Here is a 115,343-nt window from a genome sequence, read left to right as displayed (position 1 = left end):
ACGACAGCAACCGTGGGAAAGTTTACTTTATACAAATTGCCACTTAAAAGTCTGCCGGTAGGTACTCATCATTATGAGTATTTATTGGATAACGAATTTTTTAGGAATATCGATGGTCCGGAAGTACAAAAAGGAAAGGTGAGTGTAACTTTATCTGTAAAGCGTACGGCAGATGTATTTGAGTTGGATTTCGTGATAAACGGAGTTATTCAGGTTCCTTGTGACCGATGTCTGGACGATTTGGATCTGGAAGTGGATACCAAGGAGAAACTGTATGTCAAATTTGGAGCGGAATATAGTGATGAGAATGATAACGTCGTTATCGTTCCTGAAGCAGAGGGCGAGATTAATATTGCCTGGTTTCTGTATGAATTCATAGCATTGACTATTCCTTTAAAGCATGTACATCCGGCCGGAAAATGCAATAAAAGTATGAGTGCGAAATTGCGTAAACATACTGCGCAGAGTACTGATGACGGAGGCGAAAATGAAGAAACATCGGAGGAATTTGATGTAGAAGACGATATTGTATCTGAGCCAGATGATGAGACGACGGACCCGCGATGGGACGAATTGAAGAAATTAATAGATAATAATTAAAAGTAATAAGAAAATGGCACATCCTAAAAGAAAACAATCGAAAACGAGAACAGCCAAAAGAAGAACTCATGACAAGGCTGTAGCACCTACATTGGCATTATGTCCTAATTGCGGCGCATGGCACGTATATCATACTGTGTGTGGAGAATGTGGATACTACAGAGGTAAATTAGCTATTGAAAAAGAAGCTGCCGTATAATTGCAGAATACGCAAACAAATTTCTGGCCCTAAAGAAATTTAGGGCTTTTTTCCATGCATTTAAATTAAGCTGATATGCAACATGCTAAGATTGTAGGTATTGCTTCTTACGTACCTGATTATGTACTCACCAACGATGAACTGTCACGTATGGTTGATACTAATGACGAGTGGATCACTACTCGAGTGGGTATAAAGGAAAGAAGAATACTGAAAGGAGAGGAAACCGGTTCGTCCGATTTAGGTTACAGAGCCGTAGATAAATTGTTGGACAAAACTGCAACAAAGCCTGAAGAGATAGATTTGTTGATATGTGCGACGTCCAATCCCGATTATCGGTTTCCTTCTACCGCATCCATTATTGCAGAGAAGTCAGGTCTTCATAATGCTTTCGGCTACGATATCCAGGCAGCATGTGCCGGTTTTTTAGTGGCATTGCAGGCTGGTGCAGCATATATCCAATCCGGTTTGTATAAGAAAGTAATAGTTTTGGCTGCCGAAAAAATGTCTTCGATGACGAATTATAAAGATCGTTCTACCTGTCCTTTATTCGGTGATGCTGCTGCCGGCGTTTTGCTGGTTCCGACAGACGAGGAAGAAGGCGTTATGGATGCAGTCTTGAAGACTGACGGTGTAGGTTTACCTCATTTGTTGATGAAAGCAGGTGGTTCGGTGCATCCTGCCACACATGAAACGGTCAATAATGATGAACATTATGTATATCAGGAGGGACGTGCTGTTTATAAGCATGCCGTTACCGATATGCTGGAGTCTTCATTAAGTGTAATGAAACGTAATAACTTGACTGTAGATACTATAGATTGGTTTGTTCCTCATCAGGCGAATCTTCGTATTATCGAAGCGATAGCCGACCGTGCCAAAATAGCTCCTGAAAAGTTACTTGTAAATATTCAGAAATACGGTAATACGAGTGCGGCTTCTATTCCTTTGTGCCTTGATGAATTCGAGCATGAACTTAAAAAAGGAGACAAGATTATATTGACTGCTTTTGGAGCCGGATTTACGTGGGGAGCATTGTATCTCAAATGGGGATATAACTCAAAATAAGAAACATAAGCATTCTTTATATTGAAACGCATCATCATATGATGCGTTTTTTTGTTGCATTATAATAAAGGATGTGATTCATAATCAGGTGTAGACCGCTATATTTTCATAACTGAGAAAATTTATTTAATTTTGTAGCGATAAAGTAGTCTTAGCCTGTTGATAAATAATTTAATAGAAAAGATATGCATAAAGCGGGATTTGTAAATATTGTGGGTAATCCGAATGTAGGTAAATCTACTTTGATGAACTCTTTGGTAGGAGAGCGTATCTCTATTATTACTTCTAAGGCTCAGACGACACGGCATCGCATTATGGGTATTGTGAATACGGAGGATATGCAAATAATTTATTCAGATACTCCCGGTGTGTTATCCCCGAATTATAAGATGCAAGAAGCAATGCTGAATTTTTCTCAATCTGCATTGATGGATGCCGATGTGTTGCTTTATGTTACGGATGTAGTGGAGACACCTACGAAGAACAAAAATTTTCTGGAGAAGGTATCTAAGGAGACGGTACCGGTTCTGCTGGTCATTAATAAGATTGATTTGTTGAAAAATCAGCAAGACCTGGAGAAATTGGTGGCGGAATGGACTAACTTGTTGCCGAAGGCTGAAATCATTCCGGTATCGGCTCAGTATAAGTTCAATCTGGATTATCTGTTGAAGCGTATTCAGGATTTGTTGCCGCCTTCACCTCCTTTCTTCGATAAAGATGCACTTACCGATAAACCGGCTCGTTTTTTCGTAACGGAAATAATCCGCGAAAAGATATTGCTTACTTATGATAAGGAAATCCCATACTCCTGCGAAGTAGTGGTTGAGGAATTCAAGGAAAATGAAATTCAGATAAATATCATGGCTGTGATATATGTGGAGCGGGACTCTCAGAAAGGCATCGTAATAGGCAAAGGCGGATCGGCCTTAAAAAAGGTCGGAACTCTGGCCCGCAAGGATATAGAAGCATTTTTCCAGAAAAAAGTATATCTGGAATTGTTTGTCAAGGTAGAAAAAGACTGGAGGAATCGTGATAATAAACTTAAAAGTTTCGGGTATATTCCCGAATAACCGATTCCGGCTGTGATAGTCGGACAATAAAAAAAGAATTTATGGGAAATATAGTAGCAATTGTAGGCCGGCCCAATGTGGGAAAATCGACTCTCTTTAACCGGCTGACCCGGACTCGCCAGGCTATCGTAAATGAAATGTCGGGTACGACCCGTGACCGCCAATATGGAAAAGTTGAATGGGGTGGCCAGGAGTTCTCGATTATAGATACAGGCGGTTGGGTCGTAAACTCTGAAGATATATTTGAAGAAGAGATAAACAAGCAGGTAGCTATCGCTATTGAAGAAGCGGACGTGATTTTATTTGTGGTAGATGTGAGAAACGGGATAACGGATCTGGATGAACATGTAGCTTCCATTTTACGTAAGAATAAAAAACCGGTCGTTCTTATTGCCAATAAAGTAGATTCCAATGATTTGCAATATTACGCCGCCGAGTTTTATAAATTCGGATTGGGCGAGCCTTTCTGTATTTCTGCAGTAAATGGTTCAGGTACAGGCGATCTGCTTGATGAGGTGATAAGATCTTTCAGTAAAAAGGTTGAAGAGGAAGTTATCGAAGAGATTCCCCGTATTGCCGTGGTCGGGCGTCCTAATGCCGGAAAATCTTCTATAGTAAATGCATTTATTGGTGAAGATCGTCATATTGTGACCGATATAGCCGGAACGACACGGGATTCTATTTATACTCGTTATGACAAATTCGGATTTGATTTTTATCTGGTAGATACGGCGGGGATACGTAAAAAAGGCAAAGTCACCGAAGATCTGGAATATTATTCGGTAATCCGTTCTATTCGGGCCATAGAAAATTCCGATGTATGTATCTTGATGATCGATGCTACACGGGGAATCGAAGGACAAGACCTGAATATTTTTTCCCTTATCCAGAAAAACAAAAAGGGTTTGGTTGTCTGTGTGAATAAATGGGATCTGGTAGAAGATAAATCGACAAAAGCTATAAAAGTATTTGAAGAAGCTATTCGGGAACGGTTTGCTCCGTTTGTGGATTTTCCTATTATTTTTGCTTCGGCGTTGACCAAGCAGAGAATATTCAAAGTTCTGGAGACGGCAGCTCAGGTATATAAAAACCGCAGGAATCATGTTCCTACTTCTAAGCTGAACGAAGTAATGCTTGCCGCTATCGAAAGCTATCCGCCACCGGCACATAAAGGTAAATATGTAAAAATAAAATATGTGACTATGCTCAAGGGGGCATATGTCCCTACGTTTATATTCTTCTGTAATCTGCCGCAATGGGTGAAAGAACCGTATAAACGTTATTTGGAGAATAAGATACGTAGTAACTGGAATTTTTCCGGTACTCCCGTCAATATTTTCATGAGAGAGAAATAACAAAAGACAAGAGCCGTCATTCAAGACGGCTCTTGTCTTTTAAAGCGATAGGAAAATCCTATAAATAGTTTTCTTATCTTTGTATGGATAAAAAGAAAGATATGCAAAAACCGGATGCTTTAACGTCAGGAGATACTGTCATGATCGTATCGCCTGCGAGTGTGATAGATGTTTCGTTGATAGAAGGGGCCGAGCGCGTACTTGCCGGTTGGGGCCTGAAAGTCGTGCGAGGTAAGTATTGCGAAGGCCATTGCGGTAGTTTCAGCGGGACTATAGAAGAACGGCTGTATGATTTTCGGGAGGCATTATTGAATCCGGAAGTTAAAGCTATAATATGCAGCCGGGGAGGTTATGGAGCTGTACATCTATTATCTTTAATAGACCCGGAGTTGATAAACCGCAATCCGAAATGGATGATAGGCTTTAGTGATATATCTGCTTTGCATGCTGCTTTTTTGTCCGCCGGTGTTATGTCGCTGCATGCATCCATGTGTAAACATTTGACTGAAGAACCGGTAGACCATCCGGTTACTTGTCTGATTCGTGATATCTTGTTTGGAGCCATGCCTGGTTATGTGGTTCCAGGACATCAACTGAACCGACCGGGGGGGGCCGAAGGCGTTTTATGTGGTGGAAATCTGGCAGTTTTATGCGGGTTGTTAAGGACTCCTTACGATATATTTCAACGGGGAAGGATTTTGTTTGTCGAGGATATAGCGGAAAAGCCCTATAAACTGGAACGGATGTTTTATAATTTGAAATTAAGCGGGATTTTGAAAGAGCTATCAGGATTAATAGTAGGTCAGTTTACCGAATATGAAGAAGATCCCGGATTGGGATATACGGTATATGAAATGATATCGGATATGGTAAAGGAATATGATTATCCCGTATGTTTCGGTTTTCCGGCCGGACATGTCTGTAACAATTATCCGTTGATAGAAGGAGCCTTTGTTAATTATTCGGTTACGAATAAAAGTGTGATGCTGAATTTTGTAGGAAAATGATAATGACGATTTGTGATTTTGATGCAGAATAGTTATTTTTGACAGATATATCGCTGTAAAGATGTTGAAATGTAGAATTTGTTACTTAGCCGGGATATTTTTATTATTGTCCTGTTGTTCTGTCAAGTCGGAGAAGAAATTACAAACTTCAATGAAAGATACCCCTATAACAGAAATACCGGTTTTTGATGAAGATAGTGCGTATAGTTATGTTGAACGGCAAGTCGAGTTCGGTTATCGTGTACCCAATACTCCGGAACATGAGGCAACAGCAGCATTCCTTTCTTCGGAACTGAACCGGCATGGTGCACAGGTACAGGTTCAGGAAGGGCAAGTTACTGCATATGACGGTACTATTCTGAATATACGTAATATAATAGGAAGTTATAATCCGGATAAGGAAGACCGTATTCTGCTTTTTGCACATTGGGATACGCGGCCTTATGCCGATCATGATGTTATCGAAGCCAACTGGCGGAAACCTATAGCCGGGGCGAACGACGGAGCCAGCGGAGTGGGCGTGTTGCTGGAAATAGCCCGGCAGCTGGGAAAGAATCTCCCGAAAGTAGGTGTGGATATTATCTTTTTTGATGCGGAAGATTATGGAATACCAGAGTTTTGGACCGGAGACTATTCAGAGGACTCCTGGGCATTAGGTACGCAATACTGGGCAAACCATCCTCACCAGCCAGGATATAAAGCCCGTTACGGGATATTATTGGACATGGTGGGCGACAGTTATGCTACATTTTATAAAGAACAATTTTCCATGCACTATGCGGCCGGGATAGTGAACCGTATATGGCGTACAGCACAACGTATCGGTTATGGAAAATATTTTATTAATCGGGATGGCGGTTATATTACCGATGATCATGTATATGTCAATAAAGTAGGTATACCTGCTGTCGATATTATACATTTTGAACCTAACACTCCTACGGGATTTCCGGCGCAATGGCATACGGTCGACGATACGATGGAACATATAGATCCCGTTACTCTGAAGGCAGTAGGACAAACGGTCCTTACTGTACTGTATGAAGAGTAGCAGGGTTATAAAATTATACGATAGAAAAATGAAAACAATAAATGAAACACAGGATGAGATCGTAAATGAATTCTCAGAGTTTGAGGATTGGATGGATAAGTATGCTTTGCTTATCGACCTCGGTAATTCTCAGGAATCGCTGGACGAACAATATAAAACGCCGGAGAATCTTATAGAAGGCTGTCAGAGCCGGGTATGGCTACAAGCCGATTATCATGACGGGAAAGTCTATTTTCATGCCGAAAGCGATGCGATTATCGTAAAAGGGATTGTATCATTGCTTATACAGGTACTTTCAGGACATACTCCGGACGAGATATTAAATGCGGACTTGTATTTTATTGAAAAGATAGGGCTTAAAGAACATTTGTCTCCTACCCGTTCCAATGGACTGGTAGCTATGGTAAAACAGATGAATATGTATGCCCTGGCATATAAAGTAAAAAACGAACAGGAGATAAAGTAACAAATCTAATATAAACTATTAAAAAACATCTGAGCTTATGTTTAAAGGTCAACCCAGAGGATTAATTATTGCCTCTATTGCCAACATGGGAGAGCGTTTTGGTTTTTATACCATGATGGCGATCCTCGTTTTCTTTTTACAGGCCCGTTACGGAATGAGCGTTGCCGAGTCGGGCGATGTTTATAGCTGGTTCTATTTTGGAATATATGCTATGGCTTTGCTGGGCGGTATAATGGCGGATAAATATACCGGATTGGGACGTACCATTCTGGTAGGTATCGTAACCATGTTACTGGGGTATATCGTACTTACCGTGCCTGTGGATAACCGTATGATTACTTACGGAGGTCTTGTTATCATTGCATTGGGTAACGGTCTTTTTAAAGGAAATCTTCAGGCATTGGTCGGGAACTTGTATGAAAATGAAAAGTACGGAAAGCTTCGGGATTCCGCTTTCAGTATTTTTTATATGTGTATTAATATCGGTGCTTTTTTTGCTCCGTCTGCTGCCGAAGGAATGTTGAATTACGTATTAAAAGGTTCTCATTTTATTTATAACGGGCAGCTTCCTTCTTTATGCCATCAGTATCTGGACGGAGCTAAAGGACTGGATGTCGCTTATTTCCAGGAGTTGGCAGATAAGGCTTCCATGACGCCGATTGCCGATTACAGTACTTTTGCCCATTCATATATCAATGCAGTTTCCACAGGTTATAATTATGCTTTCGCAGTGGCTGCTTTTGCGATGCTGGTTTCGATGTTGGTATATGTTGGCTACCGTAAATATTTAGCACCAGGCGATTTTAATTCGAAGAGTGCGGCCGCCCAGGGAATGAAAGTCGAATCTATTTCTCCTGCTGAAACAAAAAAACGTCTTACCGCACTGGGTATGGTATTTTTCGTTGTTATTTTCTTCTGGATGGCTTTCCACCAGAATGGTTTGACGTTAAACCAGTTTGCTAAAGACTACACGGTAAACGAGGTAGGTCCTTTCACTAATATGTTTTTTAATTTAGGAGCCTTCCTTTCTGTCATAGCCTTTGTCGGCGGTTTAATACTTGCTATACGAAAAGGCAGCAATAAGAATAAAATTGTGGGGGCTGTTCTGGCTGTCGCAGGATTGGTCGGTTCTTATTTGTTCTATACCAGTTTCGGAGCGGAAAATCCTATTACTCCTGCAAAATTCCAGCAGTTTAATCCTGTTTTTATTGTTTTCCTTACCCCGGTTGTAGTAGGTGCATTTGCGTGGATGAACAAGAAAAACTGTGAGCCTTCCACTCCCCGTAAAATAGGTTATGGTATGGTAATAGCGGCTATAGGCTTTGCAATCATGGTATTTGCTTCTATGGGGCTGACAGCACCGAAAGAACTGGCGTCCGAAGGTTCTTCTTTGGTTTCGCCTTATTGGTTGATAAGTACATATTTTACATTGACATTGGCCGAATTATGTTTGAGCCCTATGGGTATTTCTTTTGTTTCCAAGGTTGCTCCTCCCCAGTATAAAGGTCTTATGCAGGGTTGCTGGTTAGGTGCTACGGCAATAGGAAACAAGCTTCTTTTTGTCGGAAGCTATTTCTGGGAAAGATTAGAGTTGTGGCAATTATGGAGTATCTTTATTGGATGTTGTTTAGCTTCGGCTTTAATTATCTTTGCTTTGATGAAACGTCTTGAAGCAGTTGCAAAATAAGATTTATAAGCAATAATAAAAAACGGAGGACTAAAAAACAAGTCCTCCGTTTTTTATGCTGCTTGAAATAATTTTTATTTCTTTACGATAGTAAGTTTTCCGTTTTTACTACTCAAGACATCACCTGTTATTATATTGTTTTTAATGACTTCGTTCCGGCATTTTATCAATGTTATTCCATCTTTTATTTGATTAAAAGGCTTAAATGTATGGTTCCTTTCGATGGTGTTATTCTTGAATTGAAGGCCGTCCACGCTAAGTGCATATATAATAGGATAATCGAAAGGATTGAATTTATTATTCAATATTCTGATATTCCTATGGAAAGGTTTGTTTATATCAGGTTCCGGAATGGTCGGCTTAATGGTTATGACAGCTTCACAAAACTCATAATATGAAGACATGCAAGGATACCGGAATTCGTTTCCTGCAATAAGAACGTCTTTTACGCCTCCTGATTCATAATAGTTATTGGCATCACCTGCAATTAATATGGCAGAGCCGCTCGATTCGAATATATTATTTTCTATAACGACTTTGCCCGGAGTGGAAACTAATATTCCTCTTGCCCTACAGGAGCCGAAAAAAGAATTGCGTATATCTACGTCTGGTGTCCATGTGAGATTTTCCAGAGCATCTCCTATTTTTAAACTTTCGGGGGCTGGCGCCGATAATTCTATTTCAAATTCGTTGATATCGATTATTTTTAAATTTTTTATTGTTGTTGTGGCATATGTTTCCATAGATTTGTTTTCAATGAATCCGATTTTATCTCCAGTCATACCCCATATCATGCCCCGGCTCATTTCGTGCATAAACCGGCATTTAATTTTATTCGTCGAAAGAATATCGACGATTTTTACGCAAGTACCGTGAATATTTATAGGGTCGTCCATCAGTCCGGCCCACCGGCAACTATCGACACTAATATTTCCTTTACATCCCATAAGATGAAAACCGTCATCGTGTCCGCTGAACAGTCTTCCTTTTTGAGCATTAGGAACAGCATTGACCTGTTTAAAACTCAGGTTTTCGGAATATTGCGCCAATATGCCTAATCCGGCAGCGTGGTGTAACTGAATGCCGGATAAGTTGACGTTGCTGCTGTTACAGATAAATATACCTGCATGGTCTCTCGTACTGTGTCTCAGGACCAGAACGTTCCTTATGGCAGGATATCTTTTAAATCCTCCGTCCCTTCTCATACGTACTATTCCATAAACGGACGATGAGGCTTTGTATTCCTTCCATCCTTTTCCTAAGGCATACTGACCTCCTGTTTGTGGTTCTATTAATCCGGTATTCGGGTTAAATTCCATAGCAAGGGTTATCGCACTTTTCCATCCTTCTCCTGTGAATACCAGTTTTTCATTTTCAATAATATACGGATATTGTAGTGTATTTATTTTGAGATCTATATATTCGTCCCCGATCGATATGATTTCTGCCTGCGAGGTTAAAGGAATATCCCAGTCTATGGAGAAATTTTTCAGTGTGATATGATTACATCTTTCAACTGTCAGGGGTTGTATGCGGTCGTGCATGATAAATTCGGAGCCGTTGCCGTCCAGCGTAAAATGATTTATTTCTTCCAGTAGTATAGCCAGTCGTTTAGGGAAAACGTCATAAGTATTTGTTTCATAATAATCTTTTTCTTTGGCATATTGCGGCCAGAAATCATACCTGCCTCGGGGAAAAGATAAAATGACGCTATCTTTATCTTTACATGCTTCCAGTGCCTTCTGGATATATAATACAGCATTTTCCCGCGTGTCGGGCTTTAATCCGAAGTCTGATACGGATATGGAGGTTTGAGCGGTTATATTTCCCGTATTTATAAAGCATAATATGAGGAGTATACAGAGAGTTTTATGTAGTATATGCATCGTGTTTATATAAATAAGTTTGTGTTTTATTAGAATAAAGACGGTTGTTCCTGGCATTCCAGTCATTATTTTTTAGCATTGACCTGTAATTTACTGAGGGTTGTTCCGTTGTCCGACAGCATGCTAACGTTTAATTCCTGTGAATCGGCTTCTAACCGTATAAGAGTTCGTTTGCCATCGGCAGGGCCCCCTCCTATCATGATGGGATAATTGTGTTCTGTGCATCCCGGACAATAATATGCACTGTGCGTATGTCCTGCAATAAGAACCGATATGTCGTATTTATTAAGCGTGTTTCCTATAAATTGCCTGCAATGTGTCGTACCGTGCCAGTCCCCGGCGTGATGGGTGGGTATGTGCATCAAAACCACGGTATATTTGGCTGCTTTTCGTTCCGGGGAGTTCAATTCTTTTTCCAGCCATATTTTTTGTTCTATCCGGTATTCGTCGAAGAAAGCCAGACCTCCATAAGCTTCGAAGTTAGAATCTTCTTTATCTTCGCCGCTGTCCAGAACAATGAAATATACAGGTCCCCAGGTAAATGAATAATATAGGTTCTCGGAGGGAGAATCGAAATAATCACTGAAATTGAAGGCGTGTGCCCCGCGTGTTTCATGGTTTCCCCGTCCGAAATAAAAAGGTATACGAGTAGCGAAATTATCGCAACATGGATCGATTACCGATTTTATAGCTCGCGTCTGGTCTTCAAATTCACTGATAAGGTCGCCGTTCAGGAATACGAAATCATATATTCCCGTATTGTAATTTAATAAAGCTTTTATGGATGCGGGTCTTTCATGCAGGTCATTAAAAACCAAAGCCCTTACTTTTTCAGGAGATTCTCCCGGAGTCGTAAATTCGAATTTAATACTGTTCAGGGTCATACCGAATTCTTTCTGATACGCTTCCAGTTTGATGATTTCTTTAGAACATACTCTGTAATAATATTTGGTAGCCGGTTTCAGTCCGGTTAACCGGATTTTATTCACCGTATTATTAGCTACAGCCATGCCGTGCTTTTTACCGATTGTCTTTTGTCCCAACTCGGTTGTTTCTCCATATTCTACCCAGCTAAAACTGTTTGTCGAAGCTATCCAGCAAATGGTCATAGCCGTAGGAGATGGATTTTGTAAGTAAGGCCGGGTTTTAAATGAAGCGGCAGACAGTGATGATGTTCCGGCAAACAGATTTACAGATGGAAATAATATGGCTCCGGTACCAAACAATGCCATTTTTCTCAGAGCTTCTCTACGGCTATTCTTTAATTCTTCTTTTTCCATAATTTTCAGAGTATTTCAATAGTACAGATGAAAATCAAAGTATAGTAATTGCATATTATATTATGATTTTCGTAATCGTAGTGTAGTTTATTTTGTATTTAAGCTGTAGAAACAGGACGGTTTATAATAGGATTTTTTTTGTTGATTTCCCTGCTTTTACTATATAGATAGTTTGTTTTTCCAGTCCCGAAATATAGGTTATGTTGCTATCCGGAGTTATGGTGCGCAATAGAATGCCATTAGCCGAGAATACCTGGATTGCATCGGTAGATGTGGTATTCACACAAATTTTGTCTCCGGAAACATAAATATCGTTTGTTCCCGATTTTATATTTTCCAAGGCATCGACATCTGCATCATAAGAACTTTTTAACTCTCCGTTTTCACCTATGATTTTCAATGAGATTTTATCTTTATTGGCAGTCATTTGAATGATTGTGCGATTTCCCTCATCGGCATTGCCTCCTATGGCTATTGAGTATTTATGGTTATCGTCGGGTGTATATATATGGGAATTTCCTGAGTACCCTGCAATGAGAACATTTACATGATAACGGTTCATAAGAGGCGTGAATAGCTGATTGCAGTGTTCCACGCCATGACACGTATCGGCATGGTGTGTAGGATAATTCATGATTACAATCCGAAAAGATGCGTCTTTGGCAGTATCTGACTGTAACTGTTCTTCCAGCCATCTGGACTGCTGTTCTCTGTATTCGTCAAAATAGGATAATTCGGCGTACGAACTGTCCGAGTCGTCTTTATCTTCTCCGGAATCGAGAAAAATGAAAAATACAGGGCCCCATCGAAGTGAAAAATATGCTTCATGAGTAGCGGTTTCAAAATAATCGTAAAAGTTACGGGCCCATGGGCCGCGCGTTTCGAGGTTTCCCCGGTTATAAAAAAGAGGGATATGTGTGGCAAAAGCCGTGCAGCAAGGAGATATGATATCGTTAATAAGTTGAGATTCGGATTCTGCATTGTTAATCATATTACCATTCAGGCATACGAAATCATAATTCTGCCCCGAATTTAAAGAAATTAATTTTTTAAGAGATTCGGAATTGCTTTTTAAATCATTTAAGAATAAAGCTGTAACGGTAGAATTGTCCATGTCGGGCATGACAAAGGAATAAGTTTCACTGTATTTTTCCGCACCGTAAATTTTGTCATATGCGGCCAGCTTAAGAATGGGTTTCGATACAATGCGGAAGAAATATTGTTTTCCTGGAAACAGGCTTTTCAATGTCACTTTATTGATTTTTCTGTTTGCAAGCGCTAACCCTCCGGATTTTGCAATGCCTTTTGCTCCCATTAAAGTTGCCGAACTGCCGTATTCTACCCAACTGTAACTATTCGTATTACATATCCATGTTATAGTAATGCTGTTTGCTGTTACATTTTGAAGGAATGGTTCTGTTGAAAATCCGTCTGTCACTGTCGTTTTTGAGTGTTTGTGTTCTTTTGCCGTTACCGGCAGTATCATAGCTCCTGCACAGAACAAAGACGTCTGTTTTAACCATTTGCGTCGACTGTGATTTATCGGGTGTTGTTTCATATTCTAGCTTATTATCGTATTTTATTAATTATCCGGGAGTGACAGCTCTCGTCACTCCCGGTATAATAATAAATGAAAGATTTGTTATCGTTTGATTATTCTTACCGAGCTTTGGGAATTATTCCCGTTGATCAGTAGTGTGTATAGACCGGCAGGGAGATTGTCGACCGAAATGCTTTTGTTTTCGGAAGAGATAATCTCTGTATTTGCGGTATATACTGTAATCCCTTTCATATCGATGATATCGATACGGTAAGTTCCGGATACGAGACCTTGGGCATCGATGAAGATTTTGTTATCAGTTACAGGATTGGGATATACTGATATCTTTCCGGTAGAAATACTTTTGACTGCAAAAGTGCCGGTAAGGTTAAGATATGCTTTAGCTGTTGCTATACAACCTGCTTCATCTTCTGCGACAACAGTAAATTCATATTCTTTGGCCGGCGAATTCGGTGTTCCGGAAATTACTCCTGTTTCGGAATCAAGCGTTGCAATGGAGAGTCCGTACGGTACTTGTGAGGGGTCTTCGAATGACCAGGTTACATTACCCGTGGCGGATAATACATATACATATCCGGTATATGGAACGCCATTTTCAGCATCGTCCAGGTAGATATTTTCTATACTTATATCGCAATCGGAACCTATGATAGAAATAGAGTATTCTTTTTCGAGAGTAGTTATACCATCTGTTCCTTTAACGGTAAATGTGCTTTTTCCTACTGCGGTGGGTTTACCGGTGATTTTTCCGGAGTCGTCCATTGTTAATCCTGCGGGGAGAGCACCGCCCGTAATACTGAATTTTAATAATAAAGGACTGGCAATACCTTGTATTTCGACATGACCTGTATAATCTTCATTCAGTTTACCTTCGGGCAATACGGCAAATATTCCGGCTGATTGAGAATAACGGGCTACGAAAAATGCACCGCCGTCGATGAATGATTGGGTTCCCGAATATCCCTGCGGATATAATTTACCGGAGAACGGGCCTGAAAGAATGAGATCGTCTGTTTGATTGTCGATGCTTAATGCGATACCGGTAAGCGATTGTCCTGAACTGATGTTGTTTCCTGCCGGCATGGCCCAGATGAGATCGCCTTCTTTGTTATATTTTGCTACGAACGAACTGATTGCTGCATTCGGAGGTAAGGGCAATTTGACACTTCCTTTCAAAATAATGTCGCTCTTGTAATATCCTACGACATACAGATTGTCATTTTTGTCGACATGTACGGAGGTCGCTCCGGAGCCTGAGGACGCTGGTAATTGAATATAAGAAATACATTCTCCGTTCGGATTGAATTTATAAACGACGGCATTCGTTCCGGCTAAAGTGAGTGTTCCTACATTAGGAATTTCTATGGTTCCGCTGCTGAATGTTGCGTAATATAAATTGCCCTGTGAATCTATTTCGAGACCGTGGCCTCTTCCGGGGAGCACACTTTTGGCACTACCTATCTGGCTTACCCATTGACAAACTCCGTTTTCATTGTATTTGGCAATAAAGGAAACGTCGGTTTTAGCATCGACAGATTTTCCGTTACCGAAATCTAATGTTCCGCCGTTCACTACACCTGAAATATAGACGTTGTTGGCTTCATCGACAACGAGCCCGTATGATTCCTGACTTCCGCCTGATGAACCGAAACCTTTGGACCATATTGCTTTACCTTCTCCGTTAAATTTTATAAGCATCAGACGATTGTCTCCGATAACTTCGGTTGTTCCGTCTCCTAATTCAATGTTTATTGGACCGGCAGCTTTGTATCCTAAAGCATAAATATTGCCTTTTTTGTCGAATATGGTGTTGATACCAGCTTCCCAGTCGGCTGTAGAGCCTATTGATTTATGCCAAAGGATGTTCCCCTGCGGATTGAATCGAACCAAGAACATATCCCGGCCGCCATTGGTAGGAATCGGTTCAGAACTGGTCAGATCGCCAACTAATGCATCGGGAGTTACTATACCGGTAAATACGATGTCTCCGGTCGTAGGGTCTGTGGCAACGGCCTGTCCTTGTTCATTGCGGCCCGAAACCTCTGCTCCGCCTATCCGGCGTCCCCACATGAAAGTTCCGTTACTTCCGTTGTATTTTGCTACTAAAGCGTCTGGATTGGAAGAGTAAGGGAACGAAGCGGATTCATTAAATGTTATGTCTCCGTAAGTAGTTGAAAAATAAATGTTTCCTTCTTTGTCTATTGCACTTGATTTGCTATGGTCGAATCCCGAACCATAGATCGGAGTTATCCAGGAAACATGAGGTCCGGCCTGGTAATTGAATTCCGATACGTTTATAGTATAATCCTGAATTTTTGAACATCCGCTTTCTTCGGTAGCTGTCAGGGAGAATGTAATAGAGCCGGTTTGTTGTAATGTGCCGCTCAGTACCCCGGTAGCCGGATCGATAGATAATCCTTTAGGCAAATTATCTCCGCTCCATGTTACGATACCGTCGCTGTTTTCCAACGTGAATTTTTGAGAGAAATATCCGGTGAACATTTCATCACTGATAGCATCCGGTGTAATTTCTAATATTTCACAAGGTTTAGCTTCTATCGTATAGCTATATTCTTTTTCCAGTGTTACATTGTCCGTTGTATTTCTGACTTGAACTGTAAAAGTTCCCGAACCTGTATTTGATGCCCGTCCCGAAATAATACCATTGCTCGAGTCAAGTGTCCATCCGTTAGGTAGAACTCCGTTGATTATCTCGAAAGTATAGTTGGCTGGAGCCGCCATAAATACGGGGTAAATCTGGTATGAGAAAGAAACCAGGCGTTTTGCGGTAAAAGATGAAGGCCCGGGTATAGAGGGTTGATCCTTATAAGCAGCACAGATGAAATCGTGATTTGCCCCATTTACGTTACGGGCAGAAAATCCTGAAATTTCATCGGCGAAAGGAAATATCATATCTCGATATCTGTCACCGCATATGCCTATATAAGAACCGTTAACGGCAATGTGATTAATGCCTTCATACCCCATGCCTTTTGAATAGTCTATTTCAGAACAATTACCTTCAGGCGTAAATTTGGCGATAAATCCGTTGGCTTCGTTCCCTTCTTCTAAAGGCAGTGTAATTCCTTCGATAGTTATAGGTGCTTTATAGAATCCGCAGATGAAGATATTGCCTGAATTATCGGAGGACATGCTTTTATATTCATAGCTACCGTTACATTGGGGCATTTTTTGCCATAATTGTTCACCTGTGCTGCTATAGGCCGAAACAAAGAATTGTCCTTGGTCTACACCCATTAATGCAATACCGTTGTTGCTCAGGAGAGCCAATTTTCTTCCTTCTTGAGAACCTGTTCCATCCAGTAATTTGGACCATAGTACAGAACCGTCATTGCCGGATAATTTTAACAGGAATGCATCGGTTGTCGCTTCAGGGGTCATATAATAGGTATTGTTGCCGAAAACTACCTCTCTTCTTTTTTCCGATTCATTTGTCAAATCTGCTCCGCCGCTGTTCAATACTCCTGTCAGATAAACATTACCTTCATTATCTGCAATGATGGAGTTTCCTTTATCTTTAAATATGGAACCGAAATTTTTTGCCCATACAGGTTTTCCTTCTGCGTTGAACTTAATAACCAGGGCGTCGGTTCCCCAGTTTCCATTGACTCCGAGGCTGAGGGAAGTACCATCTGCCAGCTCCAGGGTAAATTTATTGGCATTATCAAATGCTTCCTGGAAAACATATACATTCCCGTCTCTATCTGCCGAGACTCCATTGAACATATCCCAGTCTTTTGCTGTACCTAAAGTCGTGGCCCAAACCGCATTTCCCGTTTGAGGGTCGATCTTTGCCAGATAATAGTCCATAAAGCCTTTGCTTACCGCATCTTTTCCGAATAAGGTAACGGCGTGTTCTGAACCTACATTCGTTGTTACACCGCCAACTGCGTATACATATCCGTCCGGGCCGTAAGTAACACTTGTGATTTGTGTATTTTTTGTGCTGGTCGGTTCTCCCGAACTGCTGGCATAATTACCCCAGGCGAAACTACCGTCGGCATTGATCTTTATCAATATTCCGGCTCTTCCGTCGGTCTGTGTGTTTAATACTTCATCGTAGCTTCCATCTTCTTTTAGGAGATATTGGCCTTTGGCGTTGATCCCGTAAAATAATTCCCCGGAAGGAGATATGGTTAAAGCCTTTTGTTCGCTAACAGCCCCTTTATCGGTTTTCATGGTACGCCAGTTGAGCAGTTGCCCGTAGCTAAGAACGCTTGTCATGGCCATCACCGATGCCATAATAAGCGATGGTAAGCATTTAACTTTGTGAGTTGTCTTTTTCATACGTATTTTTTATTTAGTTGAAGAAATAAAGTGTTTTGCATAATTTACGTCCAGTTCATCCAGCCTTTTTATCTGTTTGGAAAGACGTTTTAGAAAGTCGTTGTAGTCTTTATGGTCTATCGGGGTCCAGTTTACTTCGGCCAGCGCAATGAGACGGGGATAAGTCATATATTCTGCATGTTCCGATGTGGAAATATATTCGGTCCATAAATTACCTTGTACGCCCATAACATATTTTTGATATTCGTTTTTGATGGCAGCAACAGGATTATAAAGATATACCGAGTCCAAAGGAACATATCCGCCTATCGCTAAAGGCTCATTCTCTTTATCCTGAGACTGATAATAATCCAAATAACAGATGTTTCTGGGGGTCATGATGACGGGATGTTCCATTTCTGCTGCTTTAACTCCTCCGGCTTCCCCTCTCCATGACATTACTGTTGCATTGGGTGCCAATCCGCCTTCCAGGATCTCGTCCCAGCCTATTATTTTTTTTCCATGAGAGTTTATGAATTTTTCCATGCGGGATATGAAATAACTCTGCAGCTCATGTTCGTCTTTAAGCCCTAACTTTTTTATATTGTTTTGACAGGTAGGGCATTCTTTCCAGCGATCTTTGGGACATTCATCTCCGCCGATATGGATATAGTTGCTGGGAAATATGGCAAATACTTCGGTCAGCACATCTTCCAGAAATCTGAAGGTAGCTTCTTTGGTACAAAGCACATTTTTGTGGACCCCCCATATGCATGATACCTCATATTTATCGGGTTTGCAGGCTAGTTGAGGGTAAGTAGCCAGTACCGCTTGGGCATGTCCCGGCATTTCAATTTCAGGTATGACTTCTATAAAGCGATCCGAGGCATATTTTACTATCTCCTTTAGTTCTTCTTGTGTATAGAACCCTCCGTGAGGTTTGCCGTCGTAATGGTGCGGTTTTATATTTTTATGGCCGATAAGAGTCTCTTTCCTCCAAGCTCCTATTTTTGTCAGTTCAGGATGCGATTTGATCTCGATGCGCCAGCCTTGGTCATCGGTCAAGTGCAGTTGAAGGCGATTCAGCTTGTTCAGAGCCATAATGTCTATTTGTTTTTTTACATAATCTGCGGGAAAGAAATATCTTCCGGCATCGATCATGAAACCTCTGTGGGTAAATCTCGGTTCGTCTTTGATTATTCCAGCCGGAACTTTCATGTGTATGTTTTTATTGTAGATTTTCTTTTCACATTCGACGGGCAGCAATTGTCTTAATGTCTGAACAGCATAAAAAGCTCCTGCTTCATCGGAAGATAAGATGGTTATCTGCTCCGGGGAAATATTCAAAGAATAACCTTCGGGTTTTATGTTCTGGTCTGTGTCGAAAACGATACTTTTTCCTTTAGCGTCTTCCGGAGCGTATACTAAAGTTACGGCTCCCGTACGATTAGTATAATCAATTAAAAAATCCGCCGCTTTTTTATAATCGGGTTTTATCGTTCTTACTTTTACAGCAATGTTTCCAGAGAAAATAAAATCCCCCTTTTGGTAAGTTACCTGAACCGGTTTAGGGATGATAGGATACCGTTCTGATAGTTTCTCTTCCGATAACTGTACCTGACAAGATGGAGCGAAAGTTATGAGAATAAAGAAAATGAGTATATTATACAATCTTGCTTTCATAATTTATGTAAATCGTTTATGGTTTTATTATTTGTTGGTTCATAAGTGTTTTTCCGTTTTCGTCAACTATTTTTACTTGCAGGGATTGTCCGTTGCTTACCAGATTAAGAACCGATTTGCTGGAGTTAATAATTATCGGATAATTGGTTGCTTTTCCTTTCTCCCAGAATGAAAATGAATGGTAATGGCCGCTCAGCATAAGGTCGATTCCTGCATTTTCCAATATGGGATTGAGCATTTTACGTAACCGTATTTCACCTGCCCAGCCGTTTTGTGTGAACGGAATATGTGAAATGACGATGTGGTACCGGCTATTCCTATATTTTTCGCTATTCACTTCTTCTCTTAACCATTCTGCCTGTTCTTTCATATAGTTGTCAAAATCGACCAAGCCTGAATATTCTATGTCTGAATCGGGTTTGTCTTCTCCGCCGTCCAGTACGATAAAGAAAATATCACCACGTATAAAAGAGTAATAAAATTTCCCTGTTTCGTTGGCCAGGTATTGGGGGAAGTTACGGGCGTATGCCCCTCTTATTTCATGGTTACCACGTGCATATATGAACGGTTGCTGGGAGGCGAACTCATTGATGGAACAATCCAGGAAACCATTGAAAATGTCTTTTTGACTCCCTACATAGTTGCACATGTCTCCGCAAAAAACAATAAGGTTCTGTTTTTTTATATTTCCAATGCTCAATAATTTCGACAGTAGGGCATTATTGCCGTGTATATCGTTTATCATAAGCATCCGTATTTCGTTTTCTGCCGGATCTAAAGTGGAAAATGTTAAAGGTTTTTTATAGATATCGGTAGATATTATTTCCCCTAATTTCGGACGATAGGGACGGAAATCTTCAATTTCCTGAGAGAGTACTCTGTATAAATATTTAGTACCGGGTTCCAGTCCGCGTATATGAATCGAATGTACCGTATCGACATCTATAAGGCCATTGTGTGATGAATAGGCTCTCTGAGGAACGGTCTTGTAGAAGCTACCCTGTTTTTGCGGAGCGTATTCTACCCAGGACTTACAAGGTTTGTTAGTCGTCCATTTTATAGTTATTTCATTTTCTGAAACGTGTTGTAAATACGGTCCGTGGGTAATTTTGAAATTTCCGGACTGGGCCAGAAAAGGAAAAACTATCAGGAGCGAGAGAATAATATATTTATTCATATTGTGATGAAGTTATGACATTTTATATTTACTCGGGAAAACTTTGCTGGTATGATAAGATTTTGTTTGTTTCAATGGGTAATATATGTACGGAGATATCTCCGTACATATATTTGTGGTGATATTATTACCAGCCAGGATTTTGTACCATGTTTGGATTCGTATCTACGTCTCTGGAGTCGATGGGATATAAATAGTGTTTAGGCACTTCAAAGGCTTTTGGTGGTTCGTTGCTATTCCTGACCGTGAGGTAGTCTGCGGCCGGTTGCACATTGCTGGATGAGAAACCGGAAGCGAAGCAGTTCCAGCGCTTCTGTACTTTAGAGAAAGTGAGGTGGGCTGTTTTCCAGCGGCGTGCATCGAAGAAACGGTGTCCTTCTCCTATCAGTTCGATAGTTCTTTCCTGGCGAATAATTTCTCTGTAGTCTTTTCCTTCGATCCCTTGCCATGCATCGTCTACATCGGGAATATTGGCCCGGCGTCTTATCTCATTGAAGTAGAATAAGGCTATTCCATCCAGTTTTTCATAATATTCGTAATAAGCTTCAGCATAGTTCAAGTAAAGTTCAGTTAATCTTAAAAGAGGCATACCATAGTTCTTTTGAGCTACCTTATTATCTTTGAAACTCGTAGAAGGGTGGTATAGCTTCTTTAATATATAACCATTCGGAGCTATGTTGTCTTTCAATGGATCGTTACCGTTAGATAGTCCGGTGACCGGATTTACTTCACCCATACGCATGTACAGTCTCAATGGTTTGGCAGATGACGTGCCGTCGATTCCATCGGATTCGAATTTGGAACGGTCGTATGCAATTTGTCCATAGAAACGAGGTTCCCTGTCCAGGTTCAATCGTGCGGTCGTTTCTCCTGTTTCAGGATCTACGGCGGAACCGTATCGACGTGAATAGTTATATTCCGGATCTTTGTCAATGGGTAATCCGTTCTTGGTATAATAGGTTTCTACCATTTGGAACGAAGGCGATATGCCACCGTAAGGGACGGTTGTAGATCCGGTAGAGATACCTTTCGCCGTATTGAATTGTTGTAGAGATGTTGCACTTCCGGTGTAAGTCCAGATAACATCTGTATTTCCCTCACTGGGTTGCATCACAATCATATACCGGGCTGTTAAATATGCTTTTTCTTTATCGGTAGCTCCCTGTGGTATTTTAGGACATTCAAATAAACTGTAACCATTATCGTGGGCTAAATTAATAGCTTCTTCTGTAGCAGTTAAAGCGGCCAGCCATTTCGATTTTTTATACTCCAAATCCATCAACGATTCTCCGTCCTTGTTGGTGAAATTGCTGTAATATTCGGCATTACCGTTAAATAAAGGGCTGGCTGCATATAATAGCATACGCGCTTTTATACCTTTTGCAGCAACACTGGTCGGTTTCCCGAATTCACTGGATGCTTGTCTGGGGGGCAATATAAATGCAACTTCGTCCAACAGATTAGCTATCCATTCTACACATTTGTCGTAAGGCTGGCGTTTGGGATACATTACTTCTTCCGGACCTTCAAATGGAGTTTCTTCTTCGATTATAACGATAGGTCCGTATAGGCGTAACAAACAATAATGGTAGTAGGCGATAAGGAACTTAGCCTCTGCACTCCACATGTTCACATTGTCATCCGATATCTGCGGAACACTTTTTATGCGGTTTAAAAAAGTATAACATTGGCGTATTGCACCATATAAATTATATGCAATACAACGATCGGGCTGGGTTTCACTTTTAAAGTGAGACCAGTAATTAAACAGCGGATCGGCAGCCGTTTGTCCTCCTATATTAGGTACTTTTCCAAAGTGCCAGGTGGTGGCCCATTGGGAAGTGAGACAGAGTTCGTCACTTGCGCCGATCAATTCGGGTGCATCGTTCAAATATGAATAATGCGGCATGTAAGAATAACAAGCGTAAAGAAAGTTGCGGGCGTTGGTGACGGTAGAAAATGCTTCTTCCAACGAACCTTTCTTTTCGGGTTCCACATCCAGATAATTGCATCCGGTTAATAAAAAACCGGAACAAAAAAGCATGGTTATGATTTTATATATCAATTTCATTGTTCTTAGAATTTAAATTGAATACCGAGATTAATAACTCTTTGCAATGGATACACAAGACCGTTCCCGTTGCTATCGCTTCCGTTATTGCTTCCTCCAATTTCCGGATCCCAATATTTGAAGCCTGTAAATGTTAATAAGTTGGAGCCTGAAAGATATATTCTCATAAATTTGTGGTTAAATCCTATTTCCGCGTTTTTCAAGCGTAAGAAAGCTCCGCTTCTTAACCAGAATGTTGATTTCTGGTTCGTATTTTCGGCTCCGACTGTATGTGCAAGCCTTGGATAAGAAGCATTGGGATTCGGGTTGGATTCCGACCAGTAATCGTCAGCTACGAATTGGAGGACGTTCGAATAATATGTACCGAACGGATGTATATTATCCAGATAAATAGATACTTTAGCTGCTCCCTGGAAGAATACGGAGAAATCCCATTTCTTGTATTGAAGAGAGCCGCCGAAACCGTAAATTATTTGCGGAATATATGGATCTCCTATATATTTACGGTCGTATTCATTGATTATTCCATCGTTGTTCAGGTCTTTATATTTTATGTCTCCGGGTTTAATATTGGGCATAACGGCCGATTGGTCCTTGCTGGTTTTGATATCATTCTCGTCTTTGAACAATCCGTCGGCAATATAAGCGGGACCGATTCTGTTTAGCGGGCCGCCTTTCTCATATTGATAATCCCATTTATAAAATGGCTCGTCTTTATCAACCAGCTCATTGACTGCATAAGTAAGATTTCCTTTTACAGATAGTATGACATCTTTACGGAATGCATGATTGTATTCTAAAGACATGTCTATCCCCTGATTTTTTACACGTCCGATATTAGCCAATGCTGTGGCACCACCGATACCGGTGGTAGCAGCTACGGATTTCCGTTGCATTAAGATACTGTTACGGTTTTCATAAAAATAGTCTGCGATGAGCAAAACTTTTTGATCGAATAACCCTAATTCAATACCTACATTTGTTTTCTTGGCAACTTCCCATGTCGCATTTTCATTTCCGTAAGCCGATACAATAGCTCCGTTAGGCGTTTTCTGGAAGTTTTCTCCGAATGCATATCCGGCTCCATTCATAGTAACATTGGTGATACCGGGGAATCTTATAGAACTTGCGGAGTTACCTACGGTTCCGTATGAACCTCTGATCTTTAGCAAACTTACAACGTCGGTTAACGGTGCGAAGAAATTTTCATTGGAAATAATATATCCAAGGGCGTAAGAGGGGAAGAATCCGAATTGTTTACCTTTTACAAAATTGTCGCTACCGCTATACCCGAAGTTGAATTCAAAGAAATAACGCTTGTCAAAATCATAGGTTAAACGTCCTGCCAACCCTTGATTCCGTTCTCCCAATGCGTCGTTATAACTGGCACTTCCCGGAGTGTTTTTGTAATAACCCCGTTGTAAATATACCAACTGGGCGGCTACATCATGTACTTTGAGAAACTTTCGTTCATAATTAATGGAAATATTCGTATTCAGTAACCTGTCTCCCGAGCTTGAATTTTTTGCCGTAATAGCATTGGTTCCATTATCGTTCACGGCTTTGAGTACATATGGATATTCTCCTTCCGGTTGTTCTATACCGAATGCGTTCGGGTCGATCTGGAAATAAGATGGGACAAAAGTACGGCTGCAAGTAGTGGAACTGAAGTTTTTCAAAGAAAAAAGAGCGCTTACTTTTAATCCTGGTGTGATGAATTTTAAATCCTGATCAAACGTAAATGCGGCCATGGCGGTTGTCCGGAACCGTTCTTCAATTCCAGCGGATAACTCGGCATAAGGATTTGCATAACGGTCGTTTTGCGGGCCTCCGGACTTATTGCCATAAGCTGAGTAGTTCGTTCCCGGTATATTCGGGAACTTGATGGGATATAAAGCGGGAGGAGCCCACATAACCCGGTTAAATATATAACTGATGCTATTGGACGGTCCTTTATAGTCCTGTATCTGCATATTCAGTTTAACGCCCACTTTTGTCGTTTTTGTGATATGAGCATTGACGTTAGACTGGAATGAATATCGTAAATTAGATATATTGTTCTTAAATGGGTTATCATTAGATGTTTTTACCATACCCATATCATTATTGAAGGTGGCGCTGATGAAATAATCCATCCGGTTTCCGCCTCCCGAAACATTCAGGTTAACAGCCTGATCGTAGGTGACATCTTTGAACATTTCTCCATACCAGTCTATATTGGGATACATATAAGGATCCAGATGATTCTTGACTCCGTTGATTTGATCGTCCGAGAATATGGGGGCTGCTCCCGGAGTGCGGGCTTCAACAGCTTCGTTAAACATATTCATGTATGTATAAGCATCGGCTATTTTGGGTATTTGAGTGGGCATGGACATACGGCCTTCGATACGGATATTGATGGTAGGTTTACCCCCCAATTGTCCGGACTTCGTTGTTACCAACATAACGCCGTTTGCGCCCCGTGAACCGTATAACGCCGTGGCCGTCGCATCTTTCAATACCGAAAAGCTTTCAATAACTTCAGGAGCAAGAGCATTTAAATCGTAAGAACTTGATTCTGTACCATCAATAAGTATCAAAGGGCTTTGTGCCGATGCGAATGTACCTACGCCGCGGATCCAGAAATTGGCCCCATCGGCTCCTGGTTCACCGGATTTCTGGACAGAGATTATACCGGCTATACGACCTGCAAAAGTGTTGGAGAGATTCGTAGTCGGCAGTTTAATGTCTTCTGATTTTACCGATTGAATAGCTCCAATAACGCTTTCTTTCTTTTGTTTTCCGAAACCGACAACTACAACTTCTTCCAATGTTTTCGTATCTTCGTTTAATGTGATGTTGAATACCGTTTTGTTTCCGATTTTTAATTCCTGAGGAACATATCCGATATATGAAACAGATAAGGTTCCGCCGGACGGAGCTGTTAACTTAAATTCCCCATTGATGTCGGTAGCTGTACCGTTACTGGTTCCTTTTACTATAACAGTCGCACCGATAATTGCTTCGCCTACTGCATCTACTACGGTTCCTGAAATTCTATGGCTGTTTTGAGACCGTGTCTTTTGTTCTTCTTTGCTTAAGACGATTTGTTTTCCGTCTATTGAATAAGACACTCCTGAACCGTCGAACAGACTTGCCAGGACGATTTTAATAGGTTTGTTTTTAACGGTTATACTTACTTTTCTGGTAACGTCTACCATCTGTTTGTTATAGAGAAATGTGTAGTCCGTTTCAGTTTCGATTTGGTTCAGCACTCGCTCTACGGTAACATTCTGCATGTTCAGACTTAAGGTTCCGTCTTGTGACGGATTATTATTACCGAATGCGGCTAATGTGCTTGAAATAATGAGTAAAAATAAGCAGATGAAGGCTTTTTGTCCTGGAATAGGATAGGGTATATTATATCGCCTCCTATTTTTGTGAATAGAAATATAATTCATACATTTGTAATATGTTAGTTTAGTAAAGACTAAATGGTTTTTATCTCATTGCTATCTAGCATGCACTTGGAAGTGGGGATTTGGGAGAATTTCCACTTCTGTTTTTTCATAGTGTTTTCTAATTTATATTTTCATAAGCGTTATTTTTTAAGGTTTTTTAATCTAATTGTCAGTTCAATCTTTCGACGATGATACATCGCTTGGTAAAAGTTCCGTCGTTACCTCGTATGTTTCCTTTCTCAATATAAGATAGAGGTACGGTTTTTTTTATCAGCCTTAATATATCGTCTAATGATTCATTTTTAAAAGTGGCTCTGTATAAATGTTTCGAAAGAGCGGTGTCTTGTACAATTATTTCTGCATTATAAACCTGTCCTATTTTTTTGAGGACATTGATGAGTGGTTCGTCCCTGAAAATAAGGTTACCGTCTTTCCAGGCGCACCATTTGTAAGGATCTACATCTTCTACAGTATAATTATGTTTTTTTACATTGTAACTGACGCGTTCTCCTTTTGTAATATCTATTGTTTCGTGTTTTTTATCTATCGATACTTGTACTTTGCCACTCATCATAGTAACCGCATAAAGAGTATCATTATCGTATCCTTCTACATTAAATATGGTTCCGGTAGCTTTAACGTCTATGGCATTTGTATGTACAACAAACGGATTTGATTTGTCAGATTCAACTTCAAAATAAGCTTCACCGTTTAAATAAACATTACGTTCTCCGGCTTTGAATATAGTAGGGAATTTAAGTTTTCCGCCTGAATTCAGGTAAACGATGGAACCGTCCGGTAAATTTATATGAAGCCGGGAACCATACGGAGCGGAAATTTCCTGATATACGATTTGCTTATATTCTTGGGTGGCGGATGTATAAAATAATATAATTAAAAACGTGGCAATAAGTGGTAATATGAGAATCGCTGCAATACGTTGCCAGTAAATGAAAAATTGTTCTTTTGGGGATTTTATGCCTGCAAGTTTGTGTACTTGTTTGAGGGCTTGTGATACAGAGATGGAATCCGGATCAAGTGCCGGATTTGTTATTTCCCACATATTTTTCATTTGTTGGAAATATGTGTGGTTCGTATCCTGTTCTTTTACCCAGGATTCTAAAACTTTGCGTTCTTCAGGGCAAATATCGTCCGATAAATACCGGATAATAAGGATGTCAATATTTTCTTTTGATAAATCCATTTTTTGACGTTCTGTATATAAGACACTTCTCGAAAAAAAAACCACAATATTTTTCAGAGAATTTTAAAAAAAAGAAATATAAGAGATGAAATGAGGAAATCCTGAAGTAAATGTTGCAAGGTTTTTAACGCTTTACTTATCCGCACTTCAACGGTCCTTTCAGATATATTGAGCCTTTGTGATATTTCTTTGTATTTCAAGCCATTAATTCTGCTTAAAATAAAAACCACCTGTTGGTTCTCGGGCAGTTTTTTCATTGCAGAATTAATATGGGCATGAAGTTCCGAATAAAGGAGATAATTTTCTGTATTATGTTCGGATAAAATATTATTTTCTTCGGTCATATATTTTTGATATTCCCGGCGTATATCGGAATGTCTCAATTGGTTGAGGCATAAATTGCGAACGGATTTTAACAGATAAGATTTGAGAGATGTGTTGATATATAAATCTTTGCGGTGATTCCATAAGTTAAGAAATACCGATTGTACTATATCTTCGCTTTCTGTACGTGCTTCGATATAATTTTGGGCGAACAGGACCATGTCTTTGTAATATTTATTGAAAATGATATCGAAAGCTTTGGATTTGTCATTCTGCAGATCGGTTAATAGCTGTGATTCTGCTAATATATTATCAACAAAATGTTTTTTGTTTGTTTCGATAGACAATTCATTATTCTTATTTTCAAGCTCTTTATTCATGTTCCTTGTTAAAAACAATATCTATTGTTCTATATTTTATTATTTTGTAGCAGATGAAGTCTAATGTTGGGAGGAGGGGACCAACATGTAATTTCTTAAAATCTATATATCGGCAAATATATTAATATATTTAATATTTATGATTGATCCTACTCCTTTTTTTATTTTTAACACGGGATTTTTATTTTAATGAGTTTCAGTTTAAATACTCATTACATTCGGATTTCGAAAGTGGATGTTTGCCGGGAATAAAAGTAACGGATATCAGGAAAGATAATAGCAAAATGAGTATTATGATTTGTTGAGCATAATGCCGGTTAATATACGGCCCGACGAAATACCGAGTTTACGTGCGGAAAAGAATTTATCGTTATGAGAATAAGTACAGAGACCGGAGACATTTATGTGGTCGGGAGAAAGCCCCGCCGTGAGTAATTCTTCCGTATTGGCTCCCCATAAATCTATATGGTATTTCTTATTACCTATCCGTTTTCCGGCAATATATTCCATTTTATAACCGGCATTCCGGAAGGCTTCAAATACTTCATCTCCTACTTCGAAATATTCAGGACCGATAGACGGGCCTATTGCTGCAAATAGATTTTCTGTTGTTGTATTGTACCGTATTTTCATTTCTTCGATAGTCTTCGATACAATGTGGGAGACGGTTCCTCTCCATCCGGCATGGATGGCTGCGATAACTTTGTTGACGGGATCAAATAAAAGAACAGGTACACAATCGGCCGTGGATACTGCAATGGCGGTTCGCGGGCAAGAAGTTATAAGAGAATCTATTCCCAGTAATTGTTTTTCTTTGTTTTCCGAATTGAGAAGGAAAAAGTTGCTATCCAAACAAAATATCCGGTTCCCGTGAGTCTGAAAAGGTGTTATTAATCTGTCCGGCGTTATATTCAGTACAGAAGCCAATTGTTCCCGGTTCTTTTTTACTCTGGCGGGATTGTCCCCACAATACGGACTTAAATTGAATGCAGAATAGTTGTCCCCCTCTGTTATCCCATTTCGGGTGGTAACAAAATTTTCTATTTCCTTGAACGTACTGAATAGGGGAAATGATAATAGTTCGATATTCTTTTCTTTGCGGACTATCATTCCCAGTCTTCTTCTGTGAAGTTGTCTTCTTCGTCCTCATTCTTATCCCCGGTCAGGTCGAAATCATCTTCTTCTTTTACCCTGTGGCTTTCGTCCAGGTCCCTGTGGGTAAGGGTTAGTACCCGGTTCTTTTCGTCGTTTAGTTCTTTCCACAAGAGGTCTTTTAATTCGGTAATTCCCATACCTGTGACCGATGATATGAAAACAGAAGGAATATCGGGCAGATCTTCTTTTATGGCGGTTAGCAATTCTTCGTCCAGCATATCGCATTTTGTAACGGCGAGTACGCGTTGTTTGTCAAGCAGTTCGGGATTGAATGTTGCTACTTCGTTGAGAAGAATTTCGTATTCTTTGCGGATATTGTCAGAATCGGCCGGGACCATAAATAATAATAATGCGTTCCGTTCTATATGCCGGAGAAAACGCAGCCCCAGTCCTTTGCCTTCACTCGCTCCTTCGATAATGCCCGGAATATCTGCCATGACAAAAGAGCGGTTGTCACGGTAAGATACAATCCCTAAGTTCGGTTCGAGGGTCGTGAAAGGGTAGTCGGCTATTTTAGGTTTTGCCGCCGATAGGGTAGATAACAAAGTAGATTTTCCTGCATTAGGAAAGCCTACCAATCCTACATCGGCCAGTAACTTGAGTTCCAGAATAACGGAACGTTCCACGGCAGGTTCTCCCGGCTGTGCATAACGGGGAGTTTGATTGGTAGCAGAGCGGAAATGCCAGTTCCCTAGTCCTCCCCGGCCTCCTTTCAACAGAATTATTTCTTCTCCGTCTTCGGTAGCTTCGCACAGGAACTCTCCGGTTTCGGAGTCGAATACGGCTGTTCCGCAAGGAACTTCGATGACGCGGTCTTCCCCGTCTTTACCGAAACTCCGGTTTTGTCCTCCCGAACCACCGTTGCCGGCGAAGACATGGCGGGCGAATTTCAGGTGGAGCAAAGTCCACAAATTGCGGTTAGCACGCAGGATGATATTTCCTCCCCGGCCCCCGTCTCCGCCGTCCGGTCCCCCTTTGGTGATATACTTGGCCCGATATAAATGCATCGCGCCAGCGCCTCCTTTTCCCGATCGGCAATAAATTTTTACGTAATCTACAAAGTTTGAGCCTGCCATGTTATTGCTGTTTTTATGATGATATAATAAATAACAAACGAATGTTCGTAACTTGTTCCCGCTTATGTGACAAAAAAGCCGGAAACGGGATGCCGGGGCATTCGCATTTCCGACCTTGTTATGATTTTCCGGTTATAGTTTGGAAATCGTTTCCTTAATTGAATTAAAGATATTCTCTACTGTTCCGGTTCCTTTGATCTGTTTATATTTTCCCTCTTTTACATAGTAATCTTTGAGAGGTTTCGTCTGGTTGTGATATACATGCAGACGTTTTTTTATCGTGTCCAGATTGTCGTCGGAGCGGCCCGATACCTGTCCGCGTTTCAGTAAGCGTTCGATCAGTTCCTCCTCTTCCACTTCAAGTCCTACAACTACGTCTACTTCGGCCTCGCGTAAGGCCAGCATTTTTTTTAAAGCTTTAGCCTGTTCGATGGTGCGGGGAAAACCGTCAAAAATTACACCTTTCCCGGCTTGGGGGTTGGCATCAAGTACCTGTGATAAGATGTCGATCATCAATTCGTCCGGAATAAGCTGCCCTTTCGATATATAAGAATCGGCGATCTTTCCCAATTCTGTTCCTTTGGCAATCTGCTCACGTAATACGTCACCCGTTGATATATGGAATAATCCATATTCCGAGATAATCCGTTCGCTCTGTGTTCCTTTCCCGGAGCCCGGAGCACCAAAAATCACTACATTAAACATCCTCTTTTTTCCTTAATTAATAACCATTTATACCGCAATACCTTATTCGGTAACTACATATATGTCTTTGAGATTACGTCCCAACTCGTCGTAATCCAGTCCGTATCCTACGATAAATGCTTTCGGAATTTCAAATGCCACGTAATCGAGTTTCACGTCGCATTGTAACGAATCGGGTTTGAACAGCAGAGTCGCTACCTTTATTTCTTTGGGGTTTTTCTCTTCCAGTTGCTTTTTCAGGTTCTGCATGGTGAATCCTGTGTCTACGATGTCTTCCACGATAACGACGGTGCGGTCTTTAATATCTTCCTGCAATCCGTAAATCTGTTTGATAATACCTGTGGACTGTGTGCCTTCATAAGATTTCATACGGATGAAAGTTATTTCGGCATCGACGTTTATTTCCCGGAAGAGATCGGCAGCGAACATGAAAGCTCCGTTCAGTACACAAAGAAAGAGAGGCCTTTTCCCCGCCAGGTCTTTGTTCATCTGAGCAGCCAAACGTTTAACGGCAGAATCAATACTACTACGGTCTATATAGGGTTTAAACAGACGGTCCTTGATCTGAATTGTGCTCATCGGCTAATGTATATGAATTGAATTAAGCTGCAAATTTACAATAAATAAGAATAAAGAAAAAATAGTGGGTTAGAATTTTGCGAATTCCTGTCGGGTTATATGTAATTTAGTTGTCAGTTGTTTATTGTGGTACAGTGATATATATCCCGGGATTGTCAGCATTCCGGTGAAAAATAATAAATATAATCCTTTTGTATATTTTTTTATGCGGTTCTCCATAAAACTATTATTTTTGTATCACGATGACTTGACAAAAAAGGAGTAAAACGCTTGTTTTATACAGGCAGTATATTATGTTTTTCTACGTATATTAGGTATAACTTAGCCGACAGAACGATATAAAATGAAAATTTTTTCTACGAATGATATAAGAACGCTGGATGAATATACGATCGAACATGAACCCATATCTCATATAGATCTTATGGAAAGAGTAGCTTCCGCTATGTCCCTTGAGATCTTGTCCCGCTGGCCCCGCAGTACGCGTCTGTACGTGTTCGCGGGTCCCGGAAATAACGGGGGTGATGCTCTTGCCGTAGCCCGTATATTATGCGACCATGGTTACGCCCCCATCGTATATTTGTTCAATACCTGTCCTGAAAAAGGATTATCGCCGTGTACGCAGACGAATAAAGAGCGGTTGATGGAATGCGAGTCCTTGCAGTTTACCGAGATTAAGGACGAATTTATTCCCCCTCAGTTAACGGACAGCGATTTGGTTATAGACGGATTGTTCGGAGCCGGACTCAATAAGCCTCTTTCGGGAGGATTCGTTTCTCTGGTACGGCTTATTAATGATTCGGGAGCCCAGGTCGTTTCTATCGATATACCTTCGGGACTTTTCGGAGAAAATAATTTGGAGAATAATCCCCGGGATATCATACGTGCGGTTCTTACTCTTTCGATCCAATTTCCAAAGCTGGCTTTCCTGATGTCCGAAAACGCCCGGTACGTAGGGGAATTTAAGATTATCGACGCCGGTTTGCATCCCGATATTCTGGAAGAACGGCCTTCCCCGTACAGTCTGGTGGAGCGTTGTGACGTGTCCCAGTTGCTCCCTGTCCGCACCCGTTTCTCCGATAAACGGGATTACGGGCATGTCTTGTTGATTGCCGGACAATATGGGATGATGGGAGCTGCTGTATTGTCGGCCAGGGCGGTGATGCATGCCGGAGCCGGTCTGGTCACCGTCCATGCGCCCCGTTGCGGATACGATATTCTGCAGACGGCCGTTCCCGAAGCTCTTTTTGAACCGGATAAAAATGAGACACAACTGACTGAAATATTGATAAAGCGGAGATACCAGGCTATTGCCGTAGGTCCGGGAATCGGTTGTAACGACGCATCCATAAAGGCCTTGGCCGATTTACTCCGGCAGTTACGTTATCCTGCTGTTTTCGATGCCGATGCCCTTAATTGCATAGCTAAGAAACCCGACTTGCTGGCGCAGCTTCCGGCTTATTCTGTTATAACTCCTCATGTGAAAGAGTTCGACCGTATGTTCGGGATTCATGCGACCGATTATCAGAGGCTGGAAGAAGCCGTAGAGGTAGCGCGCCGCTATAAACTGGTCGTTGTCCTCAAAGGAGCTTATACAGCTACCGTTTTACCGGAAGGAAATGTCTTTTTCAATAGTTCGGGCAATTCCGGTATGGCTACGGCGGGAAGCGGTGACGTCCTTACCGGGGTGATTACCGGATTGATGGCTCAGGGACTTTCTGCTCCTCAGGCGGCTGTTACGGGGGTGTTTTTGCATGGTATGGCCGGAGACCTGGCAGCCGAAAATGAGTCGGAAGAGTTTATTACGGCGAATGATATAATTAATTACTTGGGCAAAGCATACCGGCAGATAAAATAAACCGGAGGTCTGTTTTTGGTTAACTTTTTATATCTTTGTGTATAATGACGGTAAAAGAATTACATTTTTAAAAATATGATTTATGAAAAAGTGGATACTTTCGATATGCGCGTTGGTCGTTTTTTGTGCTTCGGCTCAGGAAACGCAGAAACTGACTGCAGGTAAGCACAATGAATACGGACTGATCTATTCTCTGCCGACAACGGCGCTGGATATTGAAGTCGTCGCTACGAAGACCATCCGGAAAGCCGGACCCTATTATAAATATGCCGAGAAGTATATGGGCGTGAAAGGAGCGATAACGGAAAATAGCGAGAGCTGGGAACTCACTGCCGTGAAAGTTTATCCTTTCGGTATACCTAATAAAGAGGAGCAATATCTTATCCAGTGCAAGGTGGGTACGACACCGTTTATTTTCCTGAGTAAAGAAGGATTGCCCCTCTCGATAAATGCCGATCCGGTACTGGACAGTGTAAATGTGACCAAACCTATGGCCCGTAAATCCTCTCCCTTGGATAATAACCAGTATGCTTCGGTGATGTCCGAAGAACTGCTGATGTCCGGTTCTACTTCCCGAATGGCCGAAGTCGCAGCCAAGCAGATTTATCGTATCCGGGAAAGCCGGGTCAATCTGGTGACAGGGGAAGTGGATAAACTGCCTGCTGACGGTGAATCGTTCAAATTGGTAATGACTCAACTGGACGAGCAGGAGGCAGCCCTTACGGCATTATTTATGGGTACTACCCAGACAGAAACCGTAGTCAAGCATTTCACATACGTTCCTACAGGCGATGTAAAGAACGACGTGATTTTCCGTTTATCCGATTTTTATGGCATTGTGAGTAAAGAAGATGTGAGTGGGGCTCCGGTATATCTTAATGTGGAGATAACGCAGAAAGGTGAATTGCCTGTGGATAATAAAGGCAAAGAGAAAAAGATGCCGAAAGACGGAGTAGCTTATTGTATTCCTGGTAAAGCCGAAGTTTCGGTAACTTATAATAATAAGGTATATTGCAGAACACAGGTACAGGTAGCTCAATTCGGGGTGATATTCGGATTAGACCCCTCTCTTTTCACCGATAAGAAATCTCCTTCTTATGTGATATTTTATCCGGAGACAGGAGCTATCCGTGAGATTGGGAAATAGATTAATAAGACGAAGTAAAATATAAGCGAAAGTAGGTTTCCCGTAACGGAAAACCTGCTTTCGCTTATATGGGAAGGATGAAAGACGTAGAAGATTGTTAGATGCTTAATCAATAAATAATTATTGATATTCAATAAAAATATATCGAAATATATTTGTGTTTTTAAATGATTTTAATATATTGCTATATCTTGTATATTCTTTTCTCGGATCGGGATTTTTTTCACGGCTGCTTTTTCATATTCTAAGGCGGGACTGAAAATCTTCGGTCGTGTTGTGTTATATCCCCGGAGTTCCCATTCCGGTATTTCCCTGTCGATATCCACCTCTTTTATCCGGGGACAGCAATGTTTTGATACGATGTTATATAAGTTACCATATCCCATCACATTTCAAGTTTCTGTAGTGATGCTTATTTCAATTAGTAATAAAACTTAGGGCAGATATTTTATTATCAGTGCGCTGAATTTTTCAGGGATTCCTCAGAATATGGCAAGCTGGCGTTCCAGTAACTGGAATGTCATCCGGTGGTAGGGAGAGGCTCCGGTCTCCTGTATGGCAGTACGGTGCGCTTTTGTAGGATATCCTTTATTCCTGTCCCATCTGTATTGCGGGAATTGCTTATGCAGTTCCTGCATATAGTCGTCGCGGTATGTTTTTGCCAGGACAGAGGCGGCGGCGATGGAGAGGTATTTGCCGTCGCCTTTGATCACACAGGTATGTTTTATACCGGGGTATGGTTTGAACCTGTTGCCGTCGATAAGCAGGTGCTCAGGTTCTGGTGCGAGCTGTTCCACCGCCCGGTGCATGGCGAGGAAAGAGGCGTTGAGGATATTTATTTTGTCGATCTCTTCCGGGGTGACGATACCGATGGCCCAGGCGACCGCCTCTTTTTCTATGACGGGTCTGAGCCGGTAACGTTGTTTTTCGGAAAGTTGTTTGGAATCGTTGAGTAATTCGTTTCGGAAATCCGGCGGCAGAATGACGGCAGACGCAAAAACGGCTCCTGCGAGACATCCTCTTCCGGCCTCGTCACAGCCGGCCTCTATACGGTTCTTTTCTAAATAAGGCAGTAACATAAGCGGTTATAATGAAATGGTCGTGTTCAGTTTGATAAGCCATTGTCCGTTCTCTTTCTCTATGAAACCGAATTTATGCTTTTCACAATCCGCTACTTGTAAACGGGCGTTACGGAAAAGATAATTGTCGAAGGGTTCCGGATCGTCCGCCGAGTAGAAGCGCAATCCGCCTTTCCGGGTAACAAGCAGATGGGAAAGAGGACGGCCGTATCCCCGGTATATCTTGGCCGGTTTCATACCTGCGGTCAGGGCATGCAGGAATTGTTTTACTTTGTATTCGTAAAAACCGTTCTTTATGATGAGTTCTTCCCGTATTTTGTACGGGTTGGTAACTTTTATCTCTTCGACGATTGTTTCCACGGTAGTTAGTTCCGTCGTGAAGAACAACCGTGTGATCTCCGCCAGTAATTTGGGGAAGTGCAGGTCGACGAGGGAAAGGTTGTCTTGGAATATCTTGCTCTCCGGAGCCGTATATTTTAATTTAGCTCCCAGTCTCATAATCTCTATGAGCCCCATTCGTACTTCCTGCGGACCGTCTATCCGGTTGATCCTGTTCGATTCGGGATTGGAGAATTTTACCTGCAGGATGTCGTATTTCAGATTGGCGGCCCGGTGGGCCGGGAGCAGGAAAACTCCCGCCGGAAGGGACTTTACTGTTACCGGAGAGCTTTGTTCGCAGCCGGTTCCGGTATTGAAATAGAAAACGGTGAAGTCACTTCTGTCTTCCGATACGGATTGAAATTCCGAGAACCGAAGTTTCTCCAGCATGTCTTCTGCTTCCGGTATTTCGTTTTCTTCCGGCAGTCCTTTCCGGATATGGCTGAATAATACATTGGCTGCTTGTTCCAATTCTTCCCGGCATATCTCTGTTTCGGCATCGCCGCATTTTACCGTTATTTTTTCAGGCTGTATCCGGTATGTTACGATACCCTGAACATCTTCCCGGTAAACACGGCTTACAGGCATTTCCGTATCTTGTGCCGAAAGGTTCGGCGCGCCGGGGATTAAAGAACCGGTATGTAAAATCTCGACAAGGGCGTAGACACCTGACCAATCATTACTGTTTCCCGATAGTGCCATGAATTGTTTTTTTAGCGTTTGCAGAACAAAAATACAAGTTATTTTGTTTTATAGCAAAAGAGTAACGGTATTTGTCTCCGGTTACTACCTATATGGTGAAAGTGGTTTGTAAAATATATAGGTTATAGTGTTGTTATTTAGTTTGATTTTAAGAAGTAGAAGGGGCGAGTGCCGGTAACGGCATCCGCCCTTTTTATGATTCAGCACAAACGGTTTCCCTTTGTATTTCTTTTCATGATAAAAATATTTGTCAGTGGCATATAAATTATCTTTTTGAGATATATTAAACTATTTTTAGAGTATAATGACTGTAATTATAGTTTTTCTCCGTATGTTTGTAAAAATCATCAAATCTTGTCTAATGAAAGTGCTAAGACTCCTTATTTTATGCTTCGCAATAACGTTTTGTTGCCAGGCTAAGACCGGAAAAGTAATTGTTGGAGCCGAACAGACCAACGTGTATTTGCCTATTTTAAAAAATAAACGTATCGCCGTCCTTTCCAATCATACCGGTATGATCGGGAATGAGCATCTGGTGGATATGTTGCACCGGGAAAAGTATAACGTTACGGCTATATTTTCCCCTGAACATGGATTTCGCGGAACGGCGGATGCCGGCGAACATGTGAAAAGTTCGGTGGATGAAAAGACCGGAATTCCTATTCGTTCCTTGTATGAAGGAGGACTCAACCGCCCGGGAAACGAGGCAATGGGTTCTTTCGATATTTTAATAGTGGACATACAGGATGTCGGCCTTCGTTTCTACACTTATTATGTAACGATGGTTAAGATGATGGATGCTTGCGCCGAGTTCAATAAAAAAGTGCTGATTCTCGACCGGCCCAATCCCAACGGACATTATGTGGACGGCCCGATACTGGATATGCGATATAAATCGGGGGTGGGGTGGCTGCCTGTTCCGGTTGTGCATGGTATGACTCTGGGAGAGATTGCCATGATGGTAAATGGGGAGCGTTGGCTTACGGCGTCGCGTACCTGCGATGTTACGGTTGTTAAATGTAAAAATTACACACATCGCACAATGTATGAGCTGCCTGTCGCTCCGTCGCCTAACTTACCCGACATGAAATCTATTTATTTGTATCCTTCCACCTGTTTGTTCGAAGCTACCCCGGTAAGCTTGGGAAGAGGAACAGATAAGCCGTTCAAGGTGTACGGTCATCCCAATATGACAGGTTACAGTTATTCGTTCACTCCCCGTAGTGTCCCTGGCGCCAAAAATCCGCCTTTGCTGAATAAGCTTTGTCACGGGGTAGACCTAAGCGGCAAAAGCGATGAGGAAATATGGGAGAAAGGTCTTGATCTTTCCTATGTGATAGACGCTTACAGGAACCTTAACCTGGGAGATCATTTCTTCCGTCCGTTCTTCGAGAAACTTATCGGCGTGGATTATGTACGCCGTATGATAAAGGAAGGGAAAAGCGCCGATGAAATAAAAGCCATGTGGAAAGACGACGTGGAGAAATTTAAAAAACAGCGGGCTCCTTATCTCCTTTATGCTGAATAATAATAACCTTTAAATTTAGAAATACCTATGAGTCCGTATTTGGTTCTGGTCACGATTGCCAGTTATTTCATATTGTTGTTCCTAATTTCATATATCGCGGGCCGTAAGGCCGATAATCAGGGCTTTTTCGTCGGAAACCGTGAATCTCCGTGGTATGTGGTGGCTTTTGCCATGATAGGTTCCACGATCTCGGGCGTGACTTTTATATCGGTTCCCGGAATGGTGGAAGGAAGTGCTTACTCTTATCTGCAAATGGTTTTGGGATTTGTCGTAGGGCAGATACTAGTCGCTTTTGTCCTTATTCCCTTGTTTTATAAAATGAACTTGGTCTCGATATACGGTTATCTGGAAGACCGTTTCGGGATGAAGTCCTATAAGACCGGAGCTTGGTTCTTTTTCGTTTCGAAGATGCTGGGAGCGGCCGTGCGTTTTTTCGTGGTATGTGTCGTTTTACAGCCACTGGTATTCGGTCCGTTGGGCTTACCGTTTTCGGTGAATGTTATTTTTACGGTGGGGCTGGTATGGCTTTATACGTTCCAGGGAGGCGTGAAGTCGCTGGTATGGACCGACACGCTTAAGACCTTTTGCCTTATCCTTTCGGTAGGGTTGTGTATTTATTATATCTCGGCTCATTTGCATCTTGATTTCGGAGGGATGGTTCGTTCCATATCCGACAGCGATACGTCGCGTATCTTTTTCTTTGACGATGTGAACGACAAGCGTTATTTCTTCAAGCAGTTCCTCGCCGGAATTTTCATGGTTATTGCTACGACCGGGCTCGACCAGGATATGATGCAGCGTAACTTGAGCTGTAAGAATTTCCGCGATTCCCAGAAGAATATGGTAACGAGCAGTATCCTGCAATTTTTCGTAATTGCTTTATTCCTGTTGCTGGGAACACTGATGTATAATTTTGTAAGAAATACTCCCGATTTGTCTTTACCTGAAAAAGGAGACGAGTTGTTTGCACTGGTCGCCACGCACCATTCTTTTCCTCCCATCGTAGGGATATTGTTCATACTGGGACTGGTTGCTGCTGCATATTCGGCTGCCGGTTCCGCATTGACTGCCCTTACTACATCCTTTACCGTAGATATTTTGGGTAGTACCCGTAAAAAAGAGGAAGCGGAGGTGTCGCGCATCCGTAAGAAAGTGCATGTAGGTATGGCCGTGATCATGGGTTTGGTGATCGTTGCTTTCTATATGTTGAGTAACGACAGCGCCATTAACGCGGTATATGCGCTGGCCAGTTATACTTACGGTCCTATTCTGGGACTCTTCGTATTCGGTATCTTTATGAAGAATAAGGTACGTGACCGCTATATTCCTATTGTTGCTATTTTGTCTCCGGTGTTGTGCTTTATTTTACAAAAAAAATCGGAAGACTGGCTTAACGGTTATCAGTTCGGTTTTGAACTGTTGATATTAAATGCATTCTTTACATTCGTAGGCTTGCTTTTGTTAACGAAAAAAGAAAAGTAATATATTATTTATATCTTTTTGAATCCCTGCAGATAAGTTTCTACAGGGATTTTTTATTGCGATGAAAAGATTGTTGATATTTGTCTATATTGGTCGTCTCCCGAATTTTGGAATAACACGCTTGCAAGTTCCTATATGGACGTTCTATGAAAATATTTTTTTATCAAAAGGATTGTAAATTGATATTTTTAGTGTTATTTTTTTTGTGTATATGAGATTTTATGTATATTAGGGGCCGAAGTGCTGAATGTTTTTACTTTTTGCTTTTATTGTATTGATGTTATGCTAAGTGAAGATCTAATGCTATGTATCTTTATTTTTACCCTTTAAATATAATATTTATGAAAAAAACATTGAAATGCTATTTCGTGTTTCTGTTTTTCTTCCTGACATTTTCTGTATTCGGACTTGAAAACAATGCGCGGAAAGTAACGCCTGAAATGGTGCGTGAATTTATGGAAAGCCCTTTTCAAAACAAAGTTTGGGGAAAACAATTGGGGCTAATATCTAAGGAGCGGACATCAGTTGCTAAAGTTAATCCTATTAGTAAAATCCCGATGCAAGATGGTAAACTCGCATACGGTTTTCTGGTGTATGACGATATTATAGAAGAATCTGGTTTAGCTTCTTTTGATGTTTCGAATCCTGCTAACGTATCGCTGCTTTTCCCAAATGATAAGTCGGCTTGTGCGGGAGCCTATGCAAACGGTAAATACTATGTTTACACGATGACTGTTACAATGTTCGGTTCTCGTCCTGATAAATTCGTTTCAGTCGATCTGAATACGGGAGCTGTCTCGGAGATAGCCGATTATACTTATATGAGTACCCAGTATCAGGATATGAGTTATGATTACAGTACAAATACGATGTTTGTTATTGCTTTGGATAATACTACTCCTGTTTTGGGAAAAGTAGACCTGGTGAGCGGTGCTTATACGAAAGTGGCTAAAATGAGTGAACCGTTGGCAACTTTGGCTGCTGATTATAGTGGTATGTTGTATGGAATCAATGCAGAAGGATATTTGTGTGCCCTTGACAAGAGTTCAGGTGTGGTTGCCAAAATCGGTGACACGGGATTTGTTCCCCGTTATTTACAGTCGATGGAATTTGATCATACCGATGGGACATTATATTGGGCTGCATGCGATATGCAAGGGAAATCGATGTTTATGAGGATAAATGTTTCTAACGGGGAAGCTGCTCAAATAGGAACTTTAGGAGGGAATAGCGAAGTAGTAGGATTGTATATTCCTTTCACATTACCGGATGATGGAAGTCCTGCCGCGCCTACAGAAATGTCAGTCTTGAGCGGAGAGAACGGTTCGACGACTGCGTCTGTCAGCTGGACAAATCCTTCTAAAACACTGAAGGGAGATGTTCTCTCGGATATTTCAAAAATTGAAATATACAGGAACGGATTGTTGGTACACACTGTGAATTCTCCCGTTGCGGGTGCCCGGGAAAATTGGACCGATGCCAATGCCGTAAACGGCTTTAATATCTATAAAGTCTTGGCAATAAACGGCAAAGGTGCAGGAATGCCTGTGTCCTCGATGAAATTTGTGGGACGTGATATCCCTGCTGCCGTGACAGATATTGTATTGACAAAAGATGGAGTCAATACGGGTAAGTTGAGCTGGAAAGCTCCGGCCGTAGGTTTAAACGGAGGATGGATAGATGTTAATTCTCTGAAATATAATATCACCCGTTATCCCGATGAGGTTGCGGTTGCAGTTAATGTTCCCGGAAATGAATATACCGATAATACGATCAGTACGTTAAAACAATATTATTATACGATAGAAGCGGTCAATGAGGACGGGAAAGGCGGTATCGGGATCTCTAACGTCGTAATGCTGGGGCCTTCCTTAAGTGTTCCTTATACATGCTCTTTTGCAAATAACGATGAGATAAGCCTTTGGACCGTGATTGACGCGAATAAAGATACCTATCCCTGGGAATTTAATACAGGAACAAGTTCTATGTTCTATGATATAGTAGTTACCGGTGCGGAATACTGGGCTGCAATATCCGATGCTGATGATTGGCTGATATCTTCTCCCATAGCATTGGAGAAAGGTATTCCTTATAAGTTAACGTTCGATATGATCGCGTATAAAGGTTTTCCTGAGATATTGAATATAACGATGGGAAAAGGGAATACGGTAGATGACCAAACTATAAAACTGGGAACTATTACTACGGCTTCAATTAGCGATCTCGAGCATTTTATATTAATCATTCCCGAAGTTGAATCAGGGGATTATAATATAGGATTTGAGATTGTTACGCCGACGGGAATCGGGCAGTTCTGTCAATTGACCAATGTTGCCGTAACTGTAAATACAGCGGGTGCAGTAAATGGAAAAATAACGGAAAGTGGCAATGCTGTGGAAAGTGCCAGAGTTGTTTTTCTGCAGGGAGATAATATCGTGGCAGAAGCTATGTCCGATGAGGATGGAAACTTCAGTGTTCCGTATATAGAAGCGGGAACATATAATTACCAGGTTGAGAAGTTAGGTTATCACCTGATAAATAAGGAGGTGACCATCGCAGAGAAAGAGGCATTGGATTTGAACATAGAAATGACAAAACTTGCCGTTTATAAAGTATCGGGACAAATAATAGATGTGAGAGGTGAAGCGGTAGACGGCGCAAAGATCGTTTTGAGCGGCTATCATAGTTATATAGGACATAGCTCATCGGATGGTACATTTGAAATTCCTGATGTATATGAGGCTGCAGGTTATACGATGACAGTATCGAAAGCTCGGCTTGAGTCTTTTTCTCATACAATTGATATAACAGGGGATTATTCGTGCGGTACTATTTCTATGAAAGATAAGATTACCGCACCGGTATGGGCTTTGGCCGAAGTTCAGGATCAAAAGGTAAATATTACTTGGGAAGTTCCGTATAGCGATTATGAATTCCGCTATGATGACGGAACTGTTACCGGTCAGGTTGGTTTGTCGAAAGGCGTTACGGTAAATACGATTATCGGGTCTATACACAAGACTCCCGCTGTTTTGTCTGAAGTAAGTTGGTTTACTACCAGCGAAAGGAGAAATAAGTTAGTCAATGTGTTTATTATGGATCTGGACAAAAACGGAAAACCGACTTCCAAGGTTTTATATTCGGCTATGGATGTTCCGAATACTCCTATGGAATGGTGCAATCATGTTTTACCTGATGCGGTCGATGCTCCTAATGGATTTATGATCGCTTTGAGTGTAGCCGGATACCTTTCGATAGGAATAGATACGGGGACCGATGCGGAATATCCTTTTGTAACAAATACTCATTGTTTTTCTATAGATTATACGACGGGTGAGTATGACTATATAGAAAATAGCAATGTTACGGGAAATCTTATGATACGTGCTAAAGGAACTCCCAAAGAAGAGAATGCGGTTCATATGAAATTTGCGAAAGAGATATTACCGGAATACGGGCTGATGCCTAAATCTCAAAATGGCATATCACTGGAAAAAGGTGTTCTGTCCGCACCGGTAATGACTCGCATGCCTTCTGCTAAATCGGATGTTTTATCTTCCGTTGTTTATAATGTCTGGAAACTGAAAGAAGGAGAAGAAGAGAATCCTGAGCTTTGGGAATTACTTACACCGTCACCGATAAAAGAAAGATATTTAGTAGATAATTCATGGGGGACTACCAACCAGGGAGTATATAAATATGCCGTGAGGGCAGTTTATACAGGGAATTTAAGTTCTGAAGCAACCTATTCCAATACAGTTGCGAAAGATATGTTGACCTCCGTTTGTATAAATACTTCGGTAAATACCGGTCTGAGTGCAGAAGGGGCTATAGTAACTCTTGTCCATAAAGATAATAAACATATTTATACAGCATCGGTGAATACTGATAATAAAGTTTTGTTTGATGGAGTATGGAAAGGTATTTATGATATAAAAATAGAATTAGAGGGATATGAGGTATTTATAAAGAATGACGTTGATTTCTCATCGGCCGCTTCATATAACAGCGATGTTTATGAATTGAAGGAGATTATAACACCTCCCTATGACTTGTCAATACAAGAAACAGGCGAACCTTCAGAGCGATTGTTCTCTTGGAATAAAAATGCGGGTCTATTTGAAGATTTTGAAGGACATACGGATTATGCTGTTAATTCTGCGGGCGATTTGGGATGGAGTTATATCGATGGAGATGAAGGAAGAACTTTTGGTTTCGGTGGAATAGAGTTTCCAGGAATGCTTGAACCTATGGCATACATAGTGTTTAATCCGTCCGCTACCCATGAAGAATTGGAACGTACTATGCCGGCGCATAGCGGTGTCAAATTCCTGGCAAGCTTTGTTTCGAGGACCGGAGCTAATGACGATTATTTGATTTCTCCAGAATTGAACTTTAAAAAGGATTTTATTATTTCATTCTATGCGCAGACGTATAGTGATGATGACGGACTGGAAACCTTCCGCGTAGGGTATTCGTTAACAGGGAAAGCGGCTGAAGATTTTATTTGGCTTACGAATGATGTAGAGGTTCCGGTTGGAGCCTGGACCCAGTTCCGTTACGACATACCTGCGGAAGCCAAATATGTAACGATTAACTGTACTTCTAAAAACCGTTTCATATTTATGGTGGATGATATTTATATAGGACTTGATATCCCGGGGCGGAATGCGCCAGCAAGAGTTCCCGCTATTCCTGTTGAATATGAAGTTTACCTGAATGGAAAGATGATAACTACGACTCAGGAGACAGAATATAAATTTACTGAGTTGGTAAACGGTACATATCAGGCTGGTGTCAGATCGGTATATTCGTCTGCTAAATCGGAAATGGAAACTATTGATTTTGTGGTTTCTACTTTGGGCATGGAATCACCCTTGGAAAATAATATCACTTTGTATCCTAATCCGGTAAAGAATAAACTTCATATTGAGGGGATATACGATCAAGCAGAAATTTTGAGCATTACGGGAACATCTCTTGGAGTATATGATATTTCTCAACCGGTTATTAATGTGGAAAATCTGGACGAGGGTGTATATCTGTTAAAAATAACTCATAAAGGAGGGATTGCCTTGCATAAGTTTGTGGTCAGGAAGTAATGGACGTCAGGTGAATATTTTCTAATAAAAGACGGGGATGTCAACTGCATCCCCGTCTTTATATTTGAAATGAGTGCGAAGTAATTGAATTGTATTATTTTTTATTTTTCTCCTCTCTTAATATGGCAGATGCTTTATGGTCAGATACCATTTCTTTTTTATCAGGTTCTTTCTTTTTTATCTCTTTTTCCTCTATTATTTCGGGGGTACTGATAATTCCGCTTTGTATCAGTTGAATGCTGTCCGACGCGGATAACATTTCCGTTTCCTGCTGCAGCAACGTATCCCGGGGAAGGGCTTTGGTAGGTATTGCCTGTTTTAAAGCTGCCGCGGTTCCTCTTCGGAATGCATTCAGGATGCTTTGTTTCAGGTTGATACGAGTCGTGTCGATAAGGGTTACATAGCTGGGTATGTTCTTTTCTTTGTACTTTGCTTTACCTAAACGGAATTTCATTTTGTCCATAGTCCCCGAAATGTTGATTCCCAGTTTGAACGGGATTGGAGATTTAAGTACCGATATGTGGTAGTTGAATGACATATCCAGTTTGTGTACACCTCCTACGGCTACTTTATAGCGGTCCATCTCCAGTATGAATGGGAACATGTCGAGTTCGTTGTCATGTACCATCATTTCTACCGATACTTTGTCGATGAGGTTGCGTTTCTTGTTCTTGAAATGCAGCATTTTGGATATCTCGGTAAAGGTTTCTCCATCGAGCAATACGAGGTTTTCGCCTTTAATGCGGCATACGGCTTGCAGAGTCGGCAGTTTAAGATTCATCAGAGAGTCCACTTCGGTCGTCGCTGCAATTTGGCAGTTTATTTCTCCTTCCATGGATCTTAGCATAGGCATCAGGGAGTCTACCGAAGGAACGAGTTGAATAAGGCGTTCTACCTGTATGTCGTGCATTTCCAAATCAAATCCTGCCGTAATATCGTTCCGACCGCGGTTGGCGTACAAAGCAGTCATGGACATGCGTCCGGCGTCGGTTTCTGCCGTCAGTTCCTTTAATTGCAAACATCGGTCACGTGCCAGAAGGTCTCCTTTTAACCCGAACAGTTTCAGGTTGGCATATTCTCCGTAGTCCACGTTCAGCCCGATATGCAGATTAATATTTTTCGGTATGACCAGCGCTCGGGAAACCGTATCGGTATTGTTTTCTTCGATGAGAGCCTGTAATTCGGTTTCGTCGGCCGCGTCTTTCATTTGCTGCTGTTTCTCTTCCGAGCTTCCGGCAAAGGACATGCCCGAATTTAAAGCCCGGATAAGTTCGTTGGCATCGAGGGTGTCCGATTTAAGGTCGATATCGATATTCAGTGCTCCCCTGTCCAGTAAAACCCTTCTTATGTTGGAGATGTGCCCGTTGAGGGTAAGGTTGGAACGACCGGATTTCAGCGTAGTATTATGGATTCCTACTTCATTCATATCTGCATGGAAATTTACATTTTCCAGTCGGTTCCGTAGTGGAAAATAAGGGGTGACGAATCTTCCCGAGCGGGCTTTTACAGTTGCCTGGATTTGCCATTTCCGGATGAATTCGGCTATCTGCGAGTCGGCTTTCAGGTCCAGATCCGAATCGGCCAGTTCATCCTGTACTATTTTACGTTTGCGGGGATGAGCATGCCGTAATAACGAATCCCGGGGTATCCCCGGGTAGATTTGTTGCAGCGAATCCAGATAATGTGCCAAACGGCTGTTTGTTCCTCTTTTCGGAGTGAGTGTCGCTTCTATGCGAATGCTTCCGTCTGTAAGGGAATAGCGGTCTATCGTACTTCTTGCCATAATTCGTTTAGCCTCTATATCCAGGTCCAGTACCGGAATACGGGCGTTCTCTTTTGACGGTAATATCCGGAGTCCGCAATGTGCTTTCCGGATGCGAATGCGTGTCGAGTCTATTCCTTTCATCTCGAAAGATCCGGCCGATATGGAGCCCGACAGCGGATGTATGCGTGTCGTGTCTTTTTGCAGTCCTTCTGCAGCCGATTGCAACCGTATGCGGGCATCGGAAGTATTTATCATAATTCTTCTTTTATAGAAGAAATAAGCCGTGTCGATACGGGCCGACATACGTAACATCTCAAGTCCTTTTTCGATAGTAGTATCCCGTCTATTTTCGGTTGAACCGAAACGCAGGACACCGTTGTTTACGAAAAGGGCCAGAGAGTCGTTCGGAATCCTGATAAATAGCTTGTTTAAACTTATTTTTCCACGGATGCGTGTATTTCCGATATGTTGTATATTTAGTTGACTTAGAAGAAATTTCCCCCGGGTGTCTAAAGATATCTTTCCTCTGGTTACGATGTTGTCGCGAGGGGGATATAAAGCCGACAGGGTATTCAGGTCTATGTTTCCGGATGCCTGATATTCTACGTCCGGATCTGCCGGAATGTTGTGTACGGAACCATTTGTCTGTAGTGCTATACCTGTTCCTTGTATATCCAGCTTGCGTAGAATAAAATAGGTGGAATCGGGAGATTGCGGAGTGAATTTTAATGAGGCGTCCAGGACGAAATTTTCCAGTTTAAGTTTGGTGTCGCCGTAATATAAGTGTCCTTTCGGGACCCGGCAATCGATAGTAAAGGCAGGGATCGTTCCTTTGTTAAATTCGTAGCTTCCGGTTATAGTCGTTTTCAGATCGACCGACAAGTCGGTATTTATTTTTTGTAGAGCCGGGAGCATTTCTTTGGGGACGAGACGGATGAGACGCGGAACCGATAATTGTCCGGCCCGGCAGACCAGTTGTGATTTTATCTCTTTGCCTCCCATGATAAGTGTACCGTCTAAAGTTACAGGCATGCTGTCTACCGAAAAGGCAAGGTTTCTGAATGTTATTTCTTCGGGCTTTTTCATGCTCCAGTCTATTCCTCCCTGAATTCCCAGGGAAAGGTTCCTGCAGTAAACCAGTTCTCCCATACGTGCAGACAGGGAAGTGAGTATGTCTATCGTATAGGAAGATTTGTTTCCCGTAAAGTCGAATCGTCCCAGGTCTATTTTTGCCCACAAGCTGTCGGGACGGCTTTCATAAATGACTTCTCCCGGTTTCTCTATTATAATTTTTTTAACCTGTATTTCCGGTATAAAAAGAGGAGTGGACGGCGGAACGGTGTCGTTTCCATCCGAAGGAAATATATCCCAGTTGACTTTGCCGCATGAAGAAACAAAGGCATGGATATAGGGCCGGGATATGTGTATGGAATTAATGACCAGTTTATTTTGCAATATTTGGTGCAGATTTACCGAAATATGCAATTTGTCGAACCGAAGTAAAGAATCGCTTCCGTTACTTTCCAGCCGGATGTGATTGCTGTCGTTGTGGAAAGCATGGGAAATGATTTCACCTCCTGCTACGTCCAGCGAGACGGCAGGCCAGTCTTTGAATAAAGATAGTTCTACATGTTCCAGTTTTACCTGTGCATCCAGATATTCATTTGCGCATTTGTTCACTATGGAGGTAAGTCTTGCGGGTGTCAGTATGATATACACGGCAAGTAATACTATGATCAGTAAAGTCAGGATGGCAAAGAGGATTCCAGCCAATATCCTGAGCAAGCGTTTTTTCTTTTTAGGTAATTTGTGTTCTGTCATAATGCGGAAAAATGTATTGGATTACAAAGATAAGTTCCTTTGTTAATATTATCCCGAACCGAAGAAGAAAATTATATATAAGCGAAAAGCGAAGTAATTTTGGTTCTGGCCTCGAATGGAGGGGGTGATAAACTAAAAAACACCTGCGGAAAATCACAAGTGCCATTCGAAAGTGGGCGTTGACGGATTCGAACCGCCGACCCTCTGCTTGTAAGGCAGATGCTCTGAACCAGCTGAGCTAAACGCCCGAAAAGAGGAGTACCGAAATACTCTGAAATATATATAGATTAAAATAAAGAAGTGGGCGTTGACGGATTCGAACCGCCGACCCTCTGCTTGTAAGGCAGATGCTCTGAACCAGCTGAGCTAAACGCCCTCTTTATCAGTTTTCTATGTCCTATATCAATTACCTCGCTCGGTAATTTTTGGAAGTGGGCGTTGACGGATTCGAACCGCCGACCCTCTGCTTGTAAGGCAGATGCTCTGAACCAGCTGAGCTAAACGCCCGAAAGAATCTTTTCGATAAAGCGTTGCAAAGGTAATACTATTTTTTTATCTTCAAAATAAAAAAGCGAAATTTTGTATAAGAATTCCCGTAGGAAACATTATTTTTGTACGAAAATTGAAACGTTTTACAATGGAATTAACCGCATTAACCGCCATTTCTCCTATTGACGGACGTTACCGGAGCAAAGTAGAAGATCTGGCCCCTTATTTTTCCGAATTTGCCTTGATACGCTACCGCGTACGGGTAGAGATCGAATATTTTATCGCATTGTGTGAACTGCCTTTACCCCAGCTGGCAGGAGTGGACGGATCGTTATTTCCTGTATTGCGGGATATCTACAAGAACTTTACCGATGCCGATGCCGAAAAAATCAAGTCGATAGAGTCGATAACCAATCATGATGTGAAGGCTGTCGAATATTTCCTGAAAGAAAAATTTGACGAGTTGCATTTGGAAGCTTATAAAGAGTTCATACACTTCGGGCTTACTTCACAGGATATTAATAATACGGCGGTTCCCCTTTCTATAAAGGAAGCGTTGGAAAATACGTATTATCCTGTATTGGATGAACTTATCGATTTAATAAACCGGTATGCCGAAGAGTGGAAAGATATTCCTATGCTGGCGAAGACACACGGGCAGCCGGCGTCTCCTACGCGCTTGGGGAAGGAGATGAGGGTTTTCGGTTATCGTCTCGAACAGCAGCTGGCACACCTGAAGAGAGTTCCTCTCAGTGGAAAATTCGGTGGGGCTACAGGCAATTTTAATGCGCATCGGTTGGCATATCCTGTTATCGACTGGAGGGAATTTGCCAACAGTTTTTTGAAAAAACGGTTAGGAATCGAGAGGGAAGAGTGGACTACCCAGATATCCAATTATGATAATCTGGCGGATCTTTTCGATGCCCTTCGTCGTATCAATACGATTGTGATGGATCTGGACCGGGATTTCTGGCAATATATTTCTATGGAATATTTTAAGCAGAAGATCAAAGCCGGAGAAATAGGGTCCTCTGCAATGCCTCATAAGGTGAATCCTATAGATTATGAAAATTCCGAAGGAAATCTGGGTATTGCCAATGCGGTTTTCGAGCACCTGTCGGGCAAGTTGCCTATTTCTCGTTTGCAGCGGGATCTTACGGATTCTACGGTACTGCGAAATGTAGGTGTCCCTTTGGCTCATACTCTTATTGCTTTTAAGAGCACGTTGAAAGGTTTGCATAAATTATTATTGAACGAGCCTGCTATTTACAGCGATCTGGATAATATGTGGAATGTGGTAGCCGAAGGTATACAGACTATTTTGCGCCGGGAAGGTTACCCTAAGCCATATGAGACTTTGAAAGAGCTCACTCGTACCAATTCGGTCGTGAATCGCGAATCTATACATGCGTTTATCGAAACATTGAATATATCCGAATCGGTAAAAGAGGAATTGAGAGCTCTGACTCCCCATACTTATACCGGATTTTGAAAGATGCAAATATTAAAGAACGGGTCTGGATGTAAATTCGGGCCCGTTTTTTCTTTATTCCTGAAAATGGAAAGACGGTTATCGACGGGTGCCGGATATTTTATGAGCGATCCGATATTGCTGGGAATTAAACTAATAGCTTTTGCTGAATGAAAAAGTCGGGAAAAAAGGCGGTATGCATTAAACAAATGGGTATTATCTCCGTTTATTTATTGTCAGGATGGCATATTTTTTATTCTTTTTTGCCGGAATTCAAAAAAATATTAGCATCTTTGCAACGAGATAATTATCGAATACTTAGAGTATTAATTTTTTTAAGGTGTAGCCGAGAGGCTATATAAAATAGTAAATTACAATTAAAATTTTTTCCCTATGGAAAGCGAAAAAAAAGTAAGACGACCCCGTATTGGAGAGAACAAGGGTGTCAGCCGTGAAGGTAATACCGGAAGATACGAAAAAATAGAGTATAACAGGAGAGACGACAATGCAGCAGATATGGATGGGAAACCAGATGTGAACTACAATAGCGAACGTCCTTCTTATAACAAGCCCCGCTATAACCAGAATAACTATAACAGTTATAACAACAATAATAACGAAGTTGGGGAACGCAATTATAATACCACCAACCGTCCTTATAACAATAACCGGAATAATAATAGTTATGGTAATAATAACCGTAACGATTATAGCAACAACCGGGGGAATTATAATAAACCACGTTATAATAACGACCGGCCGTACGGTAATACGGAAGGAGGAGAGCGTCCTTATGCCCCCCGTCCTTATAATACTGCCAACCGATCTTCTTATGGAAATAATAATGGCGGTTCCCGTCCTTACAATAACCGGCCGTCCGGAAATAACCGGGGCGGGTATAATAACAACCGCGGAGGATTTAATAACCGTAATGGTTATAATAATAACCGGGGCGGATTTAACAGGAACAATGAACAAACCCGTTTTACTCCGCGTCCCCGCCGCATAGAATATGAACAACCGGAAGTGGATATGAATGCTCCGATCCGTTTGAATAAATATATGGCCAATGCAGGCATATGTTCACGTCGTGAAGCGGACGAATATATACAGCAGGGATTAGTGAAGGTGAACGGCGAGGTCGTTACGGAATTAGGAACCAAGATTACCCGGAATGATATGGTAACTTATCAGGATAAAGTAGTGACGCTGGAAAGTAAAATATATGTTTTATTGAATAAGCCGAAAGACTGTGTGACTACCTCGGACGATCCTCAGGGGCGTCTTACGGTTATGGATATCGTACGGAATGCCTGTACAGAGCGTATATACCCTGTGGGACGCCTTGACAGGAATACGACCGGAGTATTGTTGCTTACTAATGACGGAGACTTGGCTTCCAAGCTTACCCATCCTAAGTTTGTGAAGAAAAAGATATATCATGTATGGACCGATAAGGATGTAAGCGAAGAAGATATGCAGCGTATTGCCGACGGTATAGAGTTGGAAGACGGACCTATACATGCTGATGCGGTAAGTTATGCTACCGACACCGACAAAAATCAGATAGGTATAGAGATCCATTCCGGGCGTAACCGTATCGTCCGCCGTATTTTTGAGGCGATGGGTTATCATGTCGTAAAACTGGATCGTGTGTATTTTGCCGGTCTTACCAAGAAAAATCTGCAACGGGGCCGCTGGCGCTACCTCACGCAACAAGAGGTGAACATGTTGCATATGGGGGCTTTCGAATAATTGAGAAATATTCATCACGCGGTCTCTGCCGGTTCTACGGCAGAGATTGCTGTTATAAAGTGATAAGTAAATTATATAACAATGGAAACAATAAGCAGAACTAAAGTCGTAGATGCGTTTGACGCCGCTCTTTATGGGAAAAAGATTAATGTGAAAGGTTGGGTGCGTACCCGCAGGGGAAATAAACACGTCAATTTCATAGCATTGAACGACGGTTCTACCATTAAGAACATACAGATAGTTGTGGATCTTGAGAAATTCGATGAGGATTTTCTGAGACCTGTTACCACAGGTGCATGCTTAAGCGTGACCGGAACATTGGTTGAATCTCAGGGAAAAGGTCAGCAAGCTGAAATACAGGCCGATGCTATCGAAATATATGGGGGAGCCGATCCTACCGTATATCCTTTGCAGAAAAAAGGTCATACGCTGGAGTTTCTCCGTGAGATCGCTCATTTGCGCCCGCGTACCAATACGTTCGGAGCCGTATTACGTATACGCCACAATATGGCGTATGCTATTCATAAATATTTCAATGACAGGGGATATTTTTATCTGAATACGCCACTGATTACAGCTTCGGATTGTGAAGGAGCCGGAGCAATGTTTCAGGTAACTACTCTGGATATGAACAAATTACCGCGTACCGAGGAAGGTGCTATAGATTATACACAAGATTTCTTCGGAAAACAGGCCAGTCTCACCGTATCGGGCCAGCTCGAAGGCGAACTGGGGGCTATGGCTCTGGGAGCTATTTACACGTTCGGGCCTACTTTCCGTGCGGAAAATTCCAACACTCCCCGTCATTTGGCTGAATTTTGGATGGTCGAACCTGAAGTGGCTTTTAATGAAATAAAAGAAAATATGGATTTGGCGGAGGATTTTCTCAAATACCTTATACAATACGCTTTGGATCATTGTAAGGATGATTTGGAATTCCTTTGCGAAATGTATGATAAAGACCTGATAGACCGTCTTAAATTCATTGTTGAAAACGACTTTGTGCGGTTGCCTTATACCGAGGGTGTGAAGATACTTGAGGAATCCGGCCATAAATTCGAATATCCGGTTTACTGGGGTGCTGATTTGCAGTCGGAACATGAACGTTATCTGGTAGAGGAACATTTCAAAAAACCGGTTATCCTTACCGATTACCCGAAAGAAATTAAAGCTTTCTATATGAAACTTAACGAAGACGGTAAGACTGTAAGGGCCATGGACGTACTTTTTCCGAAGATCGGAGAAATTATAGGCGGTTCCCAGCGTGAGGAAAATTATGATAAGCTGATGGAACGCATTGAAGAGCTTCATATACCTATGAAAGATATGTGGTGGTATTTGGATACACGTCGTTTTGGTTCAGCTCCTCATTCCGGTTTCGGATTGGGCTTCGAACGTCTGGTTCTTTTTGTAACTGGTATGACGAATATCCGCGATGTGATACCTTTCCCGCGTACACCCAAAAATGCCGAGTTCTGATAACCGGCTTATCAGATATAAAAAGACCGGGCTGCATTACTTTTGCAGCCCGGTCTTTTTATTCAGGAATTATAGATTATCATGGCTTGAAGCGGATAAATTTCTTGCCGTCCCAGCTGAATTGTACAGGCTGATCGTTCAGATAGGGTTCCACTTTCTTATACATATCATCCAGCATATATTCATTAGGATGGAAAGAAATACTGAGAGTATCGTTTTCCGGGTCGAATGAATATTGCATCAATATCATGTCGATAACTTCGGCATCGTATTTTTGTTCATCGGAAGATTTTTCCGGTAACGTAATAAAATCGTTAATGTCGGGCAATTCAATGAAATATCTTTGTTCTAAAGCTTTCCAGTTCTGGTCGTAAAAATCGATGCGGCTGTCGCAGGCCGGTCCGCAAACCGTGTTGATGACAGCGATGATATTGGTTGAATCTGCTGCCTGAAATAATTTTATCTGCATGCTGCTGTTATCGGACAGATCGACAGATAGAAAGTTTTCTGTCAGGGCGGTTAGTGTCGCTTTGCCTTTCAGCTTATTTTCTACTTGTGCCTTTTGTCCCGAATGGAACAGGTCTATCATGTCCTTACGGCGGTTTACTTCAACCGACATTAACAGTTCGTCCGGCATAATAGCAAATAGTGTTGCCGCTTTTTCCATCGCTGCCGGCATAACCGGGCAGGCTAACAGGACTGTTATAAATATCAATATATGTCGTTTCATCATTTTTATATACGTTGTATGTTTTTACAAATATACATATTATTGGACCGTACACAAGTGTTGTAGGATATTTTATACTATGTTCGGGTTCCTAAATACAGGAAGAACATTCCCAAAAGCACGAGCAGTAAATCTATCGCTTTATTACGAATATTCTTTTCCCTGAAAATGATAGCTCCACCGATAAAACTGATAATTACATTACTCCGCCGCACCATAGATACGATCGAGATCATGGAATCGGGGAAACTGAGGGCGTAAAAATATATGAAATCTGCAATGACCAGAAAAAAAGAAATAAAGAAAATACTGTATTTCCATCGAAAGGGAGTGCTGTTTTTCCGTTTCGGATACCAGATAAACAGCAGGATAGCACCCATGATAGGTATTTGGTACCAAGTGTACCATACTTGTACGGTCATGCGGTCGATATGCGTCATCAGGTATTTATCATATAGTCCGCTCGCCGCACCGAACAAAGTGGCCAGTACAATAAAGAATATCCATTTGTTGTGTTTGAAATGTATTCCTTCTTTTTTACCGGCAGAAGAAAGAAGAAAGAAAGATATAATGGCGAGAGTTACTCCTATCCATTGATATAGGTTAAGGCGTTCTCCGAATATGAGTAATGCACCCAATAAGGTGAGTATTGGTTGAGATGCCCGTATGGTTCCGGCAATCGTCAGAGGGAGATTTTTGGTGGCAAAATAGGCGAATATCCAGGAGGAAAGGACTATGGCCGATTTGAGGATAATATAGAAATGCGTACTTAAAGGTACATGCGGCACATAAAACATAGTATGTTTTATATATTCAGGGAATCCGTAAGATAATATGATGGCCGGAAGAAATAAAAGGCTGCAAAATACAGTGTTGAGAAACAATACCGGGATTACGGCGTTATTGTTCAGTGCGGTTTTTTTAAATATCTCGTAGATACCCAGCAATAATGCCGATAAAAAAGCAAGCGATAGCCACATGGTGAGGATGAATTGTATAGAGATAAATGAGCATTAAATAAAGTATCCTTTTTTTATTTAGGAGTGCAAAGATACTATTTATCTCTGGAAAAATCTCACGAAAACGGAGAAATGATGATGGCGACACTGCTGTTCAATGACTTATGAAGAAAACCGCAGACAAACTCACCTTGTCAAAAATGCAAGGAAACGCAAGGTTATGAAGCGGAACGGTTGCCAAATTATTACCCGATGATTGGGTGAATTTCTTGGTCGTTAGAGAATGTTTCTATTTTCTGCATTATTTTGCGTAGCGGTGTGTAACTCGTAGATAACTAATTTTGTAACCAAAAATAATTAGATTATGCGAAGTACATTTAAGGTGCTGTTCTACGTGAACGGAAGCAAGGAGAAAAATGGCGTTGTCCCCATTATGGGAAGAGTGACAATCAACGGTTCTGTAGCCCAATTCAGTTGCAAATGTTCTATCCTAAAAGAACTTTGGGATGCAAAGGGCAATCTAGCCAAAGGCAAGAGTAAAGAGGCTCGTGACATTAACCTCTCATTGGATGATATCAAGGCTCAAATCATCAAGCACTATCAGCGCCTGTCGGACAGGAGGCGTATGTTACGGCTGATATGGTCGCAACGCCTATCAGGGCATCGGAACGGAGTATGAAACCCTGCTCGGTGCATTTGATAAGGATAACGAAAGTTTCAAGAAGCGTATCGGTATTGACCGTGCTTTGAGTTCCTATCAGGTCAGAGTAAGGGCAAGAAATCATTTGGCATCCTTCTTCAAGAAGAATCACAAGCGAAATGATATATCTATGCTCGAACTTACTCCCGATTTTATCAAGGAGTATGAAATCTATCTATCAACGGATGCAGGGTTTCATAATGGCAGTATATGGGCTAACTGTATGTGGCTGAAAACGATTGTTTCAAAGGCTCATTACAATGTTCAAACGCCGAGAAACCCATTTGCACAATATAGGGTCAATCAGAATATAAAAGACCGTATATACCTTACGGAAGATGAAATCAAGACTGTAATGACACATGAGTTTGCGAATAGCAAGTTGGCTTATATCCGTGATTTGTTTGTTTTCGCAAGTTTTACTGCCTTGTCGTTTGTGGATATTAAGGAACTGACTACCGATGACATTGTGGATGTGAACGGCGAGAAATGGATATTGTCGAAACGACATAAGACGAAAGTGCCGTTTCAAGTGAAGCTGTTGGATATTCCTATGCAGATTATAAAGCGTTATGAGCCATTCCAGGAGGATAAGTTCATATTCCCCAATCTCAACTATTGGAATATCTGTAAGCCATTGAAAACTATGATAAAAGAGTGCGGAATTACGAAAGACATATCATTCCATTCAAGTCGTCATTCATTCGCTACCCTTGCACAAAGTAAGGGTATGCCGATTGAGAGTGTGAGCAAGATTTTAGGTCATACGAATATTGTTACCACGCAGAAGTATGCTAAAGTAACCACCGAAAAGATTGACAAGGATTTGACGGTATTCGGCAATCAGCTTAATCAATCGTTTAATGGTATTTCAATGGCAATGTAAGAAGAAAATGAGGTAGTAAAAAGATAAAAGTTCATATACTTGAGATAGTAATGAAAATCTTTTATACCTTTTTAGGTATAGAAATAGATTTTGGAGTATAAAGGATGTAACAGCATCAAGGCACTTCAACGAAGATTCAATTACTGTTACAACTGTTGCAATAATTGAATCTTCATAACTATAGTTAACATAAGTTATCCGACAACTACAATACCAGCTTTAAAACTGACAATCAATATCTTGGAGAGGGAATCATATGTTAGTATATATATAATTAATGTAGAGTATCAATGTTCTTCACTATAAGCATTAAATATGTCATCATGGAAGTTATCATTCTTTATAGGCTCTTCCAATATTTCATTTTTAATAATTATTCCCTTCTTTAGAAATATTACATGATTAATATCTCGTAAATTGCTAATTCTATGCGATACAATGATGACTGTTTTGCCATTCTTTGTTTGATTACTTAATAGCTCTTGATATAAATTTCGTTCAGACAATACATCTAAAGCAGAAGATGGTTCATCTAATAATAAAATTGAATGATCCCCATATAGTAATCTCGCAATGGCTATTTTTTGCCATTCACCTCCAGATAGTTGAATGCCATCCTTAAATAGCTTTCCTAGTTGTTGTTGATATTTATTTGGTAAAGAATCTATTAGATTATCGATTCTACTCATATTTGTACAGAATTCAATCTTTGAAAGATCATTAAAATGGTTTAGGTCTCCTAAGCTAATATTTTCTGCAACAGTCATTTCATATTTAATATAGTCTTGAAAAATAGCACCTATTTGTTGAAAATAGTAATTGTTCTCTATGTTCTCTATGTTTTCTCCATTTAAGTATATTTTTCCTTCTGTCGGAGTATACAATTTACAAATAAGCTTGATTATGGTAGTTTTTCCGGACCCATTTAGCCCCATAATAAGCACTCTTTCTCCCTTTTTTATATGAAAACACAAGTCATATACAGCCCAATTATTTTGATTTTCATATTTGTATCCGACATGTGAAAATACAAGTCCATCAGCATTGGTTATACAACAATCCACCTTCGTTGTAATTATTTCTTCCCTTGAATGTAATGAAAAAAAAGAAAAAAAATCATTTAAATATGAAGCACGGTCATTTAGCCATGCAACACTATTAAAGAAAGTATTTATTCTATTCCTTAATGTTAATAATATTCCACTTATATAAGTTAATGTTCCTATTGTAATCAATCCTATTAATACATTATTTATGAATATAAAATAGATATAATAGTAGACAGCGAGATTTATAGTATACAACAATATATTTACTATTAATCGTTTCTTTTGAATACGCAAATTTTCTTCTTGGAATTTCTTTTTCTTTTTGAAGAATAGTTTTGAGAAGAATGAAAGGGATCTCAATAATTTAATTTCTTTATAATATTCATCAGTTGTTAATAAGTCATAATAGTAGTCGGTTTTTCTTCTTTCCGGAATCCATTTTCTTTGAAGTTTATATATATATGAATAGAAATGTGTTTCACTAATAAAAATGATAAACGCTGTTATTATAAAAAATAAAATAGCAATATGATTATATGCGATAATTGCCATAGACAACGAAATTATGGAACACGCACATTCTGTCCCTCCCAATAGTTCATTGATTAATGAACTCCCATCATGAGATTCATTTTTAGCCAAGTAGAGTTTACTTTTTATTTCGGCATTCTCTATTTGCTGTAACGACAACATATTAAATTGCTTAATTATTTTTGTTGATGTATATAGTTCATAATTATAATTTAATTTTTGATTTAGATAAGAAGATATGCGAGATAGTATATTTGAGCATATTACAATTATTGCTTCTATGCCAAGGTATAATATAATTTTATTAAAATCTTTAGAATATACTAACTCGTCAATTATTAATTTACCAACATATAGAGAAATAATAGGAACAAAAATTGATGCTAATCTGATAGCAATATTACCAAGCAAATGATACTTATCAATTCCCCATATATAAGATATAAATCGACAAATATTTTTCCATGACTGGATTTTGAGAAAATGTTTCAATTGTTATAAAATATTTTTGGGATTTATTCTTTCTTCATACAATAGCTCCATTGTCATTGGAATCATTCTATGAAAATATTCACAAAGTGAAGATGGCTGATTCAACGAGCCATTGAAATAAAATGAGTTGCCAGCGCAATGGAATTCACATATATTTCTCCAAACACATTTAGAGCATTTTGATATATTCTCAATTCTATGAGCGTAACACTTTTGTACTACTTTACTATTTTTTAAACTATCTGCTAGATTCGTGATATTAGAAACATGATCAATTACAAATTCTTTATCGTTAGAGATAAATTCATCGCAAGGATACAAATTCCCATCTGCTCCTAAAGCCAACATTCTTCTACCTGCACCACATGGAGATTCTGAACACATATATAGGCTTCGCCAATATACAATCTTCTTCATCAGTTGAATAGACCTCCTTTCTGTTATTAAATTCTTACTATCAGTTTGTTTCGCATTATGATCATTAATGAATAATAATATATCTCTCCTAACCGCAATATTTTCTTCTAAGTTTAATGCAAGATGGTCTTTCCCCTCTTTCCCTCTACCCGCTGGAAAATAATCGAGTACGACAAAGTGGCGTATCCCTATTTCGAATAATCTCTGCATCGTAATTAGGATATCATCCTTATTTTTCTTTGTCATTACAATACTTGCACTTGGTTGATTATTATGTTTAAAAAGGCATTTAATCCCGTCTAATGTTTTATTACATGAAGTCAATCCTCCAGTAAAACATCTAAGGCTATTACTTATCTCATCAATACCATCTATACTGACACCTATACTAATTTTGTGTTTTTTCAAGAATACAGATATTTCATCATTCATTAAAGTTCCGTTTGTCTGTATACTAAATTGAATATCTGGGAATTTATCCAACAATGATATTACATCGTGTTTCATGTCCTTAAAACGTAAAAGTGGCTCTCCCCCATGAAATACAACAGTTATATTTTTCCCATAAGAGTCAGATATCAGTTTTACAGCAGTTTCTATATCTTTATAGTTAAGATTATCATTGAATGTTTCTTCCTTATATGCATAACAATAAGAACATCTTAAATTACAATGATTTGTATATTTTAAGACTAAAAGTCGCGGTGCAACCTCTAAAGATTTATATTTTTCTTCAGCTACAATTTGATCTGTACTACATTTATCATCTAGAAGAATAATTCCAGAATAATACAAAGTTTCTATAATATCTTGAATATTAGCATTAGGAAAAATATTTTTTATATCCATATATGGAATAGGAATTTTACATTTATCAAGAAGCGATAATACTATGTGCCCTCCTATAATCCATGCTCCACTATTAGGTATAACAATTATATTTTTATTATTATATGTTATTATTCTATACGGATTAGATTGAATCAAGGTGTCGTTTCTAAGCAAAGTTGAAAAATCTTCCATTCTTTAATATCTGATAATATAGTTATAAATCTAAAATCAATGTACTTAAAAGAGGCTGCCTCAAATTCAAGACAGCCTTTCTGATACCTTAATCATTGATGATTTTTGGACTTGCATCATGTTTCCGTGACCAATCATCATCAACGGTGTAAACATCATACTGTTCTTCGAGGGTTTCATAAATTCCCTTTCCAACCATTTTACACGAAAATAAATCTTCCATAATAAAATATTGAATAGATTAAGCCCTACTCTGTTTATAGGATTTTCGGGTATCTCCTATCTGTCTCTTTGTAAGAGACGGATTATTCTCAAAAGTTTGTTTATAATCAAGAATTTAGATGTTGCAAATAGGGGATTAAGTAAACATTCTCAAATTATTTTCAGACTATACAAAAGTTTTTTTTGCCAAATATTCTTTGTAATGAAATATTTTTCATAATTTTGCTTTTGTAAGTCCGTCTCTTACAAAGAGATAGCTATAGTCGCTAAACATTTTCTATAGCCCTTTTAATATCAACTCATTTGCTTTATCAATAGCAGAAGTATCCAAAGAAGATAAATAAATCTGAGTTGTTGTTTCTGAATCATGTCCCATTCCCTCACTGATAACCGAAATAGGAATGTTCATGCTTTTGGCTATACTTGCCCATGTATGTCGAGCCACATAGGTTGATAATGGTATCTGCAAGTGAATAATATCTGCTATAAATTTCAGCTTATTATTAACCAAACGAAGAGTATTTTCATACTGCTTTCTTTCATTCACATTGGGGGTTTTTATAATTGGAAGCAGATAGATATTACCCATTGTATCATACTTATCTACAATTTCCTGCATACATTTCTCCCACTTGATGAAAAGTTGCTGTCCTGTCTTTCGGCGACGGTATATGAGTATGCCGTTTGTAAGGTCTTTCTTTTTCAAGTATGCCATATCAATGAACGACATTCCACGAGTGTAGAAAGAAAAGAGAAACATATCTCTTGCAAAGTCGGCTGATTGATTAAGCGACAAATCAATTTCTTTAATCCTTTTGACAACCTTTAACGATACTGCTCTCTTTACAGTCTTGTCAATCCCTGTATATACATGTTTGAACGGAAACTTTTGTTTTGTCAGTTCCTTTTCAACGGCTCTATTATATACGGCTCTCAATATCCGCATATAGAATGAGCTACTATTCTTTGTGATTCCTTTGTTCCGTAAATAAGCCTCGTACATCAACATCATTTCTGAATTGATTTCATCCAACAAAAGGTCTTTATCCTCTCGGAACTGCATGAAACTTTTGAGCGTAGCCCGATAAGTTTCGGATGTGCGATGTTTGCCCATCTGCTTTAACTGGGCTATAATTCCACGCATGAAATTGAATAGGGATTGCTCGTGTGCTTGATTCTGAAAAGAGGAAACAATATCATCAGCCGAATACTTGATTCGCTTATTCTCCAATTGAGATATAATTGATTCCAAACGCTTTATATCCCATTCAATACGTTCTGTGATAGATTGTAGATAGTTATTTCTGTTGTTAGGCAAAACAATAACAATTCCATTTTTCACGTTCCATTCATCCTCAAAGATTCGGTAATCCGTCTTTAACTGACGGATTACATGATTCTGTATGATTTGATAATAGATTACACCTTCCTTGCCTGCGGTTGTAAAAGGTCTAAATTTTACTTTGATACTTGCCATAGGCTCACTTCTTTTGGTTTGTCCGTTTGAATGGGCTTGCCCTTTATGGACTTCGCCTTGTTGTCCAACTCCTTTGCAGCCTGTTCTTTCAGACGTGCCTGCTCTGCAAGGGCTGCTTGCTTCTGAACTGCATCTTCGTATGCTTCTACATTCTCACCCATCTGCTTAATCTTGACATTGTCACGATTCAGTTCAAAGAGGTTTCAAGCTCTCTAATCTATTTTGGCGATGCTTCGCCTTTCATTTTGATGTAGCGGTATTTCAAATCGTTGTCTATGCGGTCATAATCGGGCTGTTTGGCAATATATAATGCTACAGCCAGAACAACAATAAGGGCAAATATTCCACGAAAGCCTTCAAACATGTAAGGAGATTCAATGCTGAAACTATACTTATGATTAACAATATCGGGATTGCTCATTCTGTTCCTTACAGAAGTGGAAAGTGATTCCATCATCTCCGATATTTTCTGCATCGTATCTGTCTCTGCGTTGGCAAATTGCTCCAGCAACTCACTCTGTCTCTTATAATTTTCCTGCTGTTCACTTTTCAAGATGGACAGGGCTTCCATAAACTTGCCCGACATAGAGTTTCTTTCCAACAATTTTGCTGTATCAAACTTAACTGCCGCAAGACCCTCATAAACACGATTGAACGCTGTTTTAACGCTGTTCAAATCCTGTCTTACCTCCTGCAAAGCTGCTTCATTTGCACTGTTATCTACTTCGGTAGTTCCGTTTACCATTTGAGGGGTGGAGAGTCCGTTTACCTTGTCCTCGATTCTCTTCAAGCATCCGAAGATGCTTTCCATGAAATCGTCATTTTTCATATAATTGAATATTTTAAATTGTTATACATTTCAAAATCTGTTGTAGGCAGGGTTATAATCCTCTGCCTTTGCGTTTCTTTTTCTTCATCTGTCTGCGGAGAAGCTCATCATAAGGAATCTGCTCTTCCTGCGGATTGCTCTCAGACGGAGTGAACAAGCCCAAACCTTCTTCAATTAGGTCGTTGCCTGACGGTTTATAGGACTGAATTTGAGATTCCGCTTGCTTTTGTCTTGGCTTTTTAGGCTCAAATTTCGGCTCCATTTCTGGCTTATTCCAACTTAATTGAGCATTGCCCTTACCCATTACATAGCGTATGCAACCGCCGAAAGTCTGCCCCTTCTTAATCTTGCCTATCATCTTGCCCTCCTTTCTTTAGTTTTATAGTCATTCATTATGGACTTGAGTTTCTCAAGCAGTTCCATAATGACATTCTTCGTTCTATAGAATCCCATTTGATGCGACAGTTTGGTAAGCTGATTCAGGTTGTTCGCCATTCCCACAAGGTTACGCATGGTGGTGGCTTCCTCCGTTGAATGCTTGGCTACGACTTGGGCTTCAAATGCGGAATTCCTTATGTACTCGGCAAGTGTTCTGTTGGCTTGCCTGCTTCTGCGGAGAAGTTGCTCATAGTCGGGCTTGGAGAATTTCATCGTTACCGACTTCGTCAGTTTGCGGAGGCTGCTTGCTTTCGGTCTGCCTCTCGCCTTGATTTTTCTTTTATCATCCATGTTGTTTGCTCTTGATAATGATTTTTCTTTTTGCTTTCTGTCCCTCTACAATCTGCGACCATCGGGAGCAGATTGCCTCCACTCTTCGGGAGTGTAGCGAGGTTTTCGGGATGCCCGAAAGATAACCTCGCTACACTGTGAGATAGCTGTTTCTACCATCCCTCCGCATTTGGTGGTTGGGGAGTGATTTTTGCCTGATTGTTAGTAAACATTGTTTTCATACTTTGCTTACATGGTTTCAGAGTTTTCGCCACTGCTCGAAGTCATCGGCATAGATTTCAAGGTGCTGGCGATGTTCTCAATTAGCCCTGACACACTCATCTTCCGTCCTCCGAGCTTGCGGACAAATTCATCCAGCTTATCCCTTACATCGCAACTGACAAAGACGGGTTTTCGGTCATCAATTTTTGGAACTTGCAGGAAGGTATTGCGATACTCTTCCAAAGACATTCTGCGTTGCTTGCTGCTGATGCGGCGTGTAATGCCAGAGGTGTTGCAGCAGGGATATAGGGATGCAAGCCGAATGAAAGGTGGCGGATAAACCAAATCTTTTTTCTGTATGGAGCGCAGTTTACCGTCTGCCCATTTACATTATCCTTCTAAAAATATCCCTCCCATAATAGAAAAGAGAAACAGCATATAAACAGGTTATCCAATCTAAACCTGTCTATATGCTGTTTCTTTTTCGGTTTTTCTCTTTTCCGTCAGTCGCTGGTTTCCGTTGCCGTCTGCATTGTTGAGTACAGACCTGAAAGGGAAAAGGTTTTCGGGTTGAATACTCTTCGCAGAAGGAAGTTTCTGCCCGAAACGGCTTGCCGCTTGACCTTTCAACTTTCAATGAAGGTCTGTACTACCTTCGCAGACGAGCATAGGAAACGAGGGACTGATGCAATCTGGAACAATACCCATTCGGAGAATTGCAACCTAAATAATCCTAATGAGGTAATGAAAACATTGATGGATTTTTGCTCGTTCAGAAAAAAGTTATACCTTTGTGTTCAGATGAGTTATACATCACGCAATTTATGTAAGTATGTAGAAATCAGAATGGTTGACAACTCATTACCTCGTTTTTTTAACAATCCGCACAACTAATTTAATCTCAGTGGATTATTAGATTATTCCAAAGTTAGCATTTTAATCGGTATGAAGAGTTGTTTTAGGAAACGGGAATAGCATATCTATTCAAAGAATATTTCTCGCGGATATTCTATATCGTGCAGGAAAAGTGCATTTCCGGGAACTGAAGTTCCTGCAGAACAACGGTCTTTCTTTTCTATTATTTTACAGAAAGCTTCAATGGAAAGTTTTCCTTTACCAACTTCGATCAATGTTCCCACTATCGCGCGTACCATGTTCCGTAAAAAACGGTCGGCACGAATCGTAAATACATGTCCTTCTCCTTCGGCATCCCAATGTGCTTCCATAATGCGGCAATTGTTGGTTTTAACGTCCGTATGAAGTTTGCTGAAACTGGTAAAGTCTGTGTATAGGAACAGGCACCTGGCTGCTTCGTTCATTTTATCAAAGTCGAGAATACCTTTGTATCTCCAGGCATACGCTTCGGTAAACGGGGACTTGTGCCCAATGACATAATATTTATATGTGCGGGAGATAGCGTCGAAGCGGCTATGGGCATCAGGACGAACTGGTACGATCCGTGATATGGCTATATCCTTCGGCAATATACGGTTCAGCCGGTCTGCAATAATGATTGTGTCGCTTATAGGTTCGTCTATATCGAAATGGGCTACCATTAAACGTGCGTTTACACCAGTGTCGGTTCTTCCTGCTCCGGTTACAGGTACCGGTTTTCGCAGTAAAGTGAAAAGAGCTTTCTCCATACGTTCTTGTACCGATACGGCGTTAGGCTGTATCTGCCATCCGTGATATCCGGCTCCGTCGTATGATAGATATATGAAGTAGCGCATAAGCTTGTATATGATTTTGATGCTTCGTACCAGAATCGATATTCCGGTACGAAGCAACTTATAATATTCAATCAATCTTTTTCCAGATAGGTATACCCGTAAAGTCCTGAACGGTAATTTGACAGGAATTCCCTTCCTTCTTCGGGGGTAATGATCCCGGCTTTCATAGATGATGTTACCCAGGTTTCAACGCTCCTTACCAGCTTCTTGGGGGTGAACTGTACGTAGTCCAGCACTTCGGCAACCGTTTCTCCGTCAATAATCTGGTCTATTTCGTAATGGTCTTTATATACGCTTACGTGTACGGCATTAGTATCACCGAATAGATTGTGCATGTCTCCTAGAATTTCCTGATAAGCTCCTACGAGGAATACTCCTACATAATAAGGCTCCCGGTTGTTCAGTGAGTGCATGGGAAGATGGGAGTTGGCCCCGTGGGATGAAATGAAATTATTGATTTTTCCGTCGGAATCACAGGTAATGTCCTGTATGGTTGCTGTCCGGTCGGGACGGTCTTCCAGATGGCTGATAGGCATGATCGGAAATATCTGGTCTATAGCCCATGAGTCGGGTAAAGACTGGAAAAGTGAGAAATTACAGAAGTATTTGTCCGGGAGCAGTTTGGCAATCTTACGTAACTCTTCCGGTGCATGTTTCATTTCAGCGGCGATATCATTTACCTCCCGGGCTACCGACCAGAACAGACGTTCAATTTGAGCTCTTGTGCGGAGGTCAAGCAGCCCTAACCCGAACAAGTCGAGAGCTTCTTCCCGTATTTGCAGGGCATCGTGCCAGCTTTCCAGTAGCCGGGGCTGGTTTATATTATTCCAAATGTCATAAAGTTCGCGGGTAAGTTCGTGGTCGTCCTCGTGTACTTCGGAAGTCTCGTCCCAAATAGGCAAAGATGTCGTTTCCAGAACTTCGAATATAAGTACGGAATGGTGTGCCGTAAGGGAACGACCGGATTCCGTAATAATATTCGGCTGGGGAAGGTTGTTCTTTTCACAGGCGTCTACCAAGGATGAAACGGAGTCGTTGACATATTCTTGTATGGAATAATTCATACTACTTTCACTGGAAGAAGAACGGGTCCCGTCGTAATCTACACCTAATCCTCCCCCTATATCGACAAATTCTACATTAAATCCCATTTGTTGCAATTGCACGTAGAATTGGGATGCTTCTTTCAAGGCATTTTTAATTCTGCGTATTTTGGTAATCTGACTGCCGATATGGAAATGGATAAGTTTGAGGCAGTCGTTCATTTTATTTTTTTCCAGAAAATCCAGTGCTTCCAGCAGCTCGCTGGAATTCAATCCGAATTTGCTGGCGTCGCCTCCCGATTCTTCCCACTTTCCACTGCCGGAACTGGCGAGCTTGATGCGAATACCTATATTGGGGCGTATCTTAAGACGCTTGGCGATCGTGGCAATCAGACGCAGTTCATTCAGTTTTTCCACTACCAGATAGATGCGTCGTCCCATCTTTTGCGCAAGCAAAGCCAGTTCGATATAGTTCTCGTCTTTATATCCGTTGCAGATGATGAGAGAGTTGTTATCGATATTGATAGCCAGTACCGCATGTAATTCGGGTTTGGAACCTGCTTCCAGTCCGATGTTGTATTTTTTTCCGTGGCTTACGATCTCTTCGACCACGGGACGCATTTGGTTTACTTTTATAGGATATATAATAAAATTCTTCGATGTATATCCGTATTCATCGGCTGCTTGTTTGAAGCATTTGGATATTTTGTCGATGCGGTTATCCAGTATATCGGGAAAACGCACCAAAACCGGAGACGTAACGTCACGGACTTGCAATTCGTCCATCAGTTCTTTTAGATCGACCGATGCGTTGCCTTCTCGCGGCGTTACTTCTACATGTCCATTCTCGTTGATCGAGAAATATTTAAGACCCCAACCGTTGATATTGTACAACTCTGCAGAGTCTTCTATACGCCATCTTCTCATGATTCGTATAACAGATTTTAATTAGTTAGTAAATCCATATTTCCCGGAATAAGGCAATCTGGATATATCAGGTGCCAATACCGCATAATACACAAAACTGCAAAAGTAAATATAATTATTGAATAGTGGAAACCGGAGGCGATTAAAATAAAGCATCGGATGTGAAGAGCTGAAAAAGGTGTGCGGCCTGTTTGTAATCCCGGGATTACAAATGAATCCCGATAAATGTTTTTTAATTAAAAATGGCTGATAAATTCTCTAATTTTTCATCTTCCCGCCGTAAGATTGTATAATAATTTGTACCTTTGCACAGATAATAATTTATTAACGCTAATTTCTATTCAAAAATGGTAAGTTATAAAGAGTTAGGATTAGTAAACACCAGAGAAATGTTTGCTAAAGCTATTAAAGGAGGATATGCAATCCCCGCCTTTAATTTCAATAATATGGAACAATTGCAGGCTATTATACAGGCTGCTGTTGAAACAAAATCTCCGGTTATCCTCCAGGTTTCCAAGGGTGCTCGCCAGTATGCAAACCAAACTTTATTGCGTTATATGGCAGAAGGCGCTGTAGAATATGCAAAAGAATTAGGTTGTGAAAAACCTGAAATAGTTCTTCACCTTGACCACGGTGATTCATTCGAGACTTGCAAATCCTGTATCGACATGGGTTTCTCTTCTGTTATGATCGACGGTTCACATCTTCCTTACGATGAAAATGTCGCATTGACCAAGAAAGTAGTTGACTATGCTCATCAGTTCGATGTAACGGTGGAAGGAGAGCTGGGTGTATTGGCAGGTGTAGAAGATGACGTTGTTGCCGAACATCATACTTATACGAAACCCGAAGAAGTTGTGGACTTTGTAACCAAAACAGGTTGCGACAGTTTAGCTATCTCTATCGGTACTTCTCACGGAGCTAATAAATTCACTCCTGCACAATGTACCCGTGATGCGAACGGTCGTCTGGTTCCTCCTCCTTTGGCATTCGATGTATTGGAAGGCGTAGAAAAAGAACTTCCGGGATTCCCTATCGTTCTTCACGGTTCATCTTCGGTTCCTCAGGAAGAAGTCGAAACTATTAATAAATTCGGTGGTGCGTTGAAAGATGCTATCGGTATTCCTGAAGAAGAGCTTCGTAAAGCCGCTAAATCTGCCGTTTGTAAGATCAATATCGATTCTGACAGCCGTTTGGCCATGACAGCCGCTATTCGTCAGGTGTTCGCTGAAAAACCAGCAGAATTTGACCCGCGTAAATATTTAGGTCCGGCTCGTGACAATATGAAAAAATTGTATAAACACAAAATTGAAAAAGTACTGGGCTCTGCCGGTAAACTTTCTTGCTAATACATATTTTAGTATATAATGAAAAGGGAAACGAGCACACTCGTTTCCCTTTTCATTTTTAATAAATGCCGGATTATCTGGCAGAATATTTCTGAACGACTTCCCGTATAAAAGAACGCTGGGGATGTAACCGTATGTTTTTGGAAAGAGGTCGGTATTTCCGCCCAGTAAAAAGGTACCCGCTAATACCGGAAACCTCGTTCGACGTAGCCGCATAGATAGCTCCCACGGCCCCTTGCCCGGGCGTTTTTATAAGTGGCCGGAATAATATGTCGGCCAAAGGGTCGAACCACTGGTGCATGGTTATCATGTTGCTGTCCACTATACCGGGATCGGTAACGTTCACATTTATTTTTCCGGCCAGTCGCTCCGAAAGTTCTGATGCATAGATAGTAATAGCCAGTTTTGAACTTCCGTATGACTTGAATCGTCTGTACTTTTCGATTTGCGGATTCAACATGTTGTTATCTATCGTTCCTGTTTTGCGGGTGATGGAAGAAGTAAATAATATACGGCTTCCGGGGAGCATCATGGGGATAAGTATTTCTGTAAGAAGGGCGGTCCCTATGAAGTTGACCCCCATTGTCATTTCTATGCCTTCGGCTGTCCGGCAATAATCTTTACACATGATACCCGCGTTGTTAATGAGACAACCGATACTTTCTTTACGGCTGGTTATCAGTTTTCCGAAGTGACGGATTGACTTTTGAGAAGAAAGGTCGAGCGGTAACACTTCCGCGAGACCGCTTTTATTTTTTATCAAGATTTCCTGCTTTGTTTTTTCGGCTTTCTCGATGTTCCTGCATGCCATTATAACAGGGTATCCTTGTTGAACCAAAGCTATGGTAATCGCTTTTCCTATACTCCCGCTCGCCCCTGTAACAATAACCGTGTTTTTACGCATTTTTCAATAACTTGTGTTTTACAATAAGTCGCATACGGGCAGGCATGATGGCTACTAAAGGAATGTACATGCGGTTTATCCATCCCGGTATGATTTGTTGTTTGCCATTGAAAAGAGCTTTCAATGCTTTTTTAACCATCTTTTGCGGTGTCATGAGAATACCCAGCCTGACGCCCAGTTTCAAAAGATTTTCCGGTAAATTGTATAATCCTGTGGCAATACCGCCGGGACAAACGGTGGTTACTGTAATACCTTCTTCTTTCAGTTCGTAATGGAGTGAACGGGAGAATACACGTATATAAGCTTTGCTGGCAGTATAAAGAGCTATTCCCGGCATAGGCATCCAGCAGGACATAGAGGACATGTTCAGGATATATCCTTTTTTTCTTTTTTTCATATCTTCTGCGAATAACCGGCAAAGTTTCGTTACGGTAGAGATATGCAGGTCAATAAGCGTTTGTATGCGTTCGGCAGGAGTATCGGTAACTTCACGAAATATAAATATGCCGGCGTTATTTATGAGTATGTCTACCTGAATTTGCCGTGATATGGTCCACTCGAACAGCTCTTTTGCCGCATCGGGGCGGCCCAGGTCTATATAATAAGGAATTGTTTTGATCTTATATTCTTCGGCTATTTTTCCGGATGTTCTCATGATCTCTTCCGGTTCATTACTAACCATAACCAGATCGAAACCTTTTGCAGCGAGTTGCCGGCTGTATTCCAGCCCGATTCCTGAACTGGCTCCAGTGATGAGCGCCGTACGGTTTGGGGTATTTTTATCGCTTTGCCATTTCATGTTCTATCTCTTTCCTTATGCATTTGGGCAGTTCTCCGGCTATGTGCTTATGGCAGGCCATTTCCCGGGAATACATGCGTGCTATACAGTAATTCATATGGTCGCATCCGCATCTTTGTTCATTTTCGTTTTTCATGCGGTTTACGAAATCCGGTTCGTTGATGAGTGCCCGGGCCATCTGAACGAACTCGAATCCGCTGTCCAGCACCTGGTCGATAACCGGACGGGAGACGAGCCCGCCGACATAGACTAATGGTAATTTTAGTGTTTGCCTGAATTTTAGGGCATCTTCCAGGAAATAGGCTTCTTTGAAAGGTTTATTCGGAATCATGAATCTCCCGGCCATACGTACTCCATATTTCAACCAAAGTTGTTTCATATAATAGGTCATGGAAGTGATCGGCATCTTTCCTCTCATGACATACATGGGCGCTTTACTCACGAATCCGCCGCTTAATATGAGGGCATGTGCTCCGAGGTTCTCCAGCTCCCGGGCAATAGTCAGGGCTTCTTCTATCTCTATGCCGCCTTTAAATCCGTCTCTCATATTGGTTTTTACCAATATACCCATGTCGTTACCTGCGGCTTTCATTACCTCTTCCATTGCCATACGCATGAATCTCATGCGGTTGTCCAGTGATCCCCCGAATTCGTCTTTTCGGTGGTTTGTGTAAGGAGAAAGGAACTGGCTGATAAGATATCCATGTCCGGCATGGATTTCCACCGCATCGAATCCCGAGTCTCTGGCAAGGTTCACTGCGTTACCGAAAGCACGGGCTATATTTTTGATCTCGTCTTTTCTTAAACCTCTGACAAAGGTAGGTGAGTATAGGTTGAATCCTGTCGATGCGGAGACGGGAAGTTGTCCTGCCACACTTTTTTTAGACATGTTACCGCAATGTCCCAATTGTATGGAAGCTTTTGCTCCTTCGTTATGTATCGCATCTGTAATCTCTCTGAGTGGTTTTATTATCTCCTCTCTCATCCAAAGCTGATGTGGAAAGGAAAGCCCGTTTCGTGTTACCGAAGCATAGGCTAGGGTTGTCATTCCTATACCTCCGGCTGCCACGCTTTTATGATAATTATATAATAATTCGGTGGGTGCATTTCCGGCACACATCCCTTCGAAAGCTGCCGCACGTATGGTGCGGTTGCGGAGGGTAACGGGACCTATATTTCCAGGAGTGAAAAGTACTGAAGTTTTGTTTTCCGGTAATTCCATAAGTCGTCAATAAATAAAGGGTATGATTCGTTTTCGTTTTTCTTTTGTGAATTCATTGCCGAATTCATTTTTATAACGGCGGTAAAGAGCTGCCGACCGGGGAGTGAGATTAGCGAATGTCCACCATGCAAATACAGCGCCTGCCCACGACCAGGTGAGCACTGCGAATCCTGTCCATTCCAGTATCTCACCGAAATAGTTGGCAGATGAGACATAACGGAACATTCCGCCCCGGGGAATATAATGGCGTTTATCTCCTGGCTTACGTAAGTCCCTGATAATCTTGTCGGAATGTATATTGATGAACATCCCGCAAAAGAATAGTATAGTTCCTATAATAAATTGGGGGGAATGGAACCAGCTTACAGGGTATCGCTCCGGAGACGAAATATAAAATATCCATCCTCCTTGCATCAGGGCATTCAGTATATTGAAGAAAATTCCCATGGATATAATACCTAAAGGCATACGGCTATTTCCTTTTATCAGGAATGGAAATATGAACGCTCTTTGTAGATAATGCAACTGGAAAAGAAGAAAAAAACACAGACAGACGGGTTCTGTGCGGCGGTCTGAAAAATACCATAGGGCCGCCATGGCTATAAAAACAGGGGCTTCCATAAGCATCCACCCCCAACGATTTGGAATGGACAGTCCCCATTTTTTATTGAACAACATCCCGTATCCTGCTTCTACGAAATATAAAGCTATGAAAACGACGAGGGCTACGAGAGCCATAACCACCAGGAATGTGTTAAATATTTCTGCCATTATATGTGTTTTTTGTATTAACCGGTTATAAAAGTTATCCTTCTATTAAGGATTTTTACAAAGATATTAAAAATAAATGATTGGCTGGGCCAGCTTTAGATAGTTTATTTATTAGAATGAATTTATACAATTTTTATATTTTTCCGGATAAACGTATATTCCGCTTTATCCGGTTAATATATGGCAAATACCCCCATGGACTGAAGGATATAGATTCAGCTTAATACTAAAAAAGACTAATTATGTTTTAAAAAGAATCCTATACCATAACTTTACAACCCAATACAGGTTATCTTGATATTAGAAAAATAAGGATTATGATAATAAAAAAAATTAATTTGTGGTGTCTGTCATTATTTATGGCCGCATCGACGGTTCCTTTTATACAGGCTCAGTCACATACGGAACTTATTCCTTTCGGTGATTTTGAAAACTGGGTGACACGGGATATAAGCGAATCCGCATTATTAGGCGGTAAGAAGAAACAGGTTTATGCTATCGCTCCGAACAAACATATAGAGGGTAATAAGGCGTATAGTAATATGGGTGGTTCACCTTGGGCTTCATCGAATGTTATGGCTAATGTAATGGGAATCGTGAAAACCAGTAATACGGTTTTCCCGGAAGATCGTGAAACGGGAGGACGGTGTGCTTGCATGAAGACTATTATAGAGAATTGTAAGGTAATAGGTATGGTAAACCTGAAAGTGCTGGTGAGCGGTAGTATCTTCCTGGGGAAGGTGCATGAGCCTATACGTTCGACAAATGATCCATATAGTAAAATGGATATGGGAATTCCTTTTACGAAAAGACCGAAATCTCTTATATTTGATTATAAAGTAAAAGCTACCGGAGATAATTACAGAACACTATCTACAGGATTCAGTTCCATGAAAAAAGTTGCCGGAAAAGATAGTGCGGAAGTATATATATTGCTTCAGCATCGTTGGGAAGATGCCGATGGTAATGTATATGCGCATCGCGTGGGTACAGGACGGGAACGATTTGTAAATAGTACGTCAGGATGGGTAAACAATCATGTAATGCCTGTTTATTATGGCGATATTACCAAGCATTCTTTTTATAAACCGTATATGGGGCTGATTCCTGAAGATAAATGTTATTATTGTCAGAACAGCAAAGGAAAAATAGTTCCTGTACATGAAGTCGGCTGGGGAAAGGAAGATGAAGAAGTTACCCATATGCTGGTAATGGCTTCCTCGGCATGCGGTACGGCTTATCTGGGTAGTATCGGTAATATGTTCTGGATAGATAATATCAGGCTGGGTTATTAATATATTCAAATGAAATAAAACAGAGCCTGGGAAAAACGGACTCTGTTTTGTTTATAAAGGGGTATTTTAATTTTGTTTGAAATGATATACAATAACTCCCGATTGGTTTCCTGCACTGTTACCGGTCTCAAAGACTGCTTTCCGGGCTGCATTCTCAGCCGATTTTCTCAGGTTAGGGTTTGAAAATGCCGTTCCTTTACTTCCTTTGACGGTAGCGATAGCACTGATAACGCGTCCTTGCTGATTTACGGTAATGGAAACGGCGATGGTTCCTTCGTCGTTACTGCTATCGTATTGGGGCCGTGGTAGTCCTCCCACAAGTCCTCTTCCTCCGAGATTGTAACCTCCGTATCCTCCTACTCCTGTAAGCTCTCCTGAAGAGGAATTCCCGAAAGGATTACCTTGTACTCCCTCGCCCTGGGAAGATGTACCCCGGCTGCCGTCAGCAGAATTTCCTTTTCCGAAGGCATTCTTTATTTTATCGTCGATGCGGGTATCCTCTTTTGGCTTTTTCTCTTTTTGAGTAGTTTCTTTTTTCTGTTTTTCCTCTTTTTCTTTTGGTTTCGCTGTTACGTCGCTTTCTTCTGTCTCTTGTGATATGATATCCTCGTCTGGTTCCTGAGCCGTTTCATCCTGTGTTTCCTGAGTAATGACATCTTCCGGTTGGAACGGTTCGAACATTCCGCTGGCTTCATCCGTATTTCCTAACTGTACGAGTACTCCGCTACCTGTATCCACAGGAACTACAGGACGTTCGAATGTGATCATCCAAAGTAGCAGCAGCAACAGGGCATGAAATATTATTGTCCCTATGATACCGTATATTTTATTATTTTGTGAAGATTCTTTCACGGGAAACAGATTAGTGTTTTTTATTTATCGGAACGTAATGGGCGTGTCGCTAATACCATTTTTAATTTGTTCTCGTTGGCTATGTTCAGTATTTTAACTATTTCTCTGTACGGGATTATTTCATCGGCGTAAAGGGCTACGTACGTGTCCGGATCTTTTTTCTGCAGGTTTGTCAGAAAATCGCTCAGTTCCTGATAGGAAACTTCCTGCGAACGTTCACTGCCGTAAGCGACGAAATAATTCATATTTTCATCTATCGTAATGCGTGCTACGGGTTTCGCCGCTGTTTGTTGTTTGCTTTGCGGCAGGTTTACTTTTATAGAATTAGGAAAAACGATCGTTGAAGTTACCATGAAAAATATGAGTAACAGAAAAATAACATCGGTCATAGATGCCATACTGAAATTCGATTCTATCTTATGTCTTCGTTTCAGGGCCATGATTATCGGTTTTATTCGGCAGGTTCGTTCAGTAAATCCATAAACTCCATTGTTTTCGCTTCCAACTGGTTCACTACTCCGTTTACCATAGATACCAGATAGTTATAAGCGAACATTGCGATAATACCTACTATAAGACCGGCGACGGTGGTTACCAGTGCTTCATAGATACCGCCCGAAAGAGTGGTAATATCGGCATTGTTGCCGGCTGACGCCATATTATAAAATGCGCGTACCATACCGGTTACGGTTCCCAGGAATCCTATCATGGGTGCTCCTGCAGCAGTCGTTGCCAGTAAAGAAAATCCTTTTTCCAATTTGGCTATCTCGATGTTGCCTACATTCTCAATCGCAACCAATACGTCGTTCATGGGACGTCCCAGGCGGGATATACCTTTGGCGATAAGCCGTGAATAAGGGGTATTCGTCTTTTTGCACAGGTTCATCGCCGTGTCGATCTCTCCGTCATGAATATAATCTTTAATGCGCTCCATGAATGTATTGTCGTTTTTAGCCGCTTTACGTATGACCACCAATCTTTCTATGAAAATATAGATAGCCAGGATCGAAAGCAATAATAAAGGAATCATCATGACCCCGCCTTTCAATGCCAGGTCCCACATATTCAGGTCGGGTATGGCGGATGCGGCAGGGGTGAGATCGGGAGGCGTTAATGCCATGGCTGTATCGGTCTGTGCCGAGATAGAAAGTAAAGGAAACATATTCTTCAATTTTTGTTGTTTATGTGTTTTTAAGGCACTCTTTGTATTGCCGTATGGTTTCTTGCAAGCCCAGGTATAAAGCATCCGAGATGAGGCTGTGGCCTATAGATACTTCGCTTATATAAGGGACTTGCTCATGAAAATATTTCAAGTTGGTCAGGCTCAGATCGTGTCCGGCATTGATTCCTAATCCCAGCTTATGGGCCAAAGCCGCCGCCGAGATAAAAGGGGCCGCGGCAACTTCGGGATTTTCTGCATATCCGGCAGCATAAGGTCCCGTATATAATTCTATCCGGTCCGTACCTGTTCTCGCTGCGCTTTCGATGAATTCCAGTACAGGGTCCACAAAGATAGATGTACGTATCCCCGCATTTTTAAGAGTATCGATTGTCTTGGAAAGAAAATCAAAATGTTCTTTCGTATTCCATCCTTCACTGGAAGTGAGGGCATCGGGAGAATCGGGAACCAAGGTAACCTGTTCCGGTCTCACTTTGAGAACCAGATCCATAAATCTTTCTGACGGATATCCTTCGATGTTGAATTCCGTTTTTATCATAGGTCTGATTTCGTATACGTCGGCATAACGGATATGTCTTTCGTCTGGCCTGGGATGAACGGTAATTCCGTCGGCCCCGAACGCTTCGCAATCCATGGCAACTTTTAATACGTTGGGAAGATTTCCTCCCCTTGAATTCCGAAGAGTTGCTACCTTATTAACGTTTACGCTTAATTTTGTCATTGTCATAATAATATTTATGTGTTATATTAATGTGGTTATCTTTCACTAAAGGATATAACACATAATTTAAATAAAAGTACAACGGTACGCTATTAATATTTTATGTACATTTGTACTATAAACCTTGCAAAAATAATAATATTACAAACAACCCGAAAAGAAATGACGGCAAAAGATATTATTTCAGACCAAATACCTTGCATTTATCCCGAAATGAAAGTTTCGGAGGCAATCGCCCGTATAGAGGAGGCAAAATTAAAATGCCTGCCTGTCGTTTCGGACCGGTTGTATCGTGGTATTATTTGCGAAAAAGAGTTATTGACTTTATCTGCCCCTGATGATAAGATAGGGGATATGGACCTGTATGCTCCGTCGGTAAGAGCCGACAGCCATATTCTGGAGGTTCTGAACCGCATGGCTCAGCTTTCATTGGATATATTGCCTGTCGTTTCGGCCGATAATGAATATCTGGGTTCGGTGAGTATGTGCTCTTTGTTATTCCCGTTCTCTACTTTTTGCCATACCTCCCAGCCCGGCGCTATTATTGAAATAGCCGTTCGTCCTGAAGAATATTCTGCTACGGAGATATGCCGTCTGGTGGAAGATAATAACAGTAAGGTTGTGAGTCTTTTCTCTTTCCCCGACGGAGAATCGGGTATGCTAACGGTGGCTATTAAGATAGACCGGGAGGATGCGTCTTCCGTTCTTCGTTCCCTGGAACGGTTCAATTACCGTATCTTACGTTGTTATCAGCATCAGGATGTTATTGATGAAAGGACAGAGCACCGTTTCCGGGAACTGATGTATTATCTTGAAATGTAACGAGTGTATGAAAATAGCTGTTTTTGGAAGTTTGTATCAGACGGAGAAGGTTTTACAAGCCCGTAGATTATTCCAGACATTGGAGAAGTTCGATGCGGAAGTTTATATCTGTGATGATTTTTATCATTTTCTGGTGCATGAAATGGATCTCGATCCTATTTATACGGGATTAATAAGCGGTAATGATTTTCAGGCTGATATTGCGTTGAGCGTGGGTGGTGACGGAACATTCCTGAAAACAGCCCAGCGGGTTTCGGATAAGGGAGTCCCTATCTTGGGGATCAATACGGGGCGTTTAGGCTTTTTGGCGGATGTTTCGGACCGTGAGATAGAAGATGTGATGCTCGAGGTTTTTAAAAATTATTATAAAGTGGAAGACCGGACATTGCTCGAGGTTTCATCCGACCGGCTCACAGAAGATTTTTATCCGTATGCTTTAAACGAAGTTGCTATCCTTAAGCGGGATGCTTCTTCCATGATATCTATTCATACCACTTTGGGGGAGAATTATCTGAATACTTATTTGGCGGACGGGCTGATTATCTCTACGCCCACAGGTTCTACGGCATATTCTTTAAGTGCAGGAGGGCCGGTCATTATTCCACAGGCAAAAAATTTCGTTTTGTCTCCCGTAGCACCTCATAGCATGACAGTGAGACCGCTTGTCGTGAATGACGATGAAGTGATAACTCTGGAGATTCGCAGCCGCAGCAATAATTTTCTGTTGAGCCTCGACGGTCGTTCCGTCGTCCTGGAAGCAGGCAGCAAAGTTACGATACGTAAGGCTCCTTTTGTTATACGTGTCGTGAAGCGGTACAATCATAACTTTACTGATACTTTACGTAATAAACTGATGTGGGGTGCTGATAAAAGGGAATGATTATTGGTGATATATATGGTATTGGGAAGTATGCAGGTTTGTGGCTATTTCGGGCAATAATTGTGTACTGCATACGATAAGAAAACCTACGCCTAATATCCATAATACGAGCAAAGTAACAGATGTGGTTTTGGATAAGGGTCTCCAATGGAACAGCGCACCCAGGATAGCCCGTAATGCGAAATACAAGGGAATGCCGAATGTCAGTATCATTGAAATGGATAGAGGAATGGGATTGTGAACCGCCTGTAAAATCGCTGCCGTCTCGGGTGTAAGTAATGGCAGGAACGATATTGTATTTAGCCCTGCGACCAGGAATGTGAGAATAAATGCTCCCATGCCGAATGCCAGCATTAGAAGAATGATTCCTATGAAAGAGCCTATTATGACAAAGATCGTTTTAAATATGGCGCCTAATATATTGCTTGACTTGTTTATCAATTTCGAAACTTCGCTTTCCGGTGACTTCTTTTCTTCATAAATTGCTTTTTGTATGTTATCTATATTGGCTGCTTTTCCCTGCATCTGCAGTTTCTGGGCTACGGTTTTAGCTTCGGGTATGCATATCCATAACAAAAGATATATCCAAACAGACGTAAACCAGAACGGGACCAGAAGAACCATAAAGATACGAAGAACGATAGGGCTTATACCGAGATACCATCCCAGGCCCGATGCTACTCCCCCCAATACCTGATTGTCGGGATCCCGAAATAATTTTTTGGGTTCTACTGCCTTTTCCGGTTCTTTACGAGGTTCTTCTTTTTCTATTTCCAGTTCCGGGACTGCTTCGAAATCTTCGGGGTGTCCCATGACAGAAATGATTTCGTTTACATCTGCCAGGGTTATTACTTCGGTTCCGTAGCGGATTCTTTCTTTAAAGAGTTCGGCTATACGGGCTTCAATATCATCTATAATCTCTTTTCCGTCATCTTTCGCAGCAAAATGGGCTTTGATACTGTTCAAATATTTTTCGAGGATGTCACACGCGTCTTCATCAATATGGAAAACGATTTTGTTTAAATTTATCGTGATAGTCTTTTTCATCGGACAAAGAATTTATTGTTGTTCTTTAATATGGTTGATAACATGGTTCAGCTCTTTCCAGGAGCTGTCGAGTACTTGCAGAAATTCATTCCCTTCGGGAGTTATTTCGTAATATTTTCTGGGAGGCCCCTGGGTGGATTCTTCCCAGGAATATGTCAGTAGTCCTGTATTCTTTAACCGGGTCAGGAGCGGGTATAGTGTACCTTCGACGACGATTAATCGGGAATCTTTAAGTGCTTTGATAATATCGGATACATAGGCTCTCTTTTTATTTAGTATCAGGAGAGTACAGTATTCCAGAATACCTTTTCGCATTTGTGATTTTACATTATCGGAATTCATATCGGTTGTTTTTATTGCACAAAACTATGTAATAATTTGGTACTATGTATAACATGATACTGAATTATGCATTGTAATAATAATTTTTAACTAACTTGGTTTATTTCATGTTTAACTGAAATATATATTTTTCAATTCATTGTATATTTACAATCTGAAAAACAAGGGTTGGAAATGAGTGAAATCTTATATGAGGATGAAGAATTCGGCAATGTTATAATAAAGATCGACAACCGTGCCAGAAGAGTGATATTTAGGGTAAAAGACGGGATACTTAAAATGACATGCCCGCCCTGTTTTAACCGTAAAGATATTATTCGTTCAATAGAAGAAAACCGGGAAGGTCTGCGTCGCCTTGTTGAGCGTGTAAATAAAAAAAGTCCGTTGCCTTTCTATGAAGGACAGCGTATCTTATGCGGGAGATATACCTTGAATATAGGGAGGCAAAAACATTTTCCCGGTGAGCTGTTGCTGGGACGGAACGGATATGATTTGTCGGTCCTTTGTTATGAATCGGTTGATATGGGTAATCCAGATATTCAAGACCGTATACGGCGAGGAATCGAAATCCTGGTTCGTAAAGCGGCGGAAGACTTTTTACCGGAACGTGTGCGTGAGAACGCCGCACGTTTGGGATTAAGAGTCGGCCGTGTTACTATCGGTAGGGGACGGAGAAAATTAGGGCATTGTACGGGAAAAGGTGATATCTCATTATCGTTTTACTTAATGTTTCTTCCTTTTCATTTAGTCGATTATATTATTTTTCATGAACTCGCGCATTTGTCGTATATGGATCATAGTGAAGCTTTTCACAGATTATGTGATGTTTATTGTGGCGGAAAAGAGAAAAAATGGAGATCGGAATTGCGTAAATTTGTTTTTCCTATCGATTAATAAAATGTAATAAAATAAAAAATAACGTAAAATAATATATTAAAAGCCCTTGCTTTTACTAAATAAGACAGCGATACTTGTAAACTCCATAATATTATTGTATATTTGCACATGAATAGGAGAAGTAGGAGGGGGCAAGTTGTCCCCTCGTTTTTTTTCGGAATATTGAATCAATAAATGATAGAGCAAGGAACAGTAAAACAATTGGTAGAAGAAGGACTGGGAGGAACCGACTGCTTTTTAGTGGATGTAGTCGTGAAGCCTGGTAATACTATCGTTGTGGAGATTGACAACGAAGAAGGTGTGGACATTGACCGTTGCGTGGCATTACACCGTTATATCGAGTCGAAACTGGACAGGGATGTCGAAGATTATGAATTGGAAGTGGGATCGGCAGGGATTACATCTCCGTTTAAAGTAGTGGCACAATACCGGAAGAATATAGGTAACGAGGTTGAAGTGTTAACTAAGGCGGGTGTAAAGTTGAACGGTATTCTCAAAGAGGCCGGAGAGAACCATTTCGTAGTGACTGTTACTAAAAAAATTAAAACCGAAACGAGTAAGCGTAAGGTGGAAGTTCAGGAAGACCTTTCGTTTGAATATAGTGAAGTAAAATATACAAAATATCTAATCAGATTTAAATAATATGGCTAAGAAAGAGGAAACAATCAGCATGGTTGATACGTTCTCGGAATTCAAAGAACTCAAGAACATCGATATAAAGACAATGATCAGCGTGCTGGAAGAGTCGTTCCGTAACGTCTTATCGAAAATGTTTGGTACCGATGAGAATTTCGACGTAATCGTTAATCCTGAAAAGGGGGATTTCGAAATATGGCGAAATCGCGAGGTAGTGGAAGATGGCCAGGTGACCGACAGCAACCTGCAGATTTCTTTGTCCGAGGCTCAGAAAATCGATAGTGATTATCAGGTGGGCGAGGAAGTGACCGATGAGGTTTTCTTTGAAAAATTCGGACGTAGGGCTATTTTAAATCTCCGTCAGACTTTGGCTTCTAAAATACTTGATTTGCAAAAGGATGCGATCTATAACAAGTATAAAGAAAGAATCGGCGAGTTGGTAAGTGCCGAGGTATATCAGATATGGAAGAAAGAAATGCTTCTCATAGACGATGAGGGCAATGAGTTGTTGCTGCCGAAAACCGAGCAGATACCTTCGGATTTTTATCGCAAAGGAGAAACTGCCCGTGCGGTAGTGTTAAATGTGGATAACAAAAATAATAATCCCAAGATAATAGTTTCGCGTACATCCAATGATTTTCTCCGCCGTTTATTTGAACTTGAAGTTCCTGAGATCCATGACGGTTTAATTCTCATTCGAGCCATTGCACGTATTCCGGGAGAACGTGCCAAGGTTGCGGTGGAGTCTTATGACGACCGTATAGATCCGGTAGGAGCCTGTGTGGGAGTGAAAGGTTCCCGCATTCATGGCATAGTACGGGAGTTGCGTAACGAAAATATCGACGTAATTAATTATACCAGTAATGTCTCTCTTTTTATACAGCGTGCTTTGAGTCCTGCCAAAGTATCTTCCATTCGTTTGAATGAAGAAGAGAAGAAGGCAGAGGTGTTCCTGAAACCGGAGGAAGTTTCTCTGGCTATAGGTAAAGGAGGGCTGAATATAAAACTGGCTTGTATGCTTACCGGCTATAACATCGACGTATACCGTGATTTGGACGAATCGGAAGAAGAGGATATCTATCTGGATGAATTCAAAGATGAAATTGATGCTTGGGTGATCGAAGCTTTAAAAGGTATAGGCTGCGCGACAGCGAAGAGCGTACTGGCTATGCCTCGTGAAGAGCTTATCGAAAAAGCTGATTTGGAAGAGGATACGGTCGATGAACTGATTAATATTTTGAAAGCTGAATTTGAAGAATAAAGATTATATTCTATCTGATTTCTCCCGGAAATTATTCTTCATCAATGTAAAACGATAAAAACAAAGTATGTCAATAAGGTTAAATAAAGTAGCAAGAGATTTAAACGTAGGGATTCAGACGGCAGTCGAGTTTCTGCAAAAGAAAGGATTTTCCGTGGAACCTAATCCTAATACGAAAATCACAGATGAGCAGTATGCTTTGCTCGTGAAAGAATTTAGCAAAGATAAAAACCTGAAACAGGAGTCTGATAATATCAGCCTGGAACGTCACAGCAAAGAAAAGAACAGAGCTACACAACCTGCCGAAGGTCATGTGCCTGCTGACAATACTGTCATATCGGAACCTGATGAGATTAAAATGGAGTTGCCTTCGGAACGTAAACCTAAGATCGTAGGGCAGATTGACTTGGATAAATTAAATAAGCCGCAAGCGGCTCCTGCTCCTGTAAAAGAGGAAAAGACCGTACAAGAGCCTGCTCCCGAAACGCCTGAAGCGGAAGTTCCTAAGACAGTCGAGGCTGAACCTGTTTCTAAGGTGGAACCTGTCGGGAAAGAAAAAGAAGCGGCGGAAGAAACTCCGAAAGTTGTTGAAACCCCTGGGGCGGAAGTTTCAAAGACCGTATATCAAAAACCGGTAATAAAGAAAGTGGAAGAAGTAAAAGAAAAATCGGCTGCTGCTTCGGAGATAAAAGATAACAGCGAAGAGGTGTTTATGATAAATCGTCCTACATTGTCTACCAATATTAATGTGGTAGGTAAAATCGACCTGGACGCTCTTAATCAGCAAACACGTCCGAAGAAGAAAACCAAAGAAGAAAAACGTAAAGAACGGGAGGCGAAGGAGAAACAACGTTCCGATCTGAAAAAGCCTGTAGTTGCCGGAGATGCTTCTGGTCAATCGGAGGGTGAACGTCGTAAACGTAAACGTATAAACAAAGAAAAGGTCGATATAGAAAAAAGCGTTTCCGATCAAAAGAATCAGCCTCGTCCTAATAATGTCGGCAATAACAGGAATAATAATGGCGTAAATAACGGTAATAACAGGAATAACGGCGGCGGTAATAATAAATCCCGCCTTAAACGTCCGGTTATCAAAGCCGAGATAAGTGATGAAGATGTTCAGAAACAGATAAAGGAAACTTTGGCGAGACTGACGACGAAAGGTCAAAAGAAAAGCGCCAAATGGAGGAAAGAAAAACGTGAGGCATTCTCTAACCGTGAAAGAGAAATGGCTGAGCAGGAAATGGCTGAAAGCCATACGCTTAAACTGACCGAATTTGTTACGGCAAATGATTTGGCCGTAATGATGAATGTACCGGTCAATAACGTAATTTCCACCTGTATGAGTATCGGTATGATGGTTTCCATCAACCAGAGATTAGATGCAGAAACAATTAATATAGTTGCAGAAGAATTCGGCTTTAAGACCGAATATGTGAGTGCTGAAGTTGTAGAGGCCATAAGCGAGGAAGAGGATAGGGAAGAAGATCTTACACATCGTCCGCCTATCGTAACCGTGATGGGACATGTCGATCATGGAAAAACTTCGTTGCTCGATTATATACGTAATGCTAATGTAATTGCCGGTGAAGCGGGTGGAATTACCCAGCATATAGGTGCGTATAATGTAAAACTCGAAGACGGCCGTCGCATCACATTCCTCGATACTCCCGGTCACGAGGCGTTTACGGCAATGCGTGCCCGTGGTGCTAAAGTGACCGATATAGCTATTATAATCGTAGCGGCCGATGACAATGTAATGCCTCAGACCGTGGAGGCTATTAATCATGCGTCTGCAGCCGGTGTGCCTATTGTGTTTGCTATAAATAAGATTGATAAGCCGAATGCCAATCCTGAAAAAATAAAAGAGGAACTGGCAGCTATGAATTATCTGGTCGAAGATTGGGGCGGTAAGTACCAGTCTCAGGAGATATCGGCAAAGAAAGGTCAGGGTGTTCACGAACTAATGGAAAAAGTTTTGCTGGAAGCCGAGTTATTAGACCTGAAAGCAAATCCCGACCGTAAAGCGACGGGTTCCATTATTGAATCGACATTGGATAAAGGCCGTGGCTACGTGGCTACGGTACTAGTACATAACGGTACATTGAAAATGGGTGATATTGTACTGGCGGGAACCAATCACGGACGTGTTAAAGCTATGTTCAATGAACGGAATGTGCGTATTGATGAAGCAGGCCCGTCTGCTCCTGTACAGATTCTCGGTCTTAATGGCGCTCCTCAGGCCGGAGATATTTTCCATGTTCTGGATACGGAACAGGAAGCCCGTGAGATCGCCAATAAACGTGAACAGTTACAACGTGAGTTAGGCTTACGTACCCACAAGCTGCTTACACTGGATGATATAGGCCGTCGTATCGCTATAGGTAATTTCCAGGAACTTAATATTATCGTAAAAGGTGACGTGGATGGTTCTGTAGAAGCTTTAGGAGATTCTCTTATCAAATTATCGACAGATGAAATACAGATAAATGTATTGCATAAGGCCGTAGGGCAGATTTCCGAATCGGATATCACACTTGCAGCTGCATCCAATGCTATCATTGTGGGATTCCAGGTTCGTCCTTCTATGGCTGCGCGCCGTTTGGCAGAAAAAGAAGGTGTGGATATACGTCTCTATTCTATTATTTATGATGCAATAGAAGAAGTAAAAGCTGCTATGGAAGGTATGTTATCTCCGGATATTAAGGAAGAAATTACCGGTACGGCCGAAGTTCGCGAGACCTACCACATCAGCAAGGTCGGTACGGTTGCCGGTTGCGCCGTGAAAGAAGGAAAACTGAGACGTAGCAGCAAGATACGTCTTATCCGGGACGGTATAGTCATTTATAGTGGCGACCTGGGCTCTTTGAAGCGTTTTAAGGACGATGTGAAAGAGGTGGCTACCGGCTATGAATGCGGTCTTAATATAACCAATTATAATGATATTAAGGTTGGTGACCTGGTAGAAGCTTATGAAGAAATTGAAGTGAAAAAAACTTTATAAAAGCTTTATGGAGAAAATAGAAAAAGGTGTCTTGTACAAAGGCACCTTTTTTGTTGTGTAAACAACTGAGATTTATATATGAAATTGGAATAAAAAACGTATTTTTGTACGATATTGCGGTTATTGTCCGCTACCGATAATATCCTATAGTTATTGTGGAATGAATTACATAGATATTGCTATTCTAACGATTGTTGTCATTGCCTGTATACAAGGGTATATCAAAGGGATCCTCCGACAGGCAGGAGCTTTAGGCGGTTTCCTCTTAGGAATAGTATGTGCGCGTCTTTTCGGACAAAATGCAATGGATTTTCTCGGTCATATCGTTTCGCTACCTTCTTACGCCTGTAAAGTTCTGGCCTATTTCATTGTCTTCTTACTGGTGTATCTGGCTTGCAATTTTATTATCGGTCTGGTGCGTAAAGTTACTCATAAAATTCAGTTGGGATGGATGGACAGGATTGGAGGAGTGGTGTTCGGTGTAGTCCGTTATTTATTTGTGCTTAGTCTGGTTTTAAATCTGTTGGCTTTGGTCGATCCCCGTTCTCACTTACTGAGAAAAGAGATCTGTACGGAGTCGCAATATTATAAACCTGTTTTCAATATGGCTCCGGCTCTGTTTTCATTTGCCCGGGACAATATGAACGAGGAGTGTCAAACAGAGCAACCGAACAAACTAAATATTAATCGTTTTTGTTTATTTTCTGTGCTTATGGAAGTGCACGAAAACTTAAAAAATGATATGAAATGAAACAAGATAATTCGAATGAGATTTTAGATGATGTCACCTCTGGTGATTATAAATATGGTTTTGTTACCGACATTGAGACCGAAGTTATACCCCGTGGGTTATGTGAGGATGTGATTCGTCTTATTTCTGCCAAGAAAGAGGAACCGGAATGGTTGCTTGATTTTCGTTTAAAGGCATATGAGCACTGGAAAACTTTGTCAATGCCGCATTGGGCTCATCTCCACATTCCCGAGATAGATTACCAGGCTATCAGCTATTATGCGGCTCCGAAGAAAAAAGAGGGTCCTAAAAGCCTGGATGAAGTGGATCCCGAATTAAGAAAGACGTTCAATAAGCTGGGTATATCTCTGGAAGAGCAAATGGCTTTAAGCGGAATAGCCGTAGATGCTGTGATGGACAGTGTTTCCGTCAAGACTACTTTCCGGGAAAAGCTGGCAGAACTGGGTGTTATTTTTTGTTCTTTCAGCGAGGCTGTGAAAGATTATCCCGATTTGGTAAAACGTTATTTGGGATCGGTCGTTTCTTACCGGGACAATTTTTTTGCTGCTTTAAATTCAGCAGTATTCAGTGACGGTTCCTTTGTTTATATACCTAAGGGAGTGCGTTGCCCTATGGAACTTTCTACCTATTTCCGTATAAATGCTGCGAATACCGGTCAGTTTGAGAGAACTCTCATTGTCGCCGATGACGATAGCTATGTAAGCTATCTGGAAGGTTGTACGGCTCCCATGAGAGATGAGAACCAGTTACATGCCGCTATTGTCGAAATCATGGTTCATGACCGTGCGGAAGTGAAGTATTCTACCGTGCAAAACTGGTATCCGGGGGACAAGGATGGTAACGGAGGCATATATAATTTTGTTACAAAACGAGCTATGTGTAAAGGCGATGATTCCAAGGTTTCATGGACGCAAGTGGAAACCGGTTCGGCCATTACCTGGAAGTATCCCAGTTGCATACTGGCGGGAGATAATTCTACGGGAGAGTTCTATTCGGTTGCTGTGACCAATAATTATCAGCAGGCCGATACAGGAACAAAAATGATACATTTGGGAAAGAATACCCGTAGCACTATTGTTTCTAAGGGTATTTCGGCAGGACACAGCCAGAATAGTTACCGTGGACTGGTGAAAGTTACTTCACGTGCCGATAATGCCCGTAATTTCACACAGTGCGACAGTTTATTGCTGAGTTCGCATTGCGGAGCTCATACGTTCCCGTATATGGATATAAATAACGATTCAGCCGTTATCGAGCATGAAGCTACTACTTCGAAGATCAATGAAGACCAGATATTTTATTGCAATCAGCGGGGTATTTCTACCGAAGATGCCATAGGACTGATTGTAAACGGATATGCTAAGGAAGTAATGAATAAACTACCGATGGAATTTGCTGTGGAAGCACAGAAATTATTACAGATATCGTTGGAAGGTTCGGTCGGCTAAAACCATAATTATGAAAAAGAAAATATTCTCGCTTATTTTTTGTGTTTTTTGTGCTGTAATCGTATATGCGCAAAATGGTTTGTGGACCGATGAAGGGAATTACTCTGCCGAGTGGTTCGGTTCCCAATACCCATCAAAAGAATTTCATATTAAGAATGCAGAAGAATTGGCTGCGTTAGCCAGTGTTATAAATAACGGGTATACATTCGAAGATCAGAAGGTCGTTCTGGATGCAGATATCGATTTGTCGCAACATTACTGGATGCCTACGGGAATGTCGGCAGGAAATGTTTCTTTAGCACGATTTTCAGGTATATTTGAAGGAAACGGGCATATTATTAAAGGACTGAAAATTCATATTGCGTCTAAGAATATCGCAGATAGAATTATTTATGTCGGTTTATTCGGTCTTGTAGGACATGGAATTATACAAAACCTGACGATTGACGCTACGTCACGTATAACGATTATATCCGATAAGTATTTGTCGGAAAAGGGTATTAGAGTCGGGAGTTTTTCCGGTAGTTGCCTGGATGGTTCTTATATTAATTGTGTAAACGAAGCGGAGATAACAATAGAAAAAACAGCAGAGTATGCTACGGCCGAAAGCATCTCGTATATTGCCGGCGGGATAATCGGAGATGGTTCGGGAAAAATTGAGAATTGCATTAATAAAGGAAATATAAAAGTCGAAATTTACGATAATAATTATGCTGATAATTTACCGGTGGTTTGTGGAGGAATAGCTGGAACCATAGATGATACAGAGATTATTTCTTGTACCAATTTTGGTAATATTACAGCCATAAGTCCTTCCTCCGGAGCTTATGCCGGAGGTATTTTTGGTGATGACAGAGGTACGATAACGGATTGTATCAATTGGGGTGATATTACGGCTTCCGGAGATTTTGTAACGGTCGGAGGAATTTGTTCGTATGGTGAAGGCAATTTTAATAATTGCACCAATAGTGGTAGAATATCGGCTACATCTGTTTATGAAATGAACGTAGGCGGGATTGTGGGAACGTATTATTGGTCTACCGATGGATTATCGTATGTTTCGATGTGCCGGAATTGTGGGGAAATAATATGCAAGCCAACCTTTATGATGGGAGTGTCCATAGGAGGTATAGCCGGTTTTTCGGGGAACAGGATACTTAATTGTTGGAATCTTGGTAATATCGTAGTGAACGATTCGGAAGATGAAAACCGTTCGGACTGGGCTACTGCAGATATTGGGGGTATAGCCGGAGCGATGGAAAATACTGTAATGAATTGTTATAACAGAGGATCTGTTTCGGCCGAAACCGGACTTTTAGAATGTGACGTGACAATAAATGCCGGCGGAATTGCCGGTAACGTTTATTCAGGTTCGGTAGGTAATAGTTATAATACCGGAAATGTAACTGCGAAGTCTCCTTTCCAATCTTATTCCGGTGGTATTACGGGAGGAACATCTAATTGTTTTTTAAGCTATTATGCCGAAGATATACAAATTAGCGGAAAGAACCTGAACGAAAAGGGAACCCCTTTAACGTCTGAACAAATGAAAGGAAATAATTATAATCTGGCAGAGATACTGAATGATTATGCAAAGGTTCTGACAGATGCAAATCTGTGGGAATATAGGGCAGATGAAAATGACGGATATCCGGTTTTAACTGATAAACCGGCATCGGTTTTGAAAATGACAACAACTTATGAGCGCATATATGGATCGAACGGTAAATTGGTTATTGTCTCTTCAAAACCTGGCCGGTGTGCCGTTTATGATATACAGGGCAAGTTAGTATGTTTATTGTCTGTAGCCGGTGGGGAAAATCATTTTGATCTTCCGCCGGGTATATATATTATCGGGGCACAGCGTGTTAAGTTGTAATAATTTTGATCCCGATTGAAATATTGGCGGAAAGATTTGTTATATAATTTATATAGAACTGAAGATAAAAACGAAATATAATGCTTAAGATTAAAAACCTTCATGCCGGTATTAACGGTAAAGAAATATTGAAAGGAATAAACCTGGAAGTAAAACCGGGTGAGATTCATGCTATTATGGGCCCTAATGGATCGGGTAAAAGTACATTATCATCCGTGCTTACCGGTAACCCTGCATTTGAGGTGACCGATGGTTCGGTGGAGTTTTACGGAAAAGATTTACTGTCACTTTCGCCGGAAGACAGGGCGCATGAAGGAATATTTCTCAGTTTCCAGTACCCGGTGGAAATTCCCGGAGTGAGCATGGTAAACTTTATGCGTGCCGCTATTAACGAGAAGCGTAAATATTTGGGAGAAAGCCCTATCTCCGCTACCGATTTTCTCAAAATGATGCGTGAGAAACGTGCTATTGTAGAATTGGATAATAAACTGGCCAGCCGTTCGGTGAATGAAGGTTTCTCAGGAGGAGAGAAAAAACGGAACGAGATATTCCAGATGGCGATGCTTGAACCCCGTCTTTCAATACTGGACGAAACAGACAGCGGATTGGATATCGATGCACTGAGGATTGTAGCCGGAGGTGTAAATAAATTAAAAAGTAAAAAAAATGCTACTATTGTAATTACTCATTATCAACGATTGTTGGATTATATATCCCCGGATTTCGTACATGTACTTTATAAAGGACGAATTGTGAAATCGGGTGGTCCGGCACTTGCTTTGGAACTCGAAGAAAAAGGCTATGACTGGATTAAGAAAGAGTTGGGAGAATTATAATAAGGAACCTATGAGCGCAGTAAAACAATATATAGACTTATTCAAGGAGAACAGGAGTCTGATAGATTCCCATTCGGCTCCTGTACTCAATGCCCGGCGGGATGAGGCGATGGCCGCACTGGAATTGTCGGGTTTTCCTACGACTGATGAAGAAGATTATAAACGTACTGATATAGAAAAGGCTTACGAACCGGATTACGGTTTGAATATCGGCCGGGTTGACGTTCCGGTCAATCCTTATGAGGTTTTTCGTTGTGATGTCCCGAATCTGAGTACACAGTTGTATTTTTTAGTAAATGATGTTTTCTATGAAAAGCGGATACCTGACGGATTATTGCCTGATGGCGTGATTATAGGAAGTCTTAAGAAGATAGCCCTTACTCATCCTGAACTGGTGGAGCGATACTATGGAAAGTTAGCGGACGTAAATACAGATGGAACGGTTGCCCTGAATACCGCGTTGGCTCAAGATGGCTTTTTCTTTTATGTTCCGGAAGGTGTGGTTATAGATAAAGCCATACAGTTAGTAAATATATTACGTGCCGGTGTGGATTTTATGGTGAACAGACGTTTGCTCATCGTTATAGAGAAAGGGGCTCAGGCGAAGCTTCTGGTGTGCGACCATACCGAAAATCCCGAAATACGTTTTCTGGTTTCGCAGGTAACGGAAATATATGTGGGAGAGGATGCCGTGTTCGATTACTACGATATGGAAGAATCTTCTCTTAATACGACCCGTATCGCCTCTGCTTTTATGAAACAGGAGGCCGGTTCGAATACGTTAATGAACGGGATAACGTTGCATAATGGTATAACCCGTAATAATTACCGTATCACTTTTGCCGGAGAACATTCGGAAGCTAACTTGTACGGTATGGCAATTGCCGACCAAAGAGAATCGGTAGATAACTTTACTTTTATCGATCATGCTGTTCCCAACTGTCATAGTAACGAACTTTTCAAATATGTGCTGAATGACAAATCTCAAGGTTCATTCAGCGGTCGTATCCTGGTCCGTCCCGACGCACAGAAAACGGAGGCTTATCAGAGCAATAAGAACTTGTGTGCATCGTCGGACGCACATATGTACACCAAGCCCCAACTGGAAATTTATGCCGATGATGTAAAATGCAGTCACGGGGCAACGATAGGCCAGTTGGATCAGAATGCTTTGTTCTATATGCGTACGCGCGGTATAAGCGAAGCAGAGGCCCGGCTGCTTCTTATGTTTGCTTTTACCAACGACGTAATAGAGAATATTCGTTTGGAAGCATTAAAAGATCGTTTGCGTCAGCTGGTGGAAAAACGTTTTCGCGGAGAGCTGGCTAAATGCTCGGGCTGTAGTATCTGCCAGTAAAATTTTAAAGAAATGTATTTATGTTCGATATAGAAAAAATACGTGCCGATTTTCCTATCCTTTCCCGGGAAATATGTGGGAAACCGCTGGTTTATCTGGATAATGCCGCAACATCCCAGACTCCGTCTTGTGTCTTTGAAAGAATCTCGGATACGTATTGTCGTATTAATGCCAATGTTCACCGGGGAGTGCATACGTTAAGCCAGGAAGCTACCGATGCTCATGAGAGTGCCCGTGAAAGAGTACGTAAGTTTATCAACGCTCCTAAGAGCGAAGAGGTGATTTTTACTCGTGGAACGACTGAATCGATAAATCTGGTAGCGTCTTCTTTCGGGAAGAAATACTTGAGTGACGGAGATGAGATTATTCTTACCGTCATGGAGCATCATGCTAATATAGTACCCTGGCAATTGCTGCAAAGTGATAAAAAAATCGGTTTGCGTGTGGTTCCGATAGATGAGCATGGGGTACTCGATCAGGAAGTTTATCGGTCATTATTTAATGAGCGTACGCGGTTTGTCAGTTTGTCTCATGTTTCTAATGTACTGGGTACGGTGAATCCGGTAAAAGAAATGATCAGGTATGCCCATGAAAAAGGTGTTCCTGTTCTTATTGACGGAGCTCAGGCCGCACCTCATCTCCGGATAGACGTGCAAGATCTGGATGCCGACTTTTATGTGCTGTCTGCTCATAAAGTATATGGCCCTACCGGAATAGGAGTATTGTACGGTAAGGAGAAATGGCTGAATGAGATGCCTCCGTATCAGGGTGGAGGCGAAATGATCGCTCATGTGGATTTTGAAAAGACTACGTTCGGAAACCTCCCTTTTAAGTTTGAGGCCGGCACTCCGGATTATGTGGGTACTACGGCGTTCGCTTCAGCTCTGGATTATGTCGATCGTATAGGGCTTGAGAACATCGCTTCTCATGAAGCCGGTCTGATGAAATATACGACAGAACGATTAATGAAAATAGAAGGGATGCGTATTTTCGGCACGGCTCCTGAGAAAAGCTCCGTCATATCTTTTCTGGTAGACGGAATTCACCATTACGATATGGGGATGTTGCTGGATAAGCTGGGAATAGCTGTCCGTACCGGACATCATTGTGCGCAGCCTTTGATGACATCTTTAGGTATCGAAGGTACGGTACGGGCTTCGTTTGCTGTTTATAATACCCAGGCGGAAGCCGACGCTTTTATCACTGCGGTGGAAAAAGTGGTGAAGATGTTTAAGTAAAATAGAGTTTTTTGGAAATAAAGTATCCCGTCTTCAATGCAGATGGGATACTTTGTTTTTAACAATAATCAAATATAAAATCTTTGCTTGCTGTTAGATAGCATTCGGAAAAAAATCATGTATATTTGTGATAGATAAAAATAGCTGAAATGAAAAGCAGGTTAGGAAAGTGGATAGGATTTGTCGTATTGTTGTTGATTCTTGTGGGTGGTCCCGTATTTTATATTTTCCGTAATGATATTTTTGTAGGCAGCTATGAGGTTGCCGATGATCTGGACGGAAATTTTTTTCCTTCTCTTATCCTCTCGCTCGCGAATAACGATACATTGTTGATTCAGCCGAGCGATACACTTTATCTTGGAAATCCTAAATCGTATATCGGGATACGTATTACTCCTAAACATTCTAATAGCCGTGTGAAAGTTACGGTTGAAGCGACACCGTTCTTTTCCCGTACCGAAACAGAGTTTTTTCTTCCTCAGGCAAAGAAATCTTATCTTTTATACCCCAATATGGCCTGGAATTTTGAAGAACTGAAAAATAACGTACAGCCTATTCCCGTCAGTGTTACCGTGGGTGTATCGTTGGATGGGAAAGAGTTGCAACAAGAGGTGCATACCATGATGATGAGAAGCATTAACGACTGTATCATAGGGTATAATGACAGGAACGGGAAGTTCAAGGAAACAAGTATTATGTTTGCTGCGTACGTAAATGAAGAAAATCCGCAGATCGATAAAATATTACGCGAAGCTTTAAATACACGTATTGTGAACCGATTTTCGGGATATCAATCCCAGCGCCCGAATGCTGTGCAGAATCAAGTGTACGCTTTGTGGAACGTTCTGCAGAAAAGGGATTTTAAATACAGTTCCATATCGGCCAACAGTTTGGCTTCCAATAAAGTTTTTGCCCAAAGAGTACGTCCGGTCGGAGATGCTATAGAATCTGCCCAGATCAATTGTGTGGACGGTTGTTGTTTGTTCGCCTCGCTGTTGAAAGCGATAAATATAGACCCTATTCTGGTACGCACACCGTCCCATATGTTCATAGGATATTATCTGGACAAGGCTCATACAAAAAAAGAATTTCTCGAACTGACGCTTATAGGAGATGTTAATTTAGATGATTATTTTCCCGAAGAACAGCTTGATTCTACTCTGAATCAGAAATCGCAAAACGAGATATCCCGTATTACGTTCGATAAATCCCGGGAATATGCAGCCGGGCAATATGAAAAGGTGAAAGATAAACTGGAAGCCCGGGAACCTTCTTATGTCATGTTCGAGATTTCGAAAGCGGTTCGCCGGGATATACAGCCGATAGGCCGGTAACAGGTTAAAATGTTTTCTTGCCTTTCAGGAAATAATTCCATGTAAGATTTCTTTTTCCCTCGGGAAAAGAGTTCAGCAAATTCTTTTGTGGCTGATGAACATATCGCTTGCTCATTTTCCTGAAATCGTTATGTGCATCCCATATCGCTTTTGCGTCTCTTGTTTTTCCGGAGAGCAGGAATTTGAATAGTGCGGCCGTGTCATATAATCTGCGAAAGAATAAAATCTTTTTCCCTTCTTTACGGGGAAGGTTCTTATATAACATCAATAAATTATTTCGGAAATTGAGATAGGTTTTTCGCGGGTTTGACGCAGATAGTGTGGCTCCTCCCAGGTGATATACTATGCTTTGCGGAACGACCGCAATGCGTTTTCCCAATAAAAGGACTCTCCAGCAAAGATCTATCTCTTCCATATGGGCGAAAAACTCTTTATCCAGTCCTCCGGCTTTTTTATATATTTCGGTGCGGATAAAAAGACAAGCTCCCGTAGCCCAGAATATATCCGTATTATTATCATATTGGCCGTTATCTTTTTCAATCGTGTTGAATATGCGTCCCCGGCAAAAAGGGAAACCGTATTTATCCAGGTATCCTCCCGATGCACCTGCATATTCGAAATATTCCTTATTCCAGTAGGATCTTATTTTAGGTTGGCAAGCGGCTACATCCGTATGCGTTTCACAGTATTCATAAAGTGGAGGCAACCAGTTTTCAGAGACTTCCACATCGGAATTCAGTAAAACGACGTAGGGATAATCTAATGAGCCGATAGCTCTGTTATATCCTTCGGCAAATCCGTAGTTTTTTCCCAGTTCGAGCAACCTAACCCGGGGAAATTTCTCTTTGAGCAACGGAACGGATGCATCGGTAGAGCCATTATCCGCTACTATGATATCTGCTATGTTCTCCGGCGTGTAGCGGCAAACGGAAGGTAAAAATTCCCGGAGCAGTTTTTCTCCGTTCCAGTTAAGGATGATAACGGCTATAGGTTTCATAGTTATCAGGTATTGGGGAAATCTTGATGATGATATTTCCATCGTTTGTGCGTCCACAGCCAGTATTCCGGTTTTCTCAGGATACATTTTTCCATGAGATTCATGTACCTGTCGGTAATGGTATATTCGGGAACGGACTTTGGATCGGATTCTATGACACGTATGGTAGTTTTATAATATCCTCTTTTGATAACTTCCACATCGAAGAAAAGTACGGAAAATCCTGTTTTCCTGGCTATTTTTTCAAAACCTGTCAGGGCGGCAGTCTCCTGGTTCAGGAACTTTACCCAATGGTGTATATTGGCGGGAGACGGTGTCTGGTCAGCCATAAATCCGGTTATGGAGGGTTTTCCGGAGTTTCTCATTTTGAGTATTTCCCGTAATGTGTCGGCTTTAGGAATGCTTACCGAGCCGAACCGGGAACGAAGTTTAAGAAAAAAACGGTCGAACCATCGGTTCTTTAAAGGACGGTATATCTGAGCGAAAGTAGCTTGTCCCATATCGGTCCACAGCGTGACTGAAGGTACCCATTCCCAGTTGCCGTAATGTCCCAGCAAGATAATGATAGACTGGTTACGCCTGAAACACTCCTCAACGACTTCGGTATTTTCGAAAACCATTCTCCGGCGCATCTCTTTATCAGAGATATGCATTAGCTTTATGGTTTCTACGATATAATTACAAAAATGGCGGTAAAAAGCTTTCTCCATTTTGCGTAACTCATTTGTGTTTTTTTCGGGAAATGAGTTTTTCATATTTTGGAAAACCAGTTTTCGCCGGTATCTTACTATATAGAATAAGGGCAGATAAAGAATATCTGCGAGAATATACAATACAGGCAGAGGAAGCATGGCGTGTATCTTGAAATAAAGATACAGAGGAAAGTAAAAGATGTCCTGCAGAGTCTCTTTGTTCATAGGTTATTGTTTATGATTCTACCGAAGCAACGGTAAGAGCGTCGCCTGTTTCATTGAAACTTCCTAATCTTACGAAATGAGTGGTGTTTACAAAATCTTTTTTGAACGGCATTTCCACCCGGATATAGTTGTCTGTAAATCCATGCATGGGAGCTCCTTTGGCCGGCTGTTCGAACAAGACAGGGCGTGATTCTCCCTGATGGGATTCGTAGAACCTGCGAAGTTTCTCGTCCGATAATTCCAGCATACGCCGGCAACGTTCATGCCGTTCGGCAGGAGGCACGATATGGTCTATTTTCAGGGCCAGAGTATTAGGCCGTTCCGAATATGTAAATACATGTAGTTGCGATATGTCGAGACCTTTTACGAATTGGTATGCATTTTCGAAAAGTTTTTCAGTTTCTCCGCGCACCCCTACGATCAGATCTACTCCTATAAAAGCATCAGGTATGGTTGTTTTTATTTTCTCTATTTTATGAGCGAAAAGCGCGGTATCGTAACGACGGTGCATCAGTTTCAATACTTCATCGCTTCCTGATTGCAGGGGAATATGGAAGTGGGGGGCGAAGCGGCGGGACGATGCGACATATTCGATGATCTCGTCGGTCAGGAGATTCGGTTCTATGGAAGATATACGATACCTTTCAATGCCTTCTACCTGGTCGAGTGCCTGGATAAGCTCAAAAAAAGTCTCTCCTGTATTTTTGCCGAAGTCTCCTATATTGACACCTGTAATAACAATTTCTTTTCCTCCTGCCGAGGCTACTTCTTCGGCTTGTTTTACCATTTGTTCTATCGTACCGCTCCGGCTGCGCCCTCTGGCAAGAGGGATGGTACAATAGGTGCAGAAATAATCACAGCCGTCCTGCACTTTTAGAAAGTAGCGTGTCCGGTCCCCTTTGGAACAAGAAGGGCTGAATTGACGTATATCTTTACTTTGTGTCGTGATAATATGACCGTTTTCTTCTTTATCGAGCGATCCCAGATATTTAATGATATCCAGTTTCTGTTCAGCTCCCAGTACCAAGTCCACGTCGGGTATGTGGGCCACCTCATCGGGTTTTAATTGTGCATAACATCCGGTCACGACAATGAAGGCTCCGGGATGTTTTCTGGCAATCCTGCGAATGGTCTGCCGGCATTTTTTATCTGCCAGTTCTGTCACCGAACATGTATTAATGATGCAAATATCCGCCTTTTCTCCGTTACGGACTTTGCGTATTCCGTTTTCTTCCAGAATACGTCCTATCGTCGAAGTCTCTGCGAAGTTTAGTTTGCATCCCAGTGTAAAGTATGCGGCTGTTTTGTTTTCAAAAGTGCTGGAATCTATCATTATATTCCTGATATTTTAAACTTAAAAAGCGGTTCAAAGTTACTCATTTTATGCGAATTTAGCAGTGGGAGAAACAATCATTATGTGTAATTAGGTGCATTTTAGAAAGATTCATTATATATTTGCATAAGGTGTCTAAAAAAACAGACGTATGATAGAAGAAAATTTTATAAAAATATATGAGCGGAGTTTTAAAGAAAACTGGGAGCTCCCGGCCTTGACCGATTATAATGAACAAAAAACATATACTTATCAGGAAGTCGCAAAAGAGATAGCCCGGTTGCATCTTCTTTTTCGTCATTGTAAGATACGGAGGGGAGACAAAATCGCTCTGGTAGGAAAAAATACTCCCAGGTGGTGTATCGCTTTTTTTGCTGCCGTTACTTATGGAGCCATCATTGTACCTATTTTGCAGGAGTTTAATCCGGGAGACGTACAACATATCGTTAATCATTCCGACTCGGTGTTACTGTTTACAAGCGACCAGATATGGGAAAATATAGAAATGGACAAACTGAAACAACTGAGGGCGGCTATTTCATTGACCGATTTCGGCTGTCTGGCTCAGCGGGACGGTGAAGAGATTGAAAAATGTTTACGCGGTATGACCCGAAGATTCAAGGCTGCATACCCGAGTGGTTTTTCCCGTAAAGATGTAAAATATGCCGAGTTAGAAAACAGCAAGGTTTCTCTCATTAACTATACATCCGGGACTACAGGCTTTAGTAAAGGGGTGATGCTTACCGGTAATAATCTGGCCGGAAATGTTGTTTTCGGTATTCGTTCGAAACTGCATTATCGTGAAAGTAAATGCCTTTCTTTTCTTCCCTTGGCTCATGCGTATGGCTGTGCTTTCGATTTGCTGGTTCCTCTGGCCGTTGGTTCCCATATTACATTATTAGGAAAAATACCTTCACCGAAGATTTTGTTGAAGGCGATGAGCGAGGTTAAACCTAATCTTGTAATTTGTGTACCTCTTATTCTGGAAAAAATATATAAAAAAATGATTCAGCCTATGTTGAGCAAAGGTGCGATGAAACTGGCATTGAGCATTCCTATACTGGATCATCAAATATATAATCAGGTAAGGAAAAAACTGGTCGATGCTTTCGGAGGAAGGTTTGAAGAAGTTATAGTAGGGGGAGCTCCTTTGAACAGGGAGGTGGAAGATTTTTTGAGAAAAATCAAATTCCCGTTTACAGTGGGTTATGGAATGACCGAATGCGCTCCTTTAATCAGTTATACTCCGCATAGAGAATTTCAGGCGGGTTCTTCGGGGCATATCCTGACCGGATATATGGAGGCAAAAATAGATTCTGCCGATCCGGAAAACATACCTGGAGAAATATGTGTACGGGGAGAGCATGTTATGGCAGGATATTATAAGAATGAAGAGGCGACAAAAGCTGTACTTGATGCAGATGGCTGGTTACATACGGGAGATATGGGTACGATGGGTAAAGACGGTACTATATTTATCAAAGGACGCTATAAGACCATGATATTGAATGCATCGGGTCAGAATATATACCCCGAGGAAATAGAAGCGAAGCTGAATAATATGCCATTTGTAGCCGAAAGTCTTGTGGTAGAAAGGGATGGAAAACTGGTGGCTCTTGTTTATCCGGATTACGAGGCAATGGATAGTTACGGGCTGAGTAATGCCGATTTGCCTGTTACTATGGAGGAAGTCAGAAAAAATTTGAATAAATCTGTGGCACCATACGAGAATATATCACGTATCCAACTTTATCCTACTGAGTTTGAAAAGACTCCGAAAAGAAGTATAAAGCGGTATTTATATACTAATTAGTGAGGATTTTCCTTCTTTTTGGGAGAAAAAAACATTTTTTTGAAAAAAAAGAGGGATGAAGTGTACAATATATAAAAATAATGTCTACCTTTGAACTGTTTTTGAAGCAGAAAATTATTGTTTTATCTTTAATTTAAAGAAAATGAAAAAGTTAGTCTTGTTCTTTGCTGTTGCTTTCGCAATGTCTTTCGCTTCTTGCGGTTCTAAAACTGCTGAATCTACTGAAGCTGCTACTGATACTGCAGCTGTTGTTGTAGAAGAAGCAACTGAGGTTGTAGTTGATTCTACTGCTGCCGATACTGCAGTTGCTGTTGAAGCTGCTGCTACTGAAGTTGTAGCTGAATAATCCAAGCAACCAGAACAAAAAGAAAGTTGATAGAGCTGCCTCGGCATGAGGTGGCTCTATTTTTTTTGTGAATATGAGATGCTGCGTAATGGATGGATACTATATATATTGAAAAAGGAGACAAAACTTTGTCTCCTTTTTTTATGGCGAAAAGAAATTTTTCTTATTTCAAAATCCGAATTGTTAAATGCAGATTAATTGTCGAAATATAGTAATTTTCCTTTGCACTTGTCGTTTACAACGCCGTCTTGGTAGGCTGTTATGCCGTTTACAAAAGTCTGTTCGATGGTACAAGGGAATGTATGCCCTTCGAATGGAGACCAGCCGCATTTTGACAATATGTTTCCATGGCTTACAGTATATTTTTTATCCGGGTTGATAAGTACCAGATCTGCATAATATCCCGGGCGTATATATCCTCGTTTTCTTATTTTGAAAAGAGTAGCTGGGGCATGACACATTTTTTCTACTATTTTTTCCAGAGAAAATATATTTTGTTTGTGTTTTTCCAGCATGACCTGTAAAGAATGCTGAATTAAAGGTCCTCCCGATGCGGCTTTAAGGCATGAGCCTTGTTTTTCGGAGAGCAAATGGGGGGCGTGGTCTGTTGCAATGATATCGATTCGGTTATCTTGTACGCCATCGGTAAGGGCAATCCGGTCTCCAAATGTTTTTATAGCCGGGTTCCATTTTATGAGGTTGCCATAATCGGCATAATCATTATCGTCAAACCACAAATGATGTACGCATACTTCTGCGGTAATTTTCTTTTCAGATAAGGGTTTGCTTTCCAATAATGATAATTCTTTTCCAGTAGATAAATGAAGTAAATGAAGTCTGGCACCCGTTTTGACAGCCAGTTCTACAGCTTCGGATGAAGAAGCGTAACAAGCTTCGGTACTGCGGATAAGAGGGTGAAAGAAGATCGGAAGTTCTTCTCCGAAACGCTGTGTATAATAAATCCGGTTTCGTGTAATGATTTCTTCTTTTTCGCAATGTACGGCGATAAGCGCTTGATTTTCGGAGAAAATGCGTTTTAAGGTTTCTTTTTTATTTACCAGCATATTTCCGGTAGAAGAACCCAGGAAAATTTTTATTCCGCAAACTTTACTGAAATCTGCCTGTCTCAATACATTTGCATTATCGTTAGTGGCACCGATGTAAAATGAATAATTGGCTACGGAGGTTTCTGCAGCCCTGTCCCATTTCCATTTGAGTGCGTCTAAAGATGTCGTTTGTGGCAGGGTATTTGGCATATCCATAAATGAAGTTACACCACCGGCCACAGCAGCTCTGGATTCGGTTGCAAGATCGGCCTTGTGGGTGAGTCCCGGTTCTCTGAAATGTACCTGATCGTCAATAACTCCCGGTATGAGCCATTTTCCTCTTGCATCTATGATACGCATGGCTTCCTTCTCTATGTATTCAGGTAATTTTCCGTTTATGACGGAACTTATATATTCTCCGTCGATAAGCACATGACCGGTGAAACGACTTCCCTCGTTGATGATGGTCGCATTCTTGATAATCGTTTTATTCATGAGGAAAATAATTTGTAAAGACGGAATATTAATCTGCTTTTTTTCGGGGGTATTTTTTAAACCAGCTTCCTATTTTCAATTTTATAACGCCAAAAATGGCTTCTCCGAAAATACTGGAATTCATTTTGCTTTCTCCCAGTACCCGGTTAATGAATATGATAGGAACTTCTGTTATCTTGAATCCGCATTTATATGCGGTAAATTTCATTTCTATCTGAAATGCGTATCCTTTGAACCTGATCTTGTCGATTTCTATGGTTTCCAGGACAGGACGATGGTAACAAACAAATCCGGCGGTAGTGTCGGCTATTTTCAAACCGGTTATAAAACGTACGTATTTTGAGGCAAAATAAGACATGATAACTCTTCCCATAGGCCAGTTTACCACATTTACTCCGCTTATATATCTCGAACCCACGGCAACATCTGCTCCTTGCTCTGCACAGGCAATCCAGAGCTTTAATAAATCTTTGGGATTATGGGAGAAATCGGCATCCATTTCAAAGATATAGTCATATTTGTTTTCGACAGACCATTTGAATCCCGCTATGTATGCTGTCCCCAGTCCTTGTTTCCCTTTTCGTTCCACGAGGAACAAATTGCCAGGAAATTCATTTTGCAGTTTTTTTACGATATCGGCTGTTCCGTCGGGAGAATTGTCGTCGATGATGAGGATGTCAAACGTTTTCGGAAGCCCGAAAACCGCACGTATTATATTTTCCACATTTTCTTTTTCGTTGTATGTGGGAATGATTACAATGCTGTCTGAGCCTTTTTCTACCATGAAACTGTATATAATTATTTGTTTCCTGATACAAAGATATACTTTTTTCCTAAGTATAGTCGGGCCTCTTTAAAAATAGTGTGAATGAATAACATTCTTTTTCTTAATATAAAGCTAATTTATGCTTTTGGAATTGTTCGATGTCTTCTTTATTCAATCCTAATTTGCTTAACTTTACGGGAAGGTTGTGTTCACCCAGATATAGACGTTCGCGAGTAACGAATTTGCTGTTTACCAAGGAAAGCGAATCGTTTTTATAAGGAGTGTCTATTCCGGCCATATCCAGCAATGTATGAAATACGACTCTGGAATTGAATGGGGTGTGATGCCGGCTACAGGCAGCTTTTACTTTTTCGGGAAACGTCTCTTTATATTGTTTAGATGTCCACATGATAAAGGGTATATGGAGTTGGTAATAGGAGGGAATAGGAGACGCGTGCAGAAACTTTTGATGTTTGTCGTCCAGTAAGTCTTCTCCATGGTCCGACAGATAAATAAGAGCCGCCGGTTTTCCCGTTTTCTGCAGCCGCATAATCAACCGTGTCAGGAATTTATCGGTTGCGCGTATGGAGTTATCGTAAGAATTGACCATTTGGGTCTTATTTTTCATTTTAATTCCTGTTACATGGTCCGGCATATAGATACGGCTGGAATTTCCATATCTTTCACAGTAATTGAAATGAGAACCGTAAGTGTGTAATACTATTAACTGCTTGGAATGTGAACCGGCCAGTAAAGAGTCCACTACCGGCAATAGTTCTTTATCGCGAGTATTCTCATTGGGGCGTTCTCCTTTAAGATTCCGGTTCAGATGAGCTTCATCTGCGAAGAAATCGGTGAACGAACCGTTATATAGTTGGTTAGATAAGAAAGCCGTTTGATATCCGGCCTCGTTGAATGCTGTGATCAGGCTTTTTTGTGAATAGATGAGATCGAAATTTTCGGCCGAGGCCGCACACATCATTAACGGGACACTCTTATGTGTCGCATTCACTTGTGTTATGACATCATCGAAATGCAATACGCCGGGCGTTTTTTCCAGCAGTGGCGTAGTATTTCTGCTATATCCGTATAATCCCCAGTTTTCGGCTCTTGAGGTTTCCCCGATAACTAACACATATATTTCCGGCATATCGGCCGGATGACGGGAAGCAGCGTGAAAAGTAAAGTTTTGGGATGTTACGGGATATTTTTTACTTTTTTCCCAGCTGCGTACGGCGAATCTCATATTGTTTACTGCATTTACCGGATATATATGGCAAATCGTATTTTCTGCGGGAGATTGTTTATGAGCCCGGCCGTAAAATATAGTTCCTATGCTCATGACAATCAGAGAGATGATGAAGGCTCTTTGCCTGAATCGTTTGCCGAGTTTGTCTTTTTCCCGGATAGAATAAACAGCCAGCAGTAATGCCGGTACATATAATAATATAACACCGATAATTGCAGGAATCAGGTTATCGAGTAATTCGGACGCTTCGTTACTATTGGTTGTAAATACGTTAATGAACATGTCCGATGCGATGATAGAGTTCCCGAAAAGATATAATAATACCAGCTGGAATGCTCCGATGAAATGTACGGGAAATAATATCCAGAAAGGTATTCCCGGTTTTTTGCAGGTTAACAATAATATCATGTATACCGAAAGCGGAAGTAACAGATATGCGACTGTGAAAGCAGGAGACAGCGGTTCGGTAACACTCAGGAATATGTTGGGTGTCACCATAACCAGGACAAAAATGATGAAAATGACAGGTTGTGTAAAAACCGAATGAAATATATCTTTAAAATGCCTCATTTATATTGAAAATAAAGCTCGACTGACCTTTTCCGAAGCCGTAATCGAGACGTACGTTTACCCGTTTTTTAAATTCCCACCTGTAGCCTATTCCGTAGTTGGGCAGCGTATGGGACCAATCCCATTTGCTGAACCGGGGAAAGACATTCCCGGCTCCTACCCATACGACAAGACTGTTTCTTCTCCATACATGCTGCCGTAATTCCAGCTGGGTTTCCAGCATACACTTATCTCGGTATTGTCCGTCGTAATACCCGCGCATACGGTACGAACCTCCCATCATGGCCATCATTGTCCAGGGGACGTTTCCGTAATTGAGCTGGCCATGAAAATCGAATGCCAGTATTCCTCCCTTCCATACTTTTTTGTAGAAATCGGCAATAAGATCGGTACGGTTAAATTTGTATTTGTTTCCCATAAATCCCGGATAGAATCGTTGTTCCAGTTTTAGGTACATGCCTTTTTGGGGGTTAGGAATAAAATCGCGCGTATCGTAAGCCATTGTAATTCCGGCCCCGACATTAATAGTGTGTTTGTCTTCTCCACGGAGGAGTTCCGGTTTTTCAAAATCTTTTCCTTCAGCGTAGTCAAAACTAGCCGAGATTCCTCCGTAAAATCTGGGTGCTATTCGTGTCAGGAAATCTACTTTTAGCTGATTTTGTATTCTTTTAAAACTGCCCTTATTATCTTTGTTGGCTCCGTCATCGTAACCGATACCCCAGAATAGTCCCGGAAAAGAAAAAAAGTAAAAGTTATAGAGTAGTCTGAACCGGTCTTTAGGGAACAGGTTATTGCCTCTTATTCCTATCAGATAAAATCCCGTAGTCGTAATGTCTCCGTATAGAGACACGTCCGATATAGGAGTGACGGAGTCCGTCCGGTTGGTTCGGTACAATCCAGATGCGACCAATCCTAATCCTAATTTGGTATCGCTCGAGTAATGAGGCCCTCCGATTACACTAAAATCGAATTTTTTCTTCGGGTCCGGATCATTGGCTTTTGCGAAATAATTGATGACTTTCTGGAATACATTCATTTTTTTTACCGAATCTGCGCGGAGCGTGTCCTGAGTAATCACAGGAATTGTATCGGCCCGCTGTTTTTCCGGCATATTATTTCCAGAAACATTTATTATACTTATCGTAAGGAATATAATGAGTATAAATATCCTATATATCTTGTCGTTGAATTTGATCATATAATTAGTTTAACGTAATGCAAGCCTATTGTCTCAATGGTTATGTAACATTCGCGAGACAAATATATGACAATTTATGCGTGTTGTAGATACTCATGTCGGGTAAGACCTTAATATATGTAAAAATATGATGATTTTACACATGTTTTGTTTTGTAAAATATTTATAATTAATATGTTATGTGATTATAATAAATTTCATTTTAGCTATATTTAATGAAGTTGATATAAACTTTTTTGAATTGTTTTGTGTAGATAGTATATTATATTAACAAAATGAGTGCTTATTAGTTCGTTATGCCCGATTCCATATTTGTTTTACATATCGTTTTTTATATAAAGGCAAATTAATATCTGGTATCCGATTGGAAATATTCTGGGTCTTCCTCGTAAATAATTATATCTTTGCCAGTATAGCAAGAAAAAATATGGATAGAATAATTACCGTTCAAGATGCTGTATCACGTTTGCCGGAATTGGGGTTGAAAAGACCTTTGAATTGGCGGATAAACAGAGGTGAACAGTGGGCTGTGGTAGGAGCGACCGGGAGTGGAAAAACTTTACTGACCGATATATTGAGTGGGAAAACCGCTTTGAAACACGGATTTGTACAAGTCAGCGGGGATTTACGTTTGTGCGATACGGTAAAGTCCATATCTTTTAAGGATATATATACAATGACAGATAGCCGGAATACCTATTACCAACAACGTTGGCATTCCGGAGAAAATGAGGATGTTCCTATCGTAAAGGACATTTTAGGGGAAAAGATGCAAGGCGTTTTGTTTCGACGGTTGTACGGACTTTTTGGCATAGAAGAAATGCTGCAAAAAAAGATAGTTTACCTGTCTAGCGGGGAGCTGAGGAAATTTTTGCTATTAAGAATTCTGGCTGAAAATCCACGTATATTGATTATCGATAATCCTTTTATCGGGCTCGATGAAGTTTCCCGCAGGATGTTCAGCGATATGCTTGAGGAAATAGGGAAACAGGGGCTTTTGCAACTTGTTCTCATATTATCCGACCCTTCTGATATTCCTTCTGTGATAACTCATGTATTACCTGTGAGTAACGGTGATTATTTTCCTGTTGTTTCCCGGGAAAAATTTCAGGCAGATAAAGTTCTATTAGCTAAATTATTCATCCGTCCGGGAATGAGATTTCCTGTTTTACCTGTGCCGGTTCGTTCTGCATCTACACATAAAATTACTTTTCGTATGGAACATTGTACGGTTAAATATAAAAACCGTATTATTCTGAAAGAGCTGGATTGGTCTGTTGGAAATGGTGAGAAATGGGCCCTTCTTGGGCCTAACGGTTGTGGAAAATCCACATTACTAAGTCTTGTCTATGCTGATAATCCACAATCTTATGCTAACATATTATATCTTTTCGACCGCAGAAGAGGAACGGGAGAGAGTATTTGGGAGATAAAAAAACGTATAGGATATATTTCTCCGGAGATGCATTTATTTTATAGGGAAGATATTCCGGCTATACGTGTTGTCTCTTCCGGCTTTTTTGATTCTGTTGGAGTGTTTCGTGCTTGTACAAAAAGTCAGGAGGAGACAGCATGGAAATGGATGGCTGTTTTTGGTATAGACAACCTCGGGGAGCGTTCCTTTCTTTCCCTTTCGGGTGGGGAACAACGTTTGGTCTTACTGGCTCGTGTTTTCGTAAAAGATCCGGACCTGATCATTTTGGATGAACCTTTGCATGGACTGGATGTTGTTTTAAAAAAGCATGTTTCCTGTGTTATCGATGAATTTTGCCGACGTCCGGGAAAGACGTTGGTATATGTAACCCATTATCCGGAAGAACTTCCCGGCTGTGTTACCCGATATTATAAACTGGAGAAAAACATTTGATATACGGGATATATGTGTTATTTTTGTATAATAATAAACTTTCAAAATAAGTATCATGAGTATTCTGAAAACAAATATTTCGGTCGGGCTCGCCAGCGATCACGCCGGTTATGATATGAAGCAGTTTGTGATACAGTTGCTGGATAAGCAAGGTATTTCTTATAAAGATTTTGGTTGCTGGTCGGCCGAGAGTTGTGACTATGCCGATTATGCACATCCTCTGGCTGTAGCGGTCGAGGCAGGAGAGTGCTATCCGGGTATTGCTATATGCGGCAGTGGTAACGGTATCAATATGACGTTGAACAAACATCAGGGTATACGTGCGGCACTTTGCTGGACCGAGGAGCTGGGGCGTCTGGCGCGTCAGCATAACGATGCGAATGTACTGGTTATGCCTGGACGTTTTATCAGCGACGAAGAGGCTGAAAAGATAGTAAACGTATTTTTGAATACCGGTTTCGAAGGAGGGCGTCATCAAAGGCGGATAGATAAGATTCCGGCAAAATAAAAACGCCGTATCATAACAACCGCCCGCAATTATTTGCGGGCGGTTGTTATATCGGTATTGTTGTAAATTGCATATTGCGGTTTGGGAGAACCGGTAGTACCTGAATTTACCATTTGATAACGACCGAGGCTGATTCTACATCTCCGCTGATAGGTGGTTTTTCTTTTGTGACTGTAAGTTTCCCCCCTTTTATTTCGGGGAATCTGTTTTGTATGGACAAGATAATACGGCCGGCTACGTGTTCCAGTAATCTGGACGGTATTTCCATTTCTTTGCGAACTGTTTCGTACAGTTCGGCATAATTGAGTGTATCGGAAATATCATCGGTCAGCATCGCTTGTTTCAGGGACGCTTTTACAGTAAGCTGTACGGTGTAATTATTTCCTACGCGGTTTTCCTGTTCGTTTACTCCATGAAACGCATAAAAGCGCATATTGCCTAATTGTATGGCTGTTTTCATTTCTGTTAGGTTTAGATGTGCATACAAAAATAGATATCATTTTGGAATAGGAACAAAAAACTCCAAAAAACTTCGGATAATTCGATTGTATAAATTATGAACTTTTTTGTTTGTTGAAGCCGTTTATTGGAACGATTCTTTTATTTTTGTACTTAAATTATTAAAGAGGAGTACGGATATGGCAAAAGATAATCAGGCAACGGGGCTTACCCATAATGCACTTACGGCTGAAACTACTATCGTGGGAAAAATTGTTTCCCGTAAGGATATACGTATTGACGGAACTTTAGAAGGAGGACTGGAGTGCGAAGGAAAAGTGATTATCGGGGAACAGGGACGGGTAGTAGGAGATATCATTGCAGTTAATGCCGAGATCATGGGGCATGTAACCGGTAACGTATTGGTCTCCGAAATGCTGGTACTTAAGTCCACATCATATCTGGAAGGGGATATTCAGGCCCGCAAACTGTCTATTGAACCTAATGCTACCTTGAATGGAAAGTGTACTATGATACAATCTCTGGAAGGTGGACAGGTTCCCGAAGATTGATCTTATTGAGCAAAAAAGGATTGCGGGTGTTATAACATAAATGTTTTAGGTTATGATTAAGAAAGTGATACCCGTTTTGGACATGAGCTGTGTGATGTGCGCGGCCAATGTGGAAAATACGGTCAGGAATCTTACGGGAGTGTCGGAGGCTTCGGTGAATTTTGCTTCTAATACTCTTACCGTCGTTTATGATCCTCAAAAAATAAATCTCCGGCAAATACGGGAAGCCGTGCAATCATCGGGATATGATCTGGTGATCGAAGACGGAGATGCCGATGCAGTCGAGAATATCAGGAGAAAACATTACCTGTCGATGCGGAATAAGACTATCGGAGCATGGGCGTGTGCTTTACCCGTCATGATTATTTCTATGTTCTTTATGCACAACAGGCAGCTTGACTGGATTATGCTGTTATTTACGGTTCCCGTTTTGTTCGTATTCGGCCGTTCTTTTTTCATTTCGGGCTGGAAAGCCATGAGAAGCGGTGTCGCCAATATGGATACGCTGGTTGCCATGAGTACATCTATTGCATTTTTATTCAGTCTTTTTAATACGTTTTATCCTCAATTCTGGCTGGAAAGGGGAATCGTTCCTCACGTATATTATGAGGCGGCGGCTATGATTATCGCGTTTGTGTTGACGGGGAAACTTCTGGAAGAAAGAGCGAAGAACAACACGTCGTCTGCAATCAAAGGATTGATGGGGCTACAGCCTAAGACTGCAGCACTTGTGCAGGAAGACGGAACGGAAAAAGAGATATCGGTCTCGGAGCTTACCGTAGGGGATTCAGTTCGTGTTCATCCTGGTGAAAAGATTCCTGTGGACGGGATAGTAGCTTCGGGGGAATCGTATGTAGATGAAAGTATGATAAGCGGGGAGCCATTGCCTATATATAAGGCTGCAGGAGATAAAGTGCTGGCCGGTACTATAAACCAGAAAGGTACATTTGTACTGGTAGCTAAAGAGGTGGGTGCTTCTACCGTTCTTGCACAGATTGTTCGTATGGTACAGGAAGCCCAGGGCAGCAAGGCTCCCGTACAACGCATGGCGGACCGTATCAGTGCCTATTTTGTACCTACGGTAATGGCTATTGCCCTGCTTACTTTTGTCGTATGGTTATCGTTCGGAGGAACCGCTTATTTCTCATATGCCTTGTTGGCTTCGGTTTCGGTTCTGGTGATAGCCTGTCCTTGTGCCTTAGGACTGGCAACACCTACAGCTCTTATGGTGGGAATTGGCCGAGGGGCAGAGAATCAGGTGTTAATAAAAGATGCTTTCGCCTTGGAAAATATGTGTAAAGTAGATGCTGTGGTGCTGGATAAGACAGGAACGTTGACCGAAGGATCTCCCAGGGTGGTTCGTATATTATGGCCGGGAGAAGAACAGGAACTTTACCGTTCTTTGCTGTTCTCTGCGGAATCCCGCTCGGAACATCCGCTTGCTTCCGCTATAGCTTTATTCATGAAAGATAAAGGTGCGAAGAATTTGGAGCTGGATTCTTTTGAAAGTATCACAGGAAAAGGTGTCCGTTTTACATTTAATCAAAATATTTGGTGGATAGGCAGCCAGACTCTTGCCGTAGAAGAAGGGGTTACGATGAGTCCGGAAGAATCATCTCGTATTTCAGGGTGGCAGGAAGAAGGGTACAGCGTTGTTTTCTTTGGCCGGGAGGCTACCGTATATGCGGTGCTGGCAATAGCCGATCCTGTGAAGGAAAGCTCCGTTGATGCCGTGTCGATGTTGCGGAATGAAGGAATGGAAGTTTATATGCTGACCGGGGATGGTAAAAAAAATGCTTCGGTTGTTGCAGCACAATTAGGAATAACTCATTTCGAAGCCGAGGTTCTTCCCGGAGAAAAAGAAGCATTTGTAAATAGGCTTCAAAAATCAGGTAAGATTGTTGCTATGGTGGGTGACGGAATTAATGATTCACAAGCGCTCGCCCGTGCCGATGTAAGTATAGCTATGGGCAAAGGAACGGATATAGCTATGGATGTTGCTATGATAACGATAATGAATTCTGATCTGCGTCGTGTCGCTTTTGCCCGGAAATTGTCGAAAAGAACGGTGAGGCTGATCCGCCAGAATCTGTTTTGGGCTTTTATCTATAATGTGATAGGTATACCTGTAGCCGCCGGAGTATTATATCCGGTTTACGGCTTGCTCCTTAATCCTATGTGGGCAAGTGCGGCTATGGCATTCAGTTCTGTTTCGGTAGTTTTGAACAGTCTCAGGTTGAAATGGATGAAATTATAAATAGTTATATAATATGATAAAGATTAAAACAAATGCCAAATGTGGCGGATGCATAGCCAAAATAGGAGAACATTTAAATACTTTTTTATCTCCCGACCAATGGAATATAGATCTTATGGTTCCGGAAAAGATATTAACGGTACATGCGGATGTTCCGGCGGAGAAAGTATTGGATGCTGTGCGAGCCGCAGGTTTCAAGGCGGAATTACTGTAAAGATTTAAACCTGGATACAACAGGCGAGAACAAACGAAGGGTATATTTTATAGTATCCTTTATACGTGTATTGCTGGGACGTGCGGGTTTCATGTGCTGTAAAAATTCCCGATTCCTGTAATTCGAAAGGATGTATGTGCAGGTGTTTAATGAGATCTATCCCTTCTGCCTGTATGGCTTTGTATAATGCCTCTTTGATGCTCCAAGCCAGATGCAGTCCTACCGGATTTTGTAAAAATAGTTCTTCTCTGCCGATAAATCTGCCGGAGACACGGCTTATCTTTTCTCCTATTTTTTCAATGTCTATTCCTATATTTTTTTGGGGATGCAAGGCCACGGCTACTATATCGCCTGTGTGTGATATAGATATACCGGAAAGATCTCCCTGCAAACAGGGGCGTCCCGAAGCGGTGTAATTTACGGCATTGTCTTCTCCTGTGAGTTGCCGTAATAAAAGCCTGGAGGCAAGTACTTCTTTTTGTCTTTTTACCGTATGATGCTTTTTAAACAAGTCGTAATAAAGAGAATTATTTCCTAATGCCTGTAGTTCTTCCGGAGTTTCCGTCAGTTTCCACAGCCCTATTTTAATGTCTGTTTCTGTAACAAATATTTCGTATACGGACATTACGGACGGTATTGTATAGTTTCTATGAGGCGGGTAATATCCTTAGATATATATCCGAGAACAGGAGCAACGGAATCTGAACGGACTTTATGATTAAAATAAAGGGCTCCGCGAAACATATAATGTGTACTATCGGTGACAACGAATTGAAGGGGGGTTGCACTTTCTCCCGATAATTCGTAAAGGGTCGCATATATGTGGTTCTCATTATCTTCATATTGTCCGGCTTTTATGGCTTCAGCCCGGACACTATGCCGGTAAACCAGTTCTTTGCTCTCTTCCAACAAATGGGACAAAGATTGTTTGCCTAAAACCGGGTGAAAACTGCAATATATTGTTGCCTGATAACGGGGATAAGTTATATTAATCCATTTTACACCGGTCTGGTTTATAGAGTCGGTTCCCGAAATTATGGTTTGATTCTGGACCTCGAAAGATAAAGGAAAGCCTGCGGGAATTATCTGAAAACTATCCGGATAGGCATCGATACGAAAATAACTGTCCGGTTTTGGGCTGTAATCCTGTCTGCATCCGGGAGATATTAACAGTAATAGCAAAACGATAAGTAGCAGGAAGATTCCCGAGAACCAGTTATAATGTTTTCTTCTCTTTGTATTCATGATCTGAAAACTCTTATTGTTATTTATCCGAAATATTTTCGGAATTTATTTTTACTTTAACTTTTATAATACGGCGTTTGTCTATTTCAAGAACCAAAAAGTCACAGCAGTCGTAAACGATATGTTCTTTTACTTTCGGGAAATCTTCTTTTATACCTAATATAAGACCGGCGAGGGTTTCGACATCTTCTGTTTTATCCTTGAATATATCCTCATCCAGTCCTGTTATTTTATAAAAATCGTTCAATAATGTTTTCCCTTCGAAAATATAGGTATCGTCTGCAACTCTGATATATTGTTGCTCTTCATCGTCGTATTCGTCGCTTATATCGCCTACTATTTCTTCCAGAATATCCTCCATTGTAACAATCCCGGATGTGCCTCCGAATTCATCTACTACTATAGCCATGTGAATTTTTCTTGTACGGAATTCTTCCAGCAGGTCGTCTATCATTTTTGTTTCAGGTACGAAATATGCGGCACGCAGTAACTTTTGCCATTCGAAATCGGCTTTTTCTCCGATGTACGGTAAAAGGTCTTTACTATATATAATTCCTTTGATCGTATCCTGTGAGCCTTCATATACGGGCATTCGTGAATATCCCGATTCAACTACTTGTTGTATTAGCTCATCGAAAGTGGTCCGAATATCCACATCGGTCATGTCTACCCGGGAAGTCATTACTTCTTCTACCGTTTTTCCCCCGAATTTTATTATACCTTCCAGCATGGCTTTTTCTTCGTTAGCCTCTACCTGAGTCATTTCCAAAGCCTGGGACAGTTCGTTCATCGACAGGTTTATGTTCTTTTTCGAAACGTGTTTATGGACGACATGGGTGGACTTTACCAGAAAAGTAGCCATGGGATAAAATACTTTTTGCAGGATTGCCAGACCATGTGCAGCTTTGCGTGCCCATTTCAAAGAATTCTGATTGGCATAGAACTTGGGCATTACTTCTCCGAAAAGCAATAAAAGAAAAGTCAGGACGATGGTTTGAAGGATAAAACTTAATATTTCGGCGTTTCCGAAGTGTATGACGGAGCTGATAAAATAGTTACATAAGATAACTACTGCAACATTTACCAGATTATTGACAATCAGTATGGTTGCCAACAGATATTCCGACTTGTCAAGAAATCTTTTTATCCGGAAGTCTTTCACGTTATCTTCATCCAATTCCTGAATGTCTTGTGATGTAAGGGAGAAAAAGGCTATTTCGGAGGCTGAAACGAAACCGGATATCATAAGGAAGAAACCGGCGAAAAGAAGGGCGATAACTGCTCCTACGGTGGGAGAAACCACCTCTATGTTTGAAAATAATTCGGATAAATACGCGTCAGGGTCCAAGTGTACAATAATTAGTTAAACAATAGCGGGCTTTTATACATAAAGCCCTATAAATACTTCCTTTTGTTATAATGAAAAGGAAGTATTTATAAGTGAGTTATTTATCACGGAACAAAATTACAACAATAAATTAAAACGGCAAATCATCGTCGGAATTATTTGTACTGAACGGTGTGCCTGTTTCCGGCGGTAAAGCAGAGGTTGCAGCAGCCGGAGCTATATTTTCTCCTGCATTATCTTGCCGTTTTCCCAATAATTCCATATTGTCGGCGTAAATTTCGGTCGTATATCGTCGTATTTTGTTTTGATCTTCCCAGCTGCGGGTACGGAGTTTTCCCTCGATATATACCTGCATTCCTTTACGTACATATTTTTCGGCAACTTCGGCCAGTCCCCGCCAAAGGACGATATTATGCCATTCGGTTTTCGGAGGAATTTCTGTTCCGTTTTGTGTCTTATAACCTCGTTCGGTCGTAGCCAGAGTGAAACTAGCGACACATACATTATTTTCAAGATACCGGACATCCGGGTTTTTACCCACGTTTCCGATCAGAATAACTTTGTTGACTGACATCTTTCGTATATTGTAAATTTATTTATCAAAAATAGAGATTATTACTTAAATCTGCAACGGCTGTATCTTTTATCTTTATCTGTTTTTCTTTAAGGTTTAAGTAATCGTGCTATACGGATTAGCTGATAATTGTAAAAATCGCGTGTGGATATATCCGGAGCTGAAATAACGCGTTGCTTGTACATATTCTCGATCTTTTTAAGATAACCTGTCATCATAGGAGCCAGTACATCGGCAGAAAGTACCGGCAATCGCATATTCGATCTGTAGAATGAGAGGTCTTCTTCGGCAGGATGAATGCTGCACGGTAACGATGGCTCATGTACCCATTTTATCATTTCATCGTATTCGGTCAAGAACAGTGTCGTTTTCTTACTATTTATATCTTTTAAACCGCTATATGAGATTATAAGGTTGAGAGCTGTCGCCTGTAACTCTTTTTCTGTTGCGTTCAGCTTTTGTCCCCGGTAGGTTGCTTTGAATAATTCGGCGATCACATCGTCCATATAACCGTTTAAAGTATAATTCGAAAGACTTGTTTTTTCTCCCTCTGCTATACGATATAGAACAGAAGGTTGTAACATACCTGTAACGACCGAACGTCTCAATTTGTTGTTTATGTCCGAGTTATATCCTAACTTTTGTAAGAGCTCTAATGGAGATAGCCATGCATCGTATGTTCGCATTTGTTGGGACAGCCATTGTAAAGCTCGTTTCTGCACGGCTTTCGGTAAATAATCTCTGGCATTTCCGTTTTCCCCTTGTACTCTTTCTGTAAAGACGAGACCGCCCAGATAGGGCATTACATGGTAAATGTGACGGGAATATTGTTTTACGACTTCATTGTATGCTCCCGCAACGTCGCTGTAAGTTTCTCCCGGTGTATAATTCCACTTTTCGAGGTTCTGCATAATGATCTTCAGGTTTTTAATAGAGAGGTTCCCTGCCCGGATGTGATCGTTTCCCAAATCCTCGGTCTGGTCTGTCGGGTCGATAACACTATAAAATTGTTGTGCGCCGAATTTGTACATGGGATCCTGTTTCTTTTCTTCTATCCAGGCCGATAAGGTCTTTTTTTCATTCTTAGGATTGTTTGTGTCCGGAATGATGCGATAGCCCCAGTTGATAGCATATATGTCGTATACTCCCAGAACAGGAGGTGTTAGCTTTACTCCTTTCTCCATATCTCCGGGTTGTGCCACGAAATTATTCCTTGCATAGTCCATAATACTTGGTGTCGTACTGTATTTTTTGGTGAAAGAAGGGCTTCGCAGTGAATCCAGGGGAAATGAATAGCTGGCTCCCATGTTGTGCATCAGTCCGAGCGTATGTCCTATTTCATGTGCTGCGACGTACCTTATGGATTCTTGCATGATTTCGTCGTCAAAAACCTGTTTACGCACTCGCGGGTCTACAGCTGCCGTCTGCGTGAAACGCCAGTCATGTAAAA

The 115,343-nt window shown here is 41.1% G+C and carries 92 protein-coding genes, 3 tRNA genes and 2 pseudogenes (1 of these 97 only partly in view); 41 read left to right on the top strand and 56 right to left on the bottom strand.

What is annotated here, in order from left to right:
• Positions 1-12: 12 nt before the first annotated feature.
• The 9 genes from OCV73_RS06405 (at position 13) to OCV73_RS06365 (ending at position 8,503) form a co-directional block, all read left to right on the top strand.
• Entirely contained in the window at positions 13-600 is a 588-nt protein-coding gene (locus OCV73_RS06405; protein ID WP_147550481.1) for a YceD family protein, read from the top strand.
• A 13-nt stretch (positions 601-613) separates the two neighbouring features.
• On the top strand, positions 614-799 hold the full coding sequence (gene rpmF, locus OCV73_RS06400; RefSeq protein ID WP_147550480.1) for a 50S ribosomal protein L32: 186 nt from the start codon (positions 614-616) through the stop codon (positions 797-799).
• A gap of 75 nt (positions 800-874) precedes the next feature.
• On the top strand, positions 875-1,867 hold the full coding sequence (locus OCV73_RS06395; RefSeq protein WP_147550478.1) for a beta-ketoacyl-ACP synthase III: 993 nt from the start codon (positions 875-877) through the stop codon (positions 1,865-1,867).
• Positions 1,868-2,052: 185 nt separating this feature from the next.
• Entirely contained in the window at positions 2,053-2,937 is an 885-nt protein-coding gene (gene era, locus OCV73_RS06390; RefSeq protein ID WP_147550476.1) for a GTPase Era, read from the top strand.
• 41 nt (positions 2,938-2,978) lie between these two features.
• Positions 2,979-4,292, top strand: a complete 1,314-nt coding sequence (gene der, locus OCV73_RS06385) for a ribosome biogenesis GTPase Der (RefSeq protein WP_147550474.1) — start codon at positions 2,979-2,981, stop codon at positions 4,290-4,292.
• Between the two features lie 83 nt (positions 4,293-4,375).
• Positions 4,376-5,299 carry a S66 peptidase family protein gene (locus tag OCV73_RS06380; RefSeq protein ID WP_147550472.1) on the top strand — a complete coding sequence of 308 codons (924 nt, stop codon included), beginning with the start codon at positions 4,376-4,378 and terminating at the stop codon, positions 5,297-5,299.
• A gap of 61 nt (positions 5,300-5,360) precedes the next feature.
• The gene (locus OCV73_RS06375) at positions 5,361-6,350 is read left to right on the top strand and encodes a M28 family peptidase (protein WP_147550470.1); all 990 of its coding nucleotides are present in this window, start codon (positions 5,361-5,363) and stop codon (positions 6,348-6,350) included.
• A 28-nt stretch (positions 6,351-6,378) separates the two neighbouring features.
• The gene (locus OCV73_RS06370) at positions 6,379-6,816 is read left to right on the top strand and encodes a SufE family protein (RefSeq protein ID WP_147550468.1); all 438 of its coding nucleotides are present in this window, start codon (positions 6,379-6,381) and stop codon (positions 6,814-6,816) included.
• Positions 6,817-6,853: 37 nt separating this feature from the next.
• Entirely contained in the window at positions 6,854-8,503 is a 1,650-nt protein-coding gene (locus OCV73_RS06365; RefSeq protein WP_147550466.1) for a peptide MFS transporter, read from the top strand.
• A 74-nt stretch (positions 8,504-8,577) separates the two neighbouring features.
• Here the strand turns inward: OCV73_RS06365 and OCV73_RS06360 are convergent, their stop codons facing one another.
• The 14 genes from OCV73_RS06360 to hpt all read right to left on the bottom strand — a co-directional run bounded on the left by OCV73_RS06360 (position 8,578) and on the right by hpt (position 31,314).
• Complete coding sequence (locus tag OCV73_RS06360) at positions 8,578-10,389, bottom strand: alpha-1,3-galactosidase-related protein (protein WP_147550464.1); 1,812 nt, start codon at positions 10,387-10,389, stop codon at positions 8,578-8,580.
• Between the two features lie 65 nt (positions 10,390-10,454).
• Positions 10,455-11,669 carry a purple acid phosphatase family protein gene (locus tag OCV73_RS06355; RefSeq protein WP_147550462.1) on the bottom strand — a complete coding sequence of 405 codons (1,215 nt, stop codon included), beginning with the start codon at positions 11,667-11,669 and terminating at the stop codon, positions 10,455-10,457.
• Between the two features lie 121 nt (positions 11,670-11,790).
• On the bottom strand, positions 11,791-13,227 hold the full coding sequence (locus OCV73_RS06350; protein WP_147550461.1) for a metallophosphoesterase family protein: 1,437 nt from the start codon (positions 13,225-13,227) through the stop codon (positions 11,791-11,793).
• A gap of 84 nt (positions 13,228-13,311) precedes the next feature.
• Positions 13,312-17,538 carry a putative Ig domain-containing protein gene (locus tag OCV73_RS06345; RefSeq protein ID WP_147550460.1) on the bottom strand — a complete coding sequence of 1,409 codons (4,227 nt, stop codon included), beginning with the start codon at positions 17,536-17,538 and terminating at the stop codon, positions 13,312-13,314.
• Between the two features lie 9 nt (positions 17,539-17,547).
• Entirely contained in the window at positions 17,548-19,200 is a 1,653-nt protein-coding gene (locus OCV73_RS06340) for a beta-N-acetylhexosaminidase (RefSeq protein WP_147550458.1), read from the bottom strand.
• Positions 19,201-19,216: 16 nt separating this feature from the next.
• The gene (locus OCV73_RS06335) at positions 19,217-20,377 is read right to left on the bottom strand and encodes a purple acid phosphatase family protein (protein WP_147550456.1); all 1,161 of its coding nucleotides are present in this window, start codon (positions 20,375-20,377) and stop codon (positions 19,217-19,219) included.
• A gap of 127 nt (positions 20,378-20,504) precedes the next feature.
• Positions 20,505-22,448 (bottom strand): RagB/SusD family nutrient uptake outer membrane protein, encoded by a 1,944-nt coding sequence (locus OCV73_RS06330; protein WP_147550454.1) that lies wholly within the window; start codon positions 22,446-22,448, stop codon positions 20,505-20,507.
• Between the two features lie 5 nt (positions 22,449-22,453).
• On the bottom strand, positions 22,454-25,891 hold the full coding sequence (locus OCV73_RS06325; RefSeq protein WP_147550452.1) for a TonB-dependent receptor: 3,438 nt from the start codon (positions 25,889-25,891) through the stop codon (positions 22,454-22,456).
• A 169-nt stretch (positions 25,892-26,060) separates the two neighbouring features.
• Entirely contained in the window at positions 26,061-27,095 is a 1,035-nt protein-coding gene (locus OCV73_RS06320) for a FecR family protein (RefSeq protein WP_147550450.1), read from the bottom strand.
• Positions 27,096-27,148: 53 nt separating this feature from the next.
• Positions 27,149-27,799 (bottom strand): RNA polymerase sigma-70 factor, encoded by a 651-nt coding sequence (locus OCV73_RS06315; protein WP_147550448.1) that lies wholly within the window; start codon positions 27,797-27,799, stop codon positions 27,149-27,151.
• Positions 27,800-28,090: 291 nt separating this feature from the next.
• Positions 28,091-28,909, bottom strand: a complete 819-nt coding sequence (pgeF, locus tag OCV73_RS06310) for a peptidoglycan editing factor PgeF (protein ID WP_147550445.1) — start codon at positions 28,907-28,909, stop codon at positions 28,091-28,093.
• Positions 28,906-30,030, bottom strand: coding sequence for a GTPase ObgE (gene obgE, locus OCV73_RS06305; RefSeq protein WP_147550443.1), 1,125 nt, complete (start codon positions 30,028-30,030; stop codon positions 28,906-28,908). Before obgE ends, pgeF begins: the two co-directional genes overlap by 4 nt.
• A 132-nt stretch (positions 30,031-30,162) precedes the next feature.
• Positions 30,163-30,735: an adenylate kinase gene (locus OCV73_RS06300; protein WP_147550441.1), complete on the bottom strand. Its 573-nt coding sequence runs from the start codon at positions 30,733-30,735 to the stop codon at positions 30,163-30,165.
• A gap of 42 nt (positions 30,736-30,777) precedes the next feature.
• A complete protein-coding gene (gene hpt, locus OCV73_RS06295; RefSeq protein WP_147550439.1) occupies positions 30,778-31,314 on the bottom strand; it encodes a hypoxanthine phosphoribosyltransferase in 537 nt (178 codons plus the stop codon).
• A 343-nt stretch (positions 31,315-31,657) separates the two neighbouring features.
• On the opposite strand from hpt, the gene OCV73_RS06290 reads away from it, so the two are divergent.
• Both OCV73_RS06290 and OCV73_RS06285 read left to right on the top strand, forming a co-directional pair.
• Positions 31,658-33,172: an NAD(P)H-hydrate dehydratase gene (locus tag OCV73_RS06290; RefSeq protein WP_147550437.1), complete on the top strand. Its 1,515-nt coding sequence runs from the start codon at positions 31,658-31,660 to the stop codon at positions 33,170-33,172.
• A gap of 82 nt (positions 33,173-33,254) precedes the next feature.
• A complete protein-coding gene (locus tag OCV73_RS06285; RefSeq protein WP_147550435.1) occupies positions 33,255-34,319 on the top strand; it encodes a DUF4831 family protein in 1,065 nt (354 codons plus the stop codon).
• A gap of 482 nt (positions 34,320-34,801) precedes the next feature.
• Here the strand turns inward: OCV73_RS06285 and OCV73_RS06280 are convergent, their stop codons facing one another.
• Both OCV73_RS06280 and OCV73_RS06275 read right to left on the bottom strand, forming a co-directional pair.
• Positions 34,802-35,398, bottom strand: a complete 597-nt coding sequence (locus OCV73_RS06280) for a ribonuclease HII (RefSeq protein ID WP_147550434.1) — start codon at positions 35,396-35,398, stop codon at positions 34,802-34,804.
• Positions 35,399-35,404: 6 nt separating this feature from the next.
• A complete protein-coding gene (locus OCV73_RS06275; RefSeq protein WP_147550432.1) occupies positions 35,405-36,478 on the bottom strand; it encodes an HpaII family restriction endonuclease in 1,074 nt (357 codons plus the stop codon).
• Positions 36,479-36,839: 361 nt separating this feature from the next.
• On the opposite strand from OCV73_RS06275, the gene OCV73_RS06270 reads away from it, so the two are divergent.
• From OCV73_RS06270 to OCV73_RS06260, 3 genes are all read left to right on the top strand, one after another.
• Complete coding sequence (locus tag OCV73_RS06270) at positions 36,840-38,006, top strand: exo-beta-N-acetylmuramidase NamZ family protein (RefSeq protein WP_147550430.1); 1,167 nt, start codon at positions 36,840-36,842, stop codon at positions 38,004-38,006.
• 27 nt (positions 38,007-38,033) lie between these two features.
• Positions 38,034-39,488, top strand: coding sequence for a sodium:solute symporter (locus tag OCV73_RS06265; protein ID WP_147550428.1), 1,455 nt, complete (start codon positions 38,034-38,036; stop codon positions 39,486-39,488).
• 341 nt (positions 39,489-39,829) lie between these two features.
• On the top strand, positions 39,830-44,590 hold the full coding sequence (locus OCV73_RS06260; RefSeq protein WP_167551219.1) for a carboxypeptidase regulatory-like domain-containing protein: 4,761 nt from the start codon (positions 39,830-39,832) through the stop codon (positions 44,588-44,590).
• Positions 44,591-44,684: 94 nt separating this feature from the next.
• Here the strand turns inward: OCV73_RS06260 and OCV73_RS06255 are convergent, their stop codons facing one another.
• The 4 genes from OCV73_RS06255 to OCV73_RS06240 form a co-directional block, all read right to left on the bottom strand.
• Positions 44,685-48,176 carry an AsmA-like C-terminal region-containing protein gene (locus OCV73_RS06255; protein ID WP_147550424.1) on the bottom strand — a complete coding sequence of 1,164 codons (3,492 nt, stop codon included), beginning with the start codon at positions 48,174-48,176 and terminating at the stop codon, positions 44,685-44,687.
• 173 nt (positions 48,177-48,349) lie between these two features.
• Positions 48,350-48,424, bottom strand: a tRNA-Val gene (locus OCV73_RS06250).
• Positions 48,425-48,477: 53 nt separating this feature from the next.
• Positions 48,478-48,552 (bottom strand) — tRNA-Val (locus tag OCV73_RS06245).
• Positions 48,553-48,608: 56 nt separating this feature from the next.
• Positions 48,609-48,683, bottom strand: a tRNA-Val gene (locus OCV73_RS06240).
• A 130-nt stretch (positions 48,684-48,813) separates the two neighbouring features.
• On the opposite strand from OCV73_RS06240, the gene purB reads away from it, so the two are divergent.
• The 3 genes from purB to asnS all read left to right on the top strand — a co-directional run bounded on the left by purB (position 48,814) and on the right by asnS (position 53,370).
• On the top strand, positions 48,814-50,157 hold the full coding sequence (gene purB, locus OCV73_RS06235) for an adenylosuccinate lyase (protein WP_147550422.1): 1,344 nt from the start codon (positions 48,814-48,816) through the stop codon (positions 50,155-50,157).
• Positions 50,158-50,529: 372 nt separating this feature from the next.
• Positions 50,530-51,891, top strand: coding sequence for a pseudouridine synthase (locus tag OCV73_RS06230; RefSeq protein ID WP_147550420.1), 1,362 nt, complete (start codon positions 50,530-50,532; stop codon positions 51,889-51,891).
• 81 nt (positions 51,892-51,972) lie between these two features.
• Positions 51,973-53,370: an asparagine--tRNA ligase gene (gene asnS / locus OCV73_RS06225; RefSeq protein ID WP_147550418.1), complete on the top strand. Its 1,398-nt coding sequence runs from the start codon at positions 51,973-51,975 to the stop codon at positions 53,368-53,370.
• A 79-nt stretch (positions 53,371-53,449) separates the two neighbouring features.
• Here asnS and OCV73_RS06220 read toward each other — a convergent pair whose 3' ends face one another.
• Together OCV73_RS06220 and OCV73_RS06215 are read right to left on the bottom strand one after the other, a co-directional pair.
• Positions 53,450-54,103, bottom strand: coding sequence for a DUF3256 family protein (locus OCV73_RS06220; protein ID WP_147550416.1), 654 nt, complete (start codon positions 54,101-54,103; stop codon positions 53,450-53,452).
• Between the two features lie 74 nt (positions 54,104-54,177).
• On the bottom strand, positions 54,178-55,080 hold the full coding sequence (locus tag OCV73_RS06215) for a DMT family transporter (RefSeq protein WP_147550414.1): 903 nt from the start codon (positions 55,078-55,080) through the stop codon (positions 54,178-54,180).
• Between the two features lie 340 nt (positions 55,081-55,420).
• Here OCV73_RS06215 and OCV73_RS06210 point away from each other — a divergent pair.
• Positions 55,421-56,645 (top strand): annotated as a pseudogene (locus OCV73_RS06210) (tyrosine-type recombinase/integrase).
• A gap of 287 nt (positions 56,646-56,932) precedes the next feature.
• Here the strand turns inward: OCV73_RS06210 and OCV73_RS06205 are convergent.
• The 11 genes and pseudogenes from OCV73_RS06205 to speA all read right to left on the bottom strand — a co-directional run bounded on the left by OCV73_RS06205 (position 56,933) and on the right by speA (position 67,315).
• Positions 56,933-58,717 carry an ATP-binding cassette domain-containing protein gene (locus tag OCV73_RS06205; RefSeq protein ID WP_147550412.1) on the bottom strand — a complete coding sequence of 595 codons (1,785 nt, stop codon included), beginning with the start codon at positions 58,715-58,717 and terminating at the stop codon, positions 56,933-56,935.
• A gap of 3 nt (positions 58,718-58,720) precedes the next feature.
• Complete coding sequence (locus OCV73_RS06200; protein ID WP_147550410.1) at positions 58,721-60,157, bottom strand: radical SAM/SPASM domain-containing protein; 1,437 nt, start codon at positions 60,155-60,157, stop codon at positions 58,721-58,723.
• An 88-nt stretch (positions 60,158-60,245) separates the two neighbouring features.
• Positions 60,246-60,380 carry a hypothetical protein gene (locus OCV73_RS06195; protein WP_262512891.1) on the bottom strand — a complete coding sequence of 45 codons (135 nt, stop codon included), beginning with the start codon at positions 60,378-60,380 and terminating at the stop codon, positions 60,246-60,248.
• Positions 60,381-60,656: 276 nt separating this feature from the next.
• On the bottom strand, positions 60,657-61,856 hold the full coding sequence (locus tag OCV73_RS06190) for a tyrosine-type recombinase/integrase (RefSeq protein WP_147550408.1): 1,200 nt from the start codon (positions 61,854-61,856) through the stop codon (positions 60,657-60,659).
• The gene (locus tag OCV73_RS06185) at positions 61,838-62,017 is read right to left on the bottom strand and encodes a hypothetical protein (protein WP_262512890.1); all 180 of its coding nucleotides are present in this window, start codon (positions 62,015-62,017) and stop codon (positions 61,838-61,840) included. Before OCV73_RS06185 ends, OCV73_RS06190 begins: the two co-directional genes overlap by 19 nt.
• A gap of 56 nt (positions 62,018-62,073) precedes the next feature.
• Entirely contained in the window at positions 62,074-62,685 is a 612-nt protein-coding gene (locus OCV73_RS06180) for a hypothetical protein (RefSeq protein ID WP_262512889.1), read from the bottom strand.
• A gap of 52 nt (positions 62,686-62,737) precedes the next feature.
• On the bottom strand, positions 62,738-63,043 hold the full coding sequence (locus OCV73_RS06175; protein WP_147550407.1) for a hypothetical protein: 306 nt from the start codon (positions 63,041-63,043) through the stop codon (positions 62,738-62,740).
• Positions 63,040-63,414: a plasmid mobilization protein gene (locus OCV73_RS06170; protein ID WP_147550405.1), complete on the bottom strand. Its 375-nt coding sequence runs from the start codon at positions 63,412-63,414 to the stop codon at positions 63,040-63,042. Before OCV73_RS06170 ends, OCV73_RS06175 begins: the two co-directional genes overlap by 4 nt.
• Before the next feature lie 238 nt (positions 63,415-63,652).
• Positions 63,653-63,891 (bottom strand): annotated as a pseudogene (locus tag OCV73_RS06165) (DUF3408 domain-containing protein); the annotation flags it as partial.
• Positions 63,892-64,595: 704 nt separating this feature from the next.
• Complete coding sequence (gene truA / locus OCV73_RS06160) at positions 64,596-65,345, bottom strand: tRNA pseudouridine(38-40) synthase TruA (RefSeq protein WP_147550403.1); 750 nt, start codon at positions 65,343-65,345, stop codon at positions 64,596-64,598.
• A 71-nt stretch (positions 65,346-65,416) separates the two neighbouring features.
• Positions 65,417-67,315, bottom strand: coding sequence for a biosynthetic arginine decarboxylase (speA, locus tag OCV73_RS06155; protein ID WP_147550401.1), 1,899 nt, complete (start codon positions 67,313-67,315; stop codon positions 65,417-65,419).
• A 347-nt stretch (positions 67,316-67,662) separates the two neighbouring features.
• Between speA and OCV73_RS06150 the strand changes: the two genes are divergently transcribed.
• Complete coding sequence (locus OCV73_RS06150) at positions 67,663-68,664, top strand: class II fructose-bisphosphate aldolase (RefSeq protein WP_147550398.1); 1,002 nt, start codon at positions 67,663-67,665, stop codon at positions 68,662-68,664.
• Positions 68,665-68,737: 73 nt separating this feature from the next.
• On the opposite strand, the gene OCV73_RS06145 is transcribed toward OCV73_RS06150, so the two are convergent.
• The 4 genes from OCV73_RS06145 to OCV73_RS06130 are packed head-to-tail and all read right to left on the bottom strand — an operon-like array spanning position 68,738 to position 72,360.
• The gene (locus tag OCV73_RS06145; RefSeq protein ID WP_147550396.1) at positions 68,738-69,568 is read right to left on the bottom strand and encodes an SDR family NAD(P)-dependent oxidoreductase; all 831 of its coding nucleotides are present in this window, start codon (positions 69,566-69,568) and stop codon (positions 68,738-68,740) included.
• Positions 69,561-70,367, bottom strand: a complete 807-nt coding sequence (locus OCV73_RS06140; RefSeq protein ID WP_147550395.1) for an SDR family NAD(P)-dependent oxidoreductase — start codon at positions 70,365-70,367, stop codon at positions 69,561-69,563. The genes OCV73_RS06145 and OCV73_RS06140 overlap by 8 nt, the downstream gene beginning before the upstream one ends.
• Positions 70,348-71,589, bottom strand: coding sequence for an NADH:flavin oxidoreductase (locus tag OCV73_RS06135; protein ID WP_147550393.1), 1,242 nt, complete (start codon positions 71,587-71,589; stop codon positions 70,348-70,350). The genes OCV73_RS06140 and OCV73_RS06135 overlap by 20 nt, the downstream gene beginning before the upstream one ends.
• A 6-nt stretch (positions 71,590-71,595) precedes the next feature.
• Positions 71,596-72,360 (bottom strand): DUF1295 domain-containing protein, encoded by a 765-nt coding sequence (locus OCV73_RS06130; protein ID WP_147550391.1) that lies wholly within the window; start codon positions 72,358-72,360, stop codon positions 71,596-71,598.
• Between the two features lie 317 nt (positions 72,361-72,677).
• Between OCV73_RS06130 and OCV73_RS06125 the strand changes: the two genes are divergently transcribed.
• Positions 72,678-73,655 carry a PCMD domain-containing protein gene (locus tag OCV73_RS06125; protein WP_147550389.1) on the top strand — a complete coding sequence of 326 codons (978 nt, stop codon included), beginning with the start codon at positions 72,678-72,680 and terminating at the stop codon, positions 73,653-73,655.
• A gap of 66 nt (positions 73,656-73,721) precedes the next feature.
• Here OCV73_RS06125 and OCV73_RS06120 read toward each other — a convergent pair whose 3' ends face one another.
• Genes OCV73_RS06120 through OCV73_RS06105 form a run of 4 tightly spaced genes read right to left on the bottom strand, consistent with a single transcriptional unit; the run spans position 73,722 to position 76,408 of the window.
• Positions 73,722-74,507, bottom strand: coding sequence for an energy transducer TonB family protein (locus OCV73_RS06120; protein ID WP_147550387.1), 786 nt, complete (start codon positions 74,505-74,507; stop codon positions 73,722-73,724).
• Positions 74,508-74,527: 20 nt separating this feature from the next.
• Positions 74,528-74,947 (bottom strand): ExbD/TolR family protein, encoded by a 420-nt coding sequence (locus tag OCV73_RS06115; RefSeq protein WP_147550385.1) that lies wholly within the window; start codon positions 74,945-74,947, stop codon positions 74,528-74,530.
• Positions 74,948-74,958: 11 nt separating this feature from the next.
• Positions 74,959-75,669 (bottom strand): MotA/TolQ/ExbB proton channel family protein, encoded by a 711-nt coding sequence (locus OCV73_RS06110; RefSeq protein ID WP_147550383.1) that lies wholly within the window; start codon positions 75,667-75,669, stop codon positions 74,959-74,961.
• A gap of 19 nt (positions 75,670-75,688) precedes the next feature.
• Positions 75,689-76,408: a pyridoxine 5'-phosphate synthase gene (locus OCV73_RS06105; RefSeq protein WP_147550381.1), complete on the bottom strand. Its 720-nt coding sequence runs from the start codon at positions 76,406-76,408 to the stop codon at positions 75,689-75,691.
• Positions 76,409-76,570: 162 nt separating this feature from the next.
• Between OCV73_RS06105 and OCV73_RS06100 the strand changes: the two genes are divergently transcribed.
• Both OCV73_RS06100 and OCV73_RS06095 read left to right on the top strand, forming a co-directional pair.
• Positions 76,571-77,230, top strand: coding sequence for a CBS domain-containing protein (locus tag OCV73_RS06100; RefSeq protein ID WP_167551218.1), 660 nt, complete (start codon positions 76,571-76,573; stop codon positions 77,228-77,230).
• A gap of 7 nt (positions 77,231-77,237) precedes the next feature.
• Positions 77,238-78,110, top strand: coding sequence for an NAD kinase (locus OCV73_RS06095; protein WP_147550377.1), 873 nt, complete (start codon positions 77,238-77,240; stop codon positions 78,108-78,110).
• Here OCV73_RS06095 and OCV73_RS06090 read toward each other — a convergent pair whose 3' ends face one another.
• Together OCV73_RS06090 and OCV73_RS06085 are read right to left on the bottom strand one after the other, a co-directional pair.
• Positions 78,111-79,157 carry a PspC domain-containing protein gene (locus OCV73_RS06090; protein WP_147550375.1) on the bottom strand — a complete coding sequence of 349 codons (1,047 nt, stop codon included), beginning with the start codon at positions 79,155-79,157 and terminating at the stop codon, positions 78,111-78,113.
• Positions 79,158-79,169: 12 nt separating this feature from the next.
• On the bottom strand, positions 79,170-79,499 hold the full coding sequence (locus tag OCV73_RS06085; protein ID WP_147550374.1) for a PadR family transcriptional regulator: 330 nt from the start codon (positions 79,497-79,499) through the stop codon (positions 79,170-79,172).
• 174 nt (positions 79,500-79,673) lie between these two features.
• On the opposite strand from OCV73_RS06085, the gene OCV73_RS06080 reads away from it, so the two are divergent.
• The 11 genes from OCV73_RS06080 to OCV73_RS06030 all read left to right on the top strand — a co-directional run bounded on the left by OCV73_RS06080 (position 79,674) and on the right by OCV73_RS06030 (position 94,140).
• On the top strand, positions 79,674-80,393 hold the full coding sequence (locus OCV73_RS06080; protein ID WP_147550372.1) for a M48 family metallopeptidase: 720 nt from the start codon (positions 79,674-79,676) through the stop codon (positions 80,391-80,393).
• Between the two features lie 177 nt (positions 80,394-80,570).
• Entirely contained in the window at positions 80,571-81,038 is a 468-nt protein-coding gene (gene rimP, locus OCV73_RS06075; protein ID WP_147550370.1) for a ribosome assembly cofactor RimP, read from the top strand.
• Between the two features lies 1 nt (position 81,039).
• Complete coding sequence (gene nusA / locus OCV73_RS06070) at positions 81,040-82,293, top strand: transcription termination factor NusA (RefSeq protein ID WP_147550368.1); 1,254 nt, start codon at positions 81,040-81,042, stop codon at positions 82,291-82,293.
• 67 nt (positions 82,294-82,360) lie between these two features.
• A complete protein-coding gene (infB, locus tag OCV73_RS06065) occupies positions 82,361-85,297 on the top strand; it encodes a translation initiation factor IF-2 (protein WP_147550366.1) in 2,937 nt (978 codons plus the stop codon).
• Between the two features lie 160 nt (positions 85,298-85,457).
• Positions 85,458-86,048, top strand: coding sequence for a CvpA family protein (locus tag OCV73_RS06060; protein WP_147550364.1), 591 nt, complete (start codon positions 85,458-85,460; stop codon positions 86,046-86,048).
• Positions 86,045-87,496: a Fe-S cluster assembly protein SufB gene (sufB, locus tag OCV73_RS06055; RefSeq protein ID WP_147550362.1), complete on the top strand. Its 1,452-nt coding sequence runs from the start codon at positions 86,045-86,047 to the stop codon at positions 87,494-87,496. The genes OCV73_RS06060 and sufB overlap by 4 nt, the downstream gene beginning before the upstream one ends.
• 10 nt (positions 87,497-87,506) lie before the next feature.
• On the top strand, positions 87,507-89,375 hold the full coding sequence (locus OCV73_RS06050; protein ID WP_147550360.1) for a hypothetical protein: 1,869 nt from the start codon (positions 87,507-87,509) through the stop codon (positions 89,373-89,375).
• A gap of 80 nt (positions 89,376-89,455) precedes the next feature.
• Positions 89,456-90,211, top strand: a complete 756-nt coding sequence (gene sufC / locus OCV73_RS06045; RefSeq protein WP_147550358.1) for a Fe-S cluster assembly ATPase SufC — start codon at positions 89,456-89,458, stop codon at positions 90,209-90,211.
• Positions 90,212-90,221: 10 nt separating this feature from the next.
• The gene (sufD, locus tag OCV73_RS06040; RefSeq protein WP_147550523.1) at positions 90,222-91,568 is read left to right on the top strand and encodes a Fe-S cluster assembly protein SufD; all 1,347 of its coding nucleotides are present in this window, start codon (positions 90,222-90,224) and stop codon (positions 91,566-91,568) included.
• A 20-nt stretch (positions 91,569-91,588) separates the two neighbouring features.
• A complete protein-coding gene (locus OCV73_RS06035) occupies positions 91,589-92,806 on the top strand; it encodes an aminotransferase class V-fold PLP-dependent enzyme (RefSeq protein WP_147550356.1) in 1,218 nt (405 codons plus the stop codon).
• 149 nt (positions 92,807-92,955) lie between these two features.
• A complete protein-coding gene (locus OCV73_RS06030) occupies positions 92,956-94,140 on the top strand; it encodes a hypothetical protein (protein ID WP_147550354.1) in 1,185 nt (394 codons plus the stop codon).
• Between the two features lie 4 nt (positions 94,141-94,144).
• Here OCV73_RS06030 and OCV73_RS06025 read toward each other — a convergent pair whose 3' ends face one another.
• The 3 genes from OCV73_RS06025 to mtaB are packed head-to-tail and all read right to left on the bottom strand — an operon-like array spanning position 94,145 to position 97,387.
• Entirely contained in the window at positions 94,145-95,137 is a 993-nt protein-coding gene (locus OCV73_RS06025; RefSeq protein WP_147550521.1) for a glycosyltransferase family 2 protein, read from the bottom strand.
• Between the two features lie 5 nt (positions 95,138-95,142).
• Positions 95,143-96,054 (bottom strand): lysophospholipid acyltransferase family protein, encoded by a 912-nt coding sequence (locus OCV73_RS06020; RefSeq protein WP_262512888.1) that lies wholly within the window; start codon positions 96,052-96,054, stop codon positions 95,143-95,145.
• A gap of 10 nt (positions 96,055-96,064) precedes the next feature.
• Positions 96,065-97,387 carry a tRNA (N(6)-L-threonylcarbamoyladenosine(37)-C(2))-methylthiotransferase MtaB gene (gene mtaB / locus OCV73_RS06015; RefSeq protein WP_147550352.1) on the bottom strand — a complete coding sequence of 441 codons (1,323 nt, stop codon included), beginning with the start codon at positions 97,385-97,387 and terminating at the stop codon, positions 96,065-96,067.
• Between the two features lie 151 nt (positions 97,388-97,538).
• Here mtaB and OCV73_RS06010 point away from each other — a divergent pair, with 151 nt between their 5' ends.
• Both OCV73_RS06010 and OCV73_RS06005 read left to right on the top strand, forming a co-directional pair.
• Entirely contained in the window at positions 97,539-99,200 is a 1,662-nt protein-coding gene (locus OCV73_RS06010; RefSeq protein ID WP_147550350.1) for an AMP-binding protein, read from the top strand.
• Positions 99,201-99,342: 142 nt separating this feature from the next.
• Positions 99,343-99,546, top strand: coding sequence for a PG1828 family lipoprotein (locus OCV73_RS06005; protein WP_147550348.1), 204 nt, complete (start codon positions 99,343-99,345; stop codon positions 99,544-99,546).
• A 194-nt stretch (positions 99,547-99,740) separates the two neighbouring features.
• Here the strand turns inward: OCV73_RS06005 and OCV73_RS06000 are convergent, their stop codons facing one another.
• The 3 genes from OCV73_RS06000 to OCV73_RS05990 all read right to left on the bottom strand — a co-directional run bounded on the left by OCV73_RS06000 (position 99,741) and on the right by OCV73_RS05990 (position 103,501).
• Positions 99,741-101,087, bottom strand: coding sequence for a dihydroorotase (locus OCV73_RS06000; protein ID WP_147550346.1), 1,347 nt, complete (start codon positions 101,085-101,087; stop codon positions 99,741-99,743).
• A 28-nt stretch (positions 101,088-101,115) separates the two neighbouring features.
• Entirely contained in the window at positions 101,116-101,871 is a 756-nt protein-coding gene (locus OCV73_RS05995) for a polyprenol monophosphomannose synthase (protein WP_147550344.1), read from the bottom strand.
• A 103-nt stretch (positions 101,872-101,974) separates the two neighbouring features.
• Positions 101,975-103,501, bottom strand: coding sequence for a lipid A phosphoethanolamine transferase (locus OCV73_RS05990; protein ID WP_262512894.1), 1,527 nt, complete (start codon positions 103,499-103,501; stop codon positions 101,975-101,977).
• Here OCV73_RS05990 and OCV73_RS05985 point away from each other — a divergent pair.
• Entirely contained in the window at positions 103,383-103,649 is a 267-nt protein-coding gene (locus tag OCV73_RS05985; protein ID WP_262512895.1) for a hypothetical protein, read from the top strand. The genes OCV73_RS05990 and OCV73_RS05985 overlap by 119 nt on opposite strands.
• Before the next feature lie 9 nt (positions 103,650-103,658).
• Here the strand turns inward: OCV73_RS05985 and OCV73_RS05980 are convergent, their stop codons facing one another.
• Positions 103,659-104,783, bottom strand: a complete 1,125-nt coding sequence (locus tag OCV73_RS05980) for a BamA/TamA family outer membrane protein (RefSeq protein ID WP_147550338.1) — start codon at positions 104,781-104,783, stop codon at positions 103,659-103,661.
• A gap of 514 nt (positions 104,784-105,297) precedes the next feature.
• Between OCV73_RS05980 and OCV73_RS05975 the strand changes: the two genes are divergently transcribed.
• A complete protein-coding gene (locus OCV73_RS05975) occupies positions 105,298-106,737 on the top strand; it encodes an ATP-binding cassette domain-containing protein (protein WP_147550334.1) in 1,440 nt (479 codons plus the stop codon).
• 55 nt (positions 106,738-106,792) lie between these two features.
• Positions 106,793-107,245 carry a ribose 5-phosphate isomerase B gene (gene rpiB / locus OCV73_RS05970; protein WP_394802949.1) on the top strand — a complete coding sequence of 151 codons (453 nt, stop codon included), beginning with the start codon at positions 106,793-106,795 and terminating at the stop codon, positions 107,243-107,245.
• Between the two features lie 106 nt (positions 107,246-107,351).
• Here the strand turns inward: rpiB and folB are convergent, their stop codons facing one another.
• Positions 107,352-107,705 carry a dihydroneopterin aldolase gene (folB, locus tag OCV73_RS05965; protein WP_147550331.1) on the bottom strand — a complete coding sequence of 118 codons (354 nt, stop codon included), beginning with the start codon at positions 107,703-107,705 and terminating at the stop codon, positions 107,352-107,354.
• A 178-nt stretch (positions 107,706-107,883) separates the two neighbouring features.
• On the opposite strand from folB, the gene OCV73_RS05960 reads away from it, so the two are divergent.
• From OCV73_RS05960 to OCV73_RS05950, 3 genes are read left to right on the top strand one after another with little or no spacing between them, the layout of a single operon-like run.
• Positions 107,884-108,255 carry a bactofilin family protein gene (locus OCV73_RS05960; RefSeq protein WP_147550328.1) on the top strand — a complete coding sequence of 124 codons (372 nt, stop codon included), beginning with the start codon at positions 107,884-107,886 and terminating at the stop codon, positions 108,253-108,255.
• A gap of 52 nt (positions 108,256-108,307) precedes the next feature.
• Entirely contained in the window at positions 108,308-110,512 is a 2,205-nt protein-coding gene (locus OCV73_RS05955; protein WP_147550324.1) for a heavy metal translocating P-type ATPase, read from the top strand.
• A 13-nt stretch (positions 110,513-110,525) separates the two neighbouring features.
• Positions 110,526-110,726, top strand: a complete 201-nt coding sequence (locus OCV73_RS05950) for a heavy-metal-associated domain-containing protein (RefSeq protein WP_147550321.1) — start codon at positions 110,526-110,528, stop codon at positions 110,724-110,726.
• A 4-nt stretch (positions 110,727-110,730) separates the two neighbouring features.
• Here the strand turns inward: OCV73_RS05950 and OCV73_RS05945 are convergent, their stop codons facing one another.
• The 5 genes from OCV73_RS05945 to OCV73_RS05925 all read right to left on the bottom strand — a co-directional run.
• Positions 110,731-111,351 (bottom strand): 4'-phosphopantetheinyl transferase superfamily protein, encoded by a 621-nt coding sequence (locus tag OCV73_RS05945; protein WP_147550319.1) that lies wholly within the window; start codon positions 111,349-111,351, stop codon positions 110,731-110,733.
• Positions 111,351-111,971, bottom strand: coding sequence for a gliding motility lipoprotein GldD (gldD, locus tag OCV73_RS05940; RefSeq protein ID WP_147550316.1), 621 nt, complete (start codon positions 111,969-111,971; stop codon positions 111,351-111,353). The genes OCV73_RS05945 and gldD overlap by 1 nt, the downstream gene beginning before the upstream one ends.
• 19 nt (positions 111,972-111,990) lie before the next feature.
• Positions 111,991-113,319 carry a gliding motility-associated protein GldE gene (gene gldE, locus OCV73_RS05935; RefSeq protein WP_147550313.1) on the bottom strand — a complete coding sequence of 443 codons (1,329 nt, stop codon included), beginning with the start codon at positions 113,317-113,319 and terminating at the stop codon, positions 111,991-111,993.
• Positions 113,320-113,449: 130 nt separating this feature from the next.
• Positions 113,450-113,893, bottom strand: a complete 444-nt coding sequence (locus OCV73_RS05930; RefSeq protein ID WP_147550310.1) for a single-stranded DNA-binding protein — start codon at positions 113,891-113,893, stop codon at positions 113,450-113,452.
• Positions 113,894-113,982: 89 nt separating this feature from the next.
• Positions 113,983-115,343: the 3' portion of a zinc-dependent metalloprotease gene (locus tag OCV73_RS05925; protein ID WP_147550307.1), read on the bottom strand. 1,216 nt of this gene lie beyond the right edge of the window; 1,361 of the gene's 2,577 nt are visible here — the last part of the coding sequence; its start codon lies off the right edge, out of view; it ends in the stop codon at positions 113,983-113,985.

Origin of the sequence: Barnesiella propionica, assembly GCF_025567045.1 — a bacterium.
Taxonomy (GTDB): Bacteria; Bacteroidota; Bacteroidia; order Bacteroidales; family Barnesiellaceae; genus Barnesiella_B; species Barnesiella_B propionica.
Note: the sequence above shows the minus strand (reverse complement) of the source record. Positions and strands in the feature narration are given on the sequence as shown.

Coding starts and splice junctions, on each gene's coding strand:
- rpmF (WP_147550480.1), top strand. CDS start 614: ATGGCACATCCTAAAAGAAAACAATCGAAAACGAGAACAGCCAAAAGA.
- OCV73_RS06395 (WP_147550478.1), top strand. CDS start 875: ATGCAACATGCTAAGATTGTAGGTATTGCTTCTTACGTACCTGATTAT.
- era (WP_147550476.1), top strand. CDS start 2,053: ATGCATAAAGCGGGATTTGTAAATATTGTGGGTAATCCGAATGTAGGT.
- der (WP_147550474.1), top strand. CDS start 2,979: ATGGGAAATATAGTAGCAATTGTAGGCCGGCCCAATGTGGGAAAATCG.
- OCV73_RS06380 (WP_147550472.1), top strand. CDS start 4,376: ATGGATAAAAAGAAAGATATGCAAAAACCGGATGCTTTAACGTCAGGA.
- OCV73_RS06375 (WP_147550470.1), top strand. CDS start 5,361: ATGTTGAAATGTAGAATTTGTTACTTAGCCGGGATATTTTTATTATTG.
- OCV73_RS06370 (WP_147550468.1), top strand. CDS start 6,379: ATGAAAACAATAAATGAAACACAGGATGAGATCGTAAATGAATTCTCA.
- OCV73_RS06365 (WP_147550466.1), top strand. CDS start 6,854: ATGTTTAAAGGTCAACCCAGAGGATTAATTATTGCCTCTATTGCCAAC.
- OCV73_RS06360 (WP_147550464.1), bottom strand. CDS start 10,389: ATGCATATACTACATAAAACTCTCTGTATACTCCTCATATTATGCTTT.
- OCV73_RS06355 (WP_147550462.1), bottom strand. CDS start 11,669: ATGGAAAAAGAAGAATTAAAGAATAGCCGTAGAGAAGCTCTGAGAAAA.
- OCV73_RS06350 (WP_147550461.1), bottom strand. CDS start 13,227: ATGAAACAACACCCGATAAATCACAGTCGACGCAAATGGTTAAAACAG.
- OCV73_RS06345 (WP_147550460.1), bottom strand. CDS start 17,538: ATGAAAAAGACAACTCACAAAGTTAAATGCTTACCATCGCTTATTATG.
- OCV73_RS06340 (WP_147550458.1), bottom strand. CDS start 19,200: ATGAAAGCAAGATTGTATAATATACTCATTTTCTTTATTCTCATAACT.
- OCV73_RS06335 (WP_147550456.1), bottom strand. CDS start 20,377: ATGAATAAATATATTATTCTCTCGCTCCTGATAGTTTTTCCTTTTCTG.
- OCV73_RS06330 (WP_147550454.1), bottom strand. CDS start 22,448: ATGAAATTGATATATAAAATCATAACCATGCTTTTTTGTTCCGGTTTT.
- OCV73_RS06325 (WP_147550452.1), bottom strand. CDS start 25,891: ATGAATTATATTTCTATTCACAAAAATAGGAGGCGATATAATATACCC.
- OCV73_RS06320 (WP_147550450.1), bottom strand. CDS start 27,095: ATGGATTTATCAAAAGAAAATATTGACATCCTTATTATCCGGTATTTA.
- OCV73_RS06315 (WP_147550448.1), bottom strand. CDS start 27,799: ATGAATAAAGAGCTTGAAAATAAGAATAATGAATTGTCTATCGAAACA.
- pgeF (WP_147550445.1), bottom strand. CDS start 28,909: ATGATAGTCCGCAAAGAAAAGAATATCGAACTATTATCATTTCCCCTA.
- obgE (WP_147550443.1), bottom strand. CDS start 30,030: ATGGCAGGCTCAAACTTTGTAGATTACGTAAAAATTTATTGCCGATCG.
- OCV73_RS06300 (WP_147550441.1), bottom strand. CDS start 30,735: ATGTTTAATGTAGTGATTTTTGGTGCTCCGGGCTCCGGGAAAGGAACA.
- hpt (WP_147550439.1), bottom strand. CDS start 31,314: ATGAGCACAATTCAGATCAAGGACCGTCTGTTTAAACCCTATATAGAC.
- OCV73_RS06290 (WP_147550437.1), top strand. CDS start 31,658: ATGAAAATTTTTTCTACGAATGATATAAGAACGCTGGATGAATATACG.
- OCV73_RS06285 (WP_147550435.1), top strand. CDS start 33,255: ATGAAAAAGTGGATACTTTCGATATGCGCGTTGGTCGTTTTTTGTGCT.
- OCV73_RS06280 (WP_147550434.1), bottom strand. CDS start 35,398: ATGTTACTGCCTTATTTAGAAAAGAACCGTATAGAGGCCGGCTGTGAC.
- OCV73_RS06275 (WP_147550432.1), bottom strand. CDS start 36,478: ATGGCACTATCGGGAAACAGTAATGATTGGTCAGGTGTCTACGCCCTT.
- OCV73_RS06270 (WP_147550430.1), top strand. CDS start 36,840: ATGAAAGTGCTAAGACTCCTTATTTTATGCTTCGCAATAACGTTTTGT.
- OCV73_RS06265 (WP_147550428.1), top strand. CDS start 38,034: ATGAGTCCGTATTTGGTTCTGGTCACGATTGCCAGTTATTTCATATTG.
- OCV73_RS06260 (WP_167551219.1), top strand. CDS start 39,830: ATGAAAAAAACATTGAAATGCTATTTCGTGTTTCTGTTTTTCTTCCTG.
- OCV73_RS06255 (WP_147550424.1), bottom strand. CDS start 48,176: ATGACAGAACACAAATTACCTAAAAAGAAAAAACGCTTGCTCAGGATA.
- purB (WP_147550422.1), top strand. CDS start 48,814: ATGGAATTAACCGCATTAACCGCCATTTCTCCTATTGACGGACGTTAC.
- OCV73_RS06230 (WP_147550420.1), top strand. CDS start 50,530: ATGGAAAGCGAAAAAAAAGTAAGACGACCCCGTATTGGAGAGAACAAG.
- asnS (WP_147550418.1), top strand. CDS start 51,973: ATGGAAACAATAAGCAGAACTAAAGTCGTAGATGCGTTTGACGCCGCT.
- OCV73_RS06220 (WP_147550416.1), bottom strand. CDS start 54,103: ATGATGAAACGACATATATTGATATTTATAACAGTCCTGTTAGCCTGC.
- OCV73_RS06215 (WP_147550414.1), bottom strand. CDS start 55,080: ATGTGGCTATCGCTTGCTTTTTTATCGGCATTATTGCTGGGTATCTAC.
- OCV73_RS06200 (WP_147550410.1), bottom strand. CDS start 60,157: ATGGAAGATTTTTCAACTTTGCTTAGAAACGACACCTTGATTCAATCT.
- OCV73_RS06195 (WP_262512891.1), bottom strand. CDS start 60,380: ATGGAAGATTTATTTTCGTGTAAAATGGTTGGAAAGGGAATTTATGAA.
- OCV73_RS06190 (WP_147550408.1), bottom strand. CDS start 61,856: ATGGCAAGTATCAAAGTAAAATTTAGACCTTTTACAACCGCAGGCAAG.
- OCV73_RS06185 (WP_262512890.1), bottom strand. CDS start 62,017: ATGGGTGAGAATGTAGAAGCATACGAAGATGCAGTTCAGAAGCAAGCA.
- OCV73_RS06180 (WP_262512889.1), bottom strand. CDS start 62,685: ATGAAAAATGACGATTTCATGGAAAGCATCTTCGGATGCTTGAAGAGA.
- OCV73_RS06175 (WP_147550407.1), bottom strand. CDS start 63,043: ATGATAGGCAAGATTAAGAAGGGGCAGACTTTCGGCGGTTGCATACGC.
- OCV73_RS06170 (WP_147550405.1), bottom strand. CDS start 63,414: ATGGATGATAAAAGAAAAATCAAGGCGAGAGGCAGACCGAAAGCAAGC.
- truA (WP_147550403.1), bottom strand. CDS start 65,345: ATGCGCTACTTCATATATCTATCATACGACGGAGCCGGATATCACGGA.
- speA (WP_147550401.1), bottom strand. CDS start 67,315: ATGAGAAGATGGCGTATAGAAGACTCTGCAGAGTTGTACAATATCAAC.
- OCV73_RS06150 (WP_147550398.1), top strand. CDS start 67,663: ATGGTAAGTTATAAAGAGTTAGGATTAGTAAACACCAGAGAAATGTTT.
- OCV73_RS06145 (WP_147550396.1), bottom strand. CDS start 69,568: ATGCGTAAAAACACGGTTATTGTTACAGGGGCGAGCGGGAGTATAGGA.
- OCV73_RS06140 (WP_147550395.1), bottom strand. CDS start 70,367: ATGAAATGGCAAAGCGATAAAAATACCCCAAACCGTACGGCGCTCATC.
- OCV73_RS06135 (WP_147550393.1), bottom strand. CDS start 71,589: ATGGAATTACCGGAAAACAAAACTTCAGTACTTTTCACTCCTGGAAAT.
- OCV73_RS06130 (WP_147550391.1), bottom strand. CDS start 72,360: ATGGCAGAAATATTTAACACATTCCTGGTGGTTATGGCTCTCGTAGCC.
- OCV73_RS06125 (WP_147550389.1), top strand. CDS start 72,678: ATGATAATAAAAAAAATTAATTTGTGGTGTCTGTCATTATTTATGGCC.
- OCV73_RS06115 (WP_147550385.1), bottom strand. CDS start 74,947: ATGGCCCTGAAACGAAGACATAAGATAGAATCGAATTTCAGTATGGCA.
- OCV73_RS06110 (WP_147550383.1), bottom strand. CDS start 75,669: ATGTTTCCTTTACTTTCTATCTCGGCACAGACCGATACAGCCATGGCA.
- OCV73_RS06105 (WP_147550381.1), bottom strand. CDS start 76,408: ATGACAAAATTAAGCGTAAACGTTAATAAGGTAGCAACTCTTCGGAAT.
- OCV73_RS06100 (WP_167551218.1), top strand. CDS start 76,571: ATGACGGCAAAAGATATTATTTCAGACCAAATACCTTGCATTTATCCC.
- OCV73_RS06095 (WP_147550377.1), top strand. CDS start 77,238: ATGAAAATAGCTGTTTTTGGAAGTTTGTATCAGACGGAGAAGGTTTTA.
- OCV73_RS06090 (WP_147550375.1), bottom strand. CDS start 79,157: ATGAAAAAGACTATCACGATAAATTTAAACAAAATCGTTTTCCATATT.
- OCV73_RS06085 (WP_147550374.1), bottom strand. CDS start 79,499: ATGAATTCCGATAATGTAAAATCACAAATGCGAAAAGGTATTCTGGAA.
- OCV73_RS06080 (WP_147550372.1), top strand. CDS start 79,674: ATGAGTGAAATCTTATATGAGGATGAAGAATTCGGCAATGTTATAATA.
- rimP (WP_147550370.1), top strand. CDS start 80,571: ATGATAGAGCAAGGAACAGTAAAACAATTGGTAGAAGAAGGACTGGGA.
- nusA (WP_147550368.1), top strand. CDS start 81,040: ATGGCTAAGAAAGAGGAAACAATCAGCATGGTTGATACGTTCTCGGAA.
- infB (WP_147550366.1), top strand. CDS start 82,361: ATGTCAATAAGGTTAAATAAAGTAGCAAGAGATTTAAACGTAGGGATT.
- OCV73_RS06060 (WP_147550364.1), top strand. CDS start 85,458: ATGAATTACATAGATATTGCTATTCTAACGATTGTTGTCATTGCCTGT.
- sufB (WP_147550362.1), top strand. CDS start 86,045: ATGAAACAAGATAATTCGAATGAGATTTTAGATGATGTCACCTCTGGT.
- OCV73_RS06050 (WP_147550360.1), top strand. CDS start 87,507: ATGAAAAAGAAAATATTCTCGCTTATTTTTTGTGTTTTTTGTGCTGTA.
- sufC (WP_147550358.1), top strand. CDS start 89,456: ATGCTTAAGATTAAAAACCTTCATGCCGGTATTAACGGTAAAGAAATA.
- sufD (WP_147550523.1), top strand. CDS start 90,222: ATGAGCGCAGTAAAACAATATATAGACTTATTCAAGGAGAACAGGAGT.
- OCV73_RS06035 (WP_147550356.1), top strand. CDS start 91,589: ATGTTCGATATAGAAAAAATACGTGCCGATTTTCCTATCCTTTCCCGG.
- OCV73_RS06030 (WP_147550354.1), top strand. CDS start 92,956: ATGAAAAGCAGGTTAGGAAAGTGGATAGGATTTGTCGTATTGTTGTTG.
- OCV73_RS06025 (WP_147550521.1), bottom strand. CDS start 95,137: ATGAAACCTATAGCCGTTATCATCCTTAACTGGAACGGAGAAAAACTG.
- OCV73_RS06020 (WP_262512888.1), bottom strand. CDS start 96,054: ATGAACAAAGAGACTCTGCAGGACATCTTTTACTTTCCTCTGTATCTT.
- mtaB (WP_147550352.1), bottom strand. CDS start 97,387: ATGATAGATTCCAGCACTTTTGAAAACAAAACAGCCGCATACTTTACA.
- OCV73_RS06010 (WP_147550350.1), top strand. CDS start 97,539: ATGATAGAAGAAAATTTTATAAAAATATATGAGCGGAGTTTTAAAGAA.
- OCV73_RS06005 (WP_147550348.1), top strand. CDS start 99,343: ATGAAAAAGTTAGTCTTGTTCTTTGCTGTTGCTTTCGCAATGTCTTTC.
- OCV73_RS06000 (WP_147550346.1), bottom strand. CDS start 101,087: ATGAATAAAACGATTATCAAGAATGCGACCATCATCAACGAGGGAAGT.
- OCV73_RS05995 (WP_147550344.1), bottom strand. CDS start 101,871: ATGGTAGAAAAAGGCTCAGACAGCATTGTAATCATTCCCACATACAAC.
- OCV73_RS05985 (WP_262512895.1), top strand. CDS start 103,383: ATGTCCGATGCGATGATAGAGTTCCCGAAAAGATATAATAATACCAGC.
- OCV73_RS05980 (WP_147550338.1), bottom strand. CDS start 104,783: ATGCCGGAAAAACAGCGGGCCGATACAATTCCTGTGATTACTCAGGAC.
- OCV73_RS05975 (WP_147550334.1), top strand. CDS start 105,298: ATGGATAGAATAATTACCGTTCAAGATGCTGTATCACGTTTGCCGGAA.
- rpiB (WP_394802949.1), top strand. CDS start 106,793: ATGAGTATTCTGAAAACAAATATTTCGGTCGGGCTCGCCAGCGATCAC.
- folB (WP_147550331.1), bottom strand. CDS start 107,705: ATGAAAACAGCCATACAATTAGGCAATATGCGCTTTTATGCGTTTCAT.
- OCV73_RS05960 (WP_147550328.1), top strand. CDS start 107,884: ATGGCAAAAGATAATCAGGCAACGGGGCTTACCCATAATGCACTTACG.
- OCV73_RS05955 (WP_147550324.1), top strand. CDS start 108,308: ATGATTAAGAAAGTGATACCCGTTTTGGACATGAGCTGTGTGATGTGC.
- OCV73_RS05950 (WP_147550321.1), top strand. CDS start 110,526: ATGATAAAGATTAAAACAAATGCCAAATGTGGCGGATGCATAGCCAAA.
- OCV73_RS05945 (WP_147550319.1), bottom strand. CDS start 111,351: ATGTCCGTATACGAAATATTTGTTACAGAAACAGACATTAAAATAGGG.
- gldD (WP_147550316.1), bottom strand. CDS start 111,971: ATGAATACAAAGAGAAGAAAACATTATAACTGGTTCTCGGGAATCTTC.
- OCV73_RS05930 (WP_147550310.1), bottom strand. CDS start 113,893: ATGTCAGTCAACAAAGTTATTCTGATCGGAAACGTGGGTAAAAACCCG.